At 52.5% G+C, this 115,343-nt stretch carries 108 protein-coding genes, 1 other RNA gene and 1 pseudogene (1 of these 110 running past the window's edge); 37 read left to right on the top strand and 73 right to left on the bottom strand.

Features of this window, described 5'->3' with window-relative positions; translation table 11 throughout:
* On the top strand, nt 1–62 hold the 3' end of the coding sequence (locus tag INT19_RS14700) for a DUF721 domain-containing protein (RefSeq protein WP_193061310.1). The gene continues 415 nt to the left of window position 1, outside the view; 62 of the gene's 477 nt are visible here — the last part of the coding sequence; the start codon falls outside the window, past its left edge; the stop codon is at nt 60–62.
* A gap of 96 nt (nt 63–158) precedes the next feature.
* Here the strand turns inward: INT19_RS14700 and lpxC are convergent, their stop codons facing one another.
* The 17 genes from lpxC to rsmI form a co-directional block, all read right to left on the bottom strand.
* Nucleotides 159–1,070 (bottom strand): UDP-3-O-acyl-N-acetylglucosamine deacetylase, encoded by a 912-nt coding sequence (lpxC, locus tag INT19_RS14695; RefSeq protein WP_089037732.1) that lies wholly within the window; start codon nt 1,068–1,070, stop codon nt 159–161.
* 160 nt (nt 1,071–1,230) lie between these two features.
* Nucleotides 1,231–2,409, bottom strand: a complete 1,179-nt coding sequence (gene ftsZ, locus INT19_RS14690) for a cell division protein FtsZ (RefSeq protein ID WP_089037731.1) — start codon at nt 2,407–2,409, stop codon at nt 1,231–1,233.
* Between the two features lie 34 nt (nt 2,410–2,443).
* Nucleotides 2,444–3,733, bottom strand: coding sequence for a cell division protein FtsA (gene ftsA / locus INT19_RS14685; protein ID WP_089037730.1), 1,290 nt, complete (start codon nt 3,731–3,733; stop codon nt 2,444–2,446).
* A 318-nt stretch (nt 3,734–4,051) separates the two neighbouring features.
* On the bottom strand, nt 4,052–4,765 hold the full coding sequence (locus INT19_RS14680; RefSeq protein WP_089037729.1) for a cell division protein FtsQ/DivIB: 714 nt from the start codon (nt 4,763–4,765) through the stop codon (nt 4,052–4,054).
* Nucleotides 4,762–5,703, bottom strand: a complete 942-nt coding sequence (locus INT19_RS14675; RefSeq protein WP_193061309.1) for a D-alanine--D-alanine ligase — start codon at nt 5,701–5,703, stop codon at nt 4,762–4,764. The genes INT19_RS14680 and INT19_RS14675 overlap by 4 nt, the downstream gene beginning before the upstream one ends.
* A complete protein-coding gene (murC, locus tag INT19_RS14670; protein WP_193061386.1) occupies nt 5,700–7,112 on the bottom strand; it encodes a UDP-N-acetylmuramate--L-alanine ligase in 1,413 nt (470 codons plus the stop codon). Before murC ends, INT19_RS14675 begins: the two co-directional genes overlap by 4 nt.
* Before the next feature lie 53 nt (nt 7,113–7,165).
* Entirely contained in the window at nt 7,166–8,263 is a 1,098-nt protein-coding gene (gene murG, locus INT19_RS14665; RefSeq protein WP_193061308.1) for an undecaprenyldiphospho-muramoylpentapeptide beta-N-acetylglucosaminyltransferase, read from the bottom strand.
* An 18-nt stretch (nt 8,264–8,281) separates the two neighbouring features.
* Complete coding sequence (gene ftsW, locus INT19_RS14660; RefSeq protein ID WP_089037726.1) at nt 8,282–9,463, bottom strand: putative lipid II flippase FtsW; 1,182 nt, start codon at nt 9,461–9,463, stop codon at nt 8,282–8,284.
* Nucleotides 9,460–10,854, bottom strand: coding sequence for a UDP-N-acetylmuramoyl-L-alanine--D-glutamate ligase (gene murD / locus INT19_RS14655; RefSeq protein ID WP_193061385.1), 1,395 nt, complete (start codon nt 10,852–10,854; stop codon nt 9,460–9,462). Before murD ends, ftsW begins: the two co-directional genes overlap by 4 nt.
* Nucleotides 10,855–10,913: 59 nt before the next feature.
* A complete protein-coding gene (gene mraY / locus INT19_RS14650) occupies nt 10,914–11,996 on the bottom strand; it encodes a phospho-N-acetylmuramoyl-pentapeptide-transferase (RefSeq protein ID WP_089037724.1) in 1,083 nt (360 codons plus the stop codon).
* A gap of 9 nt (nt 11,997–12,005) precedes the next feature.
* Entirely contained in the window at nt 12,006–13,364 is a 1,359-nt protein-coding gene (locus INT19_RS14645; RefSeq protein ID WP_193061307.1) for a UDP-N-acetylmuramoyl-tripeptide--D-alanyl-D-alanine ligase, read from the bottom strand.
* On the bottom strand, nt 13,364–14,857 hold the full coding sequence (locus tag INT19_RS14640) for a UDP-N-acetylmuramoyl-L-alanyl-D-glutamate--2,6-diaminopimelate ligase (protein ID WP_193061306.1): 1,494 nt from the start codon (nt 14,855–14,857) through the stop codon (nt 13,364–13,366). Before INT19_RS14640 ends, INT19_RS14645 begins: the two co-directional genes overlap by 1 nt.
* 13 nt (nt 14,858–14,870) lie before the next feature.
* Nucleotides 14,871–16,577 (bottom strand): peptidoglycan D,D-transpeptidase FtsI family protein, encoded by a 1,707-nt coding sequence (locus tag INT19_RS14635; RefSeq protein WP_193061305.1) that lies wholly within the window; start codon nt 16,575–16,577, stop codon nt 14,871–14,873.
* Complete coding sequence (gene ftsL, locus INT19_RS14630; protein WP_089037720.1) at nt 16,574–16,909, bottom strand: cell division protein FtsL; 336 nt, start codon at nt 16,907–16,909, stop codon at nt 16,574–16,576. The genes INT19_RS14635 and ftsL overlap by 4 nt, the downstream gene beginning before the upstream one ends.
* Nucleotides 16,910–16,911: 2 nt before the next feature.
* Nucleotides 16,912–17,868 (bottom strand): 16S rRNA (cytosine(1402)-N(4))-methyltransferase RsmH, encoded by a 957-nt coding sequence (gene rsmH, locus INT19_RS14625; RefSeq protein WP_089037719.1) that lies wholly within the window; start codon nt 17,866–17,868, stop codon nt 16,912–16,914.
* Nucleotides 17,869–17,920: 52 nt separating this feature from the next.
* An RNA gene (rnpB, locus tag INT19_RS14620) (RNase P RNA component class A) lies at nt 17,921–18,281 on the bottom strand.
* A gap of 32 nt (nt 18,282–18,313) precedes the next feature.
* Complete coding sequence (gene rsmI / locus INT19_RS14615) at nt 18,314–19,171, bottom strand: 16S rRNA (cytidine(1402)-2'-O)-methyltransferase (RefSeq protein ID WP_193061304.1); 858 nt, start codon at nt 19,169–19,171, stop codon at nt 18,314–18,316.
* Between the two features lie 113 nt (nt 19,172–19,284).
* Between rsmI and INT19_RS14610 the strand changes: the two genes are divergently transcribed.
* From INT19_RS14610 to INT19_RS14595, 4 genes are all read left to right on the top strand, one after another.
* The gene (locus tag INT19_RS14610) at nt 19,285–20,790 is read left to right on the top strand and encodes a penicillin-binding protein activator (protein WP_193061303.1); all 1,506 of its coding nucleotides are present in this window, start codon (nt 19,285–19,287) and stop codon (nt 20,788–20,790) included.
* Nucleotides 20,780–21,169: a YraN family protein gene (locus INT19_RS14605; protein WP_089037716.1), complete on the top strand. Its 390-nt coding sequence runs from the start codon at nt 20,780–20,782 to the stop codon at nt 21,167–21,169. Before INT19_RS14610 ends, INT19_RS14605 begins: the two co-directional genes overlap by 11 nt.
* A gap of 22 nt (nt 21,170–21,191) precedes the next feature.
* Entirely contained in the window at nt 21,192–21,785 is a 594-nt protein-coding gene (locus tag INT19_RS14600; RefSeq protein ID WP_038485436.1) for a phosphoheptose isomerase, read from the top strand.
* A 106-nt stretch (nt 21,786–21,891) separates the two neighbouring features.
* Nucleotides 21,892–22,464, top strand: coding sequence for a BON domain-containing protein (locus INT19_RS14595; RefSeq protein WP_089037715.1), 573 nt, complete (start codon nt 21,892–21,894; stop codon nt 22,462–22,464).
* Between the two features lie 128 nt (nt 22,465–22,592).
* Here the strand turns inward: INT19_RS14595 and INT19_RS14590 are convergent, their stop codons facing one another.
* The 8 genes from INT19_RS14590 to zapE all read right to left on the bottom strand — a co-directional run bounded on the left by INT19_RS14590 (nt 22,593) and on the right by zapE (nt 28,992).
* Nucleotides 22,593–23,081 (bottom strand): ClpXP protease specificity-enhancing factor, encoded by a 489-nt coding sequence (locus tag INT19_RS14590; protein ID WP_193061302.1) that lies wholly within the window; start codon nt 23,079–23,081, stop codon nt 22,593–22,595.
* Nucleotides 23,082–23,143: 62 nt separating this feature from the next.
* On the bottom strand, nt 23,144–23,770 hold the full coding sequence (sspA, locus tag INT19_RS14585) for a stringent starvation protein SspA (protein ID WP_089037713.1): 627 nt from the start codon (nt 23,768–23,770) through the stop codon (nt 23,144–23,146).
* Nucleotides 23,771–23,920: 150 nt separating this feature from the next.
* The gene (locus tag INT19_RS14580; RefSeq protein WP_089037712.1) at nt 23,921–24,688 is read right to left on the bottom strand and encodes a cytochrome c1; all 768 of its coding nucleotides are present in this window, start codon (nt 24,686–24,688) and stop codon (nt 23,921–23,923) included.
* Nucleotides 24,688–25,947 carry a cytochrome b gene (locus INT19_RS14575; protein WP_089037711.1) on the bottom strand — a complete coding sequence of 420 codons (1,260 nt, stop codon included), beginning with the start codon at nt 25,945–25,947 and terminating at the stop codon, nt 24,688–24,690. The genes INT19_RS14580 and INT19_RS14575 overlap by 1 nt, the downstream gene beginning before the upstream one ends.
* Nucleotides 25,947–26,546 (bottom strand): ubiquinol-cytochrome c reductase iron-sulfur subunit, encoded by a 600-nt coding sequence (petA, locus tag INT19_RS14570; protein ID WP_089037710.1) that lies wholly within the window; start codon nt 26,544–26,546, stop codon nt 25,947–25,949. Before petA ends, INT19_RS14575 begins: the two co-directional genes overlap by 1 nt.
* Nucleotides 26,547–26,754: 208 nt before the next feature.
* Nucleotides 26,755–27,144, bottom strand: coding sequence for a 30S ribosomal protein S9 (gene rpsI / locus INT19_RS14565; protein ID WP_038485457.1), 390 nt, complete (start codon nt 27,142–27,144; stop codon nt 26,755–26,757).
* 13 nt (nt 27,145–27,157) lie between these two features.
* Nucleotides 27,158–27,586 (bottom strand): 50S ribosomal protein L13, encoded by a 429-nt coding sequence (gene rplM / locus INT19_RS14560; protein WP_009721993.1) that lies wholly within the window; start codon nt 27,584–27,586, stop codon nt 27,158–27,160.
* A 224-nt stretch (nt 27,587–27,810) separates the two neighbouring features.
* Nucleotides 27,811–28,992, bottom strand: coding sequence for a cell division protein ZapE (zapE, locus tag INT19_RS14555; protein WP_193061301.1), 1,182 nt, complete (start codon nt 28,990–28,992; stop codon nt 27,811–27,813).
* A gap of 232 nt (nt 28,993–29,224) precedes the next feature.
* Here zapE and INT19_RS14550 point away from each other — a divergent pair, with 232 nt between their 5' ends.
* A complete protein-coding gene (locus tag INT19_RS14550; RefSeq protein ID WP_193061300.1) occupies nt 29,225–29,671 on the top strand; it encodes a ZapG family protein in 447 nt (148 codons plus the stop codon).
* A gap of 62 nt (nt 29,672–29,733) precedes the next feature.
* Here the strand turns inward: INT19_RS14550 and INT19_RS14545 are convergent, their stop codons facing one another.
* The gene (locus INT19_RS14545) at nt 29,734–30,495 is read right to left on the bottom strand and encodes a Nif3-like dinuclear metal center hexameric protein (RefSeq protein WP_089037707.1); all 762 of its coding nucleotides are present in this window, start codon (nt 30,493–30,495) and stop codon (nt 29,734–29,736) included.
* 138 nt (nt 30,496–30,633) lie between these two features.
* Between INT19_RS14545 and INT19_RS14540 the strand changes: the two genes are divergently transcribed.
* Complete coding sequence (locus INT19_RS14540) at nt 30,634–31,878, top strand: Do family serine endopeptidase (RefSeq protein WP_193061299.1); 1,245 nt, start codon at nt 30,634–30,636, stop codon at nt 31,876–31,878.
* Between the two features lie 53 nt (nt 31,879–31,931).
* Here INT19_RS14540 and hisD read toward each other — a convergent pair whose 3' ends face one another.
* The 9 genes from hisD to INT19_RS14495 form a co-directional block, all read right to left on the bottom strand.
* Nucleotides 31,932–33,248, bottom strand: coding sequence for a histidinol dehydrogenase (hisD, locus tag INT19_RS14535; protein WP_193061298.1), 1,317 nt, complete (start codon nt 33,246–33,248; stop codon nt 31,932–31,934).
* A gap of 13 nt (nt 33,249–33,261) precedes the next feature.
* Nucleotides 33,262–33,915 (bottom strand): ATP phosphoribosyltransferase, encoded by a 654-nt coding sequence (gene hisG, locus INT19_RS14530; RefSeq protein WP_038485475.1) that lies wholly within the window; start codon nt 33,913–33,915, stop codon nt 33,262–33,264.
* Between the two features lie 28 nt (nt 33,916–33,943).
* Nucleotides 33,944–35,206: a UDP-N-acetylglucosamine 1-carboxyvinyltransferase gene (gene murA / locus INT19_RS14525; protein ID WP_193061297.1), complete on the bottom strand. Its 1,263-nt coding sequence runs from the start codon at nt 35,204–35,206 to the stop codon at nt 33,944–33,946.
* Between the two features lie 13 nt (nt 35,207–35,219).
* Nucleotides 35,220–35,468 carry a BolA family protein gene (locus tag INT19_RS14520; RefSeq protein ID WP_193061296.1) on the bottom strand — a complete coding sequence of 83 codons (249 nt, stop codon included), beginning with the start codon at nt 35,466–35,468 and terminating at the stop codon, nt 35,220–35,222.
* A 122-nt stretch (nt 35,469–35,590) separates the two neighbouring features.
* Nucleotides 35,591–35,923, bottom strand: coding sequence for an STAS domain-containing protein (locus INT19_RS14515; protein WP_193061295.1), 333 nt, complete (start codon nt 35,921–35,923; stop codon nt 35,591–35,593).
* Complete coding sequence (locus INT19_RS14510) at nt 35,920–36,579, bottom strand: MlaC/ttg2D family ABC transporter substrate-binding protein (protein WP_193061294.1); 660 nt, start codon at nt 36,577–36,579, stop codon at nt 35,920–35,922. Before INT19_RS14510 ends, INT19_RS14515 begins: the two co-directional genes overlap by 4 nt.
* 38 nt (nt 36,580–36,617) lie before the next feature.
* Nucleotides 36,618–37,082 (bottom strand): outer membrane lipid asymmetry maintenance protein MlaD, encoded by a 465-nt coding sequence (gene mlaD / locus INT19_RS14505; protein ID WP_038485491.1) that lies wholly within the window; start codon nt 37,080–37,082, stop codon nt 36,618–36,620.
* 16 nt (nt 37,083–37,098) lie between these two features.
* On the bottom strand, nt 37,099–37,899 hold the full coding sequence (mlaE, locus tag INT19_RS14500; RefSeq protein ID WP_089037702.1) for a lipid asymmetry maintenance ABC transporter permease subunit MlaE: 801 nt from the start codon (nt 37,897–37,899) through the stop codon (nt 37,099–37,101).
* The gene (locus tag INT19_RS14495; RefSeq protein WP_089037701.1) at nt 37,900–38,721 is read right to left on the bottom strand and encodes an ABC transporter ATP-binding protein; all 822 of its coding nucleotides are present in this window, start codon (nt 38,719–38,721) and stop codon (nt 37,900–37,902) included. It lies immediately after the preceding gene.
* A 293-nt stretch (nt 38,722–39,014) separates the two neighbouring features.
* Between INT19_RS14495 and INT19_RS14490 the strand changes: the two genes are divergently transcribed.
* From INT19_RS14490 to INT19_RS14445, 10 genes are all read left to right on the top strand, one after another.
* Nucleotides 39,015–40,001, top strand: coding sequence for a KpsF/GutQ family sugar-phosphate isomerase (locus INT19_RS14490; protein ID WP_083005806.1), 987 nt, complete (start codon nt 39,015–39,017; stop codon nt 39,999–40,001).
* Nucleotides 40,002–40,034: 33 nt separating this feature from the next.
* Nucleotides 40,035–40,577: a KdsC family phosphatase gene (locus INT19_RS14485; protein ID WP_193061293.1), complete on the top strand. Its 543-nt coding sequence runs from the start codon at nt 40,035–40,037 to the stop codon at nt 40,575–40,577.
* The gene (gene lptC, locus INT19_RS14480; RefSeq protein WP_193061292.1) at nt 40,577–41,149 is read left to right on the top strand and encodes an LPS export ABC transporter periplasmic protein LptC; all 573 of its coding nucleotides are present in this window, start codon (nt 40,577–40,579) and stop codon (nt 41,147–41,149) included. Before INT19_RS14485 ends, lptC begins: the two co-directional genes overlap by 1 nt.
* Before the next feature lie 8 nt (nt 41,150–41,157).
* Nucleotides 41,158–41,661, top strand: coding sequence for a lipopolysaccharide transport periplasmic protein LptA (lptA, locus tag INT19_RS14475; RefSeq protein ID WP_089037699.1), 504 nt, complete (start codon nt 41,158–41,160; stop codon nt 41,659–41,661).
* Between the two features lie 66 nt (nt 41,662–41,727).
* Nucleotides 41,728–42,453: an LPS export ABC transporter ATP-binding protein gene (gene lptB, locus INT19_RS14470; RefSeq protein ID WP_193061384.1), complete on the top strand. Its 726-nt coding sequence runs from the start codon at nt 41,728–41,730 to the stop codon at nt 42,451–42,453.
* Between the two features lie 105 nt (nt 42,454–42,558).
* On the top strand, nt 42,559–43,974 hold the full coding sequence (locus INT19_RS14465) for an RNA polymerase factor sigma-54 (protein WP_193061291.1): 1,416 nt from the start codon (nt 42,559–42,561) through the stop codon (nt 43,972–43,974).
* Nucleotides 43,975–44,072: 98 nt separating this feature from the next.
* Nucleotides 44,073–44,381, top strand: coding sequence for a ribosome hibernation-promoting factor, HPF/YfiA family (gene hpf, locus INT19_RS14460; protein ID WP_009721972.1), 309 nt, complete (start codon nt 44,073–44,075; stop codon nt 44,379–44,381).
* A gap of 4 nt (nt 44,382–44,385) precedes the next feature.
* Nucleotides 44,386–44,856, top strand: coding sequence for a PTS sugar transporter subunit IIA (locus INT19_RS14455; RefSeq protein WP_193061290.1), 471 nt, complete (start codon nt 44,386–44,388; stop codon nt 44,854–44,856).
* Nucleotides 44,857–44,921: 65 nt separating this feature from the next.
* A complete protein-coding gene (rapZ, locus tag INT19_RS14450; protein ID WP_193061289.1) occupies nt 44,922–45,836 on the top strand; it encodes an RNase adapter RapZ in 915 nt (304 codons plus the stop codon).
* A gap of 45 nt (nt 45,837–45,881) precedes the next feature.
* On the top strand, nt 45,882–46,151 hold the full coding sequence (locus INT19_RS14445; RefSeq protein ID WP_193061288.1) for an HPr family phosphocarrier protein: 270 nt from the start codon (nt 45,882–45,884) through the stop codon (nt 46,149–46,151).
* A 41-nt stretch (nt 46,152–46,192) separates the two neighbouring features.
* On the opposite strand, the gene pmbA is transcribed toward INT19_RS14445, so the two are convergent.
* Nucleotides 46,193–47,533, bottom strand: coding sequence for a metalloprotease PmbA (pmbA, locus tag INT19_RS14440; protein WP_193061287.1), 1,341 nt, complete (start codon nt 47,531–47,533; stop codon nt 46,193–46,195).
* Between the two features lie 96 nt (nt 47,534–47,629).
* Here pmbA and yjgA point away from each other — a divergent pair, with 96 nt between their 5' ends.
* Nucleotides 47,630–48,151 carry a ribosome biogenesis factor YjgA gene (gene yjgA, locus INT19_RS14435; protein WP_089037693.1) on the top strand — a complete coding sequence of 174 codons (522 nt, stop codon included), beginning with the start codon at nt 47,630–47,632 and terminating at the stop codon, nt 48,149–48,151.
* A 108-nt stretch (nt 48,152–48,259) separates the two neighbouring features.
* Here yjgA and tldD read toward each other — a convergent pair whose 3' ends face one another.
* From tldD to INT19_RS14400, 7 genes are read right to left on the bottom strand one after another with little or no spacing between them, the layout of a single operon-like run.
* Complete coding sequence (gene tldD, locus INT19_RS14430; protein ID WP_193061286.1) at nt 48,260–49,714, bottom strand: metalloprotease TldD; 1,455 nt, start codon at nt 49,712–49,714, stop codon at nt 48,260–48,262.
* Nucleotides 49,714–53,586, bottom strand: a complete 3,873-nt coding sequence (locus tag INT19_RS14425; protein ID WP_193061285.1) for a YhdP family phospholipid transporter — start codon at nt 53,584–53,586, stop codon at nt 49,714–49,716. Before INT19_RS14425 ends, tldD begins: the two co-directional genes overlap by 1 nt.
* 38 nt (nt 53,587–53,624) lie before the next feature.
* The gene (gene rng / locus INT19_RS14420; RefSeq protein ID WP_193061284.1) at nt 53,625–55,088 is read right to left on the bottom strand and encodes a ribonuclease G; all 1,464 of its coding nucleotides are present in this window, start codon (nt 55,086–55,088) and stop codon (nt 53,625–53,627) included.
* Nucleotides 55,089–55,147: 59 nt separating this feature from the next.
* Nucleotides 55,148–55,759, bottom strand: coding sequence for a Maf family protein (locus INT19_RS14415; protein WP_193061283.1), 612 nt, complete (start codon nt 55,757–55,759; stop codon nt 55,148–55,150).
* 21 nt (nt 55,760–55,780) lie between these two features.
* Nucleotides 55,781–56,269: a rod shape-determining protein MreD gene (gene mreD, locus INT19_RS14410; protein ID WP_038485544.1), complete on the bottom strand. Its 489-nt coding sequence runs from the start codon at nt 56,267–56,269 to the stop codon at nt 55,781–55,783.
* Complete coding sequence (gene mreC, locus INT19_RS14405; RefSeq protein ID WP_193061282.1) at nt 56,269–57,207, bottom strand: rod shape-determining protein MreC; 939 nt, start codon at nt 57,205–57,207, stop codon at nt 56,269–56,271. Before mreC ends, mreD begins: the two co-directional genes overlap by 1 nt.
* Nucleotides 57,208–57,230: 23 nt before the next feature.
* Nucleotides 57,231–58,268, bottom strand: a complete 1,038-nt coding sequence (locus INT19_RS14400; RefSeq protein WP_009721960.1) for a rod shape-determining protein — start codon at nt 58,266–58,268, stop codon at nt 57,231–57,233.
* A gap of 229 nt (nt 58,269–58,497) precedes the next feature.
* Between INT19_RS14400 and gatC the strand changes: the two genes are divergently transcribed.
* The 3 genes from gatC to gatB all read left to right on the top strand — a co-directional run bounded on the left by gatC (nt 58,498) and on the right by gatB (nt 61,768).
* Entirely contained in the window at nt 58,498–58,785 is a 288-nt protein-coding gene (gatC, locus tag INT19_RS14395) for an Asp-tRNA(Asn)/Glu-tRNA(Gln) amidotransferase subunit GatC (RefSeq protein WP_083005849.1), read from the top strand.
* A 68-nt stretch (nt 58,786–58,853) separates the two neighbouring features.
* Nucleotides 58,854–60,314: an Asp-tRNA(Asn)/Glu-tRNA(Gln) amidotransferase subunit GatA gene (gatA, locus tag INT19_RS14390; RefSeq protein ID WP_193061281.1), complete on the top strand. Its 1,461-nt coding sequence runs from the start codon at nt 58,854–58,856 to the stop codon at nt 60,312–60,314.
* On the top strand, nt 60,314–61,768 hold the full coding sequence (gene gatB, locus INT19_RS14385; protein WP_193061280.1) for an Asp-tRNA(Asn)/Glu-tRNA(Gln) amidotransferase subunit GatB: 1,455 nt from the start codon (nt 60,314–60,316) through the stop codon (nt 61,766–61,768). The genes gatA and gatB overlap by 1 nt, the downstream gene beginning before the upstream one ends.
* Before the next feature lie 61 nt (nt 61,769–61,829).
* Here gatB and sixA read toward each other — a convergent pair whose 3' ends face one another.
* The 4 genes from sixA to INT19_RS14365 form a co-directional block, all read right to left on the bottom strand.
* Complete coding sequence (sixA, locus tag INT19_RS14380; protein WP_193061279.1) at nt 61,830–62,312, bottom strand: phosphohistidine phosphatase SixA; 483 nt, start codon at nt 62,310–62,312, stop codon at nt 61,830–61,832.
* The gene (locus tag INT19_RS14375; RefSeq protein ID WP_089037623.1) at nt 62,305–63,375 is read right to left on the bottom strand and encodes an NAD(P)H-dependent glycerol-3-phosphate dehydrogenase; all 1,071 of its coding nucleotides are present in this window, start codon (nt 63,373–63,375) and stop codon (nt 62,305–62,307) included. The genes sixA and INT19_RS14375 overlap by 8 nt, the downstream gene beginning before the upstream one ends.
* 116 nt (nt 63,376–63,491) lie before the next feature.
* A complete protein-coding gene (htpG, locus tag INT19_RS14370; protein ID WP_193061278.1) occupies nt 63,492–65,396 on the bottom strand; it encodes a molecular chaperone HtpG in 1,905 nt (634 codons plus the stop codon).
* Between the two features lie 102 nt (nt 65,397–65,498).
* A complete protein-coding gene (locus tag INT19_RS14365; RefSeq protein WP_193061277.1) occupies nt 65,499–65,846 on the bottom strand; it encodes a YkvA family protein in 348 nt (115 codons plus the stop codon).
* A 127-nt stretch (nt 65,847–65,973) separates the two neighbouring features.
* Here INT19_RS14365 and INT19_RS14360 point away from each other — a divergent pair, with 127 nt between their 5' ends.
* Nucleotides 65,974–67,926, top strand: coding sequence for a transglycosylase SLT domain-containing protein (locus INT19_RS14360; protein ID WP_193061276.1), 1,953 nt, complete (start codon nt 65,974–65,976; stop codon nt 67,924–67,926).
* A gap of 33 nt (nt 67,927–67,959) precedes the next feature.
* On the opposite strand, the gene INT19_RS14355 is transcribed toward INT19_RS14360, so the two are convergent.
* Entirely contained in the window at nt 67,960–68,616 is a 657-nt protein-coding gene (locus INT19_RS14355; protein ID WP_193061275.1) for a LysE family translocator, read from the bottom strand.
* Nucleotides 68,617–68,751: 135 nt separating this feature from the next.
* Here INT19_RS14355 and INT19_RS14350 point away from each other — a divergent pair, with 135 nt between their 5' ends.
* The gene (locus tag INT19_RS14350; RefSeq protein WP_009721950.1) at nt 68,752–68,955 is read left to right on the top strand and encodes a cold-shock protein; all 204 of its coding nucleotides are present in this window, start codon (nt 68,752–68,754) and stop codon (nt 68,953–68,955) included.
* Nucleotides 68,956–69,025: 70 nt separating this feature from the next.
* On the opposite strand, the gene INT19_RS14345 is transcribed toward INT19_RS14350, so the two are convergent.
* From INT19_RS14345 to INT19_RS14330, 4 genes are all read right to left on the bottom strand, one after another.
* The gene (locus tag INT19_RS14345; RefSeq protein WP_193061274.1) at nt 69,026–69,796 is read right to left on the bottom strand and encodes a hypothetical protein; all 771 of its coding nucleotides are present in this window, start codon (nt 69,794–69,796) and stop codon (nt 69,026–69,028) included.
* A 41-nt stretch (nt 69,797–69,837) separates the two neighbouring features.
* A complete protein-coding gene (gene yegS, locus INT19_RS14340) occupies nt 69,838–70,797 on the bottom strand; it encodes a lipid kinase YegS (protein WP_193061273.1) in 960 nt (319 codons plus the stop codon).
* A 39-nt stretch (nt 70,798–70,836) separates the two neighbouring features.
* Nucleotides 70,837–73,467 (bottom strand): aminopeptidase N, encoded by a 2,631-nt coding sequence (gene pepN, locus INT19_RS14335; RefSeq protein WP_193061272.1) that lies wholly within the window; start codon nt 73,465–73,467, stop codon nt 70,837–70,839.
* A gap of 84 nt (nt 73,468–73,551) precedes the next feature.
* Nucleotides 73,552–74,037 carry a YajQ family cyclic di-GMP-binding protein gene (locus tag INT19_RS14330; RefSeq protein ID WP_038485589.1) on the bottom strand — a complete coding sequence of 162 codons (486 nt, stop codon included), beginning with the start codon at nt 74,035–74,037 and terminating at the stop codon, nt 73,552–73,554.
* A gap of 224 nt (nt 74,038–74,261) precedes the next feature.
* On the opposite strand from INT19_RS14330, the gene cobO reads away from it, so the two are divergent.
* A complete protein-coding gene (gene cobO / locus INT19_RS14325) occupies nt 74,262–74,861 on the top strand; it encodes a cob(I)yrinic acid a,c-diamide adenosyltransferase (protein ID WP_193061271.1) in 600 nt (199 codons plus the stop codon).
* Between the two features lie 130 nt (nt 74,862–74,991).
* Here cobO and INT19_RS14320 read toward each other — a convergent pair whose 3' ends face one another.
* The 11 genes from INT19_RS14320 to INT19_RS14270 form a co-directional block, all read right to left on the bottom strand.
* Complete coding sequence (locus tag INT19_RS14320; protein ID WP_089037615.1) at nt 74,992–76,287, bottom strand: adenylosuccinate synthase; 1,296 nt, start codon at nt 76,285–76,287, stop codon at nt 74,992–74,994.
* Nucleotides 76,287–77,480, bottom strand: a complete 1,194-nt coding sequence (locus tag INT19_RS14315) for an ATP phosphoribosyltransferase regulatory subunit (protein WP_193061270.1) — start codon at nt 77,478–77,480, stop codon at nt 76,287–76,289. Before INT19_RS14315 ends, INT19_RS14320 begins: the two co-directional genes overlap by 1 nt.
* Before the next feature lie 199 nt (nt 77,481–77,679).
* Nucleotides 77,680–78,564, bottom strand: a complete 885-nt coding sequence (gene hflC / locus INT19_RS14310; RefSeq protein WP_193061269.1) for a protease modulator HflC — start codon at nt 78,562–78,564, stop codon at nt 77,680–77,682.
* Entirely contained in the window at nt 78,565–79,827 is a 1,263-nt protein-coding gene (hflK, locus tag INT19_RS14305; protein ID WP_193061268.1) for an FtsH protease activity modulator HflK, read from the bottom strand. It lies immediately after the preceding gene.
* Between the two features lie 175 nt (nt 79,828–80,002).
* Nucleotides 80,003–81,313, bottom strand: coding sequence for a ribosome rescue GTPase HflX (gene hflX / locus INT19_RS14300; RefSeq protein WP_193061267.1), 1,311 nt, complete (start codon nt 81,311–81,313; stop codon nt 80,003–80,005).
* A gap of 36 nt (nt 81,314–81,349) precedes the next feature.
* Nucleotides 81,350–81,598 carry an RNA chaperone Hfq gene (hfq, locus tag INT19_RS14295; protein WP_009099947.1) on the bottom strand — a complete coding sequence of 83 codons (249 nt, stop codon included), beginning with the start codon at nt 81,596–81,598 and terminating at the stop codon, nt 81,350–81,352.
* 151 nt (nt 81,599–81,749) lie between these two features.
* Nucleotides 81,750–82,688 (bottom strand): tRNA (adenosine(37)-N6)-dimethylallyltransferase MiaA, encoded by a 939-nt coding sequence (gene miaA / locus INT19_RS14290; protein ID WP_193061266.1) that lies wholly within the window; start codon nt 82,686–82,688, stop codon nt 81,750–81,752.
* 42 nt (nt 82,689–82,730) lie between these two features.
* Complete coding sequence (mutL, locus tag INT19_RS14285; RefSeq protein WP_442311223.1) at nt 82,731–84,665, bottom strand: DNA mismatch repair endonuclease MutL; 1,935 nt, start codon at nt 84,663–84,665, stop codon at nt 82,731–82,733.
* A 22-nt stretch (nt 84,666–84,687) separates the two neighbouring features.
* The gene (locus tag INT19_RS14280) at nt 84,688–86,157 is read right to left on the bottom strand and encodes an N-acetylmuramoyl-L-alanine amidase (protein ID WP_446719029.1); all 1,470 of its coding nucleotides are present in this window, start codon (nt 86,155–86,157) and stop codon (nt 84,688–84,690) included.
* Nucleotides 86,158–86,207: 50 nt separating this feature from the next.
* On the bottom strand, nt 86,208–86,705 hold the full coding sequence (tsaE, locus tag INT19_RS14275; RefSeq protein WP_193061264.1) for a tRNA (adenosine(37)-N6)-threonylcarbamoyltransferase complex ATPase subunit type 1 TsaE: 498 nt from the start codon (nt 86,703–86,705) through the stop codon (nt 86,208–86,210).
* 11 nt (nt 86,706–86,716) lie between these two features.
* Nucleotides 86,717–88,210, bottom strand: coding sequence for an NAD(P)H-hydrate dehydratase (locus INT19_RS14270; protein ID WP_193061263.1), 1,494 nt, complete (start codon nt 88,208–88,210; stop codon nt 86,717–86,719).
* A gap of 95 nt (nt 88,211–88,305) precedes the next feature.
* Here INT19_RS14270 and queG point away from each other — a divergent pair, with 95 nt between their 5' ends.
* Nucleotides 88,306–89,418, top strand: coding sequence for a tRNA epoxyqueuosine(34) reductase QueG (gene queG / locus INT19_RS14265; RefSeq protein ID WP_193061262.1), 1,113 nt, complete (start codon nt 88,306–88,308; stop codon nt 89,416–89,418).
* An 18-nt stretch (nt 89,419–89,436) separates the two neighbouring features.
* On the opposite strand, the gene orn is transcribed toward queG, so the two are convergent.
* Entirely contained in the window at nt 89,437–90,030 is a 594-nt protein-coding gene (orn, locus tag INT19_RS14260; RefSeq protein WP_193061261.1) for an oligoribonuclease, read from the bottom strand.
* Between the two features lie 146 nt (nt 90,031–90,176).
* Between orn and rsgA the strand changes: the two genes are divergently transcribed.
* Genes rsgA through asd form a run of 3 tightly spaced genes read left to right on the top strand, consistent with a single transcriptional unit; the run spans nt 90,177 to nt 92,936 of the window.
* Nucleotides 90,177–91,196: a small ribosomal subunit biogenesis GTPase RsgA gene (gene rsgA / locus INT19_RS14255; protein ID WP_038485630.1), complete on the top strand. Its 1,020-nt coding sequence runs from the start codon at nt 90,177–90,179 to the stop codon at nt 91,194–91,196.
* A 53-nt stretch (nt 91,197–91,249) separates the two neighbouring features.
* Nucleotides 91,250–92,092, top strand: a complete 843-nt coding sequence (locus INT19_RS14250; protein WP_193061260.1) for a sulfurtransferase — start codon at nt 91,250–91,252, stop codon at nt 92,090–92,092.
* A 10-nt stretch (nt 92,093–92,102) separates the two neighbouring features.
* Entirely contained in the window at nt 92,103–92,936 is an 834-nt protein-coding gene (asd, locus tag INT19_RS14245; protein WP_193061259.1) for an archaetidylserine decarboxylase, read from the top strand.
* A gap of 17 nt (nt 92,937–92,953) precedes the next feature.
* Here the strand turns inward: asd and epmA are convergent, their stop codons facing one another.
* Nucleotides 92,954–93,934 carry an EF-P lysine aminoacylase EpmA gene (gene epmA / locus INT19_RS14240; RefSeq protein WP_193061258.1) on the bottom strand — a complete coding sequence of 327 codons (981 nt, stop codon included), beginning with the start codon at nt 93,932–93,934 and terminating at the stop codon, nt 92,954–92,956.
* Nucleotides 93,935–94,051: 117 nt separating this feature from the next.
* Nucleotides 94,052–94,618: an elongation factor P gene (gene efp / locus INT19_RS14235; protein WP_009721928.1), complete on the bottom strand. Its 567-nt coding sequence runs from the start codon at nt 94,616–94,618 to the stop codon at nt 94,052–94,054.
* Nucleotides 94,619–94,737: 119 nt separating this feature from the next.
* On the opposite strand from efp, the gene epmB reads away from it, so the two are divergent.
* Complete coding sequence (gene epmB / locus INT19_RS14230; protein WP_193061257.1) at nt 94,738–95,760, top strand: EF-P beta-lysylation protein EpmB; 1,023 nt, start codon at nt 94,738–94,740, stop codon at nt 95,758–95,760.
* A gap of 99 nt (nt 95,761–95,859) precedes the next feature.
* On the opposite strand, the gene leuA is transcribed toward epmB, so the two are convergent.
* Together leuA and INT19_RS14220 are read right to left on the bottom strand one after the other, a co-directional pair.
* Nucleotides 95,860–97,566, bottom strand: coding sequence for a 2-isopropylmalate synthase (gene leuA, locus INT19_RS14225; RefSeq protein ID WP_193061256.1), 1,707 nt, complete (start codon nt 97,564–97,566; stop codon nt 95,860–95,862).
* A 16-nt stretch (nt 97,567–97,582) separates the two neighbouring features.
* Nucleotides 97,583–98,467 carry an ion transporter gene (locus tag INT19_RS14220; RefSeq protein ID WP_193061255.1) on the bottom strand — a complete coding sequence of 295 codons (885 nt, stop codon included), beginning with the start codon at nt 98,465–98,467 and terminating at the stop codon, nt 97,583–97,585.
* A gap of 159 nt (nt 98,468–98,626) precedes the next feature.
* Here INT19_RS14220 and INT19_RS14215 point away from each other — a divergent pair, with 159 nt between their 5' ends.
* The 7 genes from INT19_RS14215 to INT19_RS14185 all read left to right on the top strand — a co-directional run bounded on the left by INT19_RS14215 (nt 98,627) and on the right by INT19_RS14185 (nt 105,447).
* Nucleotides 98,627–101,458, top strand: coding sequence for a monovalent cation/H+ antiporter subunit A (locus tag INT19_RS14215; RefSeq protein WP_193061382.1), 2,832 nt, complete (start codon nt 98,627–98,629; stop codon nt 101,456–101,458).
* Nucleotides 101,458–101,790: a Na+/H+ antiporter subunit C gene (locus INT19_RS14210; RefSeq protein ID WP_038485658.1), complete on the top strand. Its 333-nt coding sequence runs from the start codon at nt 101,458–101,460 to the stop codon at nt 101,788–101,790. The genes INT19_RS14215 and INT19_RS14210 overlap by 1 nt, the downstream gene beginning before the upstream one ends.
* Complete coding sequence (locus INT19_RS14205; RefSeq protein WP_193061254.1) at nt 101,787–103,298, top strand: monovalent cation/H+ antiporter subunit D; 1,512 nt, start codon at nt 101,787–101,789, stop codon at nt 103,296–103,298. Before INT19_RS14210 ends, INT19_RS14205 begins: the two co-directional genes overlap by 4 nt.
* Complete coding sequence (locus INT19_RS14200; RefSeq protein ID WP_038485664.1) at nt 103,295–103,792, top strand: Na+/H+ antiporter subunit E; 498 nt, start codon at nt 103,295–103,297, stop codon at nt 103,790–103,792. The genes INT19_RS14205 and INT19_RS14200 overlap by 4 nt, the downstream gene beginning before the upstream one ends.
* Nucleotides 103,786–104,055 carry a K+/H+ antiporter subunit F gene (locus INT19_RS14195; protein ID WP_038485667.1) on the top strand — a complete coding sequence of 90 codons (270 nt, stop codon included), beginning with the start codon at nt 103,786–103,788 and terminating at the stop codon, nt 104,053–104,055. Before INT19_RS14200 ends, INT19_RS14195 begins: the two co-directional genes overlap by 7 nt.
* Nucleotides 104,056–104,083: 28 nt before the next feature.
* On the top strand, nt 104,084–104,470 hold the full coding sequence (locus INT19_RS14190; protein WP_089037596.1) for a Na+/H+ antiporter subunit G: 387 nt from the start codon (nt 104,084–104,086) through the stop codon (nt 104,468–104,470).
* 143 nt (nt 104,471–104,613) lie between these two features.
* Entirely contained in the window at nt 104,614–105,447 is an 834-nt protein-coding gene (locus INT19_RS14185; protein WP_319022197.1) for a DUF6694 family lipoprotein, read from the top strand.
* Nucleotides 105,448–105,496: 49 nt separating this feature from the next.
* On the opposite strand, the gene serB is transcribed toward INT19_RS14185, so the two are convergent.
* From serB to pgi, 5 genes are all read right to left on the bottom strand, one after another.
* Nucleotides 105,497–106,702, bottom strand: a complete 1,206-nt coding sequence (gene serB / locus INT19_RS14180) for a phosphoserine phosphatase SerB (RefSeq protein WP_193061253.1) — start codon at nt 106,700–106,702, stop codon at nt 105,497–105,499.
* A gap of 3 nt (nt 106,703–106,705) precedes the next feature.
* Entirely contained in the window at nt 106,706–108,961 is a 2,256-nt protein-coding gene (gene parC, locus INT19_RS14175; RefSeq protein ID WP_226912563.1) for a DNA topoisomerase IV subunit A, read from the bottom strand.
* A 74-nt stretch (nt 108,962–109,035) separates the two neighbouring features.
* Nucleotides 109,036–111,003 (bottom strand): methyl-accepting chemotaxis protein, encoded by a 1,968-nt coding sequence (locus INT19_RS14170; RefSeq protein ID WP_193061252.1) that lies wholly within the window; start codon nt 111,001–111,003, stop codon nt 109,036–109,038.
* 220 nt (nt 111,004–111,223) lie between these two features.
* Nucleotides 111,224–113,119 carry a DNA topoisomerase IV subunit B gene (parE, locus tag INT19_RS14165; protein ID WP_089037591.1) on the bottom strand — a complete coding sequence of 632 codons (1,896 nt, stop codon included), beginning with the start codon at nt 113,117–113,119 and terminating at the stop codon, nt 111,224–111,226.
* A gap of 169 nt (nt 113,120–113,288) precedes the next feature.
* Nucleotides 113,289–114,983: a glucose-6-phosphate isomerase gene (gene pgi, locus INT19_RS14160; RefSeq protein ID WP_193061251.1), complete on the bottom strand. Its 1,695-nt coding sequence runs from the start codon at nt 114,981–114,983 to the stop codon at nt 113,289–113,291.
* A 114-nt stretch (nt 114,984–115,097) separates the two neighbouring features.
* Between pgi and INT19_RS19530 the strand changes: the two are divergent.
* Nucleotides 115,098–115,343, top strand: a pseudogene (locus tag INT19_RS19530) (carboxy-S-adenosyl-L-methionine synthase CmoA); the annotation flags it as partial.

The following is a 115,343-nucleotide window of genomic DNA, read 5'->3' as shown; positions in this document are numbered from 1 at the left end:
GAAACGCCCTGGAGCGTCTTGCGGCGCATGCACCTAATCATTCAGATGACAAACATTCATAGCCACGCATTGCCAGCGCCAATACGCAAAAAAGCACCGCTTTAGCGGTGCTTTTTACTATTGCCACATGCCACTCACCCGCCCAACAAGCCTGCAATCTATGCCATTGCAGGTGCCGAGTAAGAGATAGGTGCAACCGCTTTGTCTTCTTCAAAGGTGACGATTTCATAGGCGTCGGGCTGCGCTAACAACTCGCGGCACAACCGATTGTTGAGCGCATGGCCTGATTTAACCCCCTGGAACTCACCAATCAAACTGTGGCCAAGTTGGTACAAATCACCAATAGCATCCAGCACTTTATGCTTGACGAACTCATCGTCATAGCGCAAGCCACCTTCGTTAACGATGCGGTAATCATCGACAACAATGGCATTGTCTAAGCTACCGCCAAGCGCAAGATTATTGGATCGCAAAAATTCCAGATCGCGCATAAACCCGAAGGTACGTGCACGAGAAACCTCTTTCACAAACGACGTTGTTGAAAAATCGATTAACGCGGTTTGTTTTTGTTGCTCAAATACAGGGTGATTAAAGTCGATTGAAAAGGAGACTTTAAACCCTTGATGAGGCAAAAAGACGGCTTCTTTGTCGCCATCACTGACGGCAACACGGCGCTTAATGCGGATAAATTGCTTAGGTGCATCTTGCTCTAAAATGCCCGCTGACTGAATTAAGAACACAAATGGACTGGCGCTGCCGTCCATGATAGGCACTTCAGGCGCACTTACATCGACATAGGCATTATCAATGCCCAATCCAGCAAATGCCGACATCAAATGTTCGACCGTCGCGACTTTCACACCGCGGTAAGAAAGCGCGGTGCATAATGTGGTGTCTTCCACCAATTCGGCACGAGCCGGCACGTGAACCACAGGCTCCAGGTCGGTCCGGATAAACACAATTCCGGTATTAGCTGGCGCCGGGCGCAAAGCCAAGTGGACTTTTTTGCCAGAGTGCAGACCCACTCCGGTGGCGCGAATGACGTTTTGTAATGTGCGTTGTCTGATCATGGGCAGTGGTCGAACTCTAATGACGGCGGTCACCGGCAAAAGTGCCGACAAGTACCGCTAGGGGAAAGAAAGTTAAGAAACAGTGTTCACTTTAACAGCAAACGAGCGTTTTAACCAATAAAACTCTCGTTTGCTGTTTCAATGACCCCGATAGCGTCAGTTAATCTGCCTGACGGCGTAAAAATGCGGGAATGTCCAAATAGTCATCTGCATCAGGGGCGCGACGCTTCTCGGCCCGAGGTTTCGCAGCGGGCTCAGGCGCTTCTTTACGCGCCGTTGCCTGCTGACGCATGACAGTTGGCTGTTGTAACTTGCGGTAATCTGAGGATGCTTCGGCAGCAGACCGACGCACTGGCTCACGTGAGGCAACTTTGCCTTTGTTACCATCCAGCCCAGCAGCCACCACGGTCACACGTAGCTCATCGGACATTTCCATGTCGATAGAGGTACCCACCACAATAGTTGCTTCCTGAGAAGCAAACTCTTGAACTGTAGCACCTACGTCATTGAACTCACCGATCGACAAGTCAGGGCCAGCAGTAATATTGACCAAGATACCGCGAGCACCATGCAGATCAATATCTTCAAGCAGCGGGCTACGAATGGCTTTTTCAGCCGCTTCGCGAGCACGATTCTCGCCAGTTGCTCCACCGGTACCCATCATCGCCATGCCCATTTCTGACATAACGGTGCGAACATCAGCAAAATCGACGTTAATAATGCCTGGGCTGGTAATCAGCTCTGCGATACCTTGAACGGCCCCCAACAACACATCGTTAGCAGCGCTAAAGGCGGTTAGCAGCGTGGCGTTCTTACCTAGCACAGAAAGCAGTTTTTCGTTGGGAATAGTGATCAACGAATCAACGTGCTCAGAAAGCTCTTTCATACCTTCTTCAGCGGCGCGCATGCGCTTCGGCCCTTCAAACGGGAAGGGGCGAGTTACCACGGCAACCGTCAAAATACCTAACTCTTTGGCAACCTGAGCAACAACAGGCGCACCGCCGGTACCTGTACCACCACCCATGCCAGCTGTGATGAATACCATATCTGCACCGGTTAATAACTCAGCGATGCGGTCACGGTCTTCCATGGCGGCTTGGCGGCCGACTTCAGGATTGGCACCGGCCCCAAGCCCCTTGGTGATTTCACCACCAAGCTGCAAGACTGTTTTTGCAGACACTCGCTTAAGCGCTTGAGCGTCGGTGTTAGCGCAGATAAACTCAACGCCTTCGATATTACTTTCGACCATGTGGTTGACCGCGTTGCCACCGCCACCGCCAACACCGACCACTTTGATGACCGCACTGCTCGAGGGTGCGTTATCTACCAATTCGAACATAAGCCCCGTCTCCTGAACCGCGCTTGCGGCCCTGTCAGAAATTTCCTTTGAACCAGCCTTTAATTCTTACCAGCGCCGATTGACCTTCCTTGATATCACGCCTGACGACTTCGTTGCGTCCTTTATGCGCAGCAACGACTTCCCCGTGGCTTTCTAGGCCTTGCCCATGTCGCGCTTCTTGCAATGCATAATGCAGTAAACCCACACCTGTTGCATAAATTGGATTGCGTACCACATCAGCCAACCCTTTGACATTTTGCGGACATGCAATACGAACAGGCATATGAAAAATCTCTTCTGCCAATTCGCTAACCCCTTCCATACGCGAGGTGCCACCAGTGAGCACAACACCAGCAGCCACCATATCTTCATAGCCACTACGGCGTAATTCGTCTCTCACCAACGTAAATAGTTCCTCGTAACGCGGCTCAACCACTTCAGCAAGTGCCTGTCGCGATAAATCACGAGCCGGACGATCTCCTACGCTGGGAACTTTAATCATTTCATCGCTTGCCGCCAGCTGTGTCAGTGCGCAAGCGTATTTAACTTTAATCTCTTCGGCATGCTGCGTTGGTGTGCGCAATGCCATTGCTATGTCATTAGTGACTTGGTCGCCCGCTATCGGTATAACGGCAGTATGGCGAATGGCACCTTCACTGAAAATGGCCATATCAGTGGTTCCCCCACCAATATCCACCATGCAAACGCCTAATTCTCGCTCGTCTTCGGTAAGCACCGCCATACTAGAAGCTAGCTGTTCAAGAATGATTGCGTCAACGTCCAGACCACATCGCCGAACACATTTCTCAATATTTTGAACGGCGTTCAATGCCGCTGTCACAAGGTGAACCTGCGCCTCTAAACGAACGCCTGACATTCCTAAAGGTTCACGGATACCACCTTGAGCATCGATTGAGAACTCTTGGGGCAATACATGTAATACACGCTGCCCTTCCGAGACCGCACGTGCGCGGGCTGAGTCAATAACGCGCTCGATATCGGATGGTGTGACTTCCCTTTCTTTAATAGCAACCACACCATCTGAGTTCATTGAACTGATATGGCTACCAGCAACGCCGACATAGACAGAATGAATATCACAACCAGCCATTAATTCCGCTTCTTCAACAGCACGCTGAATAGATTGCACGGTTGATTCGATATTAATGACCACACCGCGCTTCATGCCGCGTGATGGATGAGAGCCGATACCCGCTATCTCAATCCCGCCGTCATCGGTGGGTTGACCGACTATCGCGACGACTTTGGACGTTCCAATGTCCAGCCCGACAACCATATTGGATGCGTTGGGTGAGCCTGCCATGAGTCGGATAATCTCCTAGAAAAATTTTAAAAGAAACTTGTTAGTCGTAACTGCGCCAACATTGTTAAAACGGCGATACAAAATCACGCTGAATAACATTGACGGCTACCGTAATATCAAGCCAAATGCTGATCATGATTAAATAAAAAAGCCCATAAAAAAGCATCAGCTATAACATAGTATAGAAACAATACTGACAATACGACTAGCGCACGCCTACGATAATCGCCTTTGTGTGCGATTTAAACCCTATTCATGGCTTTTCGCTGTTGGCAACCACTTACATTTACCTACTTTTTGCACATTGTAAGTCGCTTATTACTCATCCTCTTCTGCAAAGTCACTTTCTCCGTGCCAGGCAACTGCAACCCCATTGGGGTAGCGCAAATCGATATAGCGAATATGCTCACCAACCTGAGCAAGCTCACGCTGCCACGATGCCGACAAACGAGCTAATCGGATTTCATGCTGACGTCTTCCTAACATTACCCAGGCACCATTACTTAACTGGAGCCGCCATGCACCACGGGGCTCTAGGCGTAATTGAGAAAGTGACAACGATAATCCCTGGAAATGAGGCGTTAAGCGGCGATAATAAGTAAGCACTTCTTCGCCACTTCCCGTCGGCCCAGCCAAATCAGGGAGCCCTTGAGGCACACCTAGTGGCGCAAACGCAAACGACTCACCTTTGGGGTTAAGTAGAAAATCATCGTTCCAGCGGGCCACTGGCGTTTGCTCTACCAGCTCAAATACAAGTGCATTTGGCCACTCTCTGGAAATTCTAACTTCATCCAGCCAGCCAATTTTCAATGCACGCCTACGTAGCTCACCTAAATCTGCCGAGAGCCAAGTTGCCTCTTGAACGAGTGGCGCTAGCTGAGTACGGAGGTAATCAGCACTCACATATTCCCACTCGCCACGAATAGACACACGCTCAATAGGCTTATCTAACCATAGCCATAAGGCACGCCCACCAGCACCTAGTAACAGTGCCAGCAATATGAGGCCTAACCACGCATTACGCTTCTTCATGAGCAGCTGCGTTGAACCGCAGTATTCAGTATACGCAACACCAACTGATCAAACTCTATGCCCGCATGCGCCGCCGCTTGAGGCACTAAACTATGATCCGTCATTCCTGGCACAGTATTAACTTCAATCAGCCAAAACTTGCCTATCGCATCGCGCATCACATCTACACGCCCCCAGCCTTCGCCACCTACAGCATCAAACGCTTTCTTGCATAGTTCTGCCAAGGCCTGCTCGTCACTAGATGCTAAGCCACTGGGCAGGTGATACTGAGTAGTGTTAGCAATGTATTTGGCTTCGTAATCATAAAAACCGCCTGGGACTTCGACACGAATTGCCGGCAACACGTCATTATCAAGCAGAGCAACGGTATACTCTTCACCTACAATGAACCGCTCAGCCATGACACGGGCGTCATAGTTCGCCGCCTCGTGATAGGCCGCTTCTAGTGCCTCCTGGCTTTTAACGATACTAATCCCCAGCGTGGAACCTTCGTGAACAGGCTTTACCATCATTGGTAAACCTAATTGCGACACCACCATAGACCAATCAGATGTCTCGCTGAGCATGATGCTTTGAGGGGTGGGTAGCCCTACGGCTTGCCAGACTTGCTTCGTACGCTGCTTATCCATTGCTAACGCTGACGCCAACACCCCACTGCCAGTGTAGGGCAGCCCTAAAAGCTCTAGCGCTCCCTGCAGCGTACCATCTTCGCCACCACGACCATGAAGAGCCACAAAAATAGCCGTTGGGGCAAGGCGTTCTAGCCCTACCAAACCCTCTTCTTTTGGATCATAGCCAATGGCATCGACACCTTGACGCTTTAACGCGTCAAGCACAGCCGCACCGCTTTTAAGCGACACTTCGCGCTCTGCTGAAGTACCACCATAAACAACAACAACGCGTGCCAAGGGGTCATTCAATGACATTGCTGTACTCATAGCTCTACCTTATCTAGCGATAATTTGGCATGCGCGAAACGAAGCGAAATACCACCCACATCACCAGCGCCTTGAGTAATAAAAATATCCCCAGGACGCAGCAGCTTGCTTAACAGCGCAGGTAGCTCCTGCTTATGCTCAACGAACAATGGATCGACTTCTCCTCGCTGACGAATAGACCCAGCAAGGGTGCGACCCTCCGCGCCTGGAATCACAGCTTCCCCAGCGCTATAAACATCCAATAGAACGAGCGTATCCACTTGAGAAAGCACACGAACGAAATCTTCATAAAGATCGCGGGTGCGACTGTAGCGATGCGGCTGGTACAACATGACCAATCGACGTTCGGGCCAACCTGCACGAACTGCCTGGATAACCATGTCAACTTCACGGGGGTGGTGTCCGTAATCGTCTACTAACATGATATCGCCATCAGCATTGGGGGCGCTGAAGTGGCCATGCACTTGAAAGCGGCGCCCTACACCGGCAAAACTTGCCAGCCCACGAAGAATGGCATCGTCACTTACCCCAGCATCCGTTGCTACAACAATCGCCGCCATCGCGTTTAACGCATTGTGGCGACCGGGCATTGCTAGCCGAATAGCCAATGGAGCAGCTTCCCCAGGACGCACTGCGGTGAACGAGACTTCACCGCCTTGCTGAGTAAAGTCCACAATGCGGTAGTCAGCATCTTCATCGAAACCGTAGGTGACAAACTGACGTTTTACCTGGTCACGCATCGACCGAATGTTAGCGTCATCAATACACAGCACTGCCAGCCCGTAAAACGGCAAATTATGCAGAAACTCGATGAATGTGCTTTTTAAGCGCTCAAAATCCCCACCATAGGTCGCCATATGGTCTGCATCTATGTTCGTCACAATAGAGACCATTGGCTGCAGATGAAGAAACGACGCATCCGATTCATCTGCCTCAGCGACTAGATAATCACCCTCACCCAACCGAGCGTTAGCGCCAGCACTGGTAAGTTTTCCACCAATCACAAAGGTGGGATCCAATCCGCCTTCCGCCAGCAACGTTGCCGTCAAACTGGTTGTGGTCGTCTTTCCATGGGTTCCTGCGACAGCAATGCCATGGCGAAAGCGCATTAGTTCGGCCAGCATTTCAGCACGCCTAACCACGGGCACACGATGCTCATGAGCCCAACGGATTTCAGGATTTGTTGCATCAATGGCGCTGGAGACAACCACGACGTCAGCGCCTACCACATTCTCTTCAGCATGACCGATAGCAACGTTAACGCCACACTGTCGAAGGCGCTCAACAACAGTCGATGCCTTCATATCGCTACCGCTGACGCTGTAACCCTGATTTGCGAGCACTTCAGCGATTCCACACATACCTGCGCCACCGATGCCAACAAAGTGCAAACGCTTAATACGGCGCATACCAGGGCCGCTTGGACGGACACCCGAGTGCAACGCATTATTAATAGAGTCGGTCACGCAGTCTCTCCTTGTTTAACCAGCGCTAAACATCCCTTCGTAAGACGCTCAGTCGCCTCTAAGTAGGCCGCCTGGCGGGCTTTAGAAGCCATGCCTGACAAAACGCTAGGGACTAATAGCTCATCTAAATAGTGTGTTAATCGCTCGGGGGTCAGCTCAGACTGTGTGACACAAAGTGCTGCCCCGGCCTTTACTAAAACGTCAGCATTGACCCGCTGATGATCATCAACAGCAAATGGAAACGGCACTAGCAAGGCGGGCTTTGCAGCTGCGGCAAGCTCTGCCACTGTTAGCGCTCCGGCACGACAAACGACTAAATCGGCCCACTTATACGCAGCCGCCATATCGTCAATAAAGGGAGTAACATCCGCCACAATTCCATGCTCGACATAGGCGCTTGCCGTCGCCACATCTCGGTCTTTGCCCGCTTGATGGCGAACATCAGGGCGTCGCTCTGGCGGCAAGCCCGCCAGCCCGGGCGGTAAACGCTCATTCAGTGCGACCGCTCCTAGCGAACCACCAACAACTAATAACCGCAGCGGGCGAACGGCCAGTTCAGAAGCACTCCTTGGATGCTCACCCAGTGCAGCAATATCTTCTCGCACCGGATTGCCAATCACTTCTGCCTTGTCACCAAAAGCCTCAGCAAACGCCGCGTATGTGCGAGTCGCCAATTTTGAGAGCACTTTATTGGTCAGCCCAGCAATAGCATTTTGTTCATGTATCACCAATGGCACCCTGGAAAGCCACGCTGCCAGCCCACCTGGGCCACTGGCAAACCCGCCTAACCCAACCACCACATCAGGATTGAAGCGGCGAATTACCTTTCGAGCTTGCAGTACGGCTTGGGAAAGGTTCAGCGGTGCCTTCAGCCAGCCAGTTACTCCGTTGCCACGCAGACCGCTTATGTCGATGGTATGAAGCGTAATACCTGCTTCTGGTACTAGGCGATTTTCGATCCCTCTTGGGCTTCCCAGCCACTCAACGTCGACATTGTGGGCTTTGAGCGAACGTGCTAGCGAAAGCGCCGGAATAACATGACCTCCGGTACCTCCTGCCATAATTAAAATGCGTCGACGTGCGTTCGTCGTCACAAACAACTCCTTGAGTAGTTACGGTAACCGAGGTTCATGGCGTGATTTATAGGGTGTCGATACACGACGCGGACGGTGACGCGTCTCCGCATCTACGCGCAACAACAAGCCAATCATCATACCGGTTACCAATAAACTTGAACCGCCATAGCTAATCAACGGCAATGTTAGCCCTTTCGTTGGCAACAGCCCCGAGCTTACCGCCATATTAATAAATGCCTGAGCTGCGATAACGAAACCTATGCCATAGCTGACATAGGCACCAAATAAATGGCCTGCCAATTCTGCACGACGACCAATCAACATTGCCCTGGTAATGAGCAAGGTAAATAGCAGTACAACGAGAATGGCCCCCATCATGCCGAGTTCTTCTGCGATGACAGCAAAAATAAAGTCGGTGTGAGCTTCAGGCAGGTAGTGAAGTTTTTGAACACTATTACCTAAACCAGTACCGGTCACATGCCCACGACCGAAAGCAATCAGCGCCTGAGTAAGCTGATAGCCAGTGGCAAACTGATCAGCCCATGGGTCCAAAAAGCTCGTCCACCGCGCTAATCGGTAAGGCTCCATAACGACCATCATGACGGCGCCAACAGCCAATACGCCACCACTACCAAATAGCAGGGTAAGTGAAGCGCCGCTCATCATTAACATACCAATAACGCACACGGTATATACCACCATGCCGCCAAAATCGGGAGCAAGAAAAAGCAGCCCCGCCGGAACGGCAAGCACCGCTAAAGGTCGCCACATACTGAATGCCCGTTGGCGTAGGTCATAGGTAAAGCGGGACATGAAAGCCGCCATGTAAAAAATCAAACCGATTTTTCCAAGCTCGGAAACTTGCAGGCTAGGCAAGGGACCAGGTAGTGAAATCCAGCGTTTACTGCCGTTAACTTCCTGACCAACCACGAGCACCAGCACTAGCATGATGATGCTCACTAGCAAAATCAGCGCTGCGTTTTGCCGCCATGCTTCCAAAGGAACACACAGCATAAAAAAACAAGCCAATATAGCCAGAAATAGAAAAATGCCATGCTGCCGAGAGTAGTGATAGGTATTTTCAAGCAGACCTACCGATGCCGAACTTACCATCACCCAGCCTAACCCAGCTAACGCTACGGCGGCGACGATCAACCACACATCGGAGGGTAAATGCCGCGTTGTCAAAGTATCGCGGATACGCTGCACTCGACTCATAACCTCTCTCCTGAGTGATTATGCTGTTTATGCTTCTGCTCAACCCAATCCCGAAAGGCATCGCCTCTCGCCTGGTAATTGACAAACTGATCTAGGCTTGCGCAGGCGGGTGACAGCAATACACAGTCGCCGGGTTCAGCTATTTCCCAGGCCACTTCCATCGCTTGAGTTAAATCGTTGACTAGATGCACTGGAACAGCAGATGAGATAGCGGCCTCAAGACGGCGTGCGTCAGCACCAAATAGCACCGCAGTTTTAGCGCTCTCTGCCAGAGGCATCGCCAGAGGGGTAAAGTCAGCACCTTTGCCGACACCACCGGCCAATAATATTACTTTCCCTGTCAGCGATGCGCTGATGCCTTGAATGGCGGCCAGCGTAGCGCCAACGTTAGTACCTTTTGAATCATTCACCCACATAACGTCATTGATACGAGCGATTACTTCACTACGATGGGGCAGCCCCTTAAAAGCAGTTAATGCTTGGCACATCGGTGCTTTTGCGAAGCCCAACGCCTTACCCATTGCCAAGGCTGCTAGTGCATTGGCATAGTTATGCCGCCCTGCCATGCTGAGAGCTGCTGTGCCAAGCCAAGCAGTATCACCTTGGAACAGCGTTAACTCGCCCCCTTTTTCAACTACCCCCCAGTCATTACCTGCGGGTGCGAAGGCCGTAAAACGCTCTACATGATCAACAGGCGACTCTGGCCAAGTGAGCGCATCATCCGCGTTGACAATGACTGATTGCGCACCGCGAAAAATACGCTGCTTAGCGCGGCGGTAACCCACCATATCTCCATGACGATCTAAGTGATCTTCACAGAGGTTTAAAAAAGCAGCCGCTTTAGCACCCAAATGAGGCGTTGTTTCCAGCTGAAAGCTTGAGAGTTCAAGGATGTAAAGCTCGGCATCAGGGCATTCAGCTAATAAATCCAATGCAGCCGTACCCAAATTGCCACCCACCGCAGCTTTAACACCAGCCACTCTAGCCATCTCGCCGAGTAATGTCGTAACAGTTGACTTGGCATTAGAGCCAGTAATAGCGGCGATCGGCGCATTCACCGCGCGAACAAACAAAGCAATCTCACCTACCAGTACGGGCTCCCCCGTTGCTGGATTATAACGCTCTAGCAAGCCATCAAGCCCTGGCGAATGAGGATCGACACCAGGGCTGACCACCACTTCGTAGGCATCTGTAAAATCAAGCGCCGTTAACGGACCACAATAAACCTCAACATTGGGGTTTTCGTTCTGAAAAGCGTGTAGCCCCGGAGGCTCGGCTCGCGTATCTGCCACCATAAATGGCACGCCTTGACGCGCCAAATGCCGACAAATAGCTTGCCCAGAAATTCCCAGGCCAATAACAACGGTGATTCCATTTGCGACTCGCACGATGACCGGCTCCTTTGTGCATCACGCTAATAGTGGCAACACTGCCGCTATTACTTTGCTAATCATCGAACTTTAAGCGTAGCCAACCCTAACAGCACCAGTACGACGGTAATAATCCAGAAACGCACAATGACCCGCGGCTCTGGCCAACCTTTCAACTCGTAGTGGTGATGCAACGGCGCCATACGGAAAATACGCCGACCGGTAAGCTTATAAGAGCCAACTTGAAGAATCACCGAGACCGTTTCAAGTACAAAGATACCGCCCATAATAAACAGCACAATTTCTTGGCGCACAATAACGGCGACAACGCCTAGCGCGGCACCTAGCGCCAGCGCCCCTACATCACCCATAAACACTTGAGCGGGATAAGTGTTGAACCACAAGAAGCCCAGGCCCGCACCAGCAATAGTGGCACAGAAAACAGCCAATTCGCCGGTCCCATGAATAAAAGGAATATGTAAATAGTTGGCAAACACAGCATTCCCGCTTGCATAGGCAAATACGGACAAGCCCATCGCCACCAGCACAGTGGGCATGATCGCTAGGCCATCAAGGCCATCCGTGAGATTGACTGCGTTAGAGCTGCCAACGATCACAAAATAGGTCAACACGATATAGAACACGCCAAGCGGCAACGCGACATCTTTAAACATCGGGATCAATAAGCTAGTTTCAGCCGGTGTCGCGGCCGTGAGATAAAGCACCAATGCAGCGCCAATACCCACCACCGACTGCCAGAAATACTTCCAACGAGCGGGTAATCCACGCGGGTTCTTTTCAACAACCTTGCGATAATCGTCGACCCAGCCAATAGCCCCGAAGCCTAATGTGACCAGCAGCACCACCCAAACATAATGATTGGTTAAATCGCCCCAGACCAGCGTGCTGATAGCAATAGCCAACAATATCATTGCCCCACCCATCGTGGGCGTACCTGCTTTAGACAAATGAGATTGAGGGCCATCATCACGAATTGCTTGGCCAATCTGGCCTTCCACTAACCGGCGTATAACCCAGGGCCCAAGCCACAGGCATAGCATGAGGGCCGTTAACGCTGCGAGAATGACACGTAAGGTTAAATAGTTAAAAACTTGGAAAGTAGACTGATATTGGGCTAGAAAATTCGCCAGGTGAAGTAACATGAACGGCGCTTACCTTGTTTCATCCGCACGTAGCGCAGCAATGACATTTTCCATGCCTGCACTACGCGATCCTTTCACCAACAGTGTGGTGTTAGGCGGCAGAGTATTAATAACATGACGCACTAGCGTCTCGTGGTCGTCAAAATGCAGCCCGCGACCGAAGGCTTCACTTGCTGAACGGGCGGCATCACCAAAAGTCAGTAATGTATCGATACCCAGTGACGCAGCGTAATGACCAATCTCAGTATGTAGGGCATGAGACTCGTTGCCCAGCTCCCCCATTGCGCCAAGCGCGCACCAGCGCGGTGAAGGAAAGTTCGCTAACGCATCCAACGCCGCTTTCACAGCACCAGGATTTGCATTGTACGTGTCGTCTAACAACGTCGTATTGCGCACACCGGGCACGATGCTTAACCTACCTGATAATGAGGACAATTCGCATAGCCCCGTCACTACTTGCTCTGGTGTAACACCTAATGCGAGAGCCGCTGCAGCAGCCGCCAAAGCATTACTCACATTATGCTTACCAATCAAGGGCAGCTGGACGTCACCCAGGATTTGGCCACGTTCAACAAGCGTAAAAGCATACCGCCCCAAAGAGTCACACGAAAGTGCGGACGCGTGAACGTCCGCATCGCCATGAAAGCCGTAGCTTACAACTTTCTTGCTTCCCGCACAGGCTGACCAAAATTCAAAGTAGTCGTCATCGCGGTTTAGCACCGCAATACCATCTTCCACTAGCCCGGCTAATATTTCGCTTTTGGCTTGGGCAATTTGCCCCATACCGCCAAACTCTCCAACATGCGCGCCTGTTACATTGGTAATGATGGCGACATTAGGGGAGGTCAACTGGCTGGTCCAGGCAATTTCGCCCAAATGATTAGCCCCTAGCTCAATCACACCTGCCTGATGGTGCGTTGCTAAACGCAGCAACGTCAGCGGCGCACCAATATCATTGTTTAAGTTGCCCTCGGTAGCAAGCACACCACCCAATGGCGAAAGTAGCGCGGCCGTCATCTCTTTAACGGTTGTTTTACCGCTGTTGCCGGTGACAGCCACCAGCGGCAGCTCACAATGCTCACGCCAAGCCCGGGCCAGCAGGCCAAGGCCCAAACGCGTGTCTGCGCATACCAGCTGAGGAAGCAAACTGCTTACCGGGCGCTCAACCAGAGCAGCTGCAGCGCCTTTCTCAAGCGCCTGCTCAATAAAATCATGGCCATCAAAACGCGGCCCCTTCAAAGCCACAAACAGACAGCCCGGCACAATATGACGCGTATCGGTAATGACCGCCGTCACCGACAACTGGCATAAAGCTTGCGGGACAGAAAGTTTTAGCGCTGAAGCAATACTAGCTAACGACCAGTTCATCACATGGCAGCCCTAAGTTTGAAGGCTTTTATCACTTGTTCGCTATCTTGGTAGTCATGACGCACGTTACCAATGTGCTGATAGGCCTCATGCCCTTTTCCGGCCACCAAGATAACGTCCTGGGGATCAGCCTGCTGAACCGCATGACAAATCGCCTGACTACGATCACCTATTTCCGTAAAGGCAGCCGCAGCAGAAAAACCCGACATAATTTGTTGGCGAATTTGCTCGGCAGACTCCGTACGCGGATTATCGTCAGTAACGATCACGTGGTCAGCTCGCTGCTCCGCTACAGCAGCCATTTCTGCTCGCTTTCCCGTATCACGCTCACCACCACAACCGAACAGGCACCACAGCTTTCCGGTGCTCCCTAAATGCTCTTTCAGCGCTTCGAGAGCATTAGCTAATGCATCCGGCGTGTGGGCATAGTCGATAACAACGCTGGGCGCATTAACCTCGCGGTATAACGCCATACGCCCAGGCACTGGGCCCAACTCAGTTGCCGACTCAAACAACTGCTCTAAAGGCTCGCCCAATCCATAAAGCGCACTAATGGCTAACAGCACATTGTCTAGGTTAAACCGCCCCATCAAACCAAGATTAAGCGTTTTCTCACCTTCCGGCGTAGCAACAAGAGCCTGTTGACCATGCTCATGGGGATGCCAACCAATCACGCGCAGCGTCACTACTACATCGTCGCCTACTGCCAAAACACGCACACGGCTATCACAGCCTGCCAACATTAGCCGCGCAAGAGGATCATTTGCATTGACGACCGCAAGCAAAAGCTCAGAACGCCGGAACAACTTTGCTTTTGCAGCGGCATAAGCCGCCATACTGCCATGGTAATCAAGGTGATCTCGCGTCAGGTTGGTGAATACGCCTGCGGCGACGTTCACTGCGTCTAAACGGCGTTGCTCAAGGGCATGTGAAGAAGCTTCAAGCGCCACACGCTTCACTCCCTGGTTAGCCAAATCAGCCAAGGTTTCTTGCATTGCCAATGAGCCAGGCGTAGTAAGGCCTGTGTCGACCAATTGGCCAAGGCGACCAACACCTAATGTCCCAATCACCCCAGCAGGCTTGCCAAGCAGTTCACTTAACGCTGCTATATAATGGGTAACAGAGCTTTTCCCATTGGTGCCCGTCACCCCAATCACCTGAAGGTCTTTAGGAACAGAAAACAGTGTGCGACCTAGCTCGCCAAGTCGCATAGACAGATGCGGCAAATAAAGTATTTGCCCGTCCAGTGAAACACCACCTTCTCTTGTATGCGCCAAAACGAGTGACGCACCTGCCGCCACTGCTTGATCAACAAACTCATAACCATCACGCTGACTACCAGGGACAGCCACAAATACATCACCCATCGCTAACTTACGTGTATCCGTCACTAAGCGAAGCTGCTCTGGCAATTTAGGCAGCTCCTTAGGTAACACGGCGTTGGGCCAAACCTGCTTTAGCGCTATCCATAGACTTTCTGGGGACAACCTCATGCAATCTCCTTTGCTACTCGACCTCATGATCGGGTGGCACGTCCAGCAAACGTAGGGCATTACCTGTCACGCTAGAGAACACCGGAGCAGCCACTGCGCCACCATAAAATTGGCCAGCGCGGGGGTGGTCAATCATAACGACGGTAACAATACGCGGGTCGGAAATAGGCGCAATCCCCGCAAAAACACTGCGGTAAGCATCGGTGGTATAACCTTGCTGCCCTATTTTACGCACCGTGCCTGTTTTCCCCCCCACACGATAGCCTTCAACCTGCGCTCGGCGCCCACCGGTATAGGCGGCGACCGACGTTTCTAAAATATTCAGCAAATCATTAGCCACTGTGGGCGATATAGCAGGACTCCCCTGGGGAGGCTCAGAAAGCCTCAACAGCGAGGGCGGTAAACGCACGCCATCATTGGCGAGCGCTGTGTAAGCACTGGCCAATTGAACGGCTGAAACAGAGAGACCGTAACCATAGGAGAGCGTTGCTCGTTCACTTCGAGACCAGCGAACCGGCGCTGGCAAACTGCCTGTCGCCTCACCAGGAAAGCCGGTTCCTGGTGCTTGCCCAAGGCCTAGCTGATTGTATTTTTCCCAAATGGCCGTATCACTTAGCTGCAGCGCTAAACGAGACATACCAACGTTTGAAGATTTTTGTAGAATCCCCGCTAAATCTAAATCGCCATAATTACGGAAGTCTCGGATAGTGAACTGATCCAGGCGCATCCAGCCTGGCGAGGTATCAACGACAGCATCGCGATCTACAACACCACTTTCCAGTATTGCAGCCATCGCCAAAGGCTTCATAACAGACCCAGGTTCAAACACATCAACCAGTGCCTGGTTGCGTAAACCTCGCGGATCTAACCCAGCGCGGTTATTCGGGTTGTAAGAAGGCAAGTTAGCCATTGCTAACACTTCCCCTGTGCGCGCATCGAGCATTACCAACGCCCCACCGTCTGCCTCATGCTCAGCGACAGCAGCACGCAATTCACGGTAGGCCATATATTGAATACGCTGATCAATCGACAGCGTTAACTCACCACCAGGTTGCGCTTCACGAATAACACCCAGCTCACGAACTAACCGACCGCGTCGATCCTTTAAGACTCGGCGTTGTCCAGGATGCCCCGCCAAATAGGGCTGATAAGAGAGCTCCAGTCCCTCTTGACCCACATCATCCACATTGGTAACACCCAGCAACTGCGCCGCCACTTCACCGGCGGGATAATAACGTTTGTATTCACGCTGCTGATAAACACCAGGCGTACGTAAATCCAATATACGTTGGGCCGCATCTGGCGTCATTTGACGACGAAGGTACATAAACTCTCGACTGCTATATCGAGAGACACGAGATTCAAAGTCATCGAGCGACATGCCTAAAGCTTGCGCCAGCATTACTCGCTGAATGGCATCGGTAGGTAGCTCTTGAGGATTCGCCCAAAGTGTCACAACAGGCGTAGAAACAGCCAGAGGTTCACCATTACGATCAGTGATCATACCGCGGTGTGCGGGTATTGCCTCATGGCGCAGCGTACGGGCATCACCCTGGCTCTGTAAAAACGGGCGATCAATTACCTGAAGCAGCGTAATCCTGCCGACTAAAATGGCCGACGCCACCATCACAACAATGAGAATAAATAAAAAGCGTCCGCCAGCTAACGGCGGCGCAATAGGCATTTGACGGGATATCCCTCCCCGACTTTCGCGCTTCATGGTCGAATCACCTCGACATCATTCACATCGGGAATGCGCATTTCAAGCCGTTCCGTAGCAATTTGCTCTACACGGGCCGGAGTAGACCACGCCCCCTCTTCCAATAGCAGCTGTCCCCACTCGGTTTGCAGCTGATTTTTTTCCTGCTCTAACTGCTGTAGCTGCGCATACTGCACTCGCGTCATATGCGTGGTGGCAACCACTAAACCACCGGTAACGACACACGCTAAGAACAGCGCAACAAGGATAACCGGCCAAGCTCGAAAACGTAGCTTGAAAGGCCATTCGGTGCGCAGCGTTGACGCCCAACGCTCTATCCGATCCATGCTCATGATCACACTCGTTTACGGGCGGCTCGCATGACGGCACTGCGCGCCCGGGGGTTAGCGTCTACCTCTTCGTCACTTGGGCGTATTCCTTTACCCAAGGCTTCAAGACGGCGATTTAGCTGATCATCGCGAATCGGCACGCCCCGTGGCAAGTGCGTATCACCCCGCACATGATGACGAATGAAGCGTTTTACACGACGATCTTCAAGCGAGTGGAAGCTAATCACAACCAGATGCCCCCCAGGAGCCAACACTTCCAATGCCCCCTCAAGCGCTGCATCCAGTTGATCGAGCTCACCATTTAAATAAATACGCAGCCCCTGAAACGCTTTGGTCGCTGGGTGACGGCCCTTTTCCCAAGCAGGGTGAGCCTCTTTCAATACCTCGGCCAAGTCAACAGTGTGCGTAAAAGGCTTTTCCACACGTCGCGTAACAACAGCACGCGCCAAGCGCTTTGCGTAACGCTCTTCACCATAGGTTTTAAACACATTGGCAATATCACTTTCGCTAGCCCGGGCTAAAAACGCGGCTGCACTCTCTCCTTGGGTAGGATCCATACGCATATCAAGAGGACCGTTGCGCATAAAGCTAAAGCCACGCTCTGGATCATCTAACTGCGGGGAAGAAACACCAATATCTAGCAATACCCCTGAAAGCTTTCCGTAAACCCCTTGCTCTTGTGCATATTCAACTAACCGAGCGAACTCTCGCTGCGTTATGTCGAAACGAGGATCATCGATATCTTTAGCGGCTGCTATTGCTTGAGGGTCACGATCCATGGCCATTAAACGACCTTGTTCGCTCAAGCGCGAAAGAATAACGCGGGAGTGCCCGCCTCGCCCAAACGTGCCGTCTAAATAAATACCATCGGGATTATGAACAAGTGTATCTACCGCCCCTTCTAGTAAGACGCTGGTGTGGCGAAAATGGGAAGTAACCTGGTCAGCGTCAGGAGAAGGCATGTTAATCTCACACAGTGTTAAGAAAGATGCGAACGGCGCACCTTTTATGGAAATGGGGAGTCGGCCGATAAGCCGGGTTCTGTCGTGGACAGTCATTCCTCTAGGCGCTGCGTCACCACAGCGCTCAAGCAACCTACCCGGATCCAGCGCGGGCCACGCCATTGGATCCCTATTTGGTCTTGCTCCGAGTGGGGTTTACCATGCCACGCACTGTTGCCAGGCGCGCGGTGCGCTCTTACCGCACCCTTTCACCCTTACCAGCCTCGAAAGGCTTAGGCGGTCTACTCTCTGCTGCACTTTCCGTCGGCTTACGCCGCCCAGGCGTTACCTGGCACTCTGCCCTATGGAGCCCGGACTTTCCTCCCCCAACACACTTTTACAAGTGTATTAGCGGCGACTGTCTGGCCAACTCCGGCGGCAAGCATACCAGCGCCCCGCCGTCGCCTCAATGCCCACCTTTCAATGCTTGCAATCTTGCGTACCATTCCTGCTTTCGGCCGCCTAGCATTTTTGCAGCAACGGCTGCCCCCTGCTTGACGCCAACACCCTCTGCTAGCATTGCTTTAAGCAGCTCATCAGCAGTAATAGATTGCTCATCGCTTTGAACAACGGGCGCCGCCCCAGCGATCATTACGACAAATTCTCCACGACCTTGGTTAGGGTCTTGCTTAAGCTGATCAAGCAATGAGGAAGGCGAACCCTGCAAAAAAGTCTCATACGTTTTGGTCAATTCTCGCGCCAGAACAACCGCTCGCTCAGGCATTTGCTCACATAACGATTCGAGCGTGTGCTCAATACGGTGAGGTGACTCGTAAAAAACCAACGTTTCTTCTCGAGACTGCCATTTTTCAAGCGCTTGCCGTCGCGCACTCGGCTTAGACGGCAAAAACCCACCAAATGTAAACCTATCAGTCGGCAATCCGGCCGCTGAAAGCGCACTGACTAGCGCACAAGGCCCAGGAAGCGGCACCACCTGCCTACCCCGCAATCGCAACTCTCTTACCAATACGAACCCCGGGTCACATATAAGCGGCGTTCCCGCATCACTAATTAGGGCAACATTTTCCCCCGCCATTAAGTAACTATCCAGCGTATCGACACGCCGTGCTTCATTATGCTCATGCAGTGAGAGCATCGGCTTATTAATGCCCAAATGCGCTAACAAGCGACCGCTGTGGCGTGTATCCTCCGCAGCAATACGTGATACCTCCGCTAATACCCGAGCAGCGCGTGGCGATAAGTCTTCCAAATTCCCAATTGGTGTTGCAACCACGTACAATATACCCGGATGCTGGTGTGTCATCGTGACTCCCGATTTGTTAATAGCCTGCACTGACGGTGCGCCATGCTTGTGCAATGATAAATTTATCCGCTCATCGAGCGACGGCAGCGCAAATGGAAACTAAGGAAGGATACATGAAACAGTCAATACGTGGATTACTAGCCACTGCCTTCATGGCGCTTCTGATTACAGGGTGCGCTATGCAATCCCCAAGCGTGGTTGACCGCGCCCCTGATCAGGATGCTAGCCGATTACTTAGTCAAGCAGAGCAGCAAGCGCCTGAACAAGCTGCCAAGACGCGACTGGAAGCGGCTAATATCCTCGCCAGACAAGGACAACGCGAAAATGCTTTTGACGCAGCCGATGCGGTTGATGAAAACATGCTTTCAGAATCGGATCGGGTGCGCTGGGCAATGCTTTTCTCTGAACTTGCTCGCGGCATGGACGATCCCCGCGCAGTCCTCCGCGCGACCCAGGTGCTTGACGACGAACTGCCTATGCAAGCAAACCAGCAAGAAACCCTTGCAGAACGGCAGCAGTGGGCACGTCAAGCCTTGGATCAAACTGAATATACGAAAGTATCCATACCTGAATTAGAGGGTGTCGAAATACGCCGCATAGCAGTGGCATTACCAGAATCTGGCCCACTAAGCAGTGTGGCTAACGCTATCGCTTCTGCCATGCGCCGTCACCACGATTTGCGCGGAGATAATGTACAGCTTAATTTCATCAATGCGTCTCAATATTCATTAGATGAAATTTACCAACGTGCACAGCAAATGAACGCTCAACTTTTGATTGGTCCAATTGACAAAGGCCAAGTCACCCAACTTGAGCAGCGCGATAGTGTACCACTACCGACGCTGGCTCTGAACTATGGCAACAGCGCAAGCAATCAAGCATCTCAACTGCTTCAGTATGGTTTATCTGCTGAAGATGAAGCCCGCCAAGCAGCTCGCCGCGCCTTTCAGGACGGCCATCGTCAAATGTCTATCATGGTGCCCGACAATGCCTGGGGACGGCGCGTCGGTGAAGCTTTCTGGAATGAGTGGCAAAGCCAAGGCGGTGAAATCACCAATGCCGTCCGCTATAACCCTAGCAGCGCCGTAGCTAACGCCGTCAAAACAGCCCTAAATGTCAGCGGCGATCGTGCCCGCCTGGGGAACATTGATGCACTATTCTTACTGGCACTTCCCGAATACGCACGCCAAGTGCCGCCCACCATGGACTACTACTACGCCCCCAACCTGCCTATTTATGCCACCTCCCACCTCCATGAAGGGCGCCTACAGACACGCTTAGATCAAGACCTAAATGATGTAATGTTTATCGATATTCCCTGGCAAATCCCTGACGCAGCGGTTGGCGGGGAAGAGGCGCTGCCCTTTTATTCGACGTACGCAGAGCTTCGCAACGAGTCAGACCCTTCAATGTTTCGCCTAATGGCAATGGGCGTGGATGCTTACGAACTTGGCATCCGCCTATCAGACTTATCAGCCCTTGACGGCATGAATGGAAGCACTGGTACGCTTCGCCTATCAGGTGATGGCAGGGTTTCTCGAGAACTACCGTGGGCGAAATTCCAAAATGGCGTGCCTTCGCCCATTTTGATTCCTGGCCTACTGAACGATGACCAATAGTTATCAGAATCCCAATACTCCGCAAACAGCGCGGACACGGGGCGCAGCCATTGAGCAACTAGCCGCTCAATGGCTGCAGCAACATGGCTTAACGCTTGTCACTAGCAATCATCACGTTAAAGGCGGTGAGCTTGATCTTGTGATGAAAGACCAGGACATCCTGGTCTTTATCGAGGTCAAACATCGCACCACTACTCGTTACGGCCACCCCTTAGAGACCGTCACTGCACAGAAGCGCCACCGCTTAATACGAGCAGCCAAGCTCTATATCGCTCGGCATGCTGTTTCAAGTCCGTGTCGCTTTGATATCCTAGCGATCACAGGCACGCCTCCCGCGCTTGAATTCCAGTGGGAAAAAGCGGCTTTTGATGCTTACTGATACTTTTACCTAGGATGCCCTAATGGACTTTCAATCACGCATACTTAATCACTTTAACGCCAGCATAGATACGAAGACATATGCCAGCGAAGTGCTGCCGCCTTTCATCGAAGTCGCCAGCCAAATGATGGTTCAGTGCTTAGTTAACGAAGGTAAAGTTCTCGCCTGCGGCAATGGCGGCAGCGCAGGCGATAGCCAGCACTTTTCGTCCGAGCTATTGAATCGTTTTGAACGTGAGCGCCCCAGCCTACCCGCACTAGCACTGACAACCGACACTTCAACGCTGACCTCGATCGCCAACGACTACAGTTATAATGAAGTGTTTTCCAAGCAGATCAGGGCGCTAGGCCAGCCCGGTGATGTCTTATTAGCCATTTCCACCAGCGGCAACTCAGCTAATATCGTTCAAGCTATCCAAGCGGCCCATGACCGCGACATGACGGTAGTCGCGCTAACGGGCAGAGATGGCGGCGATATGGCGTCATTACTAGGCCAGGATGACTGTGAGATTCGCGTTCCAGCAACATCCACTGCACGCATTCAAGAGGTTCACCTACTCGTCATCCACTGCTTATGTGATTTAATTGACGAGCAGCTCTTTGGCGGAGTCGACTAAATAGTCAGCACCAAACAAATTAAACTGAGCAGATTAAACTGCACAGACACAATCAAACGGGTAGATTAATACCTACTGACTTTACATTTTGAAAGGAGTCATCGCCATGGCCCTACGCTATTCTTTATACAAACTGATTGCCGTTGCGACACTAAGCGTTATTTTACTAACTGGATGTGCTAATAACGCGGCATCTAACCCTTCCAACTATGGTCAGCGCAGCAGTGATGTCGAAGCCATTGACACAACCATTGAACGTGAAGCGCCACGTGCGCTGGAGCGCTCAGACGCCCGCTTGAGAGATGCACGCATTAGAGCACATAGCTATAACGGCTCATTACTTCTGGTAGGGCAAGTGCCTAGCGAGGAACTGCGTAATAAAGCAGGTGAAGTCGCCAGCTCTCTACGCGGCGTAGACCAAGTACATAACGAACTCAGTATTGCTGCAAACCTACCCGCTAGCCAACGCCTAAACGATACCTGGCTAACCACCAATGTCATGAGCCAACTCGCCACTAATGACCGCATCGACTCATCAAAGCTAAAAATCACCACAGAAAACGCGACGGTGTATCTGATGGGCATGGTAACTCGAGATGAAGGCAACCGAATTGCTAACGCGGTATCAGCGGTTGGCGGCATTCAGCGAATCGTTAAAGTCTTTGACTATATGGATTGATTAACACACCGCCATAAAAAAACCTCGTCCTCGGCTTTTCACCGAGACGAGGTTTTTTATTCATCAACTGCTTGCTAAGAAAAACCGACGCTCAAAAGCACAAGTTAACAACTTAGCTAAAAACCACGCTACTTAACCACGCGTAGCGTTGGTTTTTTCTTAGCCTTCTTAGACGGCAGTGCAGAAACGTCACCCTCTTTTTCAGGAACAGGCTCTGTTACCGTTAACTCAGGCTTGGACGATTCGTCAAAAGTGTCTGAAAAATCGCCATCCAGTTCGGCATCATCAAACTCTGCCGCATCCAGCTCTGGCTCATGCCCAAACACCATACCAGCACCATTTTCACGAGCGTAGATCGCGATAAGCGCAGGCGTAGGAATCATTACCTGCATAGGCTGGCCACCAAAGCGAGCGTTAAACCCCATGGCCTGATTTTCCATAAACAGGTCACGCACAGCGGTCGGCGCTACATTCAACACAATTTGTCCATTTTGAACAAACTGGCGCGGTACTTCCACGCCAGGCTGAGTAGCATCAACCACCACATAAGGCGTCAACTCATTATCCAACAACCACTCATAGAGAGCTCGGGCGAGATAGGGACGGCTCGATTTCATAAGACTCCCTCCTCCTGACAAATATGCCCCTTACCTGATTAAGGAGAAGAGGCAGTATGAATTCAAGCGCGCATCTCTTTTTCACGCTCGTTTAAAGATGCTTTAAACGCTTCACGTTCGAATACTCGCGACATATAGCCCAACAGAGGCTTTACCTGCTTCTCAGGCAACTCAATATTCAGCTCAGGCAAACGCCATAAAATCGGCGCTAAACAGCAGTCTACAAGCGTAAACTCCTCACTCATAAAGTAAGGCATATCTTCAAAGATAGGCGAAATCCCAATGAGGCTTTCGCGCAGTTCTTTACGCGCTTTTTCCGCTTCTTTTTTACCGCCTGTGCGTATCTGCTCCAGCATTGGGCACCACTCGCGCTCAATACGATGCATCCACAAACGACTTTGCGCCCGCGCCACCGGATAAACGGGCAGCAGAGGAGGATGAGGGAAACGCTCATCCAGATACTCCATCATGACCTTAGACTCATAGAGCACTAAGTCACGATCTAGCAGCGTAGGCACGCTGTTGTACGGGTTGAGGTCTGCTAACTCTTCAGGTGGACGCTCATCGCTGACATCAACGATATCAACCGCCACCCCCTTTTCAGCCAGAACAATGCGCACACGATGACTAAAATGATCATCATTACCAGAGTAAAAGATCATCGACGACCGCTTGGCCACAACACCCATGAAAGCATCCTCGCATCAAAACAATCTTTGATAATAACACGCCAGCGCTAGCTTATGGGATGGTAACCCGCTTTGCATTACGACTGACTAGATAAACAAAGGGCGCACGGCTTCCGCCGTGCGCCCGACATGCCGCTCATCACTTAATAATTAGTGAACATCTCGCCAGTACTCACGCTTAAGCAAGTAGGCAATCACACCAAAAATGAAAATGAAGATCAGCACTTTAGGTGCTAACGCCTGAGCTTGAAGCTTGGAGGGCTCACCCACATAAGCTAGGAAGTTAGTAAGATCATACACTGCTTCCTCAAACTCAGCAGGCTCCATGGAACCTGGCTGAGTCACTTGCAGCACATCACAAGACTGGTACTTACCCGACAAAGGATCGGGTGACTGCCCCGCCACCGGATGATCCGTTTCCGAACACACCAGCTCTTGTACGCCTTGCAGAGGCTCCAACACGTTAGGCATCGCTACCAGGTCAAATACCGTGTTGTTAACACCAGTGGGGCGGCTCGGATCTTTGTAGAAGCTAAGCAGATAAGAGTAGATCCAATCCGTTCCACGCACACGCGTCTTGAGCGATAGATCCGGAGGCGGCGCACCAAACCAACCCTCCGCATCACCACTGTTCATGGCATTATGCATTTGGTCGTTGTAGCCCAAATCCGACGAGAAAATCAGATTTTCTTCAACCAAATCCTGCGGCATCCCCAAATCGTCAGCCGCACGAGCAAAGCGCTGATACTGAAGTGAGTGGCAGCCCATGCAGTAGTTAACATAGAGCTTCATGCCATTTTGCAGCGAGGCTTGATCATGCAGATCAGGCTCCATCGAGTGCGGGACACTCGCACCACCGGCAGCCATCGCAGTTACTGGCACTAACGCGAAAAGGAGTCCCAAAAGATACTTTTTCATTAGCCAGTCACCCTTTCCGGAACGGGTTTAGTCTTCTCCAGCTTGGTGTAGAACGGCATCAAGACAAAGAAGGCGAAATAAATCACGGTGCACGCCTGGGCTAGCAGCGTCCTGCCCTCTGTCGATGGCAACACACCCAAAACACCAAGGATGACAAAGCTGATAGCAAACAGCGTCAGCATGGTTTTCGACATCCAGCCTTTATAGCGCATTGAGCGCACCGGACTACGATCCAGCCAGGGCAGAACGAACAATATTGCAATCGCAGCCCCCATAAAGATAACACCGAGGAACTTAGCGTCTAAGCCGAACACTGAGAAAGTGATTGCGCGAAGAATGGCATAGAAAGGCGTCATATACCAAACGGGCGCGATGTGATCAGGCGTTTGTAGCGGGTTAGCTTGATCAAAGTTTGGCTTTTCAATAAAGTAGCCGCCGCCTTCTGGGAAGTAGAACACCACTACACAGAAAACAAACAGGAAGACCGCAATACCCACCAAGTCTTTTACCGTGTAGTAAGGATGGAAGGGAATCCCATCCAACGGCACGCCCGCCTCATCTTTCTTCTGCTTAATATCAATACCGTCAGGGTTATTTGAACCCACTTCGTGTAGCGCAATAATATGCAGCACGACGAGCGCTAAAATAACGATTGGCAGAGCAACCACATGCAGTGCAAAGAAACGGTTGAGGGTAATGCCTGAAATCAGGAAGTCACCACGCACCCACTGCGCCAGATCAGGGCCAATGCCAGGAATCGCTGAGAACAACGAAATAATAACCTGAGCACCCCAGTAAGACATCTGACCCCATGGCAACAAATAGCCCATAAAGGCTTCTGCCATTAGCACCAGATAAATCGTCATACCAAACACCCACACTAATTCGCGAGGCGCTTTGTAGGAACCATACAAGAGGCCACGGAACATATGCAGATAGACGACAAGAAAGAAGGCCGAAGCGCCGGTGGTGTGCATATAGCGAATCAGCCACCCCCACTCCACATCACGCATAATATATTCGACAGAATCGAATGCACCTTCAGCAGAGGGGTTAAAGCTCATGGTTAACCAAACCCCGGTCAAGATTTGGTTAACCAACGCCAGCAGCGCTAATGAGCCAAAGAAATACCAAAAGTTAAAGTTTTTAGGCGCGTAATATTTGGAAAGATGCTCTTGCCACATCTGAGTAGCAGGGAAGCGATCATCTACCCAACGCATGAGGCCCTTTTCCGCCTTGGCTTTATTCGGATTACCCATCAGGCAGCCTCCTCATCTTCGCCAACGACAATAATGTCATCACTCTCAAAGCGGTAGGGTGGAACCTCAAGGTTGATCGGCGCAGGTACGTTATTGAATACGCGACCGGCCAAGTCAAAGCGAGAGCCATGACATGGACAGAAGAAACCACCCGGCCAATTCTCCACACCCACCCCCTCGGCATTCGGTTCAGGTCGGAACAGAGGCGAACAACCCAAGTGCGTGCAAATACCAATCAACACGCCTATTTCCGGCTTGATAGAGCGCAAACCACCCTGGATATACGCTGGCTGCTGCGGCACTTCCGAATCAGGATCCGCTAAACTGTCGCTCCCTAACGCCTCAGTTCGCTCGATCATTTCAGGCGTACGATTAATAATCCAAATCGGCCGACCGCGCCACTCAACGGTCATACGCTGCCCAGGCTCAAGCTTCGATATATCAGCTTGAACAGGCGCACCTGCCGCTCTTGCCCTGGCACTAGGCTGCCAAGAAGCCACAAAGGGGACCGCAACCCCGACAGCGCCCACCGCCCCCACAACGGAGGTGGCGCCTACAAGGAAACGGCGCCGACCTTTGTTTACGCCGTTATCTGCCATTTCTGGTTTCTCCCATCAGCTTACCCGTTCCGCCGCAAAGGCGTCTTGCGACGACGAATATCAAATACGCTCTATGTTAAAAAAACAAAGCGCTCTGCACAAGAACAACCGCCCGTGACCATGGTGGTATAAGCGTTATAATTTTTTGATATTCCAATAAAAAGCGCCCAGGTCTTTGACCTGGGCGCTTTTGCCGCATAGCGTAAAATTAACGCTTAGAGAACTGCGGACGACGACGTGCTTTACGCAGACCGACTTTCTTACGCTCAACTTGACGGGCATCGCGGGTTACATAACCAGCGGCGCGCAACGTTGGACGCAGATCTTCATTGTAGTTCATCAGGGCGCGAGTGATACCGTGACGAATGGCACCTGCTTGAGAGGAGCCGCCGCCGCCAGCAACAGTGACGAATATGTCAAACTGATTCAGCGTTTCAGTCAACTCAAGCGGCTGACGAACAACCATACGACCAGTTACGCGACCAAAATACAGGTCAAGATCTTTATCGTTGACAGTAATTTTGCCAGAGCCCGGCTTCATAAACACGCGAGCGGTGGAAGTCTTGCGGCGCCCGGTACCGTAATACTGCTGTGTCATGGCGAAGATTTCCTCAGATGTTCAGTTCAAGCGGCTGTTGGGCAGCATGCGGATGCTCGGCACCGGCGTACACTTTTAATTTTGAGTACATGGCGCGACCCAAAGGACCTTTCGGCAACATACCTTTAACGGCAGACTCAATAATGCGCTCAGGGGCATGATCAAGCATTTTGTCGAATGTCATAGAGCGCAGACCGCCCGGGTAACCAGTATGGCGGTAGTAGGTTTTAGCCTTCGCCTTGTTGCCGGTTACATGGACTTTTTCAGCGTTGATAACAACAATGTAATCGCCAGTATCAACGTGAGGAGTAAATTCGGGCTTATGCTTGCCACGCAGGCGGCGAGCAATCTCGGTTGCCAGACGACCGAGCGTTTTGTCCGTAGCGTCGACTACGTACCAGTCGCGCTGGACGGACTGCGGCTTAGCACTGAACGTCTTCATGGATAAAATCACCAGATTAAGTGTGTTGGGTAGCTTACACCGCTACGTAAGCGATGAAGCACCATCCCTATTTTTTTTGGTTGCCAGAAAAAACCAGCAACATGCAGCGAGGCGGCATTCTACAGCAAGCATCACCGTAAGTTAAGTACCGCCACTCTTTTTTATTGATATCGCTCTTATTGATATTATTCTTGCTTGCAGCGTATTTATCGGCGCACCCGATACTAAGGCTTATGAGGTAGCGCTAAATACTCTTTAGACTGCATTTCCTGCAGACGCGACAGCGTCCGCTGAAATTCAAAGGTCAGCTTGCCATCGCGATACAGCGCTTCAATTGGCACCTCTGCCGACATCAACAGCTTAACCCCGCGATCATAAAACTCGTCAACCATATTAATAAAGCGGCGAGCCTGATCGTCTGTTTTTGCATTCATCTGAGTGACGTTAGATACCAAAACTGTATGAAATTCTCTGGCAAGCTCAATGTAATCATTCTGGCTACGCGGCCCATCACAGAGTTCGACAAATTCAAACCATGCCACATCGTCGTGGAGTCGGCGCGTCTTTAAAATGCGATGATTAATCTCAAGAGGCGCCCCCTCCTCACCCTCATGGCCGGCTATCTCTCTGAAACTTCTGCTTAGCTCCTGCTCGGCCGCTTTATCAAGCGGTGCATGAAAAATCTCAGCCCGCTCTAGGGCACGCAAACGGTAGTCAACACCAGAATCGACGTTGACGACCTCGCAGTGACGATTCACTAGCTCAATGGCGGGAACAAACCGTGCGCGCTGCAACCCATCTTTGTAAAGGTCGTCCGGCACTATATTTGATGTCGCCACCAACACCACGCCACGCTCAAACAGCGCCTCAAGCAAATTTGCCAAGATCATTGCATCGGTAATATCTTTGACAAAAAACTCATCAAAGCAGATGACGCGTGCCTCAGCAGCGAACTTGCCAGCAATCAGCGTCAATGGGTTCTTTTCGCCCTTATAGTGAGTCAACTCATTGTGGACACGCTGCATAAATCGATGAAAGTGGGTGCGCATTTTTTCAGGGAACGGCAGCGCCTCGTAGAAAGTATCGACTAGATACGTTTTCCCACGCCCCACACCTCCCCAAAAGTAGAGCCCCTTAACGTCAGGCAGCACTGGCACGCCGGCACTGACCTTTTTACCCAGCAGCCCGGCAACTTTTGCCTTTAACCCTTTGTTAGCAACGACGGCTTTAGGAGCACTAGCGGGCCTGGCTAGCAGCTCATCATAAAGGCGCTGAAGATGCTTAACCGCCTGCTCTTGAGCAGGGTCGTACTGGAAATCGTCACGCTTTAAGTCTTCCTGATACCGCGCAAAAGGCGTTAATCGGCTCGCCTGCTCGCTGTCTTGACGTGCAGATAATGATGACATCAACTCGCTCCCACAGCACACATCGTGAACGGAACTGTGACGTTGTAAGAACACAGCCTGCCCAAATAAAAAAACAATATTATACGCTGCATAATAACTAAGCGCATGAGCGGATTGACCCAACCGACGGATACGCGCCTATAATGGTCACGCTTTGTTAAGCTGTTTGTTAAACTATTTGCCAAACCCCGCCATGCGCTTGGTGGCGTGCATCATCTCTAGGGAGAATACTGTGGAAGCAAGCTCGCCATTCACTTTTGCGATTATCGGTCTCGTTATTGGATTTGTTATCGGCTTGGCGTGTTATCGCCTGTTCAGCAAAAGCCAACGTGACCACGCCACACTAAAGCAGGCTTTGCTTGAGCGTGAACATCAAATAGCCGAGCTTAAGAAAGGCATGGGAAGCCACCTCACTGGCATCCAGCAGCACATCATTAATATTCGCCAGGAGACTGATCGGCTAGAACAGCAAATAGACAGCGAAGCTGCTGAATGGAAACTGGAAACGGCCATCACACCTTCCACAAACAAACTCGCGCCTAACACAGAGGACGAAGGTGATGTTAACACTCCGCGTGATTATGCAGATGGCAAAAGCGGTACGTTATCCGAAGACTTTGGCCTAAAAGGCAGCTTGAAAGAACATGATGCGCCTGCCCCGCAACCTCCGCGTTATTAATAATTAACAAGATCAAAGCATCCGCATAGCCAACCGATGCGGATGCTTTGCACAAATTAGCGCTAGGCGGGATTATCGATATCGACAAATCGATGCTCTACATCATACTCACTCGCCAACCACTCACCCAGCGCCTGAACACCAAAACGCTCAGTAGCATGGTGACCAGCAGCAATGTAATGAATACCCATCTCTCTAGCCAAGTGCGTCGTGCGCTCTGATATTTCCCCAGACACGAAAACTTGCGCCCCTGCATCGTAAGCCGCCGTAATCATGTCTTGAGCACCTCCAGTGCACCATGCGATCCGCTCCACAGAGCCAACTAAAGGCGACTCGACCACTAAAGGCGCTCGATGGAGCACTGCAGCCAATTGACTGCCCAGTTCTGCAACGCTTAGCGGCTCAGCTAATCGGCCGGACCATAACAGTCCTTCACCAAGCTCACCATCAATGCATCCCTCGACCTTCCACCCCAGACGCTTGGCCAGCTCGGCATTATTGCCAAACGCGGCATGCGCATCTAACGGCAAGTGGTAAGCCAGCAAGCTCATTTCGTTATCCAGCAGCGTTTTAATTCGCTTCTGCTTCATGCCGGTAATGGCTACCGGTTCATTTTTCCAGAAATAACCATGGTGCACTAACACCATGTCCGCTCGCCAAGCGACCGCCTCCTCCAATAACGCCTGACATGCCGTCACCCCTGACATCACCCGCGTTACAGTGTCACGCCCCTCCACCTGAAGGCCGTTAACGGTAAAATCTTTAAATTGCGATGAGCGCAATTGATGGTCGCAAGCAGCAACTAGTTGGTCGCGATGGATCACACTGACTCCTTAACCGATTAACAGGCTATCGTGAGGAACATCTCAATAAAGTGTTACGATGGAACTATTGTAAATCTCGCTTCGCGTTATCGCGAACCTCGCGACCATTTAGACTATCACCCGCTGAGGAAATTTCGCATGCACCGCTCTGTGCTGCCCTATATATGGCCAATTATCACCGGGCTATTGCTCGCCGCCTTGGTGCTACTTGCTTTCCCAGAGTATTTGCCCAACCCGTTTCGGCAAACGCCACCCGCAACGGTCGAACCCCCCTCTTCGCTGGTGCCTACTAGCGGAGAGCCGGCAGCTAATCGACCTGCCCCCGAGATTCGCCAAGCAGAGCCGCTCAACCGCAACCAAGGGCCTGCAAGCTACTCCAACGCCGTTAATCAAGCGGCGCCAGCCGTCGTCAACATCTATTCATCACGCATTGTTGAACGCGATCAGCATCCATTGATGTCCGATCCTTTTTTCCAGCAGTTCTTCAGCGGCGACGATGCAACCACGCATCAGCGAATGCTATCGAGCTTGGGCTCTGGCGTTATTGTCAGCCATGACGGCTACGTGCTAACCAATCACCATGTCATTAATGGCGCCGATCAAATACAGGTAGCACTTCGCGATGGTCGGGAAACACTTGCCGAGGTAATTGGCACTGACCCAGAAAGCGACCTTGCCGTTTTACGCATTACCCTTGATGACTTACCGGTAATCGAGCTTGCTGACTCAGAACAGGTAGCCGTGGGTGATGTAGCACTCGCTATCGGCAATCCTTTCGGTGTTGGGCAAACCGTTACCATGGGCATTATTAGCGCGACGGGGCGCAGCCACTTAGGTTTAAATGCCTACGAGGACTTCATTCAAACAGACGCCGCGATAAATCCAGGCAATTCCGGGGGCGCATTAGTCAACCCTGACGGCGCTTTAGTGGGCATTAATACGGCTATCTTCTCACGGTCAGGGGGATCACAAGGGATTGGTTTCGCGATTCCAGCCAACCTTGCCCACAGCATCTTGAATGAACTGGTTACCCGCGGTCGCGTCATACGCGGCTGGCTAGGCATAGAAGCACAAGCACTCTCCCGCGAGCTGGCCGCATCGTTTGGGTTAAGAACCCCTCAAGGCGTGATCGTCGCTGGCGTCGTGAAAGACGGACCTGCCGCTAAAGCAGGCTTACAGCCCGGCGATGTTCTGCTGTCTATTGACGGTCAAGTGATTTTGGATGCTCGGGTAACAATGAGCGCGATTGCTTCCATTCCACCCGGCACAAAACTACCGCTGACGATCGTACGAAGCGGTGAGCGTATGGACATGACACTGGAAGTAGGTGAACGGCCGGTACCCATTAATGCTACGTCAGGAGAGCATCAGAGCGACTCGTAAGTCGCTCTGATGGTTATCGGTGCTTGTTCAGACGGCGCCTTCTCAGGCAATGCTCAATCGTTAATACGATACTCCGCCGAACGAGCATGGGCCGTCAGCGATTCGCCCCGGGCAAGTACAGAGGCTATTTTACCAAGCTCAGACGCACCACTAGGCGAGCACTGAATAATGGAGGAGCGTTTCTGGAAATCATAAACCCCCAGTGGCGATGAAAAACGGGCTGTTCCAGACGTGGGCAGCACATGATTCGGCCCTGCACAATAGTCACCCAGAGCTTCCGAAGTATGCCGCCCCATGAAGATAGCCCCAGCGTGACGCACGTCATCAAGCCAGTCACTAGGCGCCTCGACAGAAAGTTCAAGGTGCTCCGGTGCGATACGATTGATCAACTCAATGGCTTCGGCTTGATCTTGGCAGAGAATCAATGCACCACGACGTTGCAGTGAAGCACGGGCAATATCTTCCCGCTCCAGCGTCGGCAATAATCGCTCAATTGAAGCCTCAACGGCATCCAGGTGATCAGCCTTCCAACTAACAAAAATCGCCTGGGCATCCTCATCGTGTTCAGCCTGAGAGAATAAGTCCATTGCCAACCAATCTGGGTCTGTTTGGCCGTCAGACACCACCATGATTTCAGAGGGACCGGCAATCATATCAATACCAACTTGACCAAATACCGCGCGCTTAGCAGTCGCTACGTAGATATTTCCAGGCCCTACGATTTTATCTACCCGCGGAACGCTTTCAGTGCCATAAGCAAGCGCCGCGACCGCCTGTGCGCCACCAATCGTGAACACATAATCGACGCCCGCCAGATGCGCAGCTGCCAGCACAAGATCATTCAGCACACCGTCCGGAGTCGGCACAACCATCACAATCTCGCGCACACCAGCCACATTGGCAGGGATAGCATTCATCAATACCGATGAAGGATAAGCGGCTTTCCCGCCTGGCACATAAATACCTGCGCGGTCCAGCGGGGTAACCTTTTGGCCCAGCACCGTTCCATCAGCCTCTTCGTACTGCCACGAGCTTGGCTTCTGGCGCTCATGATAACGCTTAATACGCTCAGCAGCGGCTGACAGCGCATTGCGCTGCTCAGCAGGCAGACCGTCAAAGGCCTTTTTCAGCTGCTCAGGAGATAGGCGTAGCTGCTCCATACTCTCGGCTGACAGGCGGTCAAAGCGATTGGTCGCCTCAACCACCGCACTGTCACCTCGCCGTTTAACATCTGCCAATATCTCTTCAACACGAGCCTGTACTGCCTTATCAGACACCCCTTCCCAATCCAGCAGCGCGTCTAAATGCTGATGGAATGCCCCATCAACAGTCGAGAGACGGGCAATGGTGGCTGTGGACTTATCGCTCATGGTAAACCTCGTGTCATTCAATAGGCTGAGTCTGACGCTTTTTAACCGCACTTTCCAGGCGGGCTAACAATGGCTTAATACGATCATGCTTCATGGTCATGGCGGCTTTATTAACCACCAGGCGGGTACTGATATGGGCAATGAGCTCACGAGGCTCCATGCCATTGGCGCGTAGCGTATTGCCGGTATCCACGATATCAACAATTTCATCGGCCAAATTCATCAGCGGAGCAAGTTCCATCGCCCCATAGAGCTTGATCACTTCGGCTTGAATACCCTGCTCCGCATAGTAACGCCTCGCTACGTTTACAAACTTAGTAGCTACACGACGACGCGCTTCAGCTGGCAACTGCCCCGTCACACCAGCAGTCATCAGCTTGCAACGAGCGATATCCAGATCTAGGGGCTCGTATAGACCTTCAGCCCCATGCTCAAGCAGAACGTCTTTACCCGCAATGCCCACATCTGCGGCACCCAGCTGCACATAGGTCGGCACATCGGTTGCCCGTATAATCACCAACTTTACATCTGGCAAATTAGTATCAAACAGCAGTTTACGGCTTTTACCCAAATCTTCTGCCGGGGTAATCCCCGCATCCGCCAACAGCGGCAGCGTTTCGTCCAGAATACGCCCTTTTGAAAGGGCCAAAATCAGTTGCTTACTCATTATTTAGGCCAATGGTTAATAACATGGCTTAGCCAGGAATACGGCGAATGCGCGCACCCAGCAGCTGTAATTTTTCCTCAATGCACTCATAACCACGATCGATATGATAAATACGATCTACAAGCGTTTCGCCTTCAGCCATCATTGCCGCGATCACCAATGATGCTGACGCACGAAGGTCAGTAGCCATTACCGGCGCACCTGAAAGCTTTTCTACGCCTTCAATCAGTGCCGTATTACCTTCAAGGGCAATATTCGCCCCCATCCGGTTTAGCTCTTGTACGTGCATAAAGCGGTTTTCAAAGATGGTTTCCACTACCCGGGAATGCCCCTCGGCGACAGCATTCATCGCCACAAACTGGGCCTGCATATCGGTAGGAAATGCAGGATAGGGCGCAGTGCGAATATTAACCGCTTTTGGACGCTTGCCATGCATATCCAACGCGATCCAATCATCGCCACTGGTAATCTCAGCACCGGCTTCTTCAAGCTTCGCAAGCACCGCTTCTAAAATATCGGCACGAGTGCGCTTCACTTTCACGCGACCACCCGTCATGGCAGCGGCCACCAGGAAAGTACCCGTTTCAATACGATCAGGCATGACATCGTGCTCACAGCCATGCAGAGATGCGACACCTTCGATCACGATGGTGTCTGTACCATGCCCACGAATATTAGCCCCCATCTTGATCAAACACTCGGCGAGATCGACAATTTCCGGCTCGCGCGCAGCATTTTCAAGAATAGTAGTGCCATCAGCGAGCGTTGCCGCCATCAACAGATTTTCAGTACCCGTTACCGTCACTGTATCAAAGAAGATAGTCGCCCCTTTCAAGCGTCCATCAACTCGGGCACGAATATAACCCGCTTCAACGCGGATCTCTGCGCCCATCGCCTCAAGACCACGAATATGCAAGTCCACCGGACGTGAACCAATTGCGCACCCGCCTGGAAGAGAAACATCTGCCTTACCGAAATGTGCTAACAACGGGCCTAACACCAGAATGGAGGCGCGCATCTTCTTAACGAGTTCATAGGGAGCATGACACTGCGTTACCTGAGAGCCGTCAAGCTGGATACTGAGCTTCTCTCCCATCACCGGCTCAACGCCCATCCGCCCTAGCAGCTCCAGCGTCGTAGTGATGTCCTGCAAATGAGGCAAATTACCAATAATGACCGGACCATCTGCCAAAAGGCTGGCACACAAAATTGGCAACGCCGCATTCTTAGCGCCACTCACCCACACTTCGCCATCTACCGACCCATTGCCGGTAATGATTAATTTATCCATAGAGAAGCCGCTACTATGCGTTTTCCGGTGCAGTTTGCCACTGCGCCGGAGTAAACGTTTTGATACTAATGGCGTGCAGAGCGCCGGATGCAATTTCGTCATTTAGCGCCGCATAGACCAGCTGCTGACGCTTTACAGGAGAAAGACCTTCAAAAGCTTCGCCAACTGCGATCACCTGAAAATTGCAGCCTTCACCCTGGATATGAAAATCACATCCACCGATGCGGGACTCAAGCAGTGCTTTTACCTCGTTGGGTTGCATAAGACAGGAAACTCCTTTGGGTCATTAAACTAGGTGGTTGAAATAGGGGGTCGTTGAATTAGAGAGGAACAGGGGGAACATGATAAAGAAAAGCGGCACGCTTGGCGATGCCAGACGAACACTCACGCTTCAGCGTTGGGCGAACCTATTAGCGCATCGAGCTCAGCGAGCGACGTTAAACGCTCAAGCGGAGCAGACAATGCAATCGAGGTAACGACAATACCTAGCGAGTGACACGCACGCAGCCATTCAAACAGAACGCTAATCGCCGCGCTACTTGCTTTTGAAACGTCTGAAAAATCGAGGACAACATCAGTTAACCGAGCACTTTCAAGCCACTTAACGCCTGCAGCGGCCACATCGGCCGCTGCATTGACATTGAGATCACCCTGAACCGCCAGCGCGCAAGACTGCGCAATCAGCGAAACATGGGGCGTAGATAACAGCGTCGTCACGCGTTGCCCCCTTGCTCAAGCTCGTCGACACCAATTTCGGGTGACCAGCTACGAATGACGGCATCGTAGTCTCGGTTATTTTCGCGCATCGACTGGTCAAACTGATTGCGGAAGGTCAGCCCTAAATTGATGCCATTAACAATGACATTGACCACTTTCCACTCACCATTTGAAAGTCGCAGGCTGTAGCTAACGGGGTAAACCTGACCATTAGTGGCAACAACTTCCATATCAACACTGGCTTGATCTTCATAGCGCTGACCGCGCTGGTCGGTCAACACTCTCAACTCATCATAATCAAAGGTCACGAGACCACGCGTGTACGTGTCGATCAGGGTTTGACGAAAGACATCGGCGAACCGACTACGCTGTTCTGGCGTTGCATTGCGAAAGTAGCTGCCCATCACGCTAGCGCCAATATAACGAAAATCCGCCACATCATTCAGGCTATCGTTGACCAACGCTTTAAGCTCATCAAGATTATTGGCGTAATAATCTTCTCTGCCGTTAATCTGCTCCATGAAGCCATTGACGTTGTCACGAACCAACGCTTCTGGCGATTTCGACTGGGCCTGAGCGGCAAAAGGCAGCAGAACAACCGCTAGCGCCAACCAAAAGAGCAAACGACGGGCCAACATTACGCTATTTTCTTTCATTAAAGTCACCTCATGACAACTGACAGCACCCACGCTGCTTAGTTAGTAACCATATTGGATACAAATTGCTGGATAAGTTCTTCGAGCACCAGGGCAGACTGGGTATCTCGAATAACATCCCCCTCTTCAAGCACTTCAGGAGCGCCGCCAACACTCAGGCCAATATACTGCTCACCGAGCAGCCCAGCCGTCAAAATAGCCGCGGTAGTATCTTGCGAAAGCTGGCCTTCAAGATCGCTATCGAGACTCAGCACCACCCGCGCATCATACCACTCGGTATCAAGCTCAATGGCCTCTACCCGCCCCACAGTAACACCGGCCATGGTGACCCGCGCACGTGGTTTCAGACTGCCAATATTGGAAAAACTGGCCTCAAGACGAAACGTGTCGGAAGATGTTGAAAGCGTCATGCCACTTACGCGCAAGCCCAAAAAAACAAGCCCCAGAATGCCCGCAAGCATAAACAGGCCAACGCCAAACTCCATGGTTTTACTGCGCTTCATGTTATTGCTCCACCCATTAAAGGCCGCCAAACATCACGGCGGTCAATACAAAATCCAGCCCCAAAACAGCAAGCGATGAATACACCACCGTGCGTGTTGTCGCACGTGAAATACCTTCAGAGGTAGGCACTAAGTCATACCCTTGGAACACCGCAATCCAGGTAACGACTACTGCAAATACAAGGCTTTTGATTATTCCATTACCAATATCATCAACAAACGAAACACTAGCCTGCATATTGCTCCAGTAAGAACCTTCAAAAACCCCCAGCCATTCCACACCAACCAAATAGCCACCCCAAATCCCCACCACGCTAAAACCAACGGTCAGAATGGGTAGCGCAATAAAACCTGCCCACAGCCTTGGCGCCACAACCCGGCGCAGTGGGTCAACGCCAATCATTTCCATGCTGGTTAACTGTTCAGTCGCCTTCATCAGGCCAATTTCCGCCGTCAACGCAGAGCCCGCGCGCCCTGCAAACAGTAGCGCAGCAACCACCGGCGCTAGCTCTCGAAGAAGCGAAAGAGCAACCATCTGGCCAAGCGCCTGCTCTGCCCCAAAGTCAACCAAAATGGTATACCCCTGTAGCGCAAGCACCATGCCTATAAACAGCCCTGACACCAGCACAATAGCCAGAGATAGCACACCGACAAAGTGCACTTGGCGCAGCCACAACGACCACCCTTCCCGAGAAGGCACCCCTACAGCCGACTGGGCAAGAAAGACACCTGCACGCCCTAGCGACTCTAAGGCATCACACCCTTTTTGCCCCAGCCGAGCAACATGCGAAATAGCATGTTTAATATTTGATTGCATTTAACGCACCTTCCCTGCGGAGGCTTGGCCTAGAATATCGCGGTAAAGTGTCTCAGCGGGATAGTGAAACGGCACCGGCCCATCTGGCTCACCATGAATAAACTGGCTTACTCGGGGATCTTGGTTCGTATCTAAGGTACTTGGCGTGCCTGAGGCTACCACCTGCCCATCGGCAATGAGGTACAGATAATCCGCAATACTGAGGGTCTCTTTGATATCGTGCGAAACGATCACTGACGTAAGCGACAGTGCCTGATTCAGCCGTTTAATTAGCTGTACAAGCACCCCCATAGAAATAGGGTCTTGCCCGACAAAAGGCTCATCATAAAGGATTAACTCTGGGTCAAGCGCTACCGCCCGTGCCAGCGCCACACGCCTTGCCATCCCCCCCGAAAGCTCAGCTGGCGACAAGTGCCTAGCCCCGCGCAAACCCACTGCCTGTAACTTAAGAAGCACTAGATCGCGTATCATAGGGTCAGGCAAGTCAGTATGCACCCGAAGCGGAAACGCTACGTTTTCAAATACATCGAGATCTGAAAACAGTGCGCCGCTCTGAAATAACATACCCATGCGCTTACGCAACGTAAACAGGGCCTTACGCGATAGGCGATGCACATCTTGACCGTCGATTAGCACTCGCCCCCGGTCAGGCGTTAATTGCCCACCAATTAGCTTTAAAAGGGTCGTCTTGCCGGTACCGCTTGGCCCCATGATGGCCGTTACCTGGCCACGCGAAATCGTCATATTGATTCCGCGAAAAATATCATGATCACCCCGCGAGAAGTACAAATCTTCAATTTCGATGAAGGGAGCATCGGTCATGGGCTGGCTGGCCTTGATGGTCGTCTTGCCGCAGCAGCAATAGTATATGCTGGCTACGCATGAGTTAGTTAAAAACAAATAATTCAAAAAAACAGCTAGTTTAAAAGAACAGACAGTTTAAAAAACACTGTTTTCGAAATATTATCGAACATCGTAACTGAACGCTACTCACAGTAACAGATGCGCTCATTGCAACCGCACTGAGGAGTAGGATACGCGCCTTACCTACAAACCGCGCCAAGATGTTATTCTTAGCGACCTACTTTTGACCGCTTATGAAAAGAGATGCCCTCATGCGCCAGCCACTATCGACACCTAGCCCACTGCGTGAAAGTGCGCTGCGCACGCTGCAAATTGAGCAAGCCGCTATCGGTGGGCTTCAGGCAAAGCTTGATGAGAGCTTTGACCACGCTTGTGAACTTATCCTTGCCTGCCAGGGCCGCGTAGTGGTAACCGGCATGGGTAAGTCCGGCCACATTGCGGGCAAGCTGGCTGCAACGTTGGCAAGCACCGGCACGCCTGCTTTTTTTGTACACCCAGGTGAAGCCAGTCACGGCGATCTCGGTATGATCACTCGCGCAGATGTTGTACTAGCCCTCTCGAACTCTGGCGAAACCGCAGAGGTCACCGCGCTGCTTCCGCTGTTGAAACGCCTAGGAACCCCCCTTGTCAGCATGACGGGGCGCCCAGGGTCCACATTAGCCAAACACGCCGATGCTCACCTTAATAGCGGCGTTGAGCGCGAAGCCTGCCCTCTCGACTTAGCACCGACTAGCTCAACCACAGCAGCACTTGCCTTGGGTGATGCCTTAGCCGTGGCATTATTAGAAGCACGTGGTTTCACCGCGGAAGATTTTGCGCTTTCACACCCAGGTGGAAGCCTCGGCAAACGCCTACTTTTGCGTGTAAAGGATTTAATGCACAACGGATCACGCCTCCCCCAAGTAGCATTAGGCAGCCCGCTACGGGACGCACTGTTGGAAATTACTCGCCAAGGGTTGGGCTTTACCTGCGTAGTCGATAGCGAAGGACGCCTTGCCGGCGTTTATACCGACGGTGACTTACGCCGAACGCTGGATCAGTTCCATGATCTACGTGACGTCCTAGTTGATGATGTGATGACACGTCCTGGAAAACGTATTGGCCCCGATGTGTTAGCGGCTGAAGCAGTACGCATCATGGAAGACAGCCGAATCACCGCACTGGCGGTCGTGGATGATCAGCAGCGCCCCATTGGCGCGCTGCATATGCATGACTTACTTGCTAGCGGTGTCATTTAATCGTTCTTTTCAAACATTAATAACGGAGGCTTCATGGCCCTACCTGACGCTCTACAAGACCGGATTCGCCGCGTAAGATTGCTTGCCATTGACGTTGACGGCGTACTTACCGATGGCCGCCTTTATTTTCAAGCTGACGGTATCGAAATCAAAGCGTTTCATACCCAAGATGGCCACGGCCTCAAACTTTTGAAGCGCGTCGGAATCCATGTTGCCTTAATTACTGGGCGTGATTCTCCCATGGTCAGCCAACGTGCTGCGTCGCTGGGCATTACCCACGTGTATCAAGGGTGCGAGGATAAACTCACTACGCTACGCGCGCTTTGCCAACGCCTAGATATCACGCTTGAGCAGGTTGCTTATTGTGGTGACGACCTACCAGACCTTGCTCCAATGAAACGTTCTGGCGTAGGCATCACCGTCCCTAATGCTCCTGATTATATGCATACCCACGCTGACTGGATCACCGATCGGCTTGGTGGCCACGGCGCTGTACGTGAAATCTGCGACACCTTATTGATGTCTCAAGGCCATTGGGATGCTGTTTTAGATACGTACCTACACGGCCAATCGTAATGCGCTTTTGGGTTAAAAAACGCATTTGGATAACCATCATGGTGCTTGCCTTAGGTGGCATACTGGTATGGTTGGATCCACGCGGCCCTCAAGACCAATCAATCGACGCTGAGGCTCGCGCTCAAGAGCCCGGCCATGTATTAGAGAATGCAGAAATCACTCTGTTTGGTGACACCGGTGCCATCCAGCAGTCGCTGACGACGCCACGCTTAGTCCATACCCCTCAAACGGCGATGACAGATGTCTTCTCCCCCAGGGCGACACTATTCGATAGCGAAGAGCGTCAATGGCTAGCGACGGCGGAGACCGGCACCCTAAATACTGACACGCAGGTGCTCACACTAGCTGGCTCAGCCCAATTACTTGCACCCGACGAGGGCTGGCAGCTGAATACAGAGTTATTACATTATGATGGCACCACCCGTCATGCTTGGAGCGATGCCGAAACCATACTTCAGCAACCGCCCCAGCGCATTGGCGCTTCACGCATGGATGTATGGCTGGATGATAGCCAGATCCGCTTAACCAATAACGTGCGCGGCGTTCACCCGCCTGCCACTCGTTCTCAGTAGGAGTCGCGATGAACGCTCTTATTCGCACGGCACTCTTCGTCATTGCGCTACCCATTTCAGCGGCAGCGCTACCGGTCATGGCACAAAGCCAAGCCCCCGTAGAAGTAGAGGCTGACCGTTTAGATCTCGATCAACGCGCAGGCACTGCTGTGTATTCAGGCAACGTCGATATTCGGCAGGGCAATATGCAACTGCGTGGAGATCGCGTTGAGATTCAGCGCAACGATGCTGGCGAGCTATCGCGCGCCGTTGCAACCGGTGGACGAGCCTATATACGCAACCAGCTCGAAGACCAAGCTAGCCCAATGGAAGGCTGGGCAAAGCGCATTATTTATCATGTTGCCGAGCGTCGGGTAGAGCTCATTGACCAAGCGGAACTGACCCAGCAAGCAGATCGCTTTGAAGGTGGACGCTTAGAGTATTTTATCGACCAAGGTGTGGTTCAGGCGCGTTCTGATGTTAGTGGTAGTGAACCACAACGTATCCGCATGACTCTTCAGCCGGAACAATAGGAGTGTCCAGTGGCGACAAATAACGCAGAGCCTGCACCTCAAACCACAGCCTCAGAATCAGCGCCGATAAAAACCCTTTATGCTCGCCACCTAGCCAAAAGCTATAAACGCCGCCGTGTCGTTAAGGATATTAACCTAGAGATATCTCAAGGCAGCGTGGTAGGGCTACTAGGCCCCAATGGCGCTGGCAAAACGACATCGTTTTATATGATTGTCGGCTTGGTAAAGTCTGATGCGGGAAAGGTTGGCATTGACGAGCTTGATTTAACCCATGCCCCCATGCACGAACGTGCAATGGCAGGTATTGGCTACTTGCCTCAGGAAGCCTCTATTTTTCGCAAACTTTCTGTCGCCGACAACATAATGGCAATCCTGGAAACTCGTAAAGAACTCGATCGTAGCGCCCGGGAGCAGCGCCTTGAGTCGCTACTGGAAGATTTTCACATCACGCACATTCGTGACAACTTCGGCATGAGTCTTTCGGGCGGAGAGCGTAGACGTGTTGAGATCGCACGCTCCCTCGCGACAGAGCCTGCCTTTATTCTGCTTGATGAGCCGTTTGCCGGCGTTGACCCGATCTCAGTGGGTGATATTAAAACGATCATTCGAGCCCTCAAAAAACGCCATATCGGCGTACTAATCACTGATCATAACGTCAGGGAAACACTAGATATTTGCGATATTGCCTACATTGTAGGTGACGGTCATATCATCGCCAGTGGCCCCCCTCAGGAAATTCTCAACAACCAGCGGGTAAGAGACGTTTATTTGGGGGCTGATTTCCGCCTGTAAACAGCCACCTGCAAAAAAAATAGTAGTGGTGGCATAGTTATTGCACTTGCACCAAGCCATAACTCGCACTAGGGTGGAGCTTTCTGATTAACGAGTGGTTCTCAGATGGTCATGAAAGCTTCTCTTCAATTGCGTATCGGTACACAGCTGACCATGACACCTCAGCTGCAGCAGGCCATCGCCCTGTTACAGCTATCAACGCTGGACCTCCGTCAAGAAATTCAGCAAGCACTTGATGCCAATCCAATGCTTGAGCAGGAAGATGAGTTCGGCGAACAGGCCGTTAGTGAACCCCAGGAAGTTGAATGGTCCGAAAGCATTCCTAACGAACTCTCAACTGACAGTGACTGGTCAGACACTTATCAAGACCTAGGTAGCCATGGTGCCAGCAGCGAGGGGCCTGACTTTGAGCGTCAAGCCGCTGGTCAAAGTTTGCATGGCCACTTACTTTGGCAACTCGCCATGACAGATTTTTCACCACGCGACCATGCCATTGCTGAAAGCCTCATCGATGCACTGGATGCCAACGGCTACCTAACTCAACCTCTCAATGACATTCGCGAAGGACTTAAAGCCCAAGGGCATGAAGGCCTTAGCCAGCGTGAAGTTGAAACAACCTTGCTGCGCCTTCAACAGTTTGAGCCCACCGGTGTATTTGCTCGCGACCTGCGGGAGTGCTTAATGCTGCAGCTCGCCTCACTACCCGAAGATACACCGCTGCTGATGCCTGCCAAGCGCTTAGTGCGTCAATTTCTTGAAGCGCTCGGTAAAGATGATGTGCGTTTGCTAAAGCGGCGGTTAAGTCTAGATGATGAGCAGCTTGATGACGTAATCCGCTTGATCCGCAGCCTGGACCCTCGCCCCGGGAGCGCCTTTGGCGACACAGATGACAGCTACGTAACGCCAGATTTAGTCGTCCGCCATGACCACGAAGGATGGCACCTGGAGCTAAACCCAGAGGCACTGCCGCGCTTGCGCATTCAACCTGACTACGCAAGCCTCATCAAACGGGCTGACAAGAGCCAAGATAACCAATTTTTAAAAGAGCATCTCCAGGAAGCGCGCTGGCTCATCAAGAGCCTTTCAAGTCGAAATGATACGCTACTGCGGGTGGGCCGAGAAATCATAGCTCGCCAGATAGGCTTTCTGGAACACGGTGAAGAAGCCATGAAACCGCTGATCTTAGCCGATATCGCAGACGCCGTTGAAATGCATGAATCTACTATTTCCAGGGTCACCACCCAGAAATATATCCATACCCCGCGCGGTGTGTTCGAACTCAAATACTTCTTTTCCAGCCAAGTAAGTGGCCAGGACGGCGGCGACAGTCACTCCAGCACCGCCATCCGGGCTCGAATCAAAAAACTGGTGCAAGATGAACCGCCCGGCAAACCGCTCTCAGACAGCCGCCTCGTGGCGCTATTGGAAGAGGGTGGCATTAATGTAGCAAGGCGAACGGTGGCCAAATATCGTGAATCAATGGGTATTCCCTCTTCAAGCGAGCGCCGCCGTTTACGCTAATAAAACAGTGCTAACGAGACAAAGTCTGTCTAGGGGCTTTGCAATAGCGCAAAAAGGGTTACAATCGAAGAACAGTCCGATGGATAAGGAGCACGTCAATGCAAGTAAATATCACTGGTCATCACGTAGATCTGACTGACGCCTTGCGTGACTATGTAAATGAGAAGCTGGAACGCGTTGAGCGCCATTATGACAATATCACCACCGTACAAGTGACCTTATCTGTTGAAAAGGAGCGTCAGCAAGCTGCCTGCACCCTGCATGCTGCAGGTGCCGATCTACACGCAGAAGCATTAGACAATGATATGTATGCTGCGATTGATGCACTAGCGGACAAAATTGACCGTCAACTCGTTAAACACAAGGAAAAAGCACAAGCTCGCGCCCAAGGCGCTGGCGTGCGTTAACTCAATGACGTTGGAAACCATACTTCCCCCGGAGCGCGTGCTGTATGACGTCCCCGGGGGCAGCAAAAAAAGGGTGCTGGAATTTTTCAGCACCTTTATTGCGCAAAACACGCCAAGCCTAGATAGCCAAGAAGTCTTCAGCCGCCTGATTGGTCGTGAGCGTTTGGGTAGCACTGGAATAGGCAACGGCGTTGCCATTCCTCACGCCCGTAGCCCTCACTGCAGCTCGCCTATCGCTGGTTTTTTAAAGTTAGCCGAGCCTGTAGATTTCGATGCTATTGATGGCGATCCCGTCGACCTTGTTTTCGTACTTTTAGTACCCGAAGAGGCGGACGACACGCACTTAGCCTTATTAGGGCAAGTGGCGTCTATCATGAACAGCGTTGACACACGTCAGCAGCTTCGTAGAACGGCTAGCCAACGTGAGCTATTGGACCTTATAACAGCAAAAATTCGTGAACAACCTGTTACTTAAATAGTCCACCGCTAGACACTGCCTACGTTTACCTCCATTTTTATTGGCATGCCAAGAGAAACTCTATGCAATTGGTGATCATTAGCGGCCGTTCAGGGTCCGGTAAATCTATCGCCTTACAAGCGTTAGAAGATCTTGGCTATTGTGCCATCGATAACTTGCCCGCCATGCTACTCGGCTCCCTGGTGGATGAGCTTCGTGAGCAAGGGGCACGCCCCCAATTAGCGGTAAGTATCGATGCGCGCAATTTACCTGCTGCACTAAAGCAACTGCCAAAAATGCTTGAATCTTTGCGTCAGAAAAGCATTCACTTCCAGGTTATCTATCTAACCACCGATGCCCGAATTCTTCTTGAGCGATACTCAGCCACGCGTCGTCGCCACCCTCTTACGCGTGATAGTGACATGACGCTTGAAGAGGCCATCAATAAAGAAGAAGAAACCCTGCTCGACATCCGTGATCTGGCTGACCTGATGATCGACACATCGCGTCTGTCGGTTCATGACCTGCGCCGCCGGATAACGGATCAGGTTGCCCAACAGCGTGAAGATAGATTAACCCTGACACTAGAGTCATTTGGCTATAAACGGGGCGTCCCACTTGACGCAGACCTCGTCTTTGACGTGCGCTGCCTACCAAATCCGTACTGGGATCCTACACTGCGCCAATACACTGGCCGTGATGCCAATATCATCCACTTTCTGAAGGGATATCCTGTCGTAGAAGAAATGCGCAATGATATCCAGACATGGCTGGAAAAGTGGCTACCCGCTTACCAAAATAGCCAACGCAGTTATATGACGATTGCGATTGGCTGTACCGGTGGGCAGCACCGCTCTGTCTTTATGGTGGAACAACTGGCGCAAATGCTGGTAAAACAAGCGGGAGAGGTTCAACTCCGTCATCGTGAGCTAGGCTTGCAGTACACCCTCAGTGAGCAGCAGCCCTCCACATCCGCGCCTTCAACAAACGCGCAATAAGCAACGCCTTTTCTTCACGACCCCACTCGGCTAAAAGGAACCAGAGTGCCAGAAAGAACCTTAACACTCACTAATCAGCGCGGCCTTCATGCTCGCGCAGCGACAAAACTCGTCAAGTGTGGCCAACAGTTTTCGGCCAACATTCACGTTTACAAACAACAACAAATGGCAGATGCGGCCAACATTATGTCGTTATTGATGCTGGCCGCCCCTTGTGGCACTGAACTTAGAGTTCATGCGGAAGGCGACGACGCCGAACAAGCACTAGAGGCGATTGAAGCGCTGTTCGACGCACGTTTTGACGAAGACCACTAACATCAGCAAAACACGTGCTAACTGAGCTGTTAGCTCAGTTGTTAGTTACCAGCGACGGTCATTGCATCAATTAGCCAGCTACCCGTGTGAATACTGCCACGGGTATCGATGTCATCACCGACGGCGACCAAGCCAGCAAACATGCTATTCAAATTACTGGCAATAGTGAATTCTTCGATAGGGTGCTGTATTTCGCCATTTTCTACCCAGAAGCCTGCCGCGCCTCGCGAATAGTCGCCAGTCACGCCGTTAACCCCCTGCCCCATTAGCTCAGTCACCCAAATGCCACGCCCCATCTGCTTCAGCAAATCATCTCGGGGCGTCAGCGGCGCTAACAAACGTAAATTGCGTGCCCCACCTGCATTACCTGTCGATTGCATGCCTAAACGCCGCGCACTGTAAGCAGACAGCATATAGCTGGCCACACTACCCTGATCAATAAAGCGATTGTTGCGAGTCTGAACGCCTTCAGCATCAAACGGCGAGCTAGCCGTCGCCCCCACCTCCATAGGCCGTTCTTCCAAACCAAACCAGCTCGGGAATAGCGGGCTACCTAAACGATCACATAAGAAAGAGGATTCGCGATAAAGCGCCCCACCTGCCAACGCCCCCATCAAGTGACCTACCAAGCCACTGGAAAGTGACGGGTCGAACAGCACCGGGAAGGTGCCTGTTGGCGGCCGTTGAGCGCCTAACCGACGTAGCGTGCGTGATGCCGCTTCGCGGCCAACCTCCGCAGGATCTCGAAGCATGGCAGGATTACGTGCCGAGGTATAATCGTAATCGCGCTGCATGCCCTTCTCATCCTGTGCAATCAGCATGCAGGAAAGTGAATGGCTACTGCCTTTCTGGGTGCCGAGGAAGCCGTGGCTGTTCGCGTAAACTCGCACTCCCTCACCACTGGATAGCGAAGCGCCTTCCGACTGATGAATTCCCGCTACATCACGCCCCGCTTGCTCACATGCCAGCGCCAAATCGATTGCTTCATCGGTCGTCAACGCCCAGGGATAATGCACTTTAAGGTCAGGTAGGTCAGTTGCCATTAGCGACGCATCTGCTAACCCTGCGGCAGGGTCCTCCCCCGTATAACGGGCAATTGCCAGGGCTTTCTCTACCGTGGCTTTAATTGACGCGCTGCTGGCATCGGTAGACGAGGCGCTGCCCTTGCGCTGCCCAACATATAGCGTAATGGCAATCCCTTGATCACGTGAAAGCTCAACAGTTTCAACTTCACCAAGACGCACGCTTATCCCAAGACCTTGATCTACACTAGCGCCTACCTCAGCAGCATCTGCGCCTAATTTTTTTGCCAGCGCAAGCGCCTCTTCAGCACGCTGGGTTAACAGTACCTGCTGGGCCGCTGCATCAAATGCTTGTGCCATTTTGGCCTCCTTTTCGCCTGAATCGCATTGGCGGATCAATGTTGTGGTCGCAGCCTGATATAATGCTGCAAACGAAACTAATTAGTGAGTTCTAGTATGCCTAAGCAACGCCCCGAGCCCTTCGATATTGATGAACAAGAAGAGCGCCCCAGTAAATCTCAGCTCAAGCGGGAAATGCATGCCCTTCAGGCGCTTGGCGAAACGCTTATCGCGATGAAACCTGCCGAGCGCGCAAAATTTCCGCTCTCTGACGACATGTTACGCGCCATAGAAGAAACCTCGCGCATCCGCTCCCATGAAGGCCGCCGTCGCCATATGCAATATGTGGGCAAGCTTATCCGCAAAGAGGACCTTACTGCCATACAGGGTGTCTTCGACGCTATCGAGCAGGAAAAAGAGCAGCGCGATCATGCCTTTCACCGGCTAGAAAAATGGCGCGACCGGTTAGTCGAAGAAGGTGACAGCGCTGTCGATCTATTTATGGCGGAATACCCTAACGCTGATCGCCAGGCAATACGACAACTGGTACGCAATGCGCGTAAAGAGCGTGAGCAAAGTAAACCGCCGACCAGCTCGCGCAAGCTGTTCAAACACTTACGCGATACGCTGGCACTCTAACCCCTGTATGTCTCAATGACTGGGTCATAAAGACTGGTTCATAAGGACTGGTTCATAAGGACTAGGTCATTAAGACCAACTCATACAGACCTAGTGATGGCAATCAAGTCACGAAGACTGGGTACCGCCGACCGTCAGCTCATCCAGCTTAAGGGTGGGCTGACCGACGCCTACCGGCACTCCCTGCCCCTCTTTGCCGCAGACACCTATTCCTGTATCCATTTCCATATCATGGCCAATCATTGAAACACGCCCCATTGCCTCAGGACCGTTGCCAATCAAGGTAGCTCCTTTAACAGGCGCAGTAATTTTGCCATCTTCAATGAGGTAGGCTTCGCTAGCGGAAAATACGAACTTACCTGATGTAATGTCGACCTGACCACCACCGAAGCTGACCGCATAGATACCGCGCTTAACGCTTTTGATAATGTCGGCGGGTTCATCCTGGCCTGCCAGCATGACAGTATTGGTCATACGCGGCATCGGCAAATGGGCAAAAGATTCACGCCGCGCATTACCCGTTGGCGCCATATTCATTAACCGTGCATTAAGCTTGTCTTGCATATAGCCAGTTAAAATACCGTCTTCAATCAGCGGCGTGTATTGCCCTGGCGTGCCTTCATCGTCCACGCTTAACGAACCACGGCAGTCAGCAACGGTAGCATCGTCGACAACCGTTACACCTTTCGCCGCAACACGTTTCCCCATCTGCCCTGCAAACGCTGAACTGCCCTTACGATTAAAATCGCCTTCAAGCCCGTGGCCCACCGCTTCATGAAGCAAAATACCTGGCCAGCCAGCGCCGAGAACAACCGGCATTTGACCAGCAGGTGCATCGACTGCCTCTAGGTTAACTAAGGCTTGGCGAACAGCTTCTTTCGCATAGCGTTCCGCTACGTTTTCATCTCGCAGCCTGGACATGGAGTAACGACCGCCGCCCCCAGCACCGCCTCGCTCTCGCCGACCATTTTTAGCCGCGATAACACTTACATTAAAACGGACTAATGGGCGGATATCTGCCGCTAAGGTGCCATCACTGGCACGTACTAACACCACTTCATAAGTGCCTGACAATGAGGCGCTCACTTGGCTAATACAGGGGTCAGCTGCACGCGCGATGCGGTCTGCTTCTTTTAACATTGCCACTTTTTCGTCAGCGGTAAGCCCCGCCAACGGATCAAGTCCTGCATAACGACCTGCAGCGCTGACAGCCACTACCGGCTGCCCAGATAGCTGCTTACCACTTCGTACAATGCCCGCTGCTGTACGGCCAGTATCCATTAGCGCATCTGCGGTAATTTGATTAGAGTAGGCAAAACCCGTCTTTTCACCTGCCAAGGAGCGCACACCAACGCCGCCATCAATGTTATAGCTGGCTTCTTTTACTTCACCATCTTCCAGCACCCACCCCTCTTGCCAAGTACGCTGGAAGTAGAGATCGGCATAATCAATACCAGCCCCCAGGGCATAAGACAGCCCAGTATCAAGGGCATCCAAATCTAGGCCACTTGGTGTCAACAAAATGGAAACAGCGGTATTTACATCGCTCTTATGTGCGGTCATTAAGGGCCTTCTAGAGTGATCTGCGGCGACGTCCATGGACCTCGCACGCGATAGTGAATAGTGGTTGCTTGATCTAACGCGCTACCAAAAAGCTGGTCCGCTACAAAAAGAGCGCCACCTACAATCGGAGCACCTACGGCTATGGCTGCGATAGGCAAGCTCTGGCTAATAGGTAGTGTGACGCCTAGTCGCTGATCAAGTTCACGTTGTATAAGATTGACGCTTCCCGTCAGGGTTAGCGTGGTAGATGGCGCTTCAATGGAAAGCGGACCGCGCAGCAGTAATTGGCCCGCGGCGACATCTGCCGTGCCATGCACCCGATCAAACGCAGTTCCTTGTCCCGTCACGTCCGAAAAATCGAAACGCAAGCGGCGCAGTATATTGTCAAAATTAAGCAGACCAACCAAGCGAGCCGGTGTTGATTCCAGCGTCACAAAGCGCCCATCACGTACATCGGTTCGAATATCGCCTTCCGCCCGACTTAATTCAAATTGCCAGGGAGCACCTGGCCACGTCAGCGCTGCGCTGACATCCGTAGAACGGCTACGCATGGCGATTGGTTGGCCTAGACGCTCTAACGCAGTGCCTACATCACCACCCTGTATCGAAACATCAGCGCGGGTATGACTATTGTTAGCGTCGCCTTCCCATACCAGTTCTCCGCGGGCAGAGAGCTGCCCCAGTGTCAGGCCGACCGGGGAAAGAGTAAAACGTTGCCCCTGGCTTTGCCAATAAGCGGTTAACGGTCCGAAACGCCCTTCCCCAACGCCAATATCAGCTAGTCTGAGCCTGCCATCCGGCAACTGGTTAAGCCATTCGGGTATAGCAGTTGGTGTGGCGTGCTGAGTTTCGACAGCATCCATCCAAGAGCCTGGTGTCGGCGCACTGCTGTCATGCGCTGCAGCAGGCACATCAAATAGCCGATCTACTTCCAACGATGAGATAGCGATATCAAGCGGCAGCGCGCTACCGGGCTGATAAGTCACTCGACCTGACACAAGATCACCGCTTAACTGCATAGCCAAGCGCTTTCCTTCAATATTGCCTGTCGCTTCTAAGCGACCAAAACACGCATCACGGAAATGCACGCAAGGCGTACTAAGCATTACTGATATTGGCGTATCCTCACTATCGCCATTCGACGAAGATGACGCCTGCATCAACGGTGACAGCGCCTCCTGCCAGTCATCAAGAGGCAACTCTTCAACCTGGGCGACAACGCTCCAACCTGGCTGTGTTGGCCAGCCACTCGGTGCGGCAGCACTGCCCAAAGCTATTACCCCCGCCAGCTCATCATGATCAAGCTGTACGCGAGCATTAACGATGTCGGCCAACTGTGTTGTTAAGCGACCACTGTCGAAGTCCGCGCTTAACCGCCATGGCCATGGCTGTTCAGCGGACTTGCTAAATGGCGCTGGCAACCTGCTTGTAATACCAAGCAAGCGGCTTTCAAGGACGATCGACGGTGATGGCTGTAGGTTGACCTGCCCACGCCACTGAGCACGCCCCTCAAACAGCTGGCGAGCTTGCTCAGCGGGAATATTGGCCAGTTGAAATAAGGTGGCGACATCAATATTCCCGCCCAAGGCAATACCGTCGTCCGGAACATTGATATCCGCTTCTATGGAATTACCTGACCACAGACCCGATACATGCCCGAGCAAAGCGTTTTTTTCGCCGTGCTGCTGCCACGTCATCTCTCCCTGAAGATCTTCTAGCGGAATGTCGACAGGCTGAAAAGCAAGCGTTGTGAAATTTGGTCGAGCATTAATCTCCAGCGCCAATGAGTCCGGCGCGCTCAGTGGTAACGATAAAGCGATGTCACCCTCAACCCGGCCCTCTGCACGAACATCGTTAAGCAGTGGCAGATCAATCTCAGGCATTGCCTGGAGAAACGCCAGCAGTGAATCACTATCACTGCTGACACTACCCGACAAATTAAGCGTCTCATCAGCCATCTTTAGCACCCCATCAGAGACGTCAATGCCTTGGCTTTCAGCATGCTGAATAACCGCCTCCAACACCTGATCCTTCCAAACCAATCTGCCCTCGATTTCCTCAAGCATGGGCCACCCAGGCGCGATGGGTAATCGCCCCTGTGTGACAGAGAGGGCCAACGTGGAGGAAATTTGGTCTGCAAACTGACTTTCTGAACCAGCCTCTTCCCCAGTAAAGGGAAAGCTAAGCTTGAGCGAGCCATTGGGAACAACACCACCTACGTCAGTTAATAGCCACTCACGAAGTTCAGGCTCAAGAGCTTTAACGGGCAGCCACTGAGAGAGCGGGTAATTAAGCGCATCAACATTTGCAAACGCAATATCAAGCCCAAACTGGCCGCCTTGTTCACTCGCAATCAGACCAAAACCGCCACTCACCTCGGCACCATCCCAATCTAGGCGTAGATCCCTACCACTGATCATGGTGCTCGGGCCGTCATACACCCACTCCACCACGCCCTCGGCATGGCTCAACAGCATGGGTGATTCAAACAATTCAGGAAAATTAAGCGAGCTGCTTCCAGCACTGTTAAACGTTACTCTGCCGCGAAAGTCTCTTGCCTGTACCCAAGCATCTAACGGGCCACCTCCTGGTGCTTGCTCCCAAGGCAGCACCGCCACATTGGTTAACGCCGCATCAACCCCCCAATGGCCTTCATGCTGACCTAAACGCAAACCTTGGACCTGGCCACGGGGTGATAGTGTTTGTAACACTCGAGTAAGCGATTCAGGCAACAAAATATAGTCGCGCCAAGCCGCCAAAGAAGCCAGTTCAAATGCGCTGGTGCGCACCTCCCATTGATCAGGCTGGTGGGATAAGTACCAATGCCGCGGTAAGGCTGGGCCACCACTTCCACCTTCTGGACGCGCCCACTCGACGTTTTCAGCATCTCCACTAAGCCAGGCTTCGCCGCCCTCACCGTCTCGCCGCCAAAGGCCATTGGCCTGAATGTTTTGCAGTACGGCGTATTGAATCTCGTGGCGCAGGGTCAACTGTGGAACATCGACAGCCAAGCGAACCTCATCTAAGCGGCCTGCATGCCAGCGACCCCACAACGTAACCTCGCCTCCCATTTGCTCTAGGGAAGGCATGCGATCGGAACGTAAAACAGCGGCTAGTGTCACTAAATGATCCAGCTGCATGTCCAATTGGAGCGCCGCTGAAAAATCACGGAAACCCTGTTCTCCAGGCTGCATCTCCACGTTCATCGCAATGGCCGGCAGCGTTTCTTGGGCTTGTGCTTCTTGGACCTCAACTTCTTGAGACCCTGCTCCTTGCGAAATCACACTTTGAGATTCTAAGATCGTGACGGCACCTTCCAAGCGCGTTCGCCGCTCATCGCCATTGAGCAGTAAGGTAGGCGCGTGCAAGGTGACGGCCTGCTGGCTTCCATGCAGCACCAGACGAGTATTATCTACCCACAATCGCTGGCGAAGAATAAGACCTGCCCAGGCGTCCAATGCCGCTAAATCAACAGTGGGCTCCTGAGACATAACAATCGGCAGCTCTGCTGGTGCCGGCCAACCCCAAGCAGCGTCTCCCTGCTGATATAGATGAAATTCAAGGCCTGTGATGCGCGCATCATTAAACACGGGTGCAATGCTTCTCAATGTCGCCCAACCATCAAGCCGCAAATGTGCACTTTCAAGGGATACTAATTGCTGCCCGTCAGGCGTCGCTGAATGCACGCCCTCCAATTGCAACACAAGATCGTTACGCGCCAACGACAGCGATAGGTGCTCGATAGTAACGGGCACCCCCACACGGGCCTCTAATAACGCTTCTATTTTCGGTGTTAGCAGACTGGATTGGCTAATTAATAAGCGCGCCAACAATAGAAAGACAGCAAGGCCGCCTAGTAACGAGGCGATCATTACTAGGCACCATCGAGAGAATAAACGTAACGCTATCATTACATTAGTACGATGTCGTACTGTTCTTGGGAGTAGTGTTGCTCTACCTGAAATCGAATGGTTTTATTAATAAACGTTTCCAGGTCGGCAACCGCCGCAGACTCTTCGTCCAACAGTCTGTCAACCACCGGTTGAGAAGCAAGCACCATATATGTTTCGGCACTGTAGGCACGCTCTTCGCGCAATATCTCACGAAAAATCTCGTAACAAACAGTTTCAGGCGTTTTCAACGTCCCGCGCCCACTGCATGTTGGGCAAGCTTCGCACAAGGTTTGCTCCAGGCTTTCCCGCGTGCGTTTACGGGTCAACTGCACTAAGCCCAGCTCAGTCACCCCGGTGCACTTCGTCTTCGCATGATCACGCTCAAGCGCTTTCTCAAGCACGCGTAACACTTGGCGCTGATGCTCTACATCCACCATATCGATAAAGTCGATAATGATGATGCCGCCAAGGTTGCGTAGCCTTAGCTGACGGGCAATCGCAGTCGCCGCTTCCAGGTTGGTTTTAAAAATCGTCTCTTCAAGATTACGGTGACCGACATAACCACCGGTATTAACATCGATCGTGGTCATCGCTTCTGTCGGATCGATAACCAGATAGCCACCAGACTTCAACTGAACCTTGCGACCTAGTGCTTTTTGAATTTCATCTTCAACGCTATACAAATCAAAAATGGGTCGCTCGCCTGGATAATACTCGATACGATCTACCGCATCTGGCATAAATTCTTCAGCGAACTCGACCAGTTTGATAAAGTTCTCGCGGGAATCGATGCGCACTTTTTCAATATCATCGCGCATGACATCCCGTAATGTACGCATAAACAACGGCAGGTCATCGTAGATCACACTAGGCGACGCCGCCGTTATTTTACGCTCACTGACTTTGCGCCAAATACGCAGCAGGAAGTACATGTCACCCGCCAGCTCTTCATCACCAACCCCTTCTGCCGCAGTGCGCACGATGAAGCCACCGGCTACCTCGATGGTCTGCTCGTCAATTCCCTTATCTAGCAGCGCTTTTAAACGCTCCCGCTCTCGCTCATCTTCAATGCGCTGAGACACGCCATGGTGGGGAGAGTCAGGCATATAGACAAGATAACGTGACGGAATCGAGAGATGGGTAGTGAGCCTGGCACCCTTGGTGCCAATGGGGTCTTTGGTCACCTGAACGACAAGCGCCTGACCTTCATGTAGCAACTGACCAATAGTCTGCTGCTCATCATTAGGCGTCCCTGATGGCATTACCTCATGGGCATGAATAAACGCCGCGCGCTCAAGGCCAATATCAACAAAAGCAGCCTGCATACCAGGCAGTACACGCACTACTTTGCCTTTGTAGATATTACCTACAATGCCGCGCCTACGTGAGCGTTCAATGAGCGCCTCTTGTAAGACACCATTTTCCACCAGCGCAACGCGAGTCTCCATTGGCGTTAAATTGATGAGGACTTCACCGCTCATGCAAAATTCCTTATTGAGTCACAGTATCCTTGCCAACACGGCAGGCGGCGAAATGGCGGTTATCTCTGCTGATAGCAGCCCGACCAGATTGGCACCCCTTGCTGGCACAACAAGCGTGTTGTTTCATAGAGTGGCAGCCCCACGACTGCTGAATGGCTACCCTTAATTTCTTCAACAAACACAGCGGCTAAACCTTGGATGGCGTATCCTCCGGCTTTGTCTACTGGCTCACCGGTTTGCCAATAGTCAGCTATTTCCTGCTGACTGATTACGCGCATCTTGACGACCGTTGTCACACAACAAGAGAGTACACCCTTGGGGCCAGCCACAGCGACCGCTGTTAATACATTATGACGACGCCCAGACAGCTTCTTAAGCATAACGGCTGCATCATGCTCATCAATTGGCTTGCCCAATATCTGATCATCAATTACCACAGCCGTATCTGAACCCAGCACAGGAAGGGCTGTTCTTGAAACAGCCGCTTGCGCTTTCGCACTCGCCAAGCGCTCCACATAAGCTTGCGCAGATTCACCCTTGAGCGGCGTTTCATCTACATCACTTGGCATGACCTCGACCGCCACACCTATCGATGCTAACAACGCCTTACGTCTGGGAGATGCCGAGGCAAGGCATAACACAGGCGACGATGCAGAACGTGAACTATCCATTACAGCAACTCCAGCAGCTTATCAAACGCTAGCTAAACGCTGTTCGAGCGCTTTAAGCATGGTAGACCACCAGGGCCACAGAACAGCACTGATCAGTGATGGAATCAAAAAAGACAAATGGATTGAAAAATCCCCCGTCAGCGTGCGTAACCACTGCTCAATCAACTGCACCAAGCCTAATAAGACCAGCACGAGAACAGACTGCTGTACTAAAGAGTAAGCGCGAAAGCGGGGGTAAACCAGGGCGCATAAGAAGGCCAACAGCGACAATATCAGAGCATGCTGACCTAACGCGGTACCTTCGATCAAATCCATCAGAATGCCGATAACAAAGCCATGAAAAACACCCACTCTATCCGGCGTTCGCATGCACCAGTAAATCAGCATTAGCCCTATCCACTCAGGACGGTAGACTTGCCACCCTTCAGCTAAAGGCATCACTTGCAAGCACAATGCAAGGACAAGCGTAAACCATACAAAGATAAGCGATACGACCGGCGTCTTAGCCATTACTGCACCTCTCGTGCAGCATCCTGCTGCAAACCAATACGCTGGGCAGCGTGCAGTGCAGCGGCTGAAATATCCATACCCTCTCCCCAAATAGTATCCTCTATCTCTTCACGGGGCGGCGGGAACAACAATAGGAAGTGACGTGAACGCTGCAACTGAGCAGAGGGCTCTGCGGTCACTTGAGCGAAAGGCTGACCTGGGTCGTGGTAAACGTCGGTGACCCTAGCAACGGGATGGCCTGGCGGGAAGCGTCCTGCCAACCCTGACGTGGTCAGCAGATCACCTTCACGAATGTCTGCTGTATCCGGCACATGCAAAACATTCACGCTTCCGTAACGACCAGCTCCCTGCACAATAAATCGCAGGCCATTACGATTCACTTGAACGGGCAATGCATGGCTCGCATCAGCCAGTAACAGAACGCGGCTTGAGTACGCCGACACAGCAGTCACTTGCCCCACCAAGCCAAAAGCATCAATCACCGGCTGACCGACATAAGCACCATTTCGATGCCCCCGGTCAACCACCATCTGATGACTAAAAGGATCATTATCTAGCGACAGTAGCTCAGCAGTTATGTACGGAATATCTCTACGCTGAGCTGCCTTCAGAAGATCACGTAATTCGGCATTCTCCGCGGTTAGATTCGCCAACCGCTGACCACGATGTGAAAGCGTCAAAATTTGCTCACGCAGGCGACGATTCTCATCGACGAGCGCTTGCTGGTCAGAAAGCGCAAGCGCCCCCCAGTTAAGCAGATCGCTAGGCACGCTAACGACCCACTGAATTGGGGCAACAATCATCGTCATTTGGGCGCGCACATCTTCCATGCGGGTAAATCGCTGGTCGGCAAACATTAAAATGCTTGCCAATAGCACACAGAAGAATAGCCGATACCCTGGCAATGACGCGTGCGAAAATAGCGGTTTAATAGGCAATCCCCCGCGATAAACCGCTACGATCAGTCGCTCGACAGCAACTCGAAGGTATGCTGATCAATCATTTCCAGTGCCTTGCCGCCACCGCGGGCCACACAGGTGAGCGGATCTTCAGCCACAATCACCGGCAAGCCTGTCTCTTCAGCGATTAATTTATCGAGATCACGCAACAGTGCGCCACCTCCTGTCAGCACCAAGCCACGCTCAGCGATATCGGAAGCCAACTCAGGTGGTGATTGCTCAAGAGCACTCTTGACCGCTGCCACAATAGATCCCAAGGTTTCTTGAAGCGCTTCGAGAATCTCATGGGAGTTCAGTGTGAAACTACGCGGTATGCCTTCCGCTAGGTTACGTCCACGCACATCAATTTCACGCAGTTCGCCCCCGGGATAAGCACAACCGATCTCTTCTTTGATTCGCTCAGCGGTGGCTTCACCAATCAAGCTGCCGTAGTGACGACGCACATACGCAGTGATGGCCTCGTCAAAGCGGTCACCACCGACACGAATAGATTCTGAATAAACCACGCCGTTGAGCGAAATAATGGCAATCTCGGTAGTACCACCACCGATATCAACCACCATTGAGCCCTGCGCTTCTTCAACCGGAAGCCCGGCACCAATTGCGGCGGCCATCGGCTCTTCGATTAAAAACACTTCACGAGCACCAGCACCTTCCGCCGACTCGCGAATAGCGCGCCGCTCAACCTGCGTTGACATGCAGGGAACGCACACCAAAACGCGAGGACTGGGCGTTAAGAAGGTGCTTTGATGCACTTTACGAATAAAGTGCTGAAGCATCTGCTCTGTCACGGTGAAGTCGGCAATAACACCATCTTTCATCGGGCGGATGGCGGTAATATTGCCTGGCGTGCGACCGAGCATACGTTTGGCGTCGGTGCCAACCGATGCCACGCTGCGCATGTTGCCAGACTGGCGGATAGCGACTACGGACGGTTCATCGAGAACGATGCCACGACCGCGTACATAAATCAGTGTGTTGGCCGTACCCAAGTCGATCGACAGATCGCTGGAAAACAGCCCCCTCAAACGTTTGAACATGGATGTTGTTACCTAGTGCAGACCGGGAACCCTGTGCGGATGCAAACGGTATCACCGCTACCCCTTGGCAGCAAGCACGAGTCGTGCCTAATACTGCCCGTTAGGGCCAATATGTGGTACCTTTTGCGGCTATTTTCTACGTCTGCTACACAAGACGAATTTAAGATGACCGTATGTATACCGCTGAACGCGGAATATGTTCCATCACGTTTGCGAGGAAAATTCGATCATGGCGCTTGAAGAATCTCATGTGCGCCGGGCCGCACACTTGGCCCGACTCGCCGTTAGCGATGACCAAGCCAGTGGTTTTGTCGACGATCTAAGCCGCATCCTGGACATGGTCGACCAGCTACAAAGCCTGGACACCGATGGCGTTGCGCCGCTTGCGCACCCGCTGGATGCCACACAGCGGCTGCGAGCCGACGAAGTCACGGAAACTAATCAGCGCGACGCTTTCCAGCGCTGTGCTCCGGCAGTAGAAAATGGCCTGTATCTCGTACCCCGCGTGGTGGAGTAGCCAGATTACCACGCACAGGCCGCTATTTTCTGCTCTTTCTATTCGCCCCCGAACGGAGCTTCCGGGTCATGCATGATAAAACCGTAACGCAGCTTGCCGCCGCCCTGAAAAGCGGTGAGCTTTCCAGCCGAGAGCTGACTTCACACTTTTTACAGCGTATCGAGCAAGCTGATGGCGCGCTCAATAGCTTTATTACTGTCACCGCCGAGCAAGCACTTGATCAGGCAGAAGCTGCCGACAATGCGCGTGCTGCAGGCAAGGCTGGCAAGCTAACAGGCATTCCCTTCGCACTGAAAGATATCTTTTGTACTCAAGGGGTGAAAACCAGCTGCGGTTCGAAAATGCTCGATAATTTTATCGCGCCTTACAATGCCACCGTGGTAGAAAAACTTAACGCAGCGGGCACCATTAGCCTGGGCAAAACCAACATGGACGAGTTCGCTATGGGCTCTTCCAACGAAAATAGCTATTTTGGCGCGGTCAAAAACCCCTGGGACCTTACTGCGGTTCCCGGTGGCAGCTCAGGTGGCAGTGCCGCCGCAGTAGCAGCAGGCCTTGTCCCTGCTGCGATGGGCACAGATACCGGCGGCTCTATTCGCCAACCCGCGGCATTTTGCGGCATTACCGGCTTGAAGCCTACGTATGGCCGCGTTTCTCGCTATGGCATTATTGCCTATGCGTCTAGCCTCGATCAGGCTGGCCCTATGGCGAAAAGTGCTGAAGACTGCGCGCACCTGCTCAATGTTATTGCTGGCCATGATGTACGTGATTCCACCAGCGTTGCCCGCGGCGTTCCCGACTACACAGAAACGCTCAATGCACCGCTTTCTGGCCTCAAAATCGGCCTGCCAAAGGAGTACTTTGGTGATGGTTTAGACGCTGACGTCGAAAAAGCGGTCCGCGAGGCAGTGAAAGTATATGAATCATTAGGAGCGACCGTACGCGAAGTGAGCCTGCCGCATACCCACTATGCGATTCCGGCTTATTACGTTATCGCCCCCGCAGAGGCGTCCTCGAATCTCTCCCGCTATGATGGCGTGCGCTTCGGGCATCGCTGCGATGCACCGGCTGATCTTATTGATCTCTACACGCGGTCTCGTGCGGAAGGCTTCGGCGATGAGGTGAAGCGGCGCATCCTGATTGGCACACACACGCTTTCTGAAGGCTTTTTTGACGCCTACTACACCAAAGCGCAGAAAGTGCGTCGTTTGATTCGACAGGACTTCCTGGACGCCTTTGAAGACGTAGACGTACTGATGGGGCCCGCATCGCCAACGCCCGCGTTTGATCTTGGCGCTAAGAAAGATCCGGTGTCCATGTATCTACAGGACATTTACACCATCGCCGTTAACCTAGCCGGCATTCCTGGCATCAGTGTTCCTGCAGGCTTTTCCAATGGCCGTCCGGTTGGCCTGCAGATCCTGGGTACCCACTTTGCAGAAGCACAGCTGCTAAACGTGGCTCACCAGTTCCAGCAAGCCACTGATTGGCACTTACAACGCCCTGCTTTTGCCGAGGAGAACGCCTAATGCAATGGGAAACCGTGATTGGGCTGGAAGTACACGTTCAGCTCGCAACTCGTTCGAAAATTTTCTCCGGCGCTTCCACCGCTTTTGGTGCAGAACCGAACACTCAAGCCTGTGCTGTTGACCTTGGCTTACCCGGCGTTCTGCCTGTGCTGAACGAGCAGGCCGTTGCCATGGCCGTTCAATTTGGGCTTGCGGTACACGCCGACATTCCTGAAGTATCGGTGTTCGACCGTAAAAACTACTTCTATCCCGATTTGCCCAAGGGCTACCAAACCAGCCAGATGTATCATCCGATCGTCGGCGCAGGTGATGTTGAAATCACCCTAGATGACGAATCGACCAAGCGTATTCGTATTCATCACGCCCATCTTGAAGAAGACGCTGGCAAGTCGCTGCACGAAGACTTCCATGGCATGACGGGCATCGACCTTAACCGGGCGGGCACACCGCTACTGGAAATCGTCTCTGAACCGGATATGCGCAGCGCAAAAGAGGCCGCCGCGTATCTCAAAGCGATTCACTCTATTGTGACCTATTTGGGCATTTCCGACGGCAATATGGCGGAAGGCTCAATGCGCTGCGATGTTAACGTTTCAGTGCGCCCTAAAGGCCAAGAAGCCTTCGGTACTCGCGCGGAAATCAAAAACGTCAACTCGTTCCGCTTTGTTGAGCGCGCGATTGCTTATGAGGTCGAGCGCCAGATTGAGCTGATCGAAGACGGTGGCAAGGTCGTGCAGGAAACCCGCCTGTTTGATCCTGAGCGCGATGAAACCCGCAGTATGCGTACCAAAGAGGAAGCTAACGACTATCGCTACTTCCCCTGCCCGGATCTGTTACCCGTGGTGTTAGATCAAGCTTACCTTGATCATCTTCGCAGCCAGTTGCCAGAACTTCCTGCCGACAAACGGGCGCGTTTCCAGAGTGAGCTAGGCTTATCGGTCTATGATGCCCACGTACTGTCTGCTAGCCGAGAAATGGCCGAGTTTTTCGAAGAAGTACAACAAGTGTGCGGCGATGCTAAACAAGCCGCTAACTGGGTACAAGGGGAGCTTTCGGGTGCGCTTAACCGTGAGAACCTAAGCATTCAGAACAGCCCGGTTTCCGCAAAACAGCTCGGCGAGCTGATTAGTCGCGTACTGGATGACACCATTAACGGCAAAGCCGCTAAGCAAGTCTTCCAAGCACTGTGGAATGGACAAGGCGATAGCGCCGACGCCGTCATTGACGCAAAAGGCTTGAAGCAAGTAACGGATACTGGCGCGATCGAAGCGATGATTGACCAGGTTATCGCAGAGAGCCCGGCTCAGGTTGCTCAATATCGTGATTCTGAGCCAGAGAAACGCGGCAAGATGATTGGTTACTTCGTTGGCCAAGTCATGAAGGCATCTCGCGGCACGGCGAATCCGCAGCAAGTTAATGGCTTGTTAAAAGAGAAGCTGGACGCATTGCTGTAACGTCGACCGACAAGTGACAGCAATGTCATAGCGGCTGCCTCGGCAGCCGCTTTTTTTGTGTCTATAACAACTGGCTTGGCTGGGTAAAGCGTTTTAGCTGCGCGCAACCGGCGGCCCACACGTCAGCCTCCAGCTCTGCAATGGCGGCGGTAGGAAAGCCAATTCCCTGGCTCGGCACTCCTTCTACTAACAGGCCCGCCAGCTCACCCACCAGCGGCATATGACTGACGAGCATAATCGGGGCATCTGCAGATTGATTTAGCAGCCATTCACTGACATCACCAGGTGAATCTTCCGGGGTAATAAACGCCAATGTATTAAGTTGCACACCCAAAGCATCACAGATCCGCTGAGCTGTCTGCTGAGCTCGTACAAAAGGGCTGGCATAAATCGTGGGGGAAGATAGTTCACCCTGCTCAATACGCATGGCCAGCCAGCGGGCCATTTTTTCGGCTTCAAGCTCACCACGAGGCGTTAATCGGCGCGATTGATCGGGAAACCCCGATGCAGCCTCACCATGGCGCATAACTAGCACACTAGGCATTCCTGCCTCCATTTTCACGGTGGGCTTGCTGAACAGCCTCACGAGGCAGAATAAATTCCACATCACTGCTTTGCTCGCCCATCATCAGAGTGCGTGCCATCTCCTGAGCCGGAACACCTTCAAACAGCACGCGATTCAGGCCCTCAGCCAGCGGCATATAAACACCCATTTCACGCGCTTTAGCGCAGACAAGCTTGACGGTATTTACCCCTTCAGCTACTTGACCTAATGCCGACACTGCCTCATCAAGACCTCGCCCTTCCCCCATGGCGTAGCCAACCCGATAGTTACGGGATAGATTTGAAGAGCAGGTAACGATTAAATCACCGACGCCAGCCAAGCCTAAAAACGTCATCGGGTTAGCACCCTGCGCAACTGCAAAGCGGCTCATTTCTGCTAGTGCTCGCGTCATCAGCATGCTGCGAGTGTTCTCCCCCATACCCAGCGCTGCCGCCATACCTGCGGCAATGGCGTAGATATTTTTAAGCGCCCCACCCAGCTCAACGCCATGACGATCATTACTGGCATAGACGCGAAAATAGCGACAGCCTAACGCTTGCTGCACCCGCGTTCTGGTAAGCGCATCGGCGCTGGCAATGACGGTGGCGGTCAACTGCTTATCAGCGATTTCGGACGCTAAATTAGGCCCCGCTATGACGCCGACGTGGGGAAACCCAGTTTCCTGCTCAAGCACCTGACTCATTAGCAAAAAGCTATCTTGCTCAATACCTTTGGTGGTGCTGACCAGAATTTGTTCCGGGGTTAACCAGGGTTTGGCAGCTTGAACAACACTGCGAAACGCTTTGGAAGGGATAGCAATCAGCACTAACTCAGCGTCTTCTAGCACCGATTGAAGATCGGTAGACGCGATGACGGCGGGATTAATTACATAATGTGGTAGATAGCGCCCATTGCGATGCTCGTGATTTATTTGCGTCACCAAAGCTTCATCGCGCATCCACTGGCGCACCTTTGCGCCATTATCTGCTGCAATACTCGCCAGAGCGGTACCAAAACTTCCGCCCCCCAGCACTGCGACATTCATCTGCTGCTCATCAGCCATGACGATATCCTGATCATTGGTCTCGTGCGTTTAGCGCTTACTTTATCATCATCTCTATTAAAACAAGCGGCCCGCTTGGATATCCAAGCGGGCCGCGTCGATCAACTACTGATTTATCAAGCCGTTAAGACGTTATTAAGCCGCTTAACATAGGCAGCGGGGTCATCAAGATGACCGCCTTCAGCGATGATCGCCTGATCCAGCAAAATATGCGCCAACTGGCCAAACAGGTCGCCGTCAGCATTTTCCAGACGCGCCACCAGAGCATGGTTGGGGTTTAGCTCCAGAATAGGCTTCACCTCGGGCAATGGCTGGCCAGCAGCTTCCATAATCCGACGCATCTGATAGCCCATTTCATGCTCAGGAAGCACGACACAGGCGGGCGAATCAGTTAAGCGGTGGGTAATTTTCACCTCTTGAACACCCTCGCTTAACGCTTCTTTGACGCGCTTAACCAAGTCTTCTTTGGCTTTAGCTGTTTCTTCCTGAGCTTTCTTCTCTTCCTCGTCTTCCACATCGCCAAGGTCCAACTCACCTTTAGCCACATCGGCAAACGATTTACCATCAAACTCGGTGAGATGACTCATTAGCCACTCGTCAATACGGTCCGATAGCAGCAGCACTTCGATACCTTTCTTACGGAAGATCTCTAAGTGCGGGCTATTTTTCGCCGCATTAAAGCTGTCGGCGACCACGTAGTAAATCTTCTTCTGCCCCTCTTTCATACGCTCAACGTAGTCGACCAGTGACTGCTCCTGGGCGGCAGTATCGGTATGCGTTGAAGCAAAACGGAGCAGGCCAGCAATCTTTTCGCGATTGGCGGCGTCTTCACCTGGCCCCTCTTTTAGCACGCTGCCAAATGTATTCCAGAAGGTCTGGTACTGCTCATTGTCTTTCGCCAACTTCTTGAGCATATCCAACGCACGCTTGGTCAACGCACCCTTGATCTTATCGACCTTGGGGTCTTGCTGGAGCAGCTCACGAGAAACGTTCAGAGAGAGATCGCGGGTATCTAATACGCCCTTGATAAAACGCAGATACAGGGGCAAGAACTGCTCCGCGTCGTCCATAATGAACACACGCTGAACATACAGTTTAACGCCTCGCGCGCCATCACGATCGAACATGTCAAACGGTGCACGACCCGGCACATACAGCAGGCTGGTGTACTCCAGCTTACCCTCAACCTTATTGTGGCTCCAGGTCAGCGGATCGCTAAAATCGTGGGCAACGTGCTTGTAAAATGCCTTGTACTCGTCCTCAGTGACATCGCTTTTCGGACGAGCCCATAACGCAGTCGCTTCGTTAACCGTTTCCCACGTGGTGATTTCACTGCCTTCAATATCGTTGCCTTCGTCGTCCTTCGCCGTTTCGGTTTTAGGCATACGTACGGGCACTTCAATATGGTCGGAGTATTTGCGCACTAGCCCTTGCAGGCGATAGTCGTCGGCAAACTCTTTAGCATCGTCTTTAAGATGCAGCGTGATTTCAGTACCGTGACGTTCACACTCAATATCAGCAACGGTGAACTCACCCTCACCCTTTGAGCGCCACTCGACCCCTGCTGAGGCGTCAGTGCCCGCTTTGCGGGTGTGTACCGTCACTTCATCAGCAACGATAAATCCAGAGTAGAAACCTACCCCGAACTGGCCAATCAACTTAGCGTCTTTCTGCTGCTCGCCAGAGAGCTGCTTTAGGAACTCTGCGGTACCTGAGCGTGCGATAGTACCCAGATTCGCAATGACATCATCGCGATTCATGCCAATGCCATTATCACGTAGCGTGATGGTGTTAGCCTCGCGATCATGCTCAATTTCAATGCGCAGCTCGCTGTCACCTTCATAAAGCGCATCGTTATCAAGTGCGGCATAACGCAGTTTGTCACAGGCATCAGCTGAGTTAGAGATCAGCTCGCGTAAAAATATCTCCCGGTTAGAGTACAGGGAGTGAATCATTAAATTTAGGAGTTGCTTAACTTCCGTTTGAAAGCCAAGAGTTTCTTCCTGGGTTGCCGTCGTCATGCGCTTAGCCCTCATTAATCACGTTGTGCTTGGCGCTCCTGCCTAACGTTAGGCAAGAGCGGAAAAGGTTGTGAACTCAATATGGGGATAAGCGGCGGGATTTCAAGAAGGTGAGTGAGAAGAAGCGGCTGGCGTTTGCTCTGCATATTTCCAATTACGATATTCTGACAGGTGGGCATCGACACGATTAAGTAACCAACCTACGATCAAAACATCATCAACAATGCCAATCATTACGAGAAAGTCGGGAATAAGATCAAAAGGCATGACAAGATAAGCAAGTGCTAGCGCCATCAGCCCAAAGGCCGACCAGGGAATAGGGCGAAAACTGCCTCGCAGCACGTCACGCGTCATAGGCAAAAACAGCTTTAGAGCTCGGCCAATGCGTTTCACTGCCCATACACGTGTTTTGAGCCGTCGAAACAACCACCACGTAGACATTCGTGCCATCGTTATTGAATCCTCTAGGTTTCGTAATTATCAGAACATTGTTGGCACATTTAGTTCATCATCGACCCAGCAATACAGTTCTAGCACTATAGCGGCTAGACACCATTAGCGAGCAAGAGGGAGTGCCATGCAAGCTTCGCCATTTCGATTAACATTTCGCAGCCTATTTGCGGCAATGCTCATCGGCTTACCAACTGCCTCCTGGGCAACATCTGACTCAGCGATGCGTGAGGCACTTGAAGCTGCACGTCAACAGCAGTGGCAACAGATCAATGACCGCGCGATAGAGGGGCATATCCTTAGCGGCTATGTTGACTACCATCGCCTACGTAGCCAATTGCCTAATGCAGCCCCCAGTCAAGTGCTGCAGTTTATCGAGCGCCATGCTGATTCACCGCTATCAGAATGGATGCGTGGCCAAGCGATCGCAAAGTATGGCTATGCGGGCCGATTTGGCGACCTGCTTGCCGTTGCTGACGGCGTACCAACAGGCACTGCTCGTCAGTGTTACTACTACACAGCTCTCTTGGATAGAGCACCTGCTGAAGCTCGCGAAGCGGGGCTTGAGCTGTGGCTCGTGGGTAGCTCCCAGCCAGATGCCTGCGACCCGCTGTTCAATCGCCTTCGCGCGGATGGCACCATTGATGCCACGGCAATTTGGGAGCGTAAAATGCTCGCCTGGCAGGCGGGCGAAGAGCGCTTAAGCAGCTATCTAGGCGGGTTGTTGAGCAGTCAGTGGCAAACAGCACTGAATACCGCTGAAACGGTCATAAACTCATCAGGCGCGCTTGCCTCAGCACCTACCTGTCTTGGCCCTGAATGCGCTGCCACGGCGGCGTTTTATAAAGCCGCCATGCAGCGCTACACGCGTGAAAACACCCCAGCAGCCTTCTCAACGTGGCAAGCCATTGGGCCACGCCTCAACTTAGCCCATACTGACCGCCAAGCGATCGAAGAAGAACTTGCGTTTTATGCACTCGTACGCAACGTTCCTGGCACCCTTTCCTGGGTCGACAGCGTCCTACCCTCGCTGAACAGCGAACGCGTATTAGAGTTGCGCGTTCGCGACGCTCTGGCCAAAAGACAGTGGACCGATGTCGTCCACTGGATCACTGAAATGCCTAGCAGTCAGCAGGAAAGTAGCCGCTGGCAGTACTGGCTAGCCAGGGCCAATGAGCAACTGGGTAATCGTGACGCAGCGTTAGCGCGTTACCAACAAGCAGCAACCGACCGAAGTTTCTATGGCTTTGCTGCTGCCGAAAAACTCAACCAACCCTACCAGCTCAACTTAGAACGCAACCATTTTGACGAAACCACTAGGGCACAAACGGCACGCCTGCCGGTGGTTCAGCGCACTGAAGCACTCCTACGTATAGGCGAAGATGGGTTAGCCAACAGCGAGTGGCTATATGCCGTACAGAATGGCACACCTTATCAGGCGCGGGCGCTCGCCGATTACGCCGCTCACCAGCAGTGGCATGCTCGCTTAGTGCAAACCACGATTGCAGCTGAAATGTGGGACGCGCTGGATTGGCGTTTCCCAGCGGCTTATCGTGATAGCTTCCTACATTGGGGCCGCATAACCGGCGTCGACCCTTATTTACTGATGGCCATTACCCGGCGTGAAAGTGCTTACAACCCAGTCGCCCTTTCGCCTGCGGGTGCCCGGGGATTAATGCAGTTAATGCCAGGCACTGCTAGCCAAGTTAGTCGTCAACTGGGGCTAAATGATCCAGGTCCTTACGGCGTTTTAGAGCCTGAGCTTAATATTCGCTTAGGTAGCACCTACTTGCGTGACAAGCTGGAACGCTATCAAGGTAATCGGTTGGCCGCCACCGCCGCTTATAACGCAGGACCAGGCAGAGTAGATCAATGGCTAGGCAACAACAGCATGGAATCGTTTGACCTGTTTGTAGAAAGCATTCCTTTCCGGGAAACCCGAGATTATGTACAGGCCGTGTTGAGCTACCGGGTCATTTTCGAAAGCCTGGCAAACGGCGGCAACAGCGAGGGCGTCTCACTACTTAGTGAGAGTGAGCAGGCCGTTCGCTATGATCGCGCGCTGCTTGTAAGCCGATAACCTCAACAGCCCCTCCACTGACACAGCGCCCGGTTATACCGGGCGCTGTTCTAACGCTAGACGAACACCAAATACCACCAGCACCACACCGGTAGCGGCATTGAGCGTTTGTGCAAAACGAGCGCTGGCCAACCATTTACTAGCCCCACCCACCATTAGCACCACGCTAATTTGCCAGATATTGGCAATCATGAAATGAACCCCTGCAAGCCATAATGATTTCAGCAGTGCTGGATCAGCAGGCGAGATAAATTGGGGTAAAAATGCCATATAGAACACCACGGTTTTGGGGTTCAAGACATTGGACAGCAACCCTTCTTTGATAGGCTGCCAAAATGGCACTGGTGAGCCGCTTGCCATCACGCCCTGAACAGGCAAAGGAGTGCCACGACGCGCCGCCAGCAGGCTGGAGACGCCCAGCCAAATCAGGTAAGCCGCCCCCACCAGTTTTAGCATATGAAATGCCCAGGCCGACTGCAGTAATATCAGTGAAATACCCAACGCTGAAATAGTTGCGTGGACGAACAACCCGCAGCAAATAGCGATACTTGTTGCAATACCATCTCGAACACCACCGCGGGCAGTGTTGCGGATGACGAGTAGCGTATCAACCCCAGGGCTTATTGATAGCAGCGTTATCGCCACAAGGAACGAGACAAACTGAGCATCGATAAAACCGATTTGCGTCATGAGAGGAAGCCCGCCAAAAGTTAAAAAATCTTAAGCCCACAACTGGACGTCTGAATTATTTGCTTCTACATTAATTTTGGCAGGCATTCACAAAGGATGCTTGCCCAATCATTAAGCATGTTAAGGATATGGACGATGGCGACTGGCACTGTCAAGTGGTTCAACGAGACCAAAGGTTACGGCTTCATCTCTCCTGATGACGGCGGTGACGATCTATTTGCCCACTTCTCCGAAATTCAAGCTGAAGGTTTCAAGACCCTGCAAGACGGTCAAAAAGTCAGCTTTGAGGTAACACAGGGTAAAAAAGGCCTTCAGGCTTCTAACATTCGTCCGGTCTAACGCCAGAGGAATAAAACAAGGCCCGCTCATGCAGCGGGCCTTATTCGTGTTCACTGATTATGTAAGCACATTACTCCTGGGCGCGCTCAGTTTCTTGCTCCTCACCGACACTGTCCATACTTTCACTGTCCATACTTTCACTGTCCATACTTTCACTGATCGGCTGCTCACTCTCGAGGGCCTCAAACTGCTCTTCTAAACGCTTTTGCGCTTCTTCAAAACGTCGCTCAGTGTCTTCAATTAGCGCATCTACGTCGGTGGCCTCCAAATGATCATCTAAGTCAGACGTACCGGGTAAGCTGGACTCCGTTTCCCAACTTGGGGTTGGAGCGTCACCATCCATCGGCTCCAAGACCGGTGTCTGCTGCTCGACTTCTTTAAACTGCTCATCTAAGCGGCGCTGGGCTTCTTCAAAGCGGCGCTCGGTCTCAGCAATAACGTCATCGACATCTGAACGAGTGGTTTCGCCAGGCATAGCACTGGCTTCATCGAGAGCATCTTCAGGGTCCGCTGCAAGCGTGTCTTCATCCGCCTGCACCTCTTCGTTATTGGGCGAGATTGAGGCTTCCGATGCATCATTACTGTCATCTCTCAGTGCCTCTGCTGCCTCTAGCTCCTCTGCCGCTTGGCGCGCTTCAATGTCCTCTTCTATATCATCCGCACTAGCGGCTTCATCCATCTCTTCGCTGCCATCTGCAACAGTAGGTGCTTGTTGAGCATCCACGTCACTGCTAGAGGTGTCCTGCTCATTTGTAGTCGTAGTATCTTCCTGTGCGTCGCCGCAGGCGCTTAGCAGCAGCGCGAGACTGGCTAGTAGCGGCATCCAAAAGCGATTTACCATTGGATTTTCTCCTTAACAGTGGTTCAAATAATAAAAAACACTTAGTGGCGATCATTAGCCGTCAATAGTGAGCACCCTTCTGGCAGCAGCACTTTCAGCGCAAGCGGCACTACTTCGACGCAAAATCGCTCATAGCGACGCGCCTCTCCATCTAAGGTTAACGGCCAAGGTTCATCATCTGGCTGAGTCGTTACCGACAGCTGGCTGGCGGTAAAATAGCGCACAAAGCGCCCTTCGGCTGGAAACTGCTGCAACTCATTCAGCAACGTCGGCAACTCTGCCGCTGATGAAAAGTCCTTGACCAGTAGCACATCGAAACGGCCATCGTCGAGCTTAGCTCTTGGCGCTAATACTTGCCCGCCGCCAGATTGGCGACCATTGCCCAGCGCGAGAAGTAACAGCGACGCTTCTTGCTGCTGGTCCCCCCAATGCAACGTGCCGCAATAACTACGGTGCCGCCATGCTTTCAAAGCGCCCATTAGGGAGTATGCGCCACCACCTAACATGCGCTTTAGCGTTTTAGGGGTTGATGAGGTAATTTCGGCACCAAATCCGCCAGTTGTCATGTTGACGTAATAACTAACCGCTTCTTCTGCGCCTGACTGAGCGGTCATTCTGATCACATCAATCGGCGCTGGAGACAAGTGCCTTGCGGCCTCAAGCGCTGGCCCTGGCTCCAGCGGCAAACCGAGGGAAGTAGCAAAATCGTTGGCACTGCCTAACGGCACAATACCTAGTGCTGGTCGCAAATCATGAGCAATCCGCATGAGCCCGTTAACCACTTCATTCACGGTACCATCGCCACCGCAGGCAATGACCCGCGTCGCGCCCAGCTCGACCGCTTGGGCAGCAAACTCAGCGGCATCGCCGCCTTCCCAGGTCGAACGTACGATGATCGACATCCCTGTCTTGCGCTGCTCTTCAACAGCTTCGCGCAGCGCCGGGTTACCGGCAGACTTACCGTTAATAATCAGTAAATAGTGCTGCTGTGTATCTGTCACCGGCGCATTCCCTCTCCATGGTTAGTTCGCTGGCTTACCTTATGCCAGCGCTTTCTCAACAACTTCGAATACGTTTGACGATAAAGGCTCCTGCTTAATACGCACAAGTTCATCGCGCATTAACTGTTGACGCTCTTCGTCGAAACGCTGCCAACGGGTTAACGGTGTCACCAGCCGTGCAGCTATTTCGGGATTCAGGCGATTTAGCTCAATAACCACATCGGCTAACAGCGCGTATCCTTTACCATCTAAACGATGGAAATTAATCCGATTTTGGGCAAAGGCTCCGATCAGGGCACGCACTTTATTAGGGTTCTTAATTGAAAATGCTGGGTGCTGCATTAGATATTGAACACGTTCCAGAACATCTGGCTGCGGGCGTGACACCTGTATGGTGAACCACTGATCCATCACCAACGGGTCATGTGCCCATTTTTCGCCAAAGGTCTTCAGTGCTGGAGACGCGATATCATCACAGTCACTATGAACCAACAAGGTCAGCGCAAGACGAACATCGGTCATGTTATGTTCCGCAGCAAACTGCGTTTCGCAAAACGTAATGCCCGCTTCGTCCTCAATCGCCATTAAATAAGTTAAGGCGACGTTTTTGAGGCTACGCTGGGCGATCTGTTCAGGCGTTGGCGCGTAGGGTTCATCGCTTTGGTTCGCTTTATACACGGCGACAAATTCATCACGCAGCGCAACGGCTAACGACTGACGCACGAATTCGCGAGCGGCGTGTATTGCGTCCACATCTACAATCGGCTGCTGCTCGGCAATATAGGCTTCAGAGGGTAGCGTCAGCATTTCTGCCAGCACCGCTTTATCGCTCATAGCGCTGGTAAGCAGCGTTCTAAAGGCTTCCACAACACGGCTATCCATGACCTTTTCAACACCATTACGGTGTGCAGCGATTAGATCATCTAACGCCAGCATAGCAAGCCGCTGGCCCGCATCCCAACGGTTAAAGCCATCGCTGTCATGCGTCAGCAAAAACGCAAGGTCTTCACGCGAATAGGGAAAGTGTAGCTTTACGGGTGCAGAAAAATCGCGCAGCAGTGAAGGAACAGGCGCTTCAGCAACATCAGTAAAGACAAACGTCTGCTCATCTTCAGTGAGATGAATAACAGCGTCGTTACCTAGCTTCTCACCTGACAGTGTTAATGTCAGATCCTGCCCCGACTTGGTGCCCACTAGCCCCATACGTACGGGAATGTGTAACGGCAGTTTGTCTGATTGTCCTGGAGTCGCGGGGGTACGTTGGCGCAGAGTGAGATGATACTCCCCATGGGCGTAATCGTATTCACCGTGCGCATCGATTTCAGGCGTGCCTGCCTGGGAGTACCAACGCATAAATTGGCTAAGGTCTACATCAGACACCTCGGCCATGCAGCCCACAAAGTCTTCGATGGTCACTGCCTGACCATCAAAACGTTCAAAATAAAGATCTGAGCCACGACGGAAGTCTTCCCAACCCAGTAAATTACGCAGCATGCGCACAACCTCTGCGCCCTTTTCGTATATCGTCAGGGTGTAAAAGTTGGTGATTTCAATAAAGTGGTCTGGCCGGATCGGATGCGCCGTCGGCCCTGCATCTTCGGCGAACTGAGCAGTGCGGAAAAACGACACGTCTTGAATGCGCTTAACGGGAGCCGAGTTGGTGTCGGCGGAAAAGCACTGATCACGAAATACGGTAAAGCCCTCTTTTAAAGAGAGTTGGAACCAATCACGGCAAGTCACTCGATTGCCTGACCAGTTGTGAAAATATTCATGGGCAACAATCCCTTCCACATTTTGGAAGGCTGCGTCCGTCGCGGTATTGGGATGAGTTAATACCGCAGCGGAGTTAAATATATTAAGCCCTTTGTTTTCCATTGCCCCCATATTGAAGTCATTCACTGCCACAATCATAAACAGATCAAGGTCGTATTCACGGCCATAGGTCTGTTCGTCCCATGCCATAGCACGCTTAAGGGAGGCCATCGCATGTTCGGTTTTATCTAGGTTTTCTTGCTCGACCCACAACTGCAGCGTCACGCTGCGGCCGCTCATAGTCTCAAAAGAATCTTCCACCTTATGCAAATTACCGGCAACTAAAGCGAACAGATAGCAGGGTTTCGGGTGCGGGTCTTCCCAGGTTGCAAAGTGGCGGCCATTTTCCAACGCACCTTGATCAACAGGGTTACCATTGGCGAGTAGCACTGGCTCACTGGTGGCGTTACCAATCACCGTTACCTTAAAAGTGGCCATCACATCAGGACGATCGGGGTAATAAGTAATTCGCCGAAAGCCTTCTGCTTCGCACTGGGTGCAATACATGCCGTTAGATTGGTACAGCCCTTCCAACGCAGTATTGCTGCTGGGAGCTAGCTCTACCTCACTCTCCAGCATAAAGGTCTCTGGCACATCCGCTATGTGCAGCACCTCATCCGTTAACTGATACGCAGCATCAGCCAAAGGGCTACCATCGATAGCGAGTGATATCAGCGTCAGATGCTCACCGTTAAGCACTAACGGCGACTGTGAATCAGCGCTTGGATGACGCTCTATTTGCAGGCGTGCTTTTACGCGGGTTGCTGCAGGGTCAAGATCAAACGTCAGCTCGGTATGGGTAACTAGGTAGGCGGGCGGCTGATAGTCGCTTAAATAAACCGGCTGCGGATCAGACATAGTGCGTGACTCCTGTAAGCTTATAAATTATTTGATGAGGCAGCGCCTAACGCTGCATCATCGTATTACTGTCGATCGAGTTAATTAATCACGGAAGTTATCGAACTGTAGCGGTAGTTCAGGCCCCTCTTCGCCACGTAAAAGCGCCATCACGCTCTGAAGATCGTCGCGTTTTTTACCCGTAACGCGCACTTTTTCACCCTGAATCTGAGCCTGTACTTTTAGCTTGCTGGCTTTGATACGCTTAACCACATCTTTTGCTTCAGCCTGATCAAGCCCCTGCTTTAGAACGACCTCCTGACGGGCTTTCACGCCAGACAACACCGGGTCTTGAATATCCATACAACGGGCATCAATCCCCCGCGCGATCAGTCGATTGCGCAACACGTCAAGCATTTGTTTTAATTGGAAATCAACCTCAGCTTCAAGCTGAACTTTCTCTCCTTCAAGTGAAAAGCTGGCATCAACACCTTTAAAATCAAAGCGCGACTGCACTTCACGGTTTGCTTGGTCGATAGCGTTGGACGCTTCGTGCTGATCAAACTCTGACACAATATCAAATGAGGGCATGGCATCATTCCTAGTAAGACATGACCCACTATTCTAGAGCAGCTAGCCCCTACCCGGCCAATTTCTTACATAATGTGTCTTGCAGCGCTAATTTCGGCACCCCCCAAAACTTGAACAGAATTCACCATTAACTATACAAGACTTAACCACAGCAATATTAAATTGGCGCTGGATGAATTAACCTAGCCATCATTTACTTAATCACTTACCGATGGACACCGACCATGAGCGATCGCGATGCACGTCACAAAGCGTCGATGGAAAAACTGAAAGCCCGCGTTGACGAAAAAGTGGCCAACGCTACCGAGCAGCGTGGGCTGTTGTTGATAAATACGGGCAATGGCAAAGGTAAGACGACTGCCGCCTGGGGCACCGTCACTCGCTCGCTTGGCTATGGCTATAAAGTTGGTGTCGTGCAATTTATTAAGGGATTATGGGAGTGCGGTGAACGCAATCGGCTGGAAGAAGACGCAAATCTCAGTGTTGCCATCATGGCCACGGGCTTTACTTGGGATACCCAGAATCGCGAGTCAGATACCCAAGCTTGCCAAGCAGTATGGCAAGAAGCTGAAAAAATGCTCGCAGACCCAGCGACTTATCTGGTTGTCCTGGATGAAATTACTTACATGTTGAAGTTCGGTTATTTAGATATTGATACCGTTAAGCAAGCACTGATCAATCGACCGCAAGAACAAACGGTGATTATTACCGGACGCAATGCGCATCGGGATTTAGTGTCAATGGCGGATACAGTGACAGAGATGCAAGAGGTACGGCACGCGTTTAACAATGGCCTGCAAGCCCGTCGCGGCATCGACTTTTAGTTTCAATACGGATGCTAAAAAGCAAAAAGGGGCGATTAAATCGCCCCTTTTTTCAACTTCTCAATTTTTTTCAACTACTCAATTATCTCAGCAGCTGACAAACACACACTATTTATGCATGAATGCTCGCTTAGCCTTCAAACGGGTTACGCAGGACAATCGTTTCCATACGGTCAGGGCCAGTTGAGATAATATCAATGCTGGTACCTACCTGCTCTTCTAAGAAGCTGATGTAAGCACGTGCATTGGCAGGCAGATCCTCAACCTTCTTAGCGCCCAGGGTAGATTCTTTCCAGCCCGGAAGATCATGGTACAGCGGCTCAACAGCTTCGTAGCCTTCTGAATCAACCGGATTATCCAGCACATCGCCATCTTTACTACGATAACCCACGCACACACGAATATTTTCCAGGCCATCCAAAACATCAAGCTTGGTTAAGCAGATACCAGAGACTGAGTTGATCTGCACCGCATGACGCAATGCTACGGCGTCAAACCAGCCACAACGGCGCGCGCGCCCCGTGGTTGCTCCAAACTCATGCCCACGCTCGGCTAGATGACGGCCATGGTCGTCAAAAAGCTCGGTCGGGAATGGGCCAGAGCCAACGCGGGTGGTATAGGCTTTGGTGATACCCAGTACGTAGTCAAGGTAAAGCGGGCCAACACCTGAACCGGTAGCCGTTCCGCCAGCGGTGGTATTAGAGCTGGTGACGTAGGGATAGGTACCGTGATCAATATCCAACAGCGAGCCTTGAGCACCTTCAAAGAGGATGTTCTCACCGGCTTTACGCAGATCATGCACCATACTAACGGTGTCTGTAACCATAGGCCGTAGCTCTTCGGCCATCTGCATAGCGCTATCCAGTACTTCCTGGAAGTCCACCGCTGGCTCGCCGTGATAGTTCACCAACACAAAGTTGTGGTAGTCCAATACCTCGCCAAGCTTCGAGGCAAAACGCTCACGGTGGAGCATATCACCTAAACGCAGACCACGACGGGCAACTTTATCCTCGTAAGCAGGCCCGATTCCACGACCAGTGGTGCCGATCTTAGCAATGCCGCGCGCTTTTTCACGTGCTTGGTCCAAACGCACATGGTAAGGCAGGATCAACGGACAAGCCGGTGACAAGCGCAAGCGCTCACGTACCGGCACGCCCTTCTCTTCAAGCTCACGGATCTCTTTGATCAGCGCTTCAGGCGACAATACTACGCCATTACCGATCACACAGGTTTTACCTGGACGCAACACACCAGAGGGAATCAGGTGAAGAACCGTTTTCTCACCGTCAATCACCAAGGTATGGCCTGCGTTATGACCGCCTTGAAAGCGCACCACTGCTGAGGCTGATTCGGTGAGCAGGTCAACAATCTTGCCTTTGCCTTCATCACCCCATTGGGTACCCAGGACTACGACATTCTTACCCATTATGCACTCGTCTCTTGTGTCAGGGTCATTGTCTGCCAACGACCGTCAATAAACTCAAGACGGCGGTCACAACTGTGCTCCGCCGGCCCAGTACGCTGCCCAGGCAGCGCTTGAATCACGCGTTCACCCTGCTCACGCAGCGCAGCAATGGCAGCGTTAAGCGACTCTTCTTCTTGGGCAGGCGCCCAAACAGCCCCCTGGCTGGGTGAAGCCAGCGCCAGGGATGCCAATTGTTTTAAATCCATAGAAAAACCGGTCGCCGGACGCGCACGCCCAAAAGCACGGCCAGTGTCATCATAACGCCCGCCTTTGGCCAATGCATGGCCATAACCAGGCACATAGGCAGCAAACATCATACCAGTGTGGTACTGATAACCACGCAGCTCCGCTAAATCAAAATAGAGCGAAACATCAAAGCGCGCCAATACGCCTTTATAGAGTGCTTCCAACTGGTCAAGTGCCGCCCTCACCGGCGCGGGGGCACCGGCAAAACGATCTCGTGCTTGCCCTAACACACTTGCATCACCATGCAGCTCACCAAGCGCTATCAGCATATCTGCCAAAGCTGGATCGCTGACACTGCGGTGAACGAGCCCAGCTAACTGGCCCGGCGATTTCAGCGCTAGTGCTTCAAACAGCGCCCGCTCCTGCTCATCGCTAAGCGCAGCTGCCTCGACAAAGCTACGATAAATGCCAATATGGCCCAGCGCCAGGTGAATTTCATCAGCGCCCGCTGCTTTTAAGCTGGCCAGTGCCAAATGAATAATTTCACTGTCAGCTTCTAAACCTGCGTGACCAAACAGCTCGACCCCTACCTGCACAGGGCTTCTCCCACCCTGGTGCTGGTCGGCTTTAGCGCGCAGCACATTCGTGCAGTAGCACAATCGAACCGGCCCTTGCCGCTTCAGGGAGTGGGCATCCATACGCGCCACCTGAGGAGTTACATCGGCAGATGCACCCATCATGCGACCCGTTAGTTGGTCAGTTAATTTAAACGTCTGAAGATCTAGATCGGTACCGGTACCCGTAAGCAAGGAGTCCAAAAACTCCACCGGCGGCGGCATTACTTGGTCGTAGCCCCAGCAATGGTAGAGATCAAGCAGCGCACGGCGCAGCTCTTCCATGCGGCTTGCCTGAGGCGGCAGCACCTCATCCATGCCGTCGGGCAATAGCCAGCGGTCAGCGATGGTCATGTGAACAATCCTGCGAGACAATGAAGGCCCAAACAAGCAGCTACATCATGACGCGTTTTAGGCGTTCATGGACAAGCGCTAGTGAAATGAGGGCCACAAAAAAACCGGGCGACGCCCGGTTAATTAAGTCTATCACGTTTGTGCGCCAGATGAACCCCGCTAGGATTGCATAACCTAACGGGGCTGGGCACACATATAACTACTCTCCGTTACTAGGAACCGCACTACGCAAATAGCGGAAGAAATCACTATTCGGTTCCAGTACCAGCAGGTTGTTATCACCTGCGAAGCTTTCACGATAAGCGTTCAAACTGCGCCAGAAAGCGAAGAACTCCTGATCCTGACCATAAGCCTGGGAGAAAATGGCTGCCGCTTCTGCATCCCCTTCACCACGCAGCGTTTCAGAACGCTCATTGGCCTGGGCGAGCAGTACCTGACGTCGACGATCAGCGTTAGCGCGAATACGCTCAGCCTCTTCCTGACCTTGCGCACGCCATTCGCGGGCTTCACGCTCACGCTCTGAACGCATCCGCTCAAATACCGCTGCTGATACATCCTCTGGCAAGTCGATACGCTTGATACGAATATCACGAATCGCGACACCCAACTCTTCACGCATTAACTCATCAAGGTCAGCGGTAGGCCCCGTCATCAGATCATCGCGCCGTTCGGCGATAATCTCCTGAAGGTTCAAGCGACCAAACTCGTTACGTAAGCTTTCGTCTACACGCGGCTGAATCAGGCGTATCGCCATTAATTCATCGCCTGCAGTTGCTTCGTAGTAACGTGTGGGATTGACTACCTGCCACTTAACGTACGAGTCGACAATAACCGCTTTTTGCTCAAGGGTCAGATAGCGACTGGTGTCAGTATCAAGGGTCAGCAAACGCGTATCAAACTTACGGATCGTTTGTGCAATCGGTATTTTGACATGCAGTCCTGGCTGAATATTCTCTTCGATGACTTCACCAAAACGCAGCTTAACGGCACGCTGGGTTTCATCCACTACATACAAGCTATTACTAGCTAGCCAAGCCACAGCGGCCAAGCCACCTACGATTAGCAGGGATCGATTATTAATCATTTAGCGGCCCTCCCTGCGAATGGGGTTACTTGATGACGAGGATGAAGAACTGCTCTGACTCCCCCTCAGTGAATCCAGAACCCGCGGATCAATCGATTCACTTCTACCATCACCACTGTTACTGGAAGAAGCATTACTGCCAGCAGCGCTACCACTACGCATTTGATCTAGTGGCAAATACATCAAAGGCGCATTTTCACTTACATCCAGAAGCACTTTGGGAGTATTACCAAAGACGTCTTCAATCGCATCCAGGTACATACGTTCACGCATGATGCCAGGCGCGTTGCGATACTCGGTCAACAACGCGTTAAAGCGGTTAGCTTGACCTTGTGCTTCAGCCACCACCGACTCTCTATAACCTTGACCTTGCTCAACGACACGCTGCGCTTGGCCTTGAGCCGCTGGGATAATGGCATTGGCATAGGCCATCCCTTCGTTGATCGTACGCTGACGATCTTCACGTGCGCGAATAACATCATCGAAAGCATCGATAACGGGTGCAGGCGCGGAGGTTGACTCAATGTTAATTGTCTGTAGACGAATACCAGCGCCGTAAGCATCCAAATAAGATTGGAGGCGGCTGGCCACAGAGCTACCTAAAATTTCACGACCAGAGGTTAAAATGTCGATCATGTCAGTGCCGCCGACAACGTGACGCAAGGCGGAGTCCAAGGCATTCTCGATAGACAGTGCTGGATCGCGTACGTTTAACACGAAGTCACGTGGATTGGCCACTTGATACTGAGCAGAAATTTCCACTTCAACGATGTTTTCATCACGCGTCAGCATAGACTGCGTTTGAGAAACTGACCGAACACGGGTCACGTTCACCATACGAACATCGTCAATTAACGGCGGATTCCACTGCAGGCCTGGGTCTACGATGCCCTGATACTCACCGAAACGCAGTACGACGCCACGCTCAGACTGGTCGACCAGATAAAAACCGGATGCGGCCCAGATAGCTAAAGCGACAACGACCAGCAAACCAGGTAGCGCTAGAGAGTTACGCGGCTTACCACCACCGCTTTTACCACTCCCATTACCACCATTACGTTTTTTGCCACCGCCACCCAGCATTCCGTTTAATTTATCTTGAAATTTCTTTAGTGCTTCATCGAGGTCGGGCGGACCTTGATTATTGCCACCATTATCACCTCCACCATTACTTCCACCACGATCACCGCCGTTATTACCACGTCGGCCACCACTGCTCCAGGGGTCGTGCTGGTTGCCACCACCAGGCTCATTCCAGGCCATACTTCTTCTCCACTAAGGTGTTCACCTGCACTTAGCCTTACGATTAGTAAGGCCGGTGCTTTTAATATTATTGCTATATAAATCTTGTACCATACTTCCACCCGAGTTCACATAGGAGCTCACATACCCAAGCTCACTTATATTTAAGCTCATATATGCGATGCCGCCTACTTGACTACCATTCGTCAATTTCGCGTAAAGCGACGGGTAAATAGGTATTGGCACGCTCACCAAGTTGAGCCATGAGCTGATTGAAATCACGTCTAGGCAAGCGCACGTCTAAAACAGACTGCCCTTGCTCATCAAAATACTCTTCTCGAACTGCGTTCAACTCATGCAGGCCTGCACGCAGCTTACCCTGCTCCGGAGACAGTGTCAGCGAGAAGCCAATAACATCATTTGCTAAACGTTCGGTTAGCGCCTCATGCAGCAAATTAAGGCCTTGTCCTTGCTGAGCAGAGAGCCAAACAACCTCAGGAACGCCGTGGCCATCGCGCTCAATTCGCGGTGCACTATCAAGACGGTCGATTTTATTCATGACCTTAAGCACTGGCACGCTATCAGCGCCTATCTCTTTGAGTACACTATCGACTTGCTCAACATTGGCATCACGATCAGGATCAGCAGCATCTATTACATGCACCAACAGCGATGCTTCCGCAGCCTCTTGAAGCGTTGCTCGGAAAGCTTCAACCAACTTGTGGGGCAGATGGCGAATAAAACCGACTGTATCGGCCATCACCACAGGGCCAACGTCTGCAATTTCGAGACGACGAAGTGTCGGGTCAAGCGTGGCAAATAGCTGGTCAGCTGCGTATACCTCAGCATTGGTAAGCGCATTAAACAGCGTCGATTTACCGGCATTGGTATAGCCAACTAATGAAACGCTGTGAATCTCGGCACGTGAACGTGCGCGGCGGTTCTGGTCGCGCTGGCTGCGAACTTTATCGAGTCGTTTATGAATAGATTTAATGCGCCCGCGCAGCAAACGACGGTCGGTTTCTAACTGCGTTTCACCAGGGCCGCGTAAACCGATACCGCCCTTCTGACGCTCTAAGTGGGTCCAGCCGCGCACTAGGCGAGTGGACATATATTCAAGCTGGGCAAGCTCTACCTGCAGCTTACCCTCATGGGTTCGTGCCCGCTGCGCGAAAATATCGAGTATTAAACCGGTACGATCAAGCACTCGACACTTGAGCTCATGCTCAAGGTTGCGCTCTTGGGAGGGGCTTAGGCTATGGTTGAAGATCACCAGTTCTGCTTGGTGAGCTGCGAGCAGTGCTCGCAGCTCCTCCAACTTGCCTGACCCAATAAACGTTCGGGAGTCAGGGCGCTGTCGGCTAGCAGTGAGTAATGTCGCGGGCTCTGCGCCAGCAGAGCGCACGAGCTCTAAGAACTCACCCGGGTCTTCACGTGCTTGCTCATCATGAAAGTCAACGTGAACAAGTACTGCCGTTTCACCGGCATCTGGGCGCTCAAAAAACAATCAATACCTCGTGGACTCTCTAGCTATCCAGCGGTGTTAGATGTCCGCGTCGGGCGCGGCTGGATCTTGTGCCGGCAAACGCACGTTGCGCGAAGGCACTACCGTGGAAATAGCGTGTTTATAAACCATCTGACTGACGGTATTGCGCAATAAAATGACAAACTGGTCAAATGATTCAATCTGGCCCTGCAATTTAATGCCGTTCACCAGGAAAATAGAGACCGGAATGCGCTCCTTGCGCAAAATGTTCAGGTACGGGTCTTGAAGGGACTGCCCTTTGGACATGTTGCTCTCCCTAAAACTGTCGTTGGGGTTGGTTATAAATGGCGCGCCCTACTGGTGCTGCGCCGCAATCTTGTTGCCCGAAAGGCCTGGGGTTGTCAAAAGAGCCAGCCGGCCACTCGAAAACACTTGCTTACGAAATCACTATCTTACGCTAAGCACCGCTTTCACGCACGAATTTCAGCACCTTATCCAATACGTCAGGCTGCTGTGAGTCTACCCACGTAAGCGACGGCCAACTTCTTAACCACGTAAGCTGCCGCTTAGCGAGCTGGCGAGTTGCTATCACGCCACGTTCAATTAACTCGTTTTCGTCGTACTTACCGTCTAAGTGCTCCCATACTTGACGATAGCCAACACTCTTCATTGCTGGCAAGCCAAGATGGATGTCAGAACGTTGTTTGAGGGCGGCGACTTCATCTATCAAGCCCTCAGCCAACATTGTTTTAAAACGCACCGCAATGCGGTTGTGTAGCAATTGGCGATCACTAGGGGCTAATGCTATCGACATCACCCGCCAGGGAAAGGTTTCTGGCTGCTGTTCCGCCCATAGCTCACTCATAGGACGCCCACTTACATAATATACTTCAAGCGCGCGCATTAAGCGCTGTGGATCATTGGGATGGATGCGCTGCGCTGAATCGGCATCCACTTCAGCCAGCATACGATGAAGTGCCGCCAACCCTTCATTCTGCCAAATAGCTTCCAACCGTTGACGTATGGCGGCGTCTGCGGCGGGTAAGTTAGCAACGCCCTCCACCAGACGCTTGAAGTAGAGCATCGTCCCGCCAACCAATAATGGCACGCTGCCTGCCGCGCTGATTTGCCGCATCTCCTGCAGTGCATCTTCACGAAAATCAGCGGCCGAATACGGCTCAGACGGATCACGAATATCAATCAAACGATGCGGCGCGCGCGCCAACTCGGCAGCACTCGGCTTAGCACTGCCAATATCCATCCCGCGATATACCATCGCTGAGTCGACGCTGATCAGCTCATGCCCCAAACGCTCATGCAGAGCCATCGCCGTGTCAGTTTTACCAGCTGCCGTGGGCCCCATTAGAAAAATCGCCCAGGGGCGTGTGTCAACCATCTGCTCTTAGCACTCCCTTCGTTGTCTTAACTAACCACGCCGCTACTGTCCACGTAAGAACAGGCGGTCGAGTGCTTTCATACTCATTTGCGTCCAGGTTGGACGGCCATGATTGCACTGGTCGCTTCGCTCAGTGCGCTCCATATCCCGCAGCAAGGCGTTCATTTCATCGATGGTTAAGCGTCTATTTGCACGGACACTACCATGGCATGCCATGGTCGACAGCAACTCATGGATGCGTGCTTCAACCTGATGGGTGCGTCCAAACCGCGACAGCTCTTCGAGCATTTGACGTATCAGGGCTTCTGGATCTGCCTGAGCCAAAAGGGCTGGCAATTGCCGGACTAACAAGGTTTCTGGCCCCGCCACATCTAGCTCAACGCCTAACTGGGCAATAGCATCGCGCTCACTTTCAGCGGTTGCCACTTCGGCGCGACTGGCGGCCAGGGAAACCGGCACCAGCAACGGCTGTGTATCAATCCCGTCGGCAGCAGCCAGCTGGTTTTTCATGCGCTCGTAGACGATCCGCTCGTGAGCGGCGTGCATGTCTACGAGCACCAATCCTTGAGCGTTTTGGGCCAAAATATAAACACCGTGCAACTGCCCTAGCGCAAAGCCCAACGGCGGCGCTGAGGTTGCATCATGCTCAGGCATCGCCTGCGGAACCTCACGCACTTCTGTCGCTTTTGATGTATTAATGCTCGGCGCGCTCGGCTGCGGCGTTAATAGCGACTCTTCATGATCCGGATGCAGCGCCTGGTAGCCCTGCATAAAACGCCGCACTCGCTCTGCCCCAGGATGGCGTTCAGGTGAGTCTGATAGCGCCATACCCTGCTGCTGCCAACGGGGAGCGGGCGCCGGAACATCGGCCTCATTGGCGTTTCCCGTGACACCCGCCTCTGCTACTTCACCTTCATGCCCATAAGGGGTGCTCTGTTCTTCTTCAGCAGGCTTAGAAGAAGCAAGGCAGTGATGCAGGCTAGAGTAAAGGAAGTCGTGCACCATCCGACCATCGCGAAACCGCACTTCATGCTTCGTTGGATGTACGTTGACGTCGACGACATCAGGGTCAAGTTCCAGGTAAAGCACAAATACTGGATGACGACCGTTATACAACACGTCGCGATAAGCCTGACGAACAGCATGGGCAACCAAGCGGTCACGAACGACGCGGCCATTGACAAAAAAGTACTGCTGATCCGCCTGAGAACGAGAGTGCGTGGGCAAGCCGACCCAGCCACTAATACGCAACCCACCCGCTTCACGTTCAATGTAGCGAGCATGCTCAATAAAGTTTTTACCCAATAAAGAAGCAATGCGCCGCTCGCGTGCGGCTGGCGTCACTCCTGGTGGCAATTGATGCACCACTTTCTGATTATGGCGCAGCACCCAAGCTACGTCGTAGCGGGATAACGCTTGGCGACGAAAAGCTTCTTCAACATGGGCAAACTCTGTTTTTTCGGTGCGTAAAAATTTGCGCCGCGCGGGGGTATTAAAGAACAGATCCCGTACCGCGACACTGGTACCACGGGGGTGTGGCGCAGGCGTTACCCGCGCCTCCATACCACGCCCCTCGGCGACGACTCGCCACCCTTGGCGGGGGTCCTCTTCAGCATTAGAGATCAGCTCCAGCCGTGAGACAGAGCTGATCGAGGCCAACGCTTCGCCACGAAAGCCCAACGAACTCACGCCCTCTAGATCTTCAAGGCTGTTGATTTTGCTGGTTGCATGACGAGCAAGCGCCAGGGGCAAATCCTGTTCACCTATACCAATACCATCGTCGCGCACTTTAATAAGCCGAGCGCCGCCTTGCTCTATCTCCACTTCAACTCGCTGGCTGCCAGCATCAATGGCGTTCTCAATCAGCTCCTTGGTCACTGACGAAGGGCGCTCGACAACTTCCCCCGCGGCAATTTGGTTTGCCAGACGAGGATCAAGTACATGAATGCGCGTAGGCGAAGAGATCAATTCAGACAACCGTCACCTCGGAAACTTATGATCATGAACGTGGAATACGTAGCACTTGGCCAACACGGATAACGTCACCGTTAATATCGTTGGCCTGCTTCAGCTGATTCACTGGCACACCATGGCGTACGGCAATAGCTGACAATGTATCTCCCGATTGGATACGGTACTCGTTACCGCTCGGTCGACGCTGATTGTCGCGCTGCCACGCCAATAGACTTGCTGGCGGCGGATTACGCTCGAAGTGATCACGCAAACCATTGAAAATAGCCGTTGATAGCCCACGCTGATGGACCGGATCCCTCAGGCGACGCTCTTCATCAGGGTTAGAAATAAAGCCAACTTCGATAAGTAGCGACGGAATATCGGGCGATTTCAGCACCATGAAACCGGCTTGTTCAACACGAGACTTATGGAGACGGTTGATACGGCCTAATTGGTCAAGCACTTGACCACCAATCGACAGCGAATCGTTTAACGTTGCCGTCATCGTGAGGTCTAGCAACACACCTCGCAGTACTTGATCCTTGTCACGCAAAGAAAGGCTGCCGTCAACACCACCAATCAAGTCGGAGCGATTTTCGCTATCCGCCAGCCACTGAGCCGTTTCTGACGTTGCTCCTCGCTGGGAAAGGGCATAAACAGAGCTTCCCTGAGGCCTAGGGCTCGTGAACGCGTCAGCATGTATTGATACAAAAAAGTCGGCTTTCTGATCCCGAGCAAGCTGGGTACGCTGGCGCAGACCCAAATAGTAATCACCATCGCGAATGAGCACCGCTTTAAAGCCGCGCGTACCGTTTACCTCTCCGGCAAGACGTCGTGCAATCTCCAGCACTACATCTTTCTCACGGGTTCCAGCAGGACCTATGGCACCAGGGTCTTCACCACCATGTCCTGCATCAATAGCGATAATAATATCTCGCTGCGGATGCGGCTGCGCGGGCTGAACCTCGACAGGTGGCTGCTGCTGGGGTGATGGTACTTCGTACGATCCTTGCTCTTGAGACTGAGACTGCCCTTGAGACTGAGCTTGGGCTTGGGCTTGGGCTTGGGCTTGGGCCTGCGTATTTGCTCGTTGGGCAAGTATTTCTTGATCACGAATCATCGCCTCTATCGGATCAATGGGGTTCTCAACCGCGCTCTCGCCAGGGTACTCAAGATCGACCACCAAACGATGCCCATACTGATCATTTGGCGGCAACGTAAAGTGACGCGGGGATATGTCACGATTCAGCTCCAGAACAACGCGAAGCCCACCGCCGTCTCGAATGCCTGTTCTTACTTCATCAATGGCACTACCGTCCAGCGGTAGTGTGGACACATCGGTATCTAAATGACTTTCATCAAGATCAATGACTAACCGCGACGGGTTCTCAAGGGAAAATACATTAGCGTTTGCTGCTGCCGTCAAATCAAACACCAAACGCGCATGATCAGGAGCCGCCCACAACCGCATGCTCTCTACCGTTGCCGCTTGCAGCGATGACACGCCTGCCACCATAAGAACACAGCCAAACGACACATTGCGTGCCAGATAGTTTAGTGCGCTGTTTATAGCCATTGAATCACACCACTTTCAAGCTGTTCACTGCCATGCTTGCTAACCATCTCGCTGATCACCCGTTCACCCAAGTCAGTTTCTGCGGTTAGCGTAACCAAGCGACCAGGATCAGCTACCTCCAGCGCCACTCGCAAATCTGGCGCGGGGAGCCAACCCTCACCTCGGCTCGGCCACTCAATTAAACAGAGCGCGTCATCGGCAAGCACATCTCGCCCGCCGATAAACTCAAGCTCTTCAGGATCTGCTAAACGATACAGATCTAAATGATAAATGCGCTGCGCCCCCAGTTCGTAGGGTTCTACCAGAGTATAAGTAGGGCTTTTAACCGCCCCCTGGTAGCCATAAGCTCGCAATATACCACGCGTCAATGTTGTTTTTCCTGCGCCTAAGTCGCCCTCTAAATAAACACGCCCGTGACCTTGCAGCGCCTGCCCTAATGCCTCACCAAAGGCAACGTGAGACACTTCATTATTCAATTGCACTTGCATGTAGGCCGCCTTCACGGGTTAATTAACACTCGTGCATAGGATGCCAGATCACTTGCCAGCAAGCCACGTTCACCCGTTGCTTTAGCTGCTTCATCGCCTGCCAGCGCATGCACCATCACCCCAAGCCATGCCCCGCGCTCCATGTTGTCGCTTTGGGCAACCAGTGTACCTAGCATACCGCTCAGCACATCCCCCATGCCGCCGCTGGCCATACCAGGATTGCCATAGGGGCATATTACTAACCCGCTGGGGCCAGCCACTAAGCTACCTGCCCCCTTTAAAATCACAACGCCGCCCCGCGCTCGCTGCAAGGCTCGGGCAGCCGCTGGGCGATCTGCTTGAACATCCGCGACGGAACAGCCTAGCAACCGAGCCGCCTCACCCGGGTGCGGTGTTAATACCCAATTATCACGACGCTCATCAGGCCAGCGACTAGCCAACAGGTTGAGTGCGTCCGCATCAACAATTAATGGCACGTCTAATTGCAAGGCACTCTGCAGTATCGCTTGCCCCCAGGCCTCTTGCCCCAGCCCCGGCCCAACAACAATCACATCTGCCTGGGAAGGCAGTTGGCCTGCATCGGCGCCACCGCGAATACCATGGGCCATTACTTCAGGACAGCGCATCAAACTAGCAGTCACATGCTCAGGTGCCGTTGCCAAGCTGACCTTACCGGCGCCTAAACGCGCGGCCGCTTGAGAAGCGAGCAACGCTGCACCACCAAACCCTGGTGCGCCTCCCATTACCACGACATGCCCCAGGTCACCTTTATGGCTAATACGGGAACGCGGCGTGAACACCTCCCCCAAAAGCTCATCGTCCAAACGCCATGCGCTGGGCGGTATATCAAAGAATGCTTGCGCCTTGACACCTAACGGGCGGAAGTCAATTTCGCCGGTATAAGCAGGTGCATCGCCTGTATGCAGGCCAATTTTGTCACCTATAAACGTCACCGTGCAGGCTGCATTGACAGCCAGCCCCATGACGGCACCTGTGTCTGCCGAGATTCCAGAGGGAATATCCAACGCCAACACCGGTTGATGCGACGTATTGATCGCTTCAATCACCGGCCTTATTTCTCCGGCAACATCACCCGACAGCCCGGTGCCGAGCAGTGCATCAACAATCACTTCGCCAGCCAAGGTGGTGTTTGACTGCCACTGGTCCAAACCAACGCCCGCCGCCGATGCCAGTTCGGCAGCGCGGGCGACATCCCCCGTCAGCGCCTCGAAAGGCCTAAGTGAGATGCGTTGCACTTTAAGCCCGGACTGCATGGCCAACGCAGCAAGCACATGGCCATCACCCCCGTTATTACCGCTACCACACAGCACTGTCACGCTTCGTGCATGCGGCCAGCGGGAGCGGAAACTGTGCCATGCACTGGAGGCTGCTCGCTGCATCAAGGCAAAACTTTCAATGCCGCCGGCAATCGTACGCCGATCAAGCTCACGCACTTGAGCCGCTGTATAAAGGGGGCGTAGCGAGGAAGTACTTAACGTGGGCACGATCTCTCCTTAATCTGGTGACAGTTGGGCGCTAGTAGGTTGATAACCACTTATGCGTTAGCATAGCGCGCTTAACGCGCTACCGTTGATTTACCATGCAAAACTCCACCACCTTTTCACTATCTGATGATGACTTAACGCATCTTGCGGCCCTAATCAAAACATGGGGTCGAGAGTTAGGTTTTCAGCAAGTAGGTATTACAGACACTCAGCTAGCAGCTCATGAAAAACACCTAGCTACTTGGCTTGAAAAAGGTCACCACGGTGACATGAGCTTTATGGCGAAACATGGTACCAAGCGCACCCGCCCGGAGGAGCTTGAACCCGGCACCCAGCGAGTTATCAGCGTGCGCATGGACTACTTACCCGCTGAAGTAGAAAGTACAAAAGTGCTGGGCCAACCTAGCCGTGCCTATGTTTCACGCTACGCACTGGGGCGCGACTATCATAAATTAATGCGCAAACGTTTGGCGCAACTAGCTAAAAAAATCGAGCAGCAAGTCGGCGCGTTTGGTTATCGCGCATTTGTCGACTCAGCGCCCGTTATGGAGCGCGCCTTAGCGCAAAAAGCAGGCCTTGGCTGGTTTGGTAAAAATGCCATGCTACTCAATCCCAAGGCGGGCTCGCTTTTTTTCCTCGGCGAGCTGTATACCGACTTGCCGCTTCCTATTGATGCACCGTTTACTCAGGAACACTGTGGCAGCTGTAACGCCTGTCGCACCGCCTGCCCAACCGGTGCCATTGTAGATGACAAGGTCGTCGACTCGCGCAAATGCATCTCTTATCTCACTATTGAACTGCATGGCGCGATACCCACGGAGTTTCGCCGCGCCATGGGCAACCGTATTTACGGTTGCGACGACTGCCAATTGGTGTGTCCTTTCACTCGCTTCACCCGCGTTACCCAGGAAGATAACTTTGCGCCGCGCCATGACCTTGACCGCGCCGACCTCCTTAGCCTGTTTGCTTGGGGAGAAGACGAATTTTTGGATAAAACAGCAGGCAGCCCCATTCGGCGTATAGGCTACGAACGCTGGCTGCGCAATCTCGCCATCGGCCTGGGCAATGCACCCTGGAGTCGCGCGGTAGAGGCAGCCTTGTGGGCAAGAAGAGCCTATCCCAGCAGTTTAGTACGTGAGCACGTTGCTTGGGCGCTTGAGGAGCAGCGCCTCAAGCGCGGTGCAAAAATTGCCACTGACGGCGCATAGCCACTTCTCTAAACTACCTCACTCCTCTTCGTCTGTTACCGTTTCGAGGCGTAAGAACGTACTGCGATAGTGAGCTAACTCGGCAATCGACTCCTTGATGTCATCCATCGCCAGATGGACATTCTGCTTTTTAAATCCTGCTAAGGCACCTGGATTCCAGCGTTTTGCCAACTCCTTAACGGTCGATACGTCCAAATTACGGTAATGGAAAAACGCCCAAAGATCCGGCATTTCACGCTCCAGGAAACGCCGGTCCTGGTGAATGCTATTGCCACACATAGGCGAGGAGCCAGACACCACATAGTGGCGAAGAAAATCGAGCGTTTGCTGCTCGGCCTCAGCAGTAGTCACGGTGCTCGCTTTGACGCGCGCAACCAGCCCACTCTCCCCGTGGGTCTTCTGATTCCAGTCATCCATTTGTGCCAGCTGGCTATCAGGCTGCTTCACCGCAATCACCGGCCCTTCCGCTACGACGTTTAAATCGGCATCGGTAATCAATGTGGCCACTTCAATGATGCGCTCTTTGTTTGGATCCAGACCGGTCATTTCCAAGTCTATCCACACTAGCAAATCATCTCGCGGAGTGGCGTTGTCAGCAGTTTGCTCGCTCATTACATTCATTCCTTGGCCAGTACCGCCACTTAATACGGCGATTAGAGTTAAAGTGTGGCTTATATTGCCCTAACCAGCACCCAATACAGGACAGTAGACTGCCCAGGTGAGTACAATGCCACTATTGTACCGAGCATCAGGTGGTCATGAGCAAACGTAAATTAAGTCGCCAGCAACAGTGGCGAGTCGATAAAGTCCAAGCGGAACGTGCCCAACGTGCTGAAAAGCGTGATGTGAAAGACGCTGAAAAACTTGCCGCTGGCGAATATGGTGCCGAACAACCAGGCCGAGTTATGGCTCACTTCGGGCGAACACTAGAAGTGCGCGATGCTGACGGTACGCCCGTGCGTTGCCACCTTCGTGCCAACCTAGATGGCTTGGTCACCGGCGACCGGGTGATTTGGCGAGCAGGCCAGGATGGCTCTGGCGTCGTCGTGGCCCGCGAGGAGCGCGACAGCGTGCTAAAGCGCCCAGACCCGCGGGGCCAGCTTAAGCCTGTGGCGGCCAACATCGATCAATTGCTGATCGTCTTTGCGGTAGAGCCCGCTCCTCACCCCAATTTGATTGACCGTTATTTGGTCGCTGCCGAAGCAACAGGTATTGCCCCCGTACTGGTGCTCAACAAAACCGATTTGCTACCAGAAGACGGTGGCAAACTGGGAGAATTGCTTGAGCGCTATCACTCTCTGGGCTACACCGTGGTGCGCACCACCACTGCTAATGAAGCTGGCTTAGATGATCTACGCCAGCAGCTTGAAGGGCGAACCTCTGTGTTTGTCGGTCAGAGTGGCGTGGGCAAATCATCACTGATTGATCTTCTGCTACCCGATGAAACTTTGCGCATTGGCGCTCTGTCAGAAGATTCGCGTAAAGGCACCCATACCACCACCACCGCTCGGCTTTATGCGATGAGTAGTGACGAAGTGACTGACGGCGAGCTCATTGATTCACCGGGTATTCGCGAGTTTGGCTTGATCCATCTTGATGAACAGGAAGTGACCGATGGATTTATTGAGTTTCATCCGTTCATTGGCCATTGCCGCTTCCGAGATTGCCGCCACCGCAACGAGCCAGGCTGCGCTTTACTAGAAGCCGTCGAGGCAGGCAAGATTCATCCAGAACGTTTTGCCAGCTATCGGCGCATTCTCGATAGCTTAAACGCATAATTTTCATTAGCTAGATGCCTGATATATCAATTGCTAAGCATAGGGAGCTGTCAATGAGCACCGCTAGCCATTCATCGGAAACCAACCTACTGCCGCTGATTGTTGAGCCCGAGCAGCTTCAAGAACACCTGGACAATCCACAGCTGCTAATTATCGATGTGCCAGTGAATGGCGATAGCTATCGCCAAGGCCATGTACCGGGTGCTATTTACCTGGATTTTCGCTACCTAATGCGTGGCGAAGGACCGGTGCCTAACGATGTGCCGAGCACTGAATTTCTCTCACGACTGTTCAGCGCGCTTGGCCTAACCCGGGATACTCACGTCGTCGCTTATGATGATGAAGGCGGCGGCTGGGCGGCACGACTGCTATGGACACTGGAACTAATCGGCCACACCCGTTACTCCTATTTGAATGGCGGCATCCATGCCTGGAGAGATTCCGGCTTGGCAGAAAGCACTGAATCCACCGCACCAACACCAAGCGAGTACCGAGCGGAGATCTTAAACCCGCACGCCTTAATCACCTGCGACGAAATCAAACAAAAGCTCGCAGATAAACAGTTCGCCGTTTGGGATGCTCGCTCTAAAGGCGAGTTTGATGGTGAAAAAGGCAACAATAAGTACCTTGGTCATATTCCGGGAGCGGTCAACATGGACTGGCTCAACGCCATGGATCGCAATCGCGCACTTCGCATCCGCGATTACGCTGAGCTAATGACCGAACTAGGTGCACTCGGCCTAACGCCCGATATGGAAATTGCTACTCACTGCCAAAGCCATCACCGCAGCAGCTTCACGTGGTTAGTCGGGAAAGCGCTGGGTTTTAATATACGTGGTTATGCGGGCTCTTGGGGCGAATGGGGCAACCGCGACGACACACCGATTGAGAAGTGAAGATACGACTGTGACTGTTTCCCAAAAAGCGTTTTCCCTAATTCAGTACCCGCTCCCCCACCATGCGCTTTCGCGTTTAACAGGCAAGCTCGCCCAGTGCGATACTCCCGAGGTGAAGAACAGGTTAATTAAGGCGTTTATCAAACGTTTTGATGTGGACATGAGCCAAGCGCTGGAGCCAGACCCCACCGCTTATGCAACGTTTAATGACTTTTTCACCCGCGCTTTGAAAGCCGATGCCCGCCCCTTGGGAGCAGGTCTGCTAAGCCCTGCTGATGGCACCCTGTCACAGTTCGGGCGTTTACAGGCAGGTCAGTTAGTACAGGCGAAAGGCCACACGTTTTCTGCCCAAACCCTGCTAGGGGGCGACAGCGCGCTAGCCGAAGAGTTTATGGGCGGCAGTTTTGCGACTGTTTACCTCTCTCCTCGAGATTACCACCGGGTACATATGCCGGTTACAGGCACCCTGCGCGAGATGATTTATGTGCCAGGGCGGCTCTTCTCGGTCAACCAAGCAACCGCTAACTACGTGCCAGGGCTGTTTGCGCGTAACGAGCGACTGGTGTGTATTTTCGATACCGAGCACGGCCCAATGGCCATGGTATTGGTAGGTGCAATGATCGTCGCGGCTATCGAGACTGTCTGGGCAGGCCAAGTGACGCCGCTTTCAGGACACCCTCAGCGCATGCGTTTCGGGCAACCAATCACGCTTGAAAAAGGCGCTGAAATGGGCCGCTTCAAACTGGGCTCAACGGTGGTGATGTGCTTTGCCAAGCCGGTGACTTTTGAAGACAACCCGCTAGGCGCCAAGGTACAAATGGGCCAAACACTGGGCGAGCCTTAAAACGCGAGACATTAGTGCTAACAGTTAGCTGTTGAAAATGTAAGCACGTCTTCCAGGCGTGCTTTACCCAGCGCCAGCTGAATAAGCCGATCCATGCCCAATGCCACCCCCGCGCTTGCAGGCATTCCATGATCTAGCGCTGCGAGCAACTGCTCATCAATATCCACTTCAGATAAACCTAAACGGCGGCGCTCGGCATTATCCTCACTGAAACGCAGCCGCTGCTCCTCAGCATCAACCAGCTCATCATAGCCATTTGCCAGCTCGACACCGTTGATATAAAGCTCAAAGCGAGAGGCTACCCACTCACCATCTGCGTCTTGATGGCGGCGCGCCAAGGCCGCTTGGCTGGCGGGATAATCCAACACAACACTCAGTTCGTTTTGGCCAAGCGTTGGTTCAATTACCATGCTCATTAACAGGTCGAGACAAGTATCGCGACTCTCTTCTGTTAGCGCATTTGCCGACATCTGGCCACGCTCTGCAGCCAACGTACGCAATGTCTCAATAGACGTCGTGAAGGGGTCTACCGCTAAGTAGGTATGAAACAGCTCACGGTAACGATAGTGCACCACAGGGCCTGCAAAACTCGGCAGCACGTTAGCAACCAGCGTGGTCGTCTCATCAATCAGCTGTGCCAGGGTAAACCCTGGGCGGTACCACTCAAGCATAGTGAATTCAATATTATGGCGGCTGCCAATTTCACCATCACGAAAACTTTTAGCTAGTTGAAATATCGACCCACTACCTGCGGCCAGCAGGCGCTTCATATGAAACTCGGGCGACGTTTGTAGCCATAGCCTACGCTGGCCTTTATCAGTACGCGCCATGCTAGACAGCGAGACTAAGTGCACATCGGTGCTGCCACCCTGCCCCAACACCGGTGTTTCCACCTCCAGCACATCCCGCTCAGCAAAAAATGTACGCACCCCAGCGAGTAAGCGCGCACGCTCGCGCAACGTTTCGATACTTGCCGTTGGCTGCCAGCTAGCCGTCATTTACGTCCCCTCCAATGCTATAAAGCCACGCATGGTCATCACGTGGCTTTATAAAGTAGATGCTTTCGCGGCTAACTAACTACCGGTCACTCGGCAGTGCTTATGCTCGAGAAACACTTATGCTCGAGAAACATAGTCGCCAGAGCGCGTATCAATCTTCAGCACTTCACCCTGGTTGATAAACAACGGTACGCGCACAACCGCACCGGATGAAAGTGTGGCAGGCTTAGAACCGCCCTGGGCAGTGTCACCTTTCAAACCTGGATCCGTCTCAACCACTTCCAGTTCAATGAAGTTGGGTGGTGTAACGGAAATCGCTTTATCGTTCCAAAGCGTAATAATATAAGGCACCTGCTCCTTGAGCCATTTTTCAGTATCGCCCAACGCTTTCTTTTCAACGGCGTACTGCTCGAAGGAACCATCCGTCTTCATGAAGTGCCACATGTCGCCGTCGGTGTAGAGATATTCCATCTCCAAATCCATGACATCGGCACCTTCCAGTGAGTCACCGGATTTGAAAGTACGCTCGCCAACACGGCCAGTCATCAGGTTGCGTAGCTTAACGCGGTTAAATGCCTGCCCCTTGCCTGGCTTGACCAGTTCGTTCTCGACGATAGAACAAGGATCTCCGTCGAGCATTACTTTCAAACCGCCTTTGAATTCATTGGTAGAATAGTTCGCCATGATGCCTCTCAGTGTTTTATTTCAGTAACATAGTGCGCGAAGCCATGCTTCGCCGTTGATAATGTCGTTGTAAGCGTCGTCTAATAAGTGCGCGCATGATAACCCGAAGGAGGGCTTTTTTGCAGGAGAACATTATTATCGCTGATAAGCGCCCGTCTACCCAGATTTACGCGTCATGGCAGCGGCAGCTTTCCCAAGCGATTCGCGACCCAGCCACTTTGTGCAAGCGCTTAAACTTGGACGACAGCTGGCTACCTGGTGCTTCCACTGGGCACCAGCTGTTTGAGATCTGTGTTCCCGACGCCTATCTTACGCGCATTGACCCCAACGACCCCAATGACCCTCTGCTCCGCCAAGTACTGCCGGTAAGCGATGAAGCCTCAACACCGCAAGGTTACGTCACCGACCCGCTAGAAGAAGCAGAGCATCAGCCTGTTAAGGGGCTCATTCATAAGTACGCTGGCCGCGTGCTGTTAATTGCCAGCCCTAACTGTGCAATCAACTGCCGCTACTGCTTCCGGCGCCATTTTCCCTACAGTGACAACTCTCCTTCCAGAGCGCAGTGGCAGGAAGCACTGGACTACCTGCGCGCCGACACCACCCTTCATGAAGCGATTCTTTCTGGCGGTGACCCGTTGGCCGCCAACGATCGTCAGCTGGCGTGGCTGGTGGAGCAGCTTGAAAATATTCCGCATCTCAAGCGGCTGCGCATTCATACACGTCTACCCGTAGTGATCCCCGACCGGGTTGATGATGCACTTCTTGACTGGCTAGCGGCGACACGCTTGCAAAAAGTCATGGTACTGCATATTAACCACGCCAATGAGATTGACCAAGCGGTCATTGATGCCTGCACACGCTTAAAGCAAGCAGGTGTAACGCTGCTCAACCAAAGCGTGTTACTACGCGGAATAAACGATAGCGTCAGCACCTTGGCGACTCTGTCCGAACGCCTGTTTGAAGCGGGCGTATTGCCCTACTATTTGCATGTGGTCGACCCCGTGCAAGGTGCCGCCCATTTTGACGTCCCCGATGAGGAAGCCAAAGCACTGGTTAAGCAGTTACTTGAACACTTGCCAGGCTTCTTGATGCCCCGCTTAGTGCGCGAAGTGCCTGGCAAGACTAGCAAGACGCCGCTGTAGTTCCCATAACCATGCTAGCTGTCACCACCACATTAGCTAACGATAAGGAGGCCAACGCCTCCTTATAGGTCTGCTAGCAATCACTTCAAGCCGAGTGATTTAGCCTAGCGTTTCTGCAGTCACATTGGCAGCCGGCGCTTGGGTGGAGTGATGACGGTTAATGGCGCTGAGCACACCTTTCATCGACGCGCTGGTGATGCTTTCGTCGCTGCCGACACCAAACACGGCTTTGCCATCAATGCGCACCTCAACATAGGCGATTGCTTCGGCATCGGCCCCTTGTCCGCGGGAGTGCTCATGGTAATCAATTATTTCTACCTCCTGACCGCTGGCCACCAGCGCTTTCACAAACGCGGCCAAGGGGCCGTTGCCCTCACCAGTTAGCGTTTGGCGCTCACCTCCGCTTTCCAGTATCGCTTCAAGCGCAACTTTTGGGCTTTCTGGCTCAGAGGAAAGGCGATGACTTATCAGCGCCAGCGGCGAATGCTGCTCCAGGTACTCATCAGCAAACGCCTGGTAAATCATTTGTGAGGTAATTTCGCGCCCAGTGCGGTCAGCGACTTCTTGCACGACTTGGCTAAACTCGATCGACAGTCTGCGCGGCAGTTCAATGCCGTGCTCCTGTTCCAGCAGATAGGAAATACCGCCTTTTCCAGACTGACTGTTAACACGAATTACTGCTTCATAGCTACGCCCCACATCCAGCGGGTCAATAGGTAAATAGGGTACATCCCAAGGCGCCTCAGGATGAGCACGACGATCTGCCATGCCTTTTTTAATCGCATCCTGATGCGAGCCTGAAAACGCCGTAAATACTAAATCGCCGACGTAGGGATGGCGTGGGTGGACGGGTAACTGATTGCAGTACTCGACCTCGCGCATAATGGGCGTAATGTTGGAGAAGTCTAGGTTCGGGTGAACGCCTTGAGTATAAAGGTTCATCGCAAGCGTCACGATATCCACGTTACCAGTACGCTCGCCATTGCCAAACAGCGTACCTTCCACCCGGTCAGCACCGGCCATTAGCGTCAATTCTGCCGCCGCCACGCCAGTACCGCGGTCATTATGCGGATGCACACTGACAATCAGCGTATCGCGCTTTTTAACATGGCGACAGAACCACTCAATTTGATCAGCATAGTTATTGGGTGTTGCGACTTCTACGGTGGCCGGTAAGTTAACAATCATCCGGTTATCAATGCTAGGCCCGAAGGTATCCATCACCGCTTCGACAATTTCCACCGCAAAGTCCATCTCCGTGGTGGTGAATAGTTCAGGCGAGTACTGGAAGGTCCAGTGAGTCTCTGGATTAGCGGCCATTAAATCGCGGATTTGCGCCGTTGCATCAACGGCGATCTGCACGCACTCTGTTTTATCTACATTAAACACTACCCGCCGAAACATCGGGTCGGTGGCATTGTAGACGTGCACAATGGCGTTTTTAGCGCCTTTAAGGGCTTCGAACGTGCGTTCAATTAAATGCGGGCGCGCCTGAGTCAGCACTTGAATCGTCACATCATCAGGAATTTTATCTTGCTCAATCAACGAGCGGACAAAGTCGAAATCAGTTTGTGATGCCGATGGGAAGCCCACCTCAATCTCTTTAAAACCAACGTTCAGCAGTAGATCAAACAAACGCTGTTTGCGCTCTTGATCCATGGGATCGATTAACGACTGATTGCCATCACGCAAATCTACACTGCACCAAATCGGGGGCATGTCGATTCGCTGGCTAGGCCAGAGGCGGTCAGGCAATTCAACGGCCACGAAGGGGCGATATTTTTTAGAGGGATCGGACAACATCATGACGTCGCTCCTGTCGTTAATCTGTTTTTGGCAACCCTGTATTAGGTTGGTCGGTTTGGTCACTTGAAGTTGATGGAGTGCCTTTATGGGCCATGGCAGCCTCCATACGATCAAGCTGCGCTTTTAACGTATGCACGTCGCTACGCAACGCTTGAAGCTGAGCAGAATCTCCCTCACCGCTATCCAACTCCATCTGCGCACTCTCCTTTTGCATAACATCGAGCACGATACCAATCATCATATTGAGGAAAATAAACGCGGTAAGGAATATAAACGTCAAATAATAGATCCAACTCCAAGCATAGACCTCTTGGGTGGCATACATGACGTCAGTCCAATCTTCAAACGTAGCGATGCGAAACAGCGTGAGCATCGCTACGGAAATGTTACCCCATAAAAAGTCGTCAACGTTATGGAATAAAAAGCTACCCAGAGCAGCATAGATATAAAAGATGATAAACATCAGCAGTACGACATAGCCCATCCGGGGGACCGACTTCACCAACGCTCCCAGCAACATTTGTAGCTCAGGAATCATCGACACCAAGCGCAAAACACGGAAAATTCGCAGCAAACGTGCCAGCAGTACCATCTCCGAGTCGTCCATGGGGATAAGGCTAGCGGTCACTATCAGAAAATCGAAAACATTCCAACCCTTCTTAAAAAAGCTGACTAAGTTGCGCTCGGCTGCCATTCTGATCAAAATCTCAATCAGAAAGAACACGGTTACGGCGATATCAAGATAAAGCAGCCACTGCTCTATTCGGGAGGTTTCCTCATAGGTTTTCGCGCCTATTACCAAGGCAGAAATCACAATGATGGAAATCACGGCGCCTTCAAACAGCTTGTTCGAGCGCAGCTTTTCGAAGCGGGCTTGCCAGGTATTGAATGGTTCACTCATGGAACAGGGAGTCTCTAAACGGTTAACGGCATCACTTTATACTAAAATCACGTACTTACTATACAAGTGATATCCTGTTGTTTCACTTGAAGTATCTCCGCCACCCAGGTAGCGATTGCCACCTTGGTGTTTCACGATTTTTTTGCGCTGGATAAGCCCATGACACTGCTGTGGATAGCCTTACTGCCCCTGTTAGGCGTGCTGGTGCCGGCATTAAATGCCAAGCGCGGCCGCACCCTGTGCTCGCTGGCGACAAGCATACTGCCCGCTGTTGCCCTGCTGCTGACACTGTTGCAGATCCCCGCCCTGTTAAAAGGTGAAGCGCTGCGTTTTAACGCGGCATGGATGCCTGAGCTAGGCCTTGAGCTGGCATTTCGTTTAGATGGCCTGTCGTTGCTGTTTAATCTTTTGATTATTGGCATCGGTCTGCTGATTTTATTGTATGCACATTTTTACCTAGACAAAGATGAGCCATTCGGACGTTTTTATGCCTTTCTGATGCTGTTTATGGCATCGATGGTGGGCATTTCGATGTCAGACAACCTCATCTTACTCTGGTTATTCTGGGAACTAACCAGCCTTTCGTCATTTTTGCTGATTGGCTTTTGGTCGTACCGTACTGATGCCCGTAAAGGTGCCCGCATGGCGCTTACCGTTACCGGTGCTGGCGGTTTGGCCCTGCTAGCGGGTCTCCTACTGCTGGGTGACATGGCCGGCAGCTATCGAATGGACGATGTACTTAGCAGCGGCGCTGCCATCGTCGCCGATCCTCGCTATCCGCTGATGCTTGGACTAGTTCTACTCGGTGCATTTACCAAATCGGCTCAGTTTCCCTTCCAGTTTTGGCTACCTCATGCCATGGCGGCCCCAACGCCAGTCTCAGCGTATCTGCACTCTGCCACCATGGTGAAAGCGGGTATTTTTCTGATGGCACGTTTACATCCGGCGATTGCTGGCAGCGAGCTTTGGAGCGTAGTGGTGCCGCTCATAGGTACTATCACGCTGCTCTACGGCGCTTGGTTTGCCCTGTTTAAGACCGACCTAAAAGGAATTTTGGCGTTTTCAACCGTCAGCCACCTAGGCTTGATCACCGTATTATTGGGTATTGGTAGCCCAATGGCAGTGTTAGCAGCTCTGTTTCATATTTTGAATCATGCGGCCTTCAAAGCGGCCCTATTTATGAGCGCAGGAATTATCGACCATGAAACGGGCTCCCGAGAGCTCAAGCAATTAGGCGGCCTGAAAAAGGCGATGCCTGTTACAGCGCTGTTGACCACATTGGCCGCCGCAGCCATGGCAGGTGTGCCGTTACTTAACGGATTCCTCTCCAAAGAGATGTTCTTTACCGAAACACTAGCCACCCCGGTACTAGGCGGACTTAGTTGGTTACTACCGGCATTGGCAGCGTTAGGTGGCATGCTTTCAGTGGCTTATTCATTGCGTTTGGTACATGCGGTATTTTATAAACCAGCCAAAGAAGCAACACCTAAAGCGCCTCACGAACCACCTCATTTAATGCGCCTGCCCGTGGAAATCCTAGTGGCCCTATGTGTCTTGGTCGGACTCTTTCCAGCCTTTTTTGCCACCGGCATTTTACAACTGGCGACCCAAGCCGTATTGGGCGAGCCGCTTGATTTCCATTTAGCTATTTGGCACGGCATCAACTTACCATTGATGATGAGTGGGCTGGCCTTTGTTGTGGGTATCACGCTCTACTGGCGCCATAAGAATCTACGCCGCTTTGTGCAATCATTCCCCAGTATTGATGCGCGCCGTATCTTTGAGCGCTTTATCGTCACTCTGGGTTATCGTGCCGAACAGCTTATTACCAAGCTTGAAGGAAACTCGCTTCAGCGCTATATGGGTTGGCTGCTTTTCGCGGCGTTACTGATGGGTGTGATTGGCCTGGCCAGCATTGACGACCTAACGGGTTCAAAAGGTAATCAGCCAATTGATGGTATCGTTTTATTAGGTGCCGGCATGCTGATATTCGGGGGAATAGCAACAGCCGCAGCCCATCGATACCGGTTAATCTCATTACTGATGCTTTCGGTCGTAGGCTTATTCGTTGCGCTCACCTTTGCACGCTTTTCTGCCCCAGATTTAGCATTGACACAGCTATCGGTAGAGGTTGTTACCATGATACTGCTGATGTTAGCGCTATTTTTCTTACCCCAAAAAACGCCGCGTGAATCGAGCCCCAAGCGCAACGTACGGGATATGTTACTGGCAGGCGCATTAGGCTTAGTGGTGGCTAGCCTTAACTATGCGGTGATGACACGTGAGACGCTGTCGATATCTGAGTTCTTCGTTGAAAACAGTAAACCTGGCGGCGGCGGGTACAACGTCGTCAACGTGATATTGGTCGACTTCCGTGGCTTCGATACGCTTGGCGAGATTACGGTGCTGGCCATTGCAGGCTTAGCCATCTTTAAACTATTAAACCGGCTACGGTTGTTTATCCCACATAGCGATGGTGAAGGTCGTGTTTGGTCGCCTGATCGCTACCCAGCCATTTTAACGTCGATTTCTATGACGTTACTGCCACTAGCGCTGCTGGTTTCTGCGTTTATCTTCTTACGCGGCCATAACCAGCCTGGCGGCGGGTTTATCGCCGGCTTGATTACGGCTGTGGCGCTTATCTTGCTGTATATGGCACGCGGCGTGGAGTGGGCACAAGAGCGTCTAAACTTCCCCTTCCAGCCGGTGGCCGTGGTAGGCGTTGCCATTGCAACACTCACAGGGCTGGGTAGCTGGCTTTTGGGCTATCCGTTCCTGACGTCATCTTTCGGCTACTTTACGCTGCCACTGATTGGCACCTTTGAACTGGCTACCGCTCTGCTCTTTGATCTTGGCGTTTATCTAGCGGTTGTCGGTGCAACGCTGATGATTCTGGCCAACCTGGGTAAAGTCACCACCCCACACCGCCCCGTCACCGAACCCAAAGCAAGCGATGATTCGAGTACGCCCAATAACAAGGAGTCCCACTAATGGAAATGCTCTATGCCATTACAACGGGCATATTAACTGCGTGCGGACTCTATCTAACACTGCGCGGGCGTACGTTCCCCGTTGTGGTTGGTCTGACGTTGCTCTCCTACGCGGTCAACCTATTTTTGTTTTCCATGGGAGGCTTAACCACGGATGGCGCTGCTCTGGTAAATGAAGGCACGAATATTGCTGACCCACTGCCCCAGGCACTGGTATTAACAGCGATCGTGATTGGTTTTGCGATGACCGCCTTTGTGGTCATCCTGGCCATGCGTGCACGCAGCGAAGTAGGTAACGACCATGTCGACGGCAAAAAGGAAGACCACGAATGATCCAGCATCTGATTGTATTACCCGTGGTGCTACCGTTAGTCGCGGGTATTTTGTTGCTTTATCAACGCCAGGGCTTGGTGCGCTATAAGCGCACCGTCAGCGTTGTCGCCTCGATACTTCTGCTGTTCGTCTCAATAGCGCTGGTCAACCAAGCGGCGAGTGGTGACATTACTTACTACGCGCTGGGCGACTGGCAGCCACCGTTCGGCGTGGTGCTGGTGCTGGATCGCTTGTCGGCATTGATGGTGTTAGTCACCGCTATTTTAGCGGTCGGTGCGGTCATTTTTGCCTGCGGCGGTGACGATGAAAAAGGCAGTAACTTCCATGGCCTATTTCAATGGCAATTGCTAGGCATTAACGGGGCCTTTTTAACCGGAGACCTGTTTAACCTCTTCGTATTTTTCGAAGTACTCCTCCTGGCCTCTTACGCATTACTGCTGCACGGTGGCGGTAAAGCACGTATCCAAGCCAGCGTTCACTATGTCGTGCTTAACTTAGCGGGCTCCTCACTGTTTCTGATCGCCGTGGGCATTTTATATGGTGCAACGGGCACGCTGAACATGGCTGATATGGCACATAAGCTGTCCAGCCTGCCCGCTGAGCGCGAAGGTTTAGTCACCGCTGGGGCATTGATGCTGCTGGTGGTTTTCGGTTTAAAAGCGGCTATTTTGCCTCTCTACTTTTGGCTCCCCCGCGCTTATGCAGCAGCTCCCGCACCCGTGGCAGCGTTATTCGCCATTATGACGAAGGTGGGGATTTACGCGATTTTGCGCGTTTATTCGCTGATATTCAGCGATCAGGCAGGTGGTTTAGTCGCACTGGAACAGCCCTGGGTATGGTGGTTAGCGCTAGCAACGCTAGCCGCAGCGGGTGTTGGCGTTATCGCCGCACGTGATTTACGCCTGCTGGTCGCGTATCTGGTGCTTATTTCGGTAGGCACGCTACTGGCTGGCATTGGCATGCGCTCTCCTGCCGCGACATCAGCACTTCTCTATTATCTCATTCACACCACGCTGATTACCGGGGGACTTTTCCTGCTAGCGGAGATGATTGGCCTACAGCGGGGGAAACCCGGCACGCGCATCGTTAAAGGCCGACCATTGGTACAAGGCAATGCACTGGCGCTTACCTTTTTTATCGGAGCTATTGCCGTGGCCGGGCTACCACCGCTATCCGGTGCGTTAGGGAAGGCACTCATGCTTAACGCCGCCGAAGGTGGTGAGCGCCTGTGGCTTTGGCCGCTATTACTATTAACGAGCCTGGCGTCGTTAATTGCGCTATCTCGCGCAGGCTCTACGCTGTTTTGGCGCAGCCACCGTGGCAGCCCAAGCGGCAGCAATCTCTCTCGCTACCAATGGATTGGCATGCTGTGGCTGCTTAGCGCGGCACCACTAATGGTCGCCTTTGCAGGGCCCGTGAGTAGCTATACCCAGGCCACGGGAGAGCAGTTGGCCAACCCGCAGCTGTTGATTAATTCGCTTCTGCCTGATGCTGGAGACGCCCAATGATTGCCCCCCGCGCTTGGCTCCCTACGCCGGTACTATCGCTGCTGCTGCTGTTAGTATGGCTATTACTTGTGCGTAGCTTTGCATTTGGTCAGATTGTGCTCGGCGGCGCGCTGGCCATCCTCATTCCGTTATTGACCCATCGCTTTTGGGACGCACGCCCCCGCATTGGTAAACCGCTTAAACTGTTGCGTTTTGCGTTTCGCGTACTAGGCGATATCGTCATCGCCAACTTCGAAGTTGCGTACTTAATTGCTAACCCCTGGCGTAAAGTCAAACCACACTTTATTGAATACCCGCTGATGCTTGAAGAACGCTTCACCATTACACTTCTCGCAAGCACCATTAGCCTAACCCCAGGAACCGTTTCAGCGAATTTGAGGATGGACGGAAAATCGTTGCTCATTCATGCACTTGATGTAGACGACGAGGACGCCCTAATTGCCCAAATTCGCGAGCGCTATGAGCGCCCCCTTAAGGAGATTTACGAATGCTAAGCGCCGCACTCGTGATCACTTTAGCGCTGGTGGTAATGGCGCTACTGATGAATCTTTATCGCCTAACCATTGGCCCCGACCTGCCAGATCGCGTGCTGGCGCTCGACACTATGTATGTCAATTCAATTGCGCTGATCGTACTGCTGGGGCTGTGGCTCAACAGCAAGACCTACTTTGAGTCTGCGCTGTTAATTGCCATGCTCGGTTTTATCAGCACGGTGGCCGTATGTAAGTACATTTTACGCGGGGATATTATCGAATGAACCGTGTCACGTCTCAGGAGATGCGCCCATGTCGTTTTTTGTCGAAGCGCTGATTTCACTACTGTTGGTTGCAGGCGGTATTTTCGTCTTTATCGGCTCGCTGGGTCTCGCTCACCTAAGAGACTTCTACATGCGCCTGCATGGCCCCACCAAGGCCACCACACTCGGCATAGGCTGCATGCTTGTCGCCTCAATGGGTTACTTTTGGAGTATCGATGGCAAGCCTGACGTACAAGAACTGCTAATCACGCTGTTTTTATTCATTACCGCACCGGTTAGCGCTCACTTGCTCGCCAAAACGGGTCTTCACATGCAGCTCAAGCATATAGATAAAACCCAGGGCAAACCGGTAGAGCTCCGCTCAGAAGAAGTTGGTGAAAAACCTGTCCCGCACCCTGACAAGGGGCATGGTTAAAAGACAGGAACAGCCGTTCTTGATCGCTAAGCGCTGGCTGCAACGCCAGCGCTTTTTATATGTCAACGACGCAAGATAGTAGTGGGAAGCAACACTTTCCGGTAAGCTCCTTGCGTTTTGTTAGCCTGTTTTGAGGTAATTATATGTGGAGCCTGCTTAGGTTGTCGGCACTGTCATTAACCACGTTGATGATAGCGGGTTGCTCAGACCCCAAAATAGACACAAGCTCAATGCCAGCCGCCGTAGTTTCGGTTGAGAAAGTGCGCGACTCACTCCCCGCCTACAAGCGCGATGAGTTTGATCAAGCATTAACGATCATTGCCATGTCATCGTTTAGCGGCATCGATTTACTCAATGCCCAACGTATGAATGCCGCCGAAATTGCCGAGTCAGCGAATGCCTACATGCATGGCCTAACGGGTGATGAAGTTATAGAGCGCGCCGATAAAATGCTGCGCGAACGCCGTGCCCGCGAACGCGAGCAGGCGCTGCAAACGCTTGATCGTCTAGAAACCAAACAAGCGCGGGCTGAACACGATCAACAACAGCGCGCCCAGGTGAGCATTGAAAGTGCCGATTACTACATCAGCACCAGCCCCTATGGCGCATTCGAACCCGTGATTGATCTTCAGGTAACGAATGGTTCTGACCAAGAGGTATCAGAACTGTTTTTACATGGCGTATTGACCAGCCCAGGACGCGAGACAGCGTGGGTCGATGAAACGTTTTACTATGTTATTGCTGGCGGCCTAGCCCCCGGCGAGACCGCACAATGGAGCCTTGCCCCCAACCGCTTCGGCCCCTGGGGTAATGATCAAATTCCCCGCGATACACAGCTAACCTTAACGCTACTGGGGATAAATAACGCGCAAGGTGAGCCACTTTGGAACTCGCCATCGCTTAGCGAAAATGAGGCCGCTAAGCTAGAAGCCTTGCGTGCGGAGTATGGCGGTGTTAACGCCCATACTGCCAACTAGGGCTAAGGCGGTGCTAAAGCACCGCCTGTGCACTTAGCGGCGCTATCAGTCAGTCGATCAGATCTGCTTCCCGATAGCCAATTAAATACAGTACCGCATCAATTCCCAACGTTGAAATTGCTTGGCGAGCTTGTGCGCGAACCATCGGCTTGGCGCGAAACGCAATCCCAAGCCCCGCTTTTGCCAGCATTTTAAGATCGTTGGCACCATCACCAACGGCAATCGTCTGCTCTAAAGTAAAACCTTCGCGTAGCGCGATTTGCTCTAGTAGATCGGCCTTGCGCTGCGCATCGACAATCGGTTCTTTCACATCACCGGTTACTTTACCATTTTCAATGACCAGCTCGTTGGCGTGGATTTCGTCAAAACCGAGCTTCTCCTGAAGATGGCGAGCAAAGTAGGTAAAGCCCCCAGACAATATCACCGTGCGGTAACCAAAACGCTTTAAGTTCGCCATTAGCCGCTCAACACCGTCCATTAAGGGCAGCTCGGCAGCAATCTCTTTCAAGACCGACTCGTCTAAACCGGCTAGTTTACTCATACGCTCGCGGAAGCTTTGTTGAAAATCCAGCTCGCCACGCATCGCTCGCTCGGTCACGTCGGCGACTTCATCTCCGACCCCATGGCGGCGAGCCAGCTCGTCAATCACCTCCGTCTTGATCAGCGTCGAGTCCATATCAAAACACACTAAACGACGATGCCTACGCCAGATAGTATCTTCTTGAATAGCAATATCGACACCATGCTGGGCACCTAGCGCGAGCGCCTTTTCGCGTAGGGCTTCTAGCTCTACATCACTGCCTCTGAGCCAACATTCAACGCAAGCACCGTTAGCAGGCGAGTCACCTTCAAGCGCTTCGCGGTCTGAAAGACGGTGAATTAGCTCAACAGTGAGACCAAACTCTGCGGTCAGCGATCCTACTTCAGCTAATATGCCAGCAGGCAGCTTGGGGGCTAGCAGGCTTAAGATGAGTCTTGGTTGGCTAGCTTGCTCACTCCAGCGCTGATAGTCGTCGCCACTCACCGCAATTGCCTGCACGTCTAAGCCTAGCGTATCTCCCGCTTCACTAAGCGCGGCTTCCAAAGCGCTGTCCTGATCAAGCCCCACCAGCATTTCCAAAGAGAGCATGCCAAACGTCACGCTTTGATTAATATCCAACAGCCGGGCACGCCCAGCCGCCAACGCATTACCCAGGCCAGCTAACTGCCCTGGGCGCGCAACCCCGGTCGCACGAATCAAATAACGTGTTGCCATGACTTACTCCCCTGCCTCTAAACAATCTACTTTTTGGAAACCGCGAGGCAGTTTGCTGCCTCGCCTACCGCGTTCACCACGATAATACGCGAGATCGTCGGCTTTCAGGGTTAGCTTACGCTTACCGGCATGAATAATGAGTTCACCACCCTCTGCCACAACGGCAATATCGCGCACAAACTCTTCACGTCGAGCCGCACGCGGACCGGGAATATCAAGCATTTTATTGCCTTTCCCTTTGGCCATTTCGGGCAATTGGTCTAACGGGAACAGCAGCAGCCTGCCTTCATTGGAAACCGATGCAACCCAATGGCCTTCGCCTTCCGGCACTTCCACTGGGGCCATAACGCTGCACCCTTTAGGAACACTCAGTACCGCTTTACCGGCTTTATTCTTGCCTGTCAGGGCCTCAAGCTGCGCGACAAAACCATAACCACCATCGCTGGCCAATACGTATCGCTTGGTGGGCGGCGCCAGCATTAGCCCTGCCATGCGCGCACCTGCCGATACGTTGACACGGCCGGTAACGGGTTCACCCTGACCTCGGGCACTAGGCAGGTTGTGCGCTGCTAGGGTATAAGCGCGGCCAGTGTCGTCTAGCAACACCAAAGGTTGATTGGTTTTACCACGGGCCGCCAGTTGGAAACTATCGCCAGCCTTATAGGAGAGCCCTTCCGGATCGATATCATGGCCTTTCGCCGCACGAATCCAGCCTTTTTCCGACAACACGACGGTAATCGGATCAGCGCCTAACAACTCTACTTCAGAGAGCGCTTTTGCTTCACTACGCTCAACCAGCGGCGAACGACGCGCATCACCATGCTCTTTACCCGCCGCGCGGATCTCTTTTTCAATTAACGTGGTTAGCTTAGCTTCACTACCCAGCAAGCCTTGCAGCGACTTGCGCTCTTTCTCCAGCTCATCCTGCTCGCCACGAATCTTCATCTCTTCTAGCTTAGCAAGATGGCGCAATCGCAGCTCTAGGATCGCCTCTGCCTGCCGCTCAGAAAGACCAAACGCAGCGATCAATGCTGGCTTAGGCTCATCCTCTTCACGAATAATACGGATCACTTCATCAAGGTCGAGGTAAGCCGTCAGTAGGCCTTCAAGAATATGCAGACGGTCTTCGACTTTACCTAAACGATGCTCTAAACGACGGCGCACTGTCGCTCGCCTAAAGCGCAGCCACTCGCTCAGCATATCGGGTAACGGCATCACGCGGGGGCGACCATCCAGGCCGATCACGTTCATGTTCACCCGCACATTCTTTTCTAAATCCGTGGTGGCGAACAGGTGCGCCATCAGCGATTCAACATCCACGCGGTTAGAGCGTGGCTCAATCACCAGGCGAGTAGGCTCCTCATGGGTGGACTCATCACGCAAGTCGGCTACCATCGGCAGCTTTTTGGCCTGCATTTGCGCGGCGATCTGCTCCAACACTTTGGCACCACTGACCTGATAAGGCACAGCGGTAATCACGATATTGGCCTCTTCGCGCACATAACGAGCGCGCAGCTTGACCGAACCGCGGCCTGATTCGTAGAGCTTGCGCAGGTCTTCTTTCGGCGTGATGATTTCGGCATCGGTGGGGAAATCGGGGGCCGGTACAAACTCCATCAGGTCGACAGTGGTCGCTTCCGGGTTCCGCAACAGGTGACAGGTCGCCTCTACCACTTCAGTCACGTTGTGAGGTGGAATATCGGTTGCCATCCCAACCGCGATGCCGGTACCGCCGTTGAGTAACACGTGCGGCAAACGCGCGGGAAGCACTACCGGCTCTTGCATCGTGCCATCGAAGTTGGGGGTCCAGTCCACGTTGCCCTGGCCTAACTCGCTGAGCAGCACTTCTGCAAACTTAGACAGCTTGGCTTCGGTGTAGCGCATGGCAGCAAAGGATTTGGGGTCATCAGGGCTACCCCAGTTGCCTTGCCCATCCACCAGCGGATAGCGATAGCTAAACGACTGGGCCATTAGCACCATTGCTTCATAGCACGCGCTGTCGCCATGGGGGTGAAACTTACCCAGCACATCACCGACGGTACGCGCCGACTTTTTGTACTTGGCATTGGCGTGCAGCGCCAATTCACGCATGGCGTAAATAATGCGCCGCTGCACAGGTTTCATCCCATCGCCAATATTGGGCAAGGCGCGGTCTAAAATGACGTACATCGAGTAGTCGAGGTACGCTTTTTCGGTGTAATCGCGCAGGGACAGCCGTTCGACGTCACCCTCTGCTACCTGAATATCCATGTCGATCATATCCTACCTTAACAACAAAACCGCCCCAGTCGGGGCGGCTGATAAGCGGACACGCGGCCACTTAGCATGGCACGCTATGTTAATTGATACTTTTCATGCGATGCATTCGACAGTGCTGGAGCCTGGGATACCGCTTGCGCACCGCCGTGAAACTCGTCCAGCAAGCCTTTTAAGCGCTGGGCCTGTAACGACAGTTCATTAGCAGCCCCTGCGGCCTGGCTAACCAAGCCCGCATTCTGCTGGGTCACCGTATCCATCTGCGTTACCGCACGGTTAATCTCGTCAATGCCATTGGTTTGTTCGCTGGAAGCTTGGCTGATTTCGCTAATGCGTGCCGTTACTTCCTCAATGGCGACCACAATTTCTTTCATAGCCGACTCAGCTTGTTGAGCATAACCACTGCCCGTCGCGATCTGCTCAGAGGTGGTTTTGATCAGCCCATTAATATTTCTGGCCGATGCAGCACTGCGCGAGGCAAGCTCACGTACTTCACTGGCAACCACCGCAAAGCCTCTTCCGTGCTCACCCGCACGCGCTGCTTCTACCGAGGCATTCAGCGCTAATATATTGGTTTGAAAAGCAATATTTTCAATTACTTGAACAATTGAAGCGACTTCAACAGAGCTTTCGTTGATCGCTTCCATGGATTGCGCCAGCCTTGATACCTGTTGGCCGCCGCGCTTTACTTTATCCGCCGATTCTTTTGCCCGCAGGTCGGCCTCTTGAGCGTTATCAGCGTTTCGCTTCACCGTAGCCGCCATCTCTTCCATCGTTGATGACGTCTCCTGAAGAGAAGCCGCCTGCTGTTCTGTTCGGCTAGAAAGCTCCGTATTGCCTGCCGCGATTTCAGTGGACTCGCTGGCGATGGCATCGGCCACGCTCCGCACATCACCAAATAGCCGCTGTAGCTTCTCCGAGTATCGATTAACAGCACGGCGCAGTTCGCCAATCTCATCCTCGCGATAGATCGTCAGCTCGCGACTCGAGTCATCCTGCCCCAGCTGATCGATTTGACGCGTAGTACTGCGTATTTGCGCTAGCAAAATACGCCCACCCCACCACCCAAGCCCCAGCAAAAGTGCCAACAAGGGGACAATAAATAGCAGTAAATCACGTGTTAACGTGCGTGCCAAAGCCGTGACTTGCTCGCTAGGCGTTACTAACCCCAGCGTCCACCCCGTACGTGGCATGTCAAATAAACGCACCTCAGCAGCTTCTGCTAACACACCTGCATTTTCGACACTCGCCTGTTCACGGCCAGCCGTGATCGCCGTAACAACGGGCTGAAGCCAGGGCATATCACGGGCAACGTCAGCTAAACTTTTCATCTCATCAGCGGCTTGCTCCACCCCCGGCAGGTCAATGACATTGCGCTCATTATCCAGTACAAAGGCGTAACCGCCTGTGCCACCGCCATTTTCTGCAAGAAACTCGGCCACGCCGCCTAGCTGCATATCAATGGTCGCTACACCTGAAAAAGCACCATCGATATAATACGGAACACTACAGGTCACCATGGCAACCCCTGTCGCTGGATCGCGGTAGGCAGCAGACCAAACGCACTGCCCTGGCGTCGCATCGCGAGCACTGCTATACCATGCTTCGTCGTGATAAAGCGCAATAGTGCTTGCGTTGTAGTCATCCAGAAACTCCAACGCTCCTTGAGCATTACGTGCCCAGAAAAAACTGAAGCGCTCGACACCCGGCGAAAATGCGCCTGGCTCAGGCCAAATACCGCCTCCGGCAATTGTCATATTGCCGTTATCATCGACCACATTGGGCAGTGCTTGCTGGTAAATCGCTTCATCTTGAGGAAGCGATTCGGCCAACGCCGCTAAGCTCGAGGTATTCCCCTCGACGCGAGCCAGCTGGCCATTCAGCGCATTCACGATAGAGCCGCCCGTACGCTCAATCAATGACTGACTTGCATCGATCACCAACGGCTGACCACGCCAGGCCATCACGCCGTAAATACTGACAGCCATTAGTAGTGTGAGCACCACTGCAGACAACGTTAACTGCCGAGAGATTGTGTTGAACAAAGCTATTCCCCTGTCTATGAGCGTTTTTTACGCGTCTTAGTATGTAAGCTACTTATTCAACTATCGGCCAAATAGCATGGCACTGTAATAATGCCTGTTAACGTTTGCCTAGCAGATTGGTCTCACGCCTCCGGTCTTTATAACTGGCTTTGCAACTGTTGCGAAAACAGTCGCAAAAACAGTCATTACAACCAGACTAATGACGCCTCTATATCTGTAACTACACCTCTACATCAGCGAGATTGCCGTAATCTTCCAGCCACTTTTTGCGGTCACCGGCGCGCTTCTTGGCCAGCAACATATCCATCATTTCCATCGTGCCATCGCCCTCTTCCAACGTTAACTGCACCAGACGACGGGTCTCCACTGACATAGTGGTCTCACGCAGCTGTAGCGGGCTCATTTCACCCAAGCCTTTAAAACGCTGAACATTGGGCGTGCCACGTTTTTTCGCCAACTGCTTGAGAATGGCGGCTTTCTCACTCTCATCCAGGGCATAGTGCACTTCTTTACCTAAATCGATTCGGTAAAGCGGCGGCATGGCGACAAACACATGCCCGGCATCCACCAGGCTGGGGAAGTGCTTTACAAACAGCGCGCACAACAGCGTTGCAATGTGCAAGCCATCGGAGTCCGCATCCGCCAGGATGCAGATTTTGTGATAGCGCAGTTTTTCAAGATCTGCACTGCCGGGGTCGGCACCAATCGCCACGGCGATATCGTGCACTTCCTGAGAGCCATAGATATCGTGGGTATCGACTTCCCAGGTATTGAGGATTTTGCCGCGCAGCGGAAGAATGGCTTGAGTTTCACGGTTGCGCGCTTGTTTGGCGCTACCACCTGCCGAGTCGCCTTCGACTAAAAACAGCTCACTTAGGGCAGGATCCTGGCCGGAACAGTCGGCGAGCTTGCCTGGCAACGCGGGACCAGAAGTCACTTTTTTACGGGCGACCTTTTTGGACTTTTTCTGGCGCTGTTGGGCGGCGCTGATCACCATTTCGGCCAGCTGTTCGGCCTGTTCAATGTGGTGGTTAAGCCACAGCGAGAAAGCATCTTTCAACACCCCAGACACGAAGCCCGCAATCGTGCGTGAGGAGAGCCGCTCTTTGGTCTGTCCGGCAAACTGAGGATCAAGCATTTTCACCGAGAGCACAAAAGAGGCTCGTTCCCATAAATCATCGGCGGTTAGCTTAATGCCGCGGGGCAACAGGCTGCGGTATTCGCAGAACTCCCGCAGCGCTTCCAACAACCCTGAACGGAAGCCATTAACATGCGTGCCGCCCTGGGGTGTGGGAATCAGGTTTACGTAGCTTTCCAACAACGCGTCGCCACCTTCGGGCAACCACTGAATCGCCCAGTCAACGCCATGCTCGTCGTCGCTAAAATGGCCTACAAAGGGTTCATTCGGCACCACTTCATAGCCATCGGTAGCTTCAGCTAGGTAGTCCTTTAAGCCATCGGCATAGGCCCATTCAGTTTTGGTGCCATCAGGCTCTATCAGCGTAACCGCCAGCCCAGGACACAGTACCGCCTTGGCACGTAACAAGTGCTTTAACTTTGAAAGGGCAAGCTTTGGGCTGTCAAAGTAGCTCTCATCTGGCCAGAAACGCACGAGAGTGCCCGTCGCTTTTTTCGCCGCTTTACCAATTTCGTGTAGCTCTTCGACTTTTTCGCCAAACTCAAAGGCCATGGCATGGCGCGCGCCATTACGCGTCACTTCAACATCTAAACGGCGCGATAAGGCATTAACCACCGATACGCCAACCCCGTGCAAACCACCCGAGAAGCGATAGCTGGAGGAGGAAAATTTGCCACCCGAGTGGAGCTTGGTAAAGATGAGCTCGACGCCCGACACGCCATGTTCAGGGTGCAAATCGATCGGCATACCGCGGCCGTTATCCTGCACTTCGATGGCGCCATCGCTATGCAGCACCACGCTGATAGCCGTTGCGTGCCCTGCGAGGGCCTCATCAACACTATTATCAATAACCTCTTGAGCGAGGTGATTGGGCCGCGAGGTGTCGGTGTACATACCGGGACGCTTACGCACCGGCTCGAGCCCTGACAGGACTTCGATGGAACTCGCGCCGTACTGGGAGGCATCAAACTGGGTCATGTAACATCGGTTCCTAAAAAAATAGCGCTAGCAGCCGCTCTTAAGTACTTGAAACAAAGCGTACTGAAACAAAACGAACTGAAACGAGTCATTAGCGGCTGGCAAAAGGGCACAGGATAGCGGAAAAGCAAAAAGCTGTATATCCAGCCATGAAAATCACAATAGCGTGCTACTCCTGCTCTGCCGCCCAAAACGCCTCAATCAGGCCACGGCTGGAAGCATCCATACGGGAAATATCACCGCCGCCATCAATGATTGCCTGGGTATCGGTGGCAATTTTCTTACCTAGCTCAACGCCCCACTGATCAAACGGGTTAATATCCCAAATGACCGCCTGTACAAACACTTTGTGCTCATACAGGGCAATCAGTGCCCCCAGCGTAAAGGGTGTTAGCTTGTCCAACAGGACCGTTGTAGAGGGCTGGTTCCCACGGTAGCGCTTGTGCTCTGGGCGGGGGCCATCATCCTCTAGGGCATCATCCCCCAGCATCAGCACTCGTGACTGAGCAAAGCAGTTCGCCAGCGCTAGGCGGTGCTGCGCTTTTAAATGGCGACGTGTATCCAAGTCTTCCACCTCATCGTAGCGCTTCAGCGGTGCTATAAAATCGCATACGACCGGCTGGGTGCCCTGGTGAAGCAACTGATAAAAGGCGTGTTGAGCGTTGGGACCAAGCTGCCCCCACAGCACTGGACACGTTGAATAATTCACCGCTTGGCCTTGGCGGGTCACTGACTTACCGTTGGATTCCATCTCAAGCTGTTCAAGATAGGCAGCAAAGTACTCTAAGCGTCCATCGTAGGGCAGTATCGAATGGGCACGAATATCCAGGAAATTGACGTTCCAGATACCCGCTAACCCCAGCAGTACTGGCAGGTTTTCTTCCATCGGTGCATCACGGAAGTGACAGTCCATTGCATGGGCACCCGCCAACAGTTCGCGGAAGTTATCCATGCCTACGACCAGCGCAATCGGTAGGCCGATGGTGCCCCACAAGGAGTAGCGCCCGCCGACCCAGTCCCAGAACATCAGTTGGTGATCTGAGGAAATACCCCACTCACTCATCTTTTCAGGGCTCGCCGACACACCAATGAAGTGCTGGCGAACAATTAACTCTGCGCTTAATGGCGCGGCATTGGGAAGATCGCCATGCTCAGAAAGCTTTCCTAATAGCCAGTCTTTGGCCGTATTAGCATTGGAAAGCGTGTCGATAGTGGTAAACGACTTGGACGATAAAACAAACAAGGTTGTTTCAGGATTAAAGCGACTTAGATAATCCGCCAGCTGGGAGCCATCCATGGTAGACGCAAAGTGCACGTCCAATGGGTGCCCCTCTTTTGGACGATAATCTGCCAGCGCATGGGTGACCATTAACGGACCAAGATCCGAGCCGCCGACACCTAAATTCACCACATGCCGGATCGGCTTACCGGTTGCACCACGCCACTGCCCCGCCTGTAAGCGCTGCACCAAGCACTCCATTTGGGCAAGGCTGTCATGCACAGCGGCCACCACATCTTCCCCTTCTACTTCAAGCGTGGCATCAGCAGGTAACCGTAAAGCTGTATGTAGTGCGGGGCGATTTTCACTGACGTTGACACGCTTTCCGCTTAGCAGCGCATCAATCGCCCCAGGCATTCCCGCCTCATGCGCCAGCGCCAGCAAGTGTTCAAGGGTGTCATCATCCCAACGCTGTTTAGATAAATCCAAGGTTAAACCTGCCACTTGGCGCGTGAAGTTCAACCAGCGACTGTCATCATCACCGAACAAATTTTTTAAGTGTACCTGTTGTAGCGTGTCAGCATGATGCTTCAACGTCTGCCATGCGGGTAGTGTATCGGGGGTTGTGCGTGTTGCTGAAGCCATATGCCTTCTCCTGTGGCGCCATTCCATGCAGCAGGAATCTGTTATAAACAGGTCTGTTCTGGTGTATCAAGGGCGCGTAAACTACGCAGCCTCATTAATAATCCTGGCTTGCCCATGAGTGATGCATCTTACCGCGACGCTATCTTTTCAACACCCTTAGATAAGGTGGCAAGGTTCTCCTTCGACGAACAGGTCGTTGCGTGCTTCCCTGATATGATCCGCCGTTCAGTGCCCGGTTACGGGCAAATCCTCGGCATGTTGAGCTTAATTGCCCAACGCCATTTGCGCCATGGCGCTCACGTTTACGACCTAGGTTGCTCGCTGGGCGCATCCGGCCTGGCACTGGCGGGTGCACTTCCC

Origin of the sequence: Halomonas sp. 3A7M (assembly GCF_014897875.1) — a bacterium.
Taxonomy (GTDB): domain Bacteria; phylum Pseudomonadota; class Gammaproteobacteria; order Pseudomonadales; family Halomonadaceae; genus Vreelandella.
Note: the sequence above shows the minus strand (reverse complement) of the source record. Positions and strands in the feature narration are given on the sequence as shown.

Coding starts and splice junctions, on each gene's coding strand:
- INT19_RS14590 (WP_193061302.1), bottom strand. CDS start 23,081: ATGAAATCGAGCCGTCCCTATCTCGCCCGAGCTCTCTATGAGTGGTTG.
- mraY (WP_089037724.1), bottom strand. CDS start 11,996: ATGTTACTTCACCTGGCGAATTTTCTAGCCCAATATCAGTCTACTTTC.
- INT19_RS14320 (WP_089037615.1), bottom strand. CDS start 76,287: ATGGGTAAGAATGTCGTAGTCCTGGGTACCCAATGGGGTGATGAAGGC.
- INT19_RS14485 (WP_193061293.1), top strand. CDS start 40,035: ATGGCCCTACCTGACGCTCTACAAGACCGGATTCGCCGCGTAAGATTG.
- INT19_RS14355 (WP_193061275.1), bottom strand. CDS start 68,616: ATGACGCAAATCGGTTTTATCGATGCTCAGTTTGTCTCGTTCCTTGTG.
- leuA (WP_193061256.1), bottom strand. CDS start 97,566: ATGATGTTGTCCGATCCCTCTAAAAAATATCGCCCCTTCGTGGCCGTT.
- rsgA (WP_038485630.1), top strand. CDS start 90,177: ATGAGCAAACGTAAATTAAGTCGCCAGCAACAGTGGCGAGTCGATAAA.
- INT19_RS14415 (WP_193061283.1), bottom strand. CDS start 55,759: ATGGATAGTTCACGTTCTGCATCGTCGCCTGTGTTATGCCTTGCCTCG.
- orn (WP_193061261.1), bottom strand. CDS start 90,030: ATGAGCGAGCAAACTGCTGACAACGCCACTCCGCGAGATGATTTGCTA.
- rpsI (WP_038485457.1), bottom strand. CDS start 27,144: ATGACACAGCAGTATTACGGTACCGGGCGCCGCAAGACTTCCACCGCT.
- rplM (WP_009721993.1), bottom strand. CDS start 27,586: ATGAAGACGTTCAGTGCTAAGCCGCAGTCCGTCCAGCGCGACTGGTAC.
- INT19_RS14595 (WP_089037715.1), top strand. CDS start 21,892: ATGGCCCTACGCTATTCTTTATACAAACTGATTGCCGTTGCGACACTA.
- INT19_RS14185 (WP_319022197.1), top strand. CDS start 104,614: ATGTGGAGCCTGCTTAGGTTGTCGGCACTGTCATTAACCACGTTGATG.
- murC (WP_193061386.1), bottom strand. CDS start 7,112: ATGCGCCGTATTAAGCGTTTGCACTTTGTTGGCATCGGTGGCGCAGGT.
- INT19_RS14675 (WP_193061309.1), bottom strand. CDS start 5,703: ATGAGTACAGCAATGTCATTGAATGACCCCTTGGCACGCGTTGTTGTT.
- INT19_RS14330 (WP_038485589.1), bottom strand. CDS start 74,037: ATGCCCTCATTTGATATTGTGTCAGAGTTTGATCAGCACGAAGCGTCC.
- INT19_RS14645 (WP_193061307.1), bottom strand. CDS start 13,364: ATGAACTGGTCGTTAGCTAGTATTGCTTCAGCGCTAAAACTTTCTGTC.
- mlaE (WP_089037702.1), bottom strand. CDS start 37,899: ATGCAATCAAATATTAAACATGCTATTTCGCATGTTGCTCGGCTGGGG.
- tsaE (WP_193061264.1), bottom strand. CDS start 86,705: ATGCAAGTGCAATTGAATAATGAAGTGTCTCACGTTGCCTTTGGTGAG.
- INT19_RS14575 (WP_089037711.1), bottom strand. CDS start 25,947: ATGGGTAATCCGAATAAAGCCAAGGCGGAAAAGGGCCTCATGCGTTGG.
- petA (WP_089037710.1), bottom strand. CDS start 26,546: ATGGCAGATAACGGCGTAAACAAAGGTCGGCGCCGTTTCCTTGTAGGC.
- pmbA (WP_193061287.1), bottom strand. CDS start 47,533: ATGGCACAAGCATTTGATGCAGCGGCCCAGCAGGTACTGTTAACCCAG.
- INT19_RS14215 (WP_193061382.1), top strand. CDS start 98,627: ATGACACTGCTGTGGATAGCCTTACTGCCCCTGTTAGGCGTGCTGGTG.
- sspA (WP_089037713.1), bottom strand. CDS start 23,770: ATGGGTGTTGTGGCCAAGCGGTCGTCGATGATCTTTTACTCTGGTAAT.
- mlaD (WP_038485491.1), bottom strand. CDS start 37,082: ATGAAGCGCAGTAAAACCATGGAGTTTGGCGTTGGCCTGTTTATGCTT.
- gatB (WP_193061280.1), top strand. CDS start 60,314: ATGCAATGGGAAACCGTGATTGGGCTGGAAGTACACGTTCAGCTCGCA.
- htpG (WP_193061278.1), bottom strand. CDS start 65,396: ATGACGACGGCAACCCAGGAAGAAACTCTTGGCTTTCAAACGGAAGTT.
- INT19_RS14280 (WP_446719029.1), bottom strand. CDS start 86,157: ATGGTGGCAGGCGTGTCATCGCTGCAAGCGGCAACGGTAGAGAGCATG.
- ftsL (WP_089037720.1), bottom strand. CDS start 16,909: ATGAGCATGGATCGGATAGAGCGTTGGGCGTCAACGCTGCGCACCGAA.
- cobO (WP_193061271.1), top strand. CDS start 74,262: ATGAGCGATCGCGATGCACGTCACAAAGCGTCGATGGAAAAACTGAAA.
- INT19_RS14510 (WP_193061294.1), bottom strand. CDS start 36,579: ATGAAAGAAAATAGCGTAATGTTGGCCCGTCGTTTGCTCTTTTGGTTG.
- INT19_RS14680 (WP_089037729.1), bottom strand. CDS start 4,765: ATGAAGAAGCGTAATGCGTGGTTAGGCCTCATATTGCTGGCACTGTTA.
- rsmH (WP_089037719.1), bottom strand. CDS start 17,868: ATGCCTTCTCCTGACGCTGACCAGGTTACTTCCCATTTTCGCCACACC.
- parE (WP_089037591.1), bottom strand. CDS start 113,119: ATGACCCAGTTTGATGCCTCCCAGTACGGCGCGAGTTCCATCGAAGTC.
- ftsW (WP_089037726.1), bottom strand. CDS start 9,463: ATGAGTCGAGTGCAGCGTATCCGCGATACTTTGACAACGCGGCATTTA.
- gatC (WP_083005849.1), top strand. CDS start 58,498: ATGGCGCTTGAAGAATCTCATGTGCGCCGGGCCGCACACTTGGCCCGA.
- murA (WP_193061297.1), bottom strand. CDS start 35,206: ATGGATAAATTAATCATTACCGGCAATGGGTCGGTAGATGGCGAAGTG.
- INT19_RS14490 (WP_083005806.1), top strand. CDS start 39,015: ATGCGCCAGCCACTATCGACACCTAGCCCACTGCGTGAAAGTGCGCTG.
- INT19_RS14400 (WP_009721960.1), bottom strand. CDS start 58,268: ATGTTCAAACGTTTGAGGGGGCTGTTTTCCAGCGATCTGTCGATCGAC.
- INT19_RS14520 (WP_193061296.1), bottom strand. CDS start 35,468: ATGCAACCCAACGAGGTAAAAGCACTGCTTGAGTCCCGCATCGGTGGA.
- rng (WP_193061284.1), bottom strand. CDS start 55,088: ATGAGCGGTGAAGTCCTCATCAATTTAACGCCAATGGAGACTCGCGTT.
- INT19_RS14375 (WP_089037623.1), bottom strand. CDS start 63,375: ATGGCTGATGAGCAGCAGATGAATGTCGCAGTGCTGGGGGGCGGAAGT.
- hflK (WP_193061268.1), bottom strand. CDS start 79,827: ATGGCCTGGAATGAGCCTGGTGGTGGCAACCAGCACGACCCCTGGAGC.
- INT19_RS14580 (WP_089037712.1), bottom strand. CDS start 24,688: ATGAAAAAGTATCTTTTGGGACTCCTTTTCGCGTTAGTGCCAGTAACT.
- INT19_RS14365 (WP_193061277.1), bottom strand. CDS start 65,846: ATGGCACGAATGTCTACGTGGTGGTTGTTTCGACGGCTCAAAACACGT.
- serB (WP_193061253.1), bottom strand. CDS start 106,702: ATGGCAACACGTTATTTGATTCGTGCGACCGGGGTTGCGCGCCCAGGG.
- lpxC (WP_089037732.1), bottom strand. CDS start 1,070: ATGATCAGACAACGCACATTACAAAACGTCATTCGCGCCACCGGAGTG.
- rapZ (WP_193061289.1), top strand. CDS start 44,922: ATGCAATTGGTGATCATTAGCGGCCGTTCAGGGTCCGGTAAATCTATC.
- INT19_RS14360 (WP_193061276.1), top strand. CDS start 65,974: ATGCAAGCTTCGCCATTTCGATTAACATTTCGCAGCCTATTTGCGGCA.
- INT19_RS14610 (WP_193061303.1), top strand. CDS start 19,285: ATGAAACAGTCAATACGTGGATTACTAGCCACTGCCTTCATGGCGCTT.
- INT19_RS14640 (WP_193061306.1), bottom strand. CDS start 14,857: ATGAGGTTGTCCCCAGAAAGTCTATGGATAGCGCTAAAGCAGGTTTGG.
- rsmI (WP_193061304.1), bottom strand. CDS start 19,171: ATGACACACCAGCATCCGGGTATATTGTACGTGGTTGCAACACCAATT.
- INT19_RS14425 (WP_193061285.1), bottom strand. CDS start 53,586: ATGATCGCCTCGTTACTAGGCGGCCTTGCTGTCTTTCTATTGTTGGCG.
- INT19_RS14495 (WP_089037701.1), bottom strand. CDS start 38,721: ATGACCGATGCTCCCTTCATCGAAATTGAAGATTTGTACTTCTCGCGG.
- INT19_RS14205 (WP_193061254.1), top strand. CDS start 101,787: ATGATCCAGCATCTGATTGTATTACCCGTGGTGCTACCGTTAGTCGCG.
- pepN (WP_193061272.1), bottom strand. CDS start 73,467: ATGTCTGATCCGCAGCCGGTTTATTTAAGCGACTATCAGCCGCCCGCC.
- hisG (WP_038485475.1), bottom strand. CDS start 33,915: ATGAGTAAGCAACTGATTTTGGCCCTTTCAAAAGGGCGTATTCTGGAC.
- INT19_RS14455 (WP_193061290.1), top strand. CDS start 44,386: ATGACGTTGGAAACCATACTTCCCCCGGAGCGCGTGCTGTATGACGTC.
- parC (WP_226912563.1), bottom strand. CDS start 108,961: ATGATCGACATGGATATTCAGGTAGCAGAGGGTGACGTCGAACGGCTG.
- ftsA (WP_089037730.1), bottom strand. CDS start 3,733: ATGGCAGGCTCACCCAACGCATCCAATATGGTTGTCGGGCTGGACATT.
- lptA (WP_089037699.1), top strand. CDS start 41,158: ATGAACGCTCTTATTCGCACGGCACTCTTCGTCATTGCGCTACCCATT.
- queG (WP_193061262.1), top strand. CDS start 88,306: ATGCAAAACTCCACCACCTTTTCACTATCTGATGATGACTTAACGCAT.
- INT19_RS14190 (WP_089037596.1), top strand. CDS start 104,084: ATGTCGTTTTTTGTCGAAGCGCTGATTTCACTACTGTTGGTTGCAGGC.
- INT19_RS14465 (WP_193061291.1), top strand. CDS start 42,559: ATGGTCATGAAAGCTTCTCTTCAATTGCGTATCGGTACACAGCTGACC.
- INT19_RS14195 (WP_038485667.1), top strand. CDS start 103,786: ATGCTAAGCGCCGCACTCGTGATCACTTTAGCGCTGGTGGTAATGGCG.
- hfq (WP_009099947.1), bottom strand. CDS start 81,598: ATGTCCAAAGGGCAGTCCCTTCAAGACCCGTACCTGAACATTTTGCGC.
- INT19_RS14600 (WP_038485436.1), top strand. CDS start 21,192: ATGGACTTTCAATCACGCATACTTAATCACTTTAACGCCAGCATAGAT.
- tldD (WP_193061286.1), bottom strand. CDS start 49,714: ATGACCGCACATAAGAGCGATGTAAATACCGCTGTTTCCATTTTGTTG.
- INT19_RS14250 (WP_193061260.1), top strand. CDS start 91,250: ATGAGCACCGCTAGCCATTCATCGGAAACCAACCTACTGCCGCTGATT.
- gatA (WP_193061281.1), top strand. CDS start 58,854: ATGCATGATAAAACCGTAACGCAGCTTGCCGCCGCCCTGAAAAGCGGT.
- INT19_RS14210 (WP_038485658.1), top strand. CDS start 101,458: ATGGAAATGCTCTATGCCATTACAACGGGCATATTAACTGCGTGCGGA.
- INT19_RS14345 (WP_193061274.1), bottom strand. CDS start 69,796: ATGGTAAATCGCTTTTGGATGCCGCTACTAGCCAGTCTCGCGCTGCTG.
- INT19_RS14540 (WP_193061299.1), top strand. CDS start 30,634: ATGCACCGCTCTGTGCTGCCCTATATATGGCCAATTATCACCGGGCTA.
- INT19_RS14220 (WP_193061255.1), bottom strand. CDS start 98,467: ATGAGTGAACCATTCAATACCTGGCAAGCCCGCTTCGAAAAGCTGCGC.
- epmA (WP_193061258.1), bottom strand. CDS start 93,934: ATGACGGCTAGCTGGCAGCCAACGGCAAGTATCGAAACGTTGCGCGAG.
- pgi (WP_193061251.1), bottom strand. CDS start 114,983: ATGGCTTCAGCAACACGCACAACCCCCGATACACTACCCGCATGGCAG.
- INT19_RS14315 (WP_193061270.1), bottom strand. CDS start 77,480: ATGACCATCGCTGACCGCTGGCTATTGCCCGACGGCATGGATGAGGTG.
- zapE (WP_193061301.1), bottom strand. CDS start 28,992: ATGTCATCATTATCTGCACGTCAAGACAGCGAGCAGGCGAGCCGATTA.
- hflC (WP_193061269.1), bottom strand. CDS start 78,564: ATGATTAATAATCGATCCCTGCTAATCGTAGGTGGCTTGGCCGCTGTG.
- miaA (WP_193061266.1), bottom strand. CDS start 82,688: ATGGTTGACACACGCCCCTGGGCGATTTTTCTAATGGGGCCCACGGCA.
- hisD (WP_193061298.1), bottom strand. CDS start 33,248: ATGAGCGATAAGTCCACAGCCACCATTGCCCGTCTCTCGACTGTTGAT.
- ftsZ (WP_089037731.1), bottom strand. CDS start 2,409: ATGTTCGAATTGGTAGATAACGCACCCTCGAGCAGTGCGGTCATCAAA.
- INT19_RS14635 (WP_193061305.1), bottom strand. CDS start 16,577: ATGAAGCGCGAAAGTCGGGGAGGGATATCCCGTCAAATGCCTATTGCG.
- INT19_RS14350 (WP_009721950.1), top strand. CDS start 68,752: ATGGCGACTGGCACTGTCAAGTGGTTCAACGAGACCAAAGGTTACGGC.
- yjgA (WP_089037693.1), top strand. CDS start 47,630: ATGCCTAAGCAACGCCCCGAGCCCTTCGATATTGATGAACAAGAAGAG.
- efp (WP_009721928.1), bottom strand. CDS start 94,618: ATGGCGAACTATTCTACCAATGAATTCAAAGGCGGTTTGAAAGTAATG.
- sixA (WP_193061279.1), bottom strand. CDS start 62,312: ATGCCTAGTGTGCTAGTTATGCGCCATGGTGAGGCTGCATCGGGGTTT.
- lptC (WP_193061292.1), top strand. CDS start 40,577: ATGCGCTTTTGGGTTAAAAAACGCATTTGGATAACCATCATGGTGCTT.
- INT19_RS14605 (WP_089037716.1), top strand. CDS start 20,780: ATGACCAATAGTTATCAGAATCCCAATACTCCGCAAACAGCGCGGACA.
- hpf (WP_009721972.1), top strand. CDS start 44,073: ATGCAAGTAAATATCACTGGTCATCACGTAGATCTGACTGACGCCTTG.
- INT19_RS14200 (WP_038485664.1), top strand. CDS start 103,295: ATGATTGCCCCCCGCGCTTGGCTCCCTACGCCGGTACTATCGCTGCTG.
- mreD (WP_038485544.1), bottom strand. CDS start 56,269: ATGGCTAAGACGCCGGTCGTATCGCTTATCTTTGTATGGTTTACGCTT.